The sequence below is a fragment of the Ensifer sp. BR816 genome (assembly GCF_000378985.1).
Taxonomy (GTDB): domain Bacteria; phylum Pseudomonadota; class Alphaproteobacteria; order Rhizobiales; family Rhizobiaceae; genus Sinorhizobium.
Genome location: NZ_KB905370.1, coordinates 4,049,242 through 4,162,776, shown reverse-complemented (window position 1 = coordinate 4,162,776; position 113,535 = coordinate 4,049,242). Strand labels below are relative to the sequence as shown.

The following is a 113,535-nucleotide window of genomic DNA, read 5'->3' as shown; positions in this document are numbered from 1 at the left end:
CTGCCGACGGTGCTTTCGAGCCTCGTGCGGCCGTTCGGCAAGCCGTTCAAGGTGACCCCCAAGGGCAGCGGCAACGAGGAAAACCTCTTCGATGCCTATACCTTTACCTGGATCGCGGCCTTCATCGTCGTCACTGCGGGGGGGCTGCTGATCAACATCGTCCCGGAGACCGCCCATATTCAGGGATCGTTCTCGACGATCGCGGCGCTTTGGTCGGGGATCAACATCATCGTGCTCCTGATCGCTTCGCTGATCTGCTTCGAGAAGCCGCGCCGCCTGCTCCAGGCCTTCAAGCTCGACGAAGCCGCCGATGTCGACGGCAGCGCGGGACGCCTGGTGAGCCTTTCACTCGACAAGGCGGTCGTGGCCGTTCCCACCGAGACACGGTTCCAATCGACCCGCGTCACCTTGAATCTCGAAGGGTTCGCGCCGCTTCAGACGGAACTCAAGCAGGTAACCCAGCGGCGTGGGGACATCAGCCGTTCCGGGGACAAGCGGCGCTACTACCTGCATCTCCATTTCGACCTGCGCGGGTTCGAGCGCGACAAGATGATCATCAAGCTCTATACCGGCAACTATTCCCAGGAGGTCCCGGATATCGACAAGGCCGCGGTCTCCGTCAACCTGCTGCTGCGCGCTTTCGGGCGGACGCGCACCGCTTAGGCACAGCACCTAACTCGTCGCCGCGCCACGGCGCTGTAGGCATTCGTCCAGCTCCAGTGAAAGCTGCAGGCCGCGCTTCAGCGTGGGCAGGGGAAGGCCCAGCTGGATACGTCCGAATGCCTGTCTTCGCCGCTCCTGATCGCGCTCCCGCTGCCTGCGGACCGCGGCTACGGCCGCCATTGCGCGCTCGATGACTTCTTCCGCATGGGTCATGGAAGCCTCCGGTTTGTTCATGTTATGTTCTCATTTGTGGGTGGGCATGTCAAGCCGTCGGGAGATTTGGCGCAGGTCCTCGCTCACCGCGTGCCGCCAGATCGGCGTCGTCGGTGGGATCGGGCCGCGCATCGCATTGAACGCCAGGCTTGCGGATTGGCGTGCTGGTATGGTTTGAGTGGAAGCACAGACGGCCCGCGCGCCCTGCGTTGGATCGGGCACGACGCTGCAGCAGGGAACGGATCGGATCGTGGAGCGAAAAACCAATCTCAAGGACGTGGCGCGCGAGGCGGGGGTCTCGCTCAGCACCGCCTCGCACGCGCTGAACGGCACGGCGCCGCTGACCGTGGAGGTGCGCGAGCGGGTGCTGGAATCCGCCCGCCGGCTCGGCTATCTCGAAAGCCGGCGGAAAAAGGCGACGATCGCCACCGTGCGCGTCGTCCTGCTGGCGCTTACGAGCGACGCGGCGCCGCAGAGCGACCTCAACATGGTGAGCTGGACGATCCTCAACGGCGTGCGGCGCGAATGCGAGCGGCGCGGCATCCGCATTGTCCCTTTCGTCAGCGCCAGCACCCGCCTCGATGCCGCCGAGGTGCGCGCGGCGGCAGAGGACGAGAATGTCGACGGCATCCTCATCCTGAACGACGACAGGCCGGAACTGATCCGGGCGCTTTCCTCGCTCGACAAGCCGATGGTCATCCTCAACGGTGAGGATCCGTCGATGCTGGTCGATACGGTGACGGTGGAAAACCGCTTCGGCGCGCGGCTCGGGACCGAGCATCTGCTCTCGCTCGGGCACCGCCGCATCCTGCATCTGACCTGGCAGGGGCGCACGACAATCCGCCGGCGCTATGATGGGTACGTCGATGCGCATCTGGTTGCCGGCCTGCCGGCGCCGGAAAACATGGTGGTGGTCGCGGAAAGCTACGAGCCGCGCCATGGCGAGCAGGTGATCCGCGCCCTCCTGCAAGCGGACCGCAAACTCAGGGGCGCCACGGCGATCTTCTGCGCTGCCGACAACCTGGCGCTCGGCTGCCTGGAAGCGCTCGCCGCGGCCGGTATCCGCGTGCCGCAGGATATCTCGGTGCTCGGCTTCGACGACATCGTGCCGGGCGAGTTCAGCGCGCCGCCGCTCAGCACCATCCAGATGCCGGCCGACCGGCTGGGCGCCGCCGCGCTTTCCCTGCTTGAGCAAAGGCTGATCGCCAACGATCCGCTGCGCCCGGCGCATCGGCTCGAACTTGGTTGCCGGCTGATTTCAAGGGGCAGCATCGCAGCGCCCCGGAGATAGGGAAACAGCCTCCGTGTCTGTGGTGACGCCCGTTGTACGATCCGCCAATCGAGCGAAACAGCATCCCGTGCTGCAAAGGTTGAACCCCCCCCTCTGCCCTGCCGGGCAGAGGGGGGTACTTCTGGAGCCTGACCTAAGAAGCCCTACTTCATCCCCGTGCCGGCAATGCCGGTGGTGATGTAGCGTTGCAGGAAGAGGAACACCAGCGTCACCGGGATGAGGCTCAGGAAGGTCATGGCCAGGATATAGTGCCACTGCACCGAGAACTCGCCCTGGAAGGCATTGAGCCCGATCTGCAGGGTGAAGTTCTCGCGGCTGCTGAGCACGATCAACGGCCAGAGGAAGTCGTTCCAGCGCCACAGCACCGAGAAGATCGCCAGAACGGCGAGCGCCGGGGCGGTCAGCGGCAGGACGATGCGCCAGAAGATGCGGAACTCGCTGGCCGCGTCGACGCGGGCCGCTTCGATCAGCTCGTCCGGAATGGTCAGCATGTACTGCCTGAGCAGGAAGACGCCGGTCGGTGACGCGACCGTCGGGATGATGACACCCCAGAGATTGTCGACGAGGCCGACGCCGACGATGACGAGATAGGCCGGCACCATCACGACGGTGAGCGGGATCATCAGCGTCGAGATGATCAGCACGAAGATCGCCTTGTCGCCGCGGAAGCGGTATTTCGACAGCGCGAAGGCCGCGAGCGCGTTGACGATCAGCGTCAGGAGCGTGGCGACGAAGGTGACGAAGACCGAATTCTTGAGGAAGGTCAGGAAGCTGAAGCGGGTCAGCGGATCCGTATAGTTCTCGGTCGCGACCGTCAGCCGCTGCACCGGTGAAATGCTCCTGGTGTCGACGCTGACGGGCTTGCCGGGATTTGCAGGATCGACCATCTGCGCCTTGAGCCCGATGCGGCGCACCATCGCCACTTCCCGGGTCTCGCCGTCGACCGTGACGGTCCAGAGGCTGAGCGGCTTGTCGAAGCCGCTTACCTCAACCTGCACCGCCGTGCGCGGCAGCAGCGTCGGCGGGAAGCGGGTGATCTCCGCCTCGGGCTTGAGCGACGACATGCCCGCCCAGAGCACCGGCACGAGCACGGCGAGCGTGCCGCCGATCAGCCACAGCCAGGAGAGAATGTCGGTGATGTCGATCCGGCCGGCGCGCCGGGTGCGGGTGAAAAAGCCGATGGCACTGACATTGGCGGACATGATCAGGACTCCACCTTCTTGCCGAGGCGCAACTGCACCAGGGTGAGCACCAGAAGCACCAGCCCCATGAGGACCGAGGCAGCCGAGGCGAGGCCGTAGAGCCTCAGGTCGCCGGCAAAGGCCATCTGGTAGATATATTGGACGATGAACGTGTTCGCCGTGCCCGGACCGCCGCCATTGGTCAGCACCCAGGCTTCGTCGAAGATCTGCACCGAGCGGATCATCAGGAGGATCAGCACGACGAGCAGGTTCGGGCCGAGCAGCGGCAGGGTGATGCGGAACAGGGTGCGCGACGGCGTGGCGGCGTCGATTGCCGCTGCCTCGTAGAGATCCTTGGGGATCGCCTGGAGGCCGGCGAGCAGGATCAGCGTATAGAAGCCCATGTGGAACCAGACCGAGACGACGACCACGAAGAAGCGCGACCAGCCGACGTCAAGAAGGAAGATCTCCGGCGGCACGCCGAGCATCTGCAGGAAGGCGTTGAGCAGCCCGTTGCGGTCGAGGAACCATTTCCAGATCAATCCGATGACCACGGGCGACAAGAGGACCGGATAGAAGAACATCGCCCGGAAGAAGCCCCGCGCCGCAATCGCACGGTTGAGGATCAATGCCGTGACGAGGGCGACCAGGAGCGTGGCGGCGACATTGAAGCCGACGAACCAGAGCGTGTTCCAGATCGCCGTCCAGAACAGCGATTCCTCGCAGCTTCCCGGTACGAGGTAGCTGTCGCAGGTGAGCAGCTTGCGGAAATTGTCGAGGCCGACGAAGGGGCGGTCGGAGATCAGCAGATCGGCACCGCCGGTGAAGGCGTAGCCGATGGCGATCGCGATCGGCAGGAAGGTGAAGATGCCGAAGAGCACCAGGTTCGGTGCGAGGAATAGATAGGGCATCCGCCGCTTGCCGATCAGCCGCTCGACGGCGTTGATCGGCGCCTCGAAGAGCGCCATGACAAGGTCGAGCGCGCGGTCTGGGAGTCCTGTCGCCCGGGCCATCGTCAGGCCCTCCCGTGTTCGCCGCGGGCAAGCGCCAGTTCGTTTGCCGGATCGAAGACATGCAGGCGGCCTGCGAGCGGCATGATCTTCAGGACGGCACCGGGCGCGGGCGCAAAATGGCCGGCCTGATGGACGATCACCTGCTCCGACTGGCCCTTGAGCGTGCCGTAGACATAGGTCTCCGTCCCAAGGCTCTCGTGATACTGGACCTCGAAAGGCAGGCCTTCGCCGTCGGACAGTGCGAAATGCGCGGGCCGGACGCCGGCAAGGACCTCCTGTCCAGCGGTGACGGCGGCGGGGTCGATGTCGCTTCTGAGCGGGGTGCCGTAGCCGACATCGACCAGGACGCTCTGATCATCGCCGATGACGATCTTGCCCTTGAGGATGTTCATGCGCGGCGAGCCGAGGAAGCCGGCGACGAAAAGATTGCGCGGATGATCGAAGAGCTCGAGCGGCGTTCCGACCTGCTCGACGCGGCCGGCCCTCAGCACGACGATCTTGTCGGCCATGGTCATGGCTTCCACCTGGTCGTGGGTGACGTAGATCATCGTCGTCTGCATTTCGCGATGCAGCTTGGTGATCTCGGCGCGCGTCTGGACGCGCAGCGCCGCATCGAGATTGGAGAGCGGCTCGTCGAAGAGAAAGATGTCCGGTTCGCGCACGATCGCCCGGCCGATCGCCACGCGCTGGCGCTGTCCGCCGGAAAGCTGCTTCGGCCTGCGGTCGAGATAGGGCTCGATGGCCAGCATGCGCGCCGCCTCGGCGATCCGCGCGTCGATCTCGGCCCGTTTGAACTTCAGGTTCTCGAGGCCGAAGGCGAGGTTCTTGCGCACGCTCATATGCGGATAGAGTGCGTAGGATTGGAAGACCATGGCGATCTTCCGTTCGGCCGGCGAGAGCGCCCCGACATCGCGGCCGCCGATCGCGATCGATCCCGAGGTGATGTCCTCGAGGCCGGCGATGATGCGCAGCAGGGTCGACTTGCCGCAGCCCGAAGGGCCGACGAAGACGACGAACTCGCCATTGTCGATCTGAAGGTTCACGTCATGCAGCACGGCAACCGCGCCATACGACTTGTTGAGGTCCTTAAGCTTGAGCTCACCCATCGTCTGCTCCCGTCAGTTCAGTTCGTCTCTTCGACGAAATCCTTCGCATTCCAGCCTTCCGGCACCTGGTCCGGGCGGCTGACCGCCACGTCCCGCGCGGCGAGTCCCTGCACGCCCTTGAGGTAGATCGCCGGCATGCCGCCCGGATAGTCGACAAGCCCGACGATCCGGCCGTCGGTGCCGCGTGTCCAGGCGTTCGCCCGTCCCGCCGCCTCGGCGCTCGGGGCAATGTCGGCAAAGGTCGGCCTCAGGTCGTAGCGGCGGCCGGTGCCGAGCCGCCCGGGCTTTTGGCTGATCGTGATTGCGCGCAGCGTCACATTGCGGATGCCGGCGTCGGAGGTGGAGACGAGGTTGATCGCTCCCTCCATGCGGCCGCTGATCTCTTCGACCAGGAGGTTCTCGACGGCGCCGGCGCGGCGCTCCGGGCGCCGGTCGACCACGGTCACCGTCAGCGCTTCGCCCGAACCCCAGAAACCGTCGAGGGTTTCATGGCAATCGACCTCGATCCGCGAGAATCGGATGTTTCGCATCTGCCCGCCATCGCGCGAAAACAGGCCGAGGCCGCGATTGGAGTCGCTGACCTTGCAGTCCTCGAAGACGATATTGCGGAAATCGCCAAAGGACTCGGTGCCGAGCTTCAGCGCGCAGCTCAGGCTCGAGACTGTGCATCGGCGGATCGTGACGTTTTCGCAGGTCCCGATAGCCTTGCCGTCCGGCCCGGCGCTCGTCTTCAGGCAGATGCCGTCATCGGCGGTGGAAATGATGCAATCCTCGATCAGCACGCGGCGGCAGGCGTCGAGCACCATGCCGTCCGTGTTCGGCAGGCGGCGGTCGTTGGCGACGGTGACGTTCCGGATAACGACGTCCTCGCAATCGGCGAGATGCAGCGTCCACATTGGCGAGCCCGTCACCTGCAATCCATCAAACCCGACGTTTCGGCACCCCTCGAAGACGACCACCCGAGGCCGGAACTCCGCCGGAATGAAGGTGCCGACATCCGTGTCGTCGCCAATGATGAAATGCTCGCCGCCCGCCTCTATCCGGCCCGGGCCGGTGATCTGCACATTCTCGGCCTCCCTCGCGACGATCATGCCCCGGTCGGATTTTTCCGCGATGACGCTGACGATGGCATCGCGATAGGCCTGGTAATCCGGAATGGGGCGCAGCAGCGCACCCTCGGCGAGATGCAGTTCGACATCGCTCTTGAGGACAAGCCCGGCCGCGACGTGTTCGCCGGCCAGCAGCGAGACGCGGCCGCCGCCACGAGCCGAGGCACGGTCGATCGCCGACTGGATCCCGGCCGTCGCGTCACGGCCGGTTGCCTCGATGCCGATTTCCTGCGGCGTCGTCACGGCTTCGCATCCTCCTCGAGAAGGACGTCGATCAACAGCAGCATGGTCAGGGCCTGGCCGTAGGGCGTCGGCAGGTTGGGGATCCGCCGGTAGAAGTCGAGGTCGTGGCCCATGGGGGTTCCGTCCGATACACCCTGGACGACACCTTCCGTGTCGATCTGCCCTAGCACTGCCCTGAAGGCGCGCTCGGCGTGGACGCGGTCTTCCTCCCTCAGGATACCGGCTTCGATGCCGCGCAGGATGCCGTAGGCAATGCCGGCGGTGGCGGACGTCTCGACCGGCGAGGTCGGGTCGTTGACCAGCGTGTGAAACAGGCCGTCGTCGCGCTGATGACGCTTCAGTGCGCGGACCTGGCTGGCGAGCACGTTGGAGAGGAAGCGCTTGTCGCTGGGGTTGAGCGAGGGCACGAGCTCGAAAAGCTCGGGGATCGCAACCGTGATCCAGGCATTGCCCCGCGCCCAGAAGGCCCTGGCGAAGTTGTGCCGGCCGTTGAACGTCCAGCCGTGATACCAGAGCCCGGTGATCGGGTCGGAGAGATAGCGCGTGTGGACCATGAATTGGTAGACCGCCTCGTCGATCCAGTCACGGCGGTCGCAGATGACGCCGGCGCGGGCGAGGAAGAGGCAGGCCATGAACAGCGTGTCGTCCCAGAGCTCGCCCTCGTTCAGCCGCTCCTTGACCACATGTTGGAAGCCGCCATCCTCGGTCTTCGGCAGCTTGTGCACGAGCCAGTCTGCCCAGTCCTCGACGAGGGCGCGGAAGTCCGGGCGGTCGACATGCTCGGTCAGGATGACGAGCGGCAGCATCGGCGCCGAGCTGTTGATCTGGCGCGGCGGCAGGCCGCGATCGATCTGCCAGGCATACCAGCCGACGAGGTCGTCGATCGCCTTGCGGTCGTTGGTGGCGAGCGCGCGGCGCAGGAAGCCGTAGAGACCGACGCCAACCTCCCAATCCCATTCGTCGAACTGGATGCCGCCGGCATGATCGGCGCCGACGAGGCCTTCCTTGATGCCCTTCAGACGGCTGAAGGCGGCCGCGACCTTGTCGATCGTGGTCTTGAGCGTCGATCGCTCGATGCTGATCTCATTCATCTGCATGGTCCACTCATGAATAGAAGAGGCGGTCCGGCCGATCGGCGGCACCGGCGCTGTCGAAGGTGATCTCGGGCGTCGGCTGCCCGTGATCGAAGGCGAGATGCTCTCCGCCGATCGAGAAGGCGCCATCATAGGAGAGGCGCAATGCCGGCCGGTCCGGAGGGGTGACCGAAAGCGCGCGGCGAGCGGGGTCGAAGGCAACGACGGTCGAGCGGACCCTCTCGCGGAAATGCTGGAAATCGCTGCCGCCGCCACAGCCGACGACGCCGATCCAGCCGCAGAGGCGTCCCTCGGAGCGGACCTCCCGTCCGGCGGTGGCACCCTTCGTGACCATGGTGATGCCGTTGGTGGCGTGAAGGGCGGCGAAGCCGGCGCCCGAGCGGACGATCAGCCAATTGTCCTCGACCAGGATCTCGTCGAGACCGTCGCGCCCGAGATAGGCGTGCGTCCAGCCGTTGCGATGGTCCTGCGTATCGAAGATCATCAGCGCCAGGTCGCGGTGCTGCGCGACCCGCGGGAGAATGCCGCTGCCCGCCCAATAGGAGGGCCGCTGGGTGCCCCAGGGATCGTCCTCGCCCGGATGGTTCACCCAGAGCCGCGCCATCGGATGGCCGGCGAGGCGGATGTCGAGCACATGCTGCTGGTGGCCTTTCTGGCCGGTCTTGTGATCGACGACGGTCGATAGCTGCGCGGCCTCGTTCTTGAAGAGAACCAGCTTGCCGGCATCGAGCCCCTGCGCGTAGCGGGCCTCGATGGCGCGACCGGGCGCCAGCCTGGCGAGGCGCGAGAGATGGGCCGGCGGGTGATAGTCCGATGAGCAGAACATCGGCAGCGAGGCGACGCCGCCGTTCAGCCAGCCCTCGCCGAAGGCGACCGCGGCGAAGGGGGCAAGTTCGGTCAGCGGCCCGGCGCGCAATTCCTTGTCGTAGGCGCGCCCCTGCGAGCCCGCCGGAACGCCGGCGAGCGTATGCAGCGCGATCATTTCGAAGATCAGGTCGAGCTGGCGCCGGGCGCGCGCTGCGAGTTCGGGCTCGGCCCAATGTTCGAGCGCGAGGAGGCCGATGAAGTCGATCGGGTAATAGGCGGCCGAGTTCCATTCCGCCAGGCCATGCGCTTCGACGCTGTCGAACCATCGGTTGAGACGCGCCTTGGCAAGGGCTGCCTGCTCGCGTCCGCTGCGGCCCGAGGCCGTAAAGACGGCGTCCGGCAGAAAGTCGCCGGAAAGCAGCTGGCTCGCATGGAAGCACAGAACATGGTTCTCGCTCCAGAACCACATCACGTCGTTGCCAGGCTCGTCCACCCAGTAGCGGTAGCCGAGGACCGATGCCCGGATCTTTTCTACCGTCTCCGGGCCAAGCTCCCCGTAGGCGCGGACGAGCCAGATGAGCGGCACCATGACGAAGTCCGAACAATCCTCGCGCCGGTCGATCGACTGCAGTGTCACCGCGATGAGGCGATCGATCGTCGCCCGGTCGTCGCTGCCGGCGGCAACCATGGCGAGCGCCCGGCCGATGCGTTCGGCGCCTTGAGCGGCACTGAAATCGAGGGCGGCCCGCTTTCGTTCGGCAAGCGCCGCGGCAGTCGTTGCCGGCGAAAGCCGGCCAAGGAAGGCGGCGTCGATGACGCGGGTCACGGTGCCGGCGCCGGATCCGATCGTCATCCGCACGCCGTGATAGCCGTCCGGAATGTCGAGCGTCTCGGGGATGGAAAGGCGGGTCTCTGCGGCACCGAGGGTCGCCGTGGCCCGGGCGAGAACGGCCCGGTCGTGGCCATGGCTGACGACCTCGACGAGAACGGGAAGGTCGCTTCCGGGCGGGCTGTCGAAGTCGAGTTCGAGCGCCGAGGCGACGAAGACGTCGCGGCACGGTCGGACGTCGCGCACGAGCGCGGCGAGCCGGCCGACCTCGTCGTTGTCGAGGGGCACCGGCAGGACGACGGTCAGCGGCGCCTCGTCCAGAAGCTCGAGCTCGAAGAACCAGATTGTGTCCCTTTCGGCAAGGTCCTCCGTGTGCAGCAGGATGTCGTTGTCGCCTGATCGAAGCTCGAGCGTCACGTCGGACACGCTCTCGACATTGCGGCGGAAGGGTTCGAAGCGCGTCTGCTCCAGGCCGTTCACCCAGATGCGCACGCCGCCGCAGGTCCGGAGCCTGAGCCGGAGCCGGCGCGGGGCATCGGTGCGGAACGTGCCTTTCAGCCAGCGGCGGATATGGGTCGGGAGATGCCAGAAGCCGGTGAATTCAACGCGGCGGTTGGCGCCCGGAAGATTGAGATGCGCGGCCGGCCAGTCGCTATGCGGTTCGATCGGCCGGCCGACCATGTCTTCCCAGAAGGCCTTGCGGCAGGGCAGGTCGCCGACATCGACGAAGCCGTTGATGAAGCGGTAGTTGACGCGGTCCTCCGCCGGCGCGGCGATGCCGGGGAAGTCGGCGCTGATCAGATCGGAGACGATCCAGGCGGTGATCGTCTCGCCGTTCGAAACCGCATAGGTCGGATCAATAGATGCTGCCTTAGCCGGGAAATTGCCCATCATAGACCGCCTCCCGTCGATCGTATGAAAATATTTTCATATTTTGTGAAACGGCATCTAAAGCACATTGCCGTGAAGTTTGGCCAAAACAAACAGCTTGACGTTTGCGCTGTCAAGTCGCAAAAAGGTGAAAATCGAATTTGGCAGAGGAGTTCCGGTTCGATTTATGAAAATGTTTTCATAAGGGAGGATGAGCATGTCGAAACTCTTTTCGGGCGTCAGTGCCCTCGTAATCGCCGGCCTCGTCGGCGCAGCCTCGGCTCAGGCCGAAACCAAGACGATCACGTTCCTGTTCACGGATGACGACCAGGGCTATGTCCAGCGCATGGCCGAGCTCAGCAAGGAGTTCGAGAGCACCCATCCGGACGTGAAGGTCAATTTCGTTTCGTCCGGCTACGACGCGGTCGCCAAGCAATTGCCGGTGCAGCTCGCGGTCGGCGAAGGCCCCGATCTTGCCAAGATCACCGATTGGCAGCTCGCGCCCTATTACCTGGACATGCGCCCCCACATGAAGGATCCGGAAGCCTACGCCAAGCTTCACGGCGCAAGCCTTGATCAGCTGCGGCTGCCGAATATCAACGAACCGAATTCCATCAACGGCTATGTGGCGTCGCAGACGCTGAACCTGCCCTTCGTCAACAAGACGCTGTTCGAGCAGGCCGGCGAGCCCCTGCCGGGACCGAAGGCGACATTGAAGGAAATCGTCGAGGCTTCCGCCCGGGTGGCGAAGGCGACGGGCGTGCAGGTTCCCTTCACCATGGACCGCTCGGGTCACCGCTTCTCGGGTGCCGCCTTCTCCTATGGCTCGACCTATGTGAAGGACGGCAAGTTCAGCTTCCCGGACGAGGCGGCCAAGAAATATATCGCCGATCTCCAGGCCTGGACGGAGAACGGCAGTTTCCCCAAGGAGATGTGGGGTGCGGCCGGCGGATCGCAGTACAAGAACATGGGTGACGAGTTCGTCAACGGCAATGTCGTGACCTATCTGGCCGGCAACTGGATGGTCAATCCGTTCCAGACGAAGATCGGCGACGCCTTCGATTGGACGGCGATCAACGCGCCCTGCGGCGAGGCCGGGTGCTACGCCATGCCCGGTGCCACCGCGATCGTCGGCTTCAAGCGGACCAAGCACCCGGAAGCGGTGGCCGAGTTCATCGAATTCCTCGGCTCCGAGAAAATCCAGCGGGAGATCGCCGAAAATTACGTCATCCTGACCGGCGCCGAAATCAAGGACCCGCAGTACAAGCTTTCGAGTGAGAACGCCAAATCCGCCATGGCTGTGTTCCTCGACAACAAGAAGAACGTGCCGCAGGCGGCGCGCGACTTCGAGCGCCAGAAGGGCGGATCGGCGCTTTACCAGCAGATCGTGCAGCGCATGAGCCAGCTGATCGTCGGGGAATTGTCGCTCGATGAGACCTACAAGGTCCTGGAGGACGACGTCCGCAAGATCAACGAAGCCCGGGCGTCGCAGTAGGCACCATTCTCACCAAGCCTCCCAAGGCTGGACGACGTGCCCGATCGGCGGGCGCGTCGTCCCCGTGCTAAAAGCAATAGAAGAGGAATGCCATGCAGTCGTCGATCACTGTTCGCCATGCGGTTCACTACTCGCAGTCGGAATCCATGACCGGCGGCGAGTTGAGGCAGAATTTCCTGATCGAGGCGCTGTTTGCGCCCGGGAGCGCGAATGCGGTCTATACCCACTACGACCGGCTGCTCATCATCGGCGTGATGCCGGATCGGCAGGCGATCGGGCTCGGCGAGGACATGGCCCGGGTCGTCGGCGGCGAATTCCTGCTGGAACGGCGCGAACTGGGGCTGATCAATATCGGCGGTCCGGGGATCGTCCGGACGGATGACGCCAGTTTCGAAGTCGGCTTCCAGGACGCGCTCTATCTCGGCATGGGCACACGGAACGTCTCCTTCGAAAGCGTCGACCCTTCGGCGCCCGCCAAGTTCTACATCAACAGCGCGCCGGCGCATGCCGCCTTTCCGGGCCGGCAGATCCGCAAGGTGGAAGCGATCGAGCTCAATCTCGGTGACGGGCAAACCTCGAACAAGCGCAGGCTCTACCAGTACATCCATCCGGATGTCGTTGAGAGCTGCCAGTTGCTGATGGGCCTGACGCGGCTCGAGCCGGGCAGCGTCTGGAACACCATGCCGGCGCATACGCATGACCGCCGCATGGAAGCCTATCTCTACTTCGAAATGCCGCAGGACGCCTTCGTCGTCCACCTGATGGGTCGGCCGGAGGCGACCGGTCACCTGATCGTCCGCAACGAACAGGCGGTCGTTTCGCCACCCTGGTCGGTCCATTGCGGCGCCGGCACCTCGGCCTATGCTTTCATCTGGAGCATGGCCGGCGACAACAAGTCCTTCAAGGACATGGATTTCGTGCCGATGGGGGATATCCGGTGACCGCGGCGGCCAATCTCTTCGACCTCAGCGGCAAACGGGCGCTGGTCACCGGCGCGCGCACCGGCCTGGGGCAGGCCCTGGCCCTGGCGCTCGCCTCCGCCGGCGCCGACATCATCGGGCTGGGGTCGCGGGAAATGGCCGAGACGCGCAGCATAGTCGAGGCGCTGGGACGGCGATTTGAAGAAGTCGTCTACGACCTCAGAGACCCGAGCGGCATATCGGAGATGTTTGCCGGTCTCGTCGAAGGCGGCGCATCGGTCGACATCCTCATCAACAATGCCGGTCAGATTCGCCGCGCCGACTTCACCGATTTCAGCGAGGAAGATTGGGACGACGTCCTGAACATCAATCTGAAAAGCGGCTTCGTCCTCTCGCAGGCCGCAGTGCGGCATATGATCGAGCGGGGCATCAAGGGGCGCATCGTCAACATCGCCTCGCTGCTGTCCTTCCAGGGCGGGATCCGCGTCGCCTCCTATACGGCGTCCAAGCATGGCATGGCCGGGCTCACCAAGCTGATGGCCAACGAATTGGCCGCCAAGGGGATCACGGTCAACGCGATCGCACCCGGCTACATGGTGACCGACAACACCGAAGCGCTGCGCAACGATCCCGACCGCCACCGTGCCATTCTCGAGCGCATTCCTTGCGGTCGCTGGGGTGAGCCAGGCGATCTCGCCACTGCGGTTCTGTTCTTCGCGTCCCCTGCGAGCAGCTATGTCACCGGGCAGGTTCTGGCCGTTGATGGCGGTTGGCTCGCGCGGTAGGGCTTAGGGACAGGGCCATTACGGCCACTCGAGCCTTTACTTCGATCTCTTCTAATGAATGAATCTCTTCTCGCGTCGCCATGCGACATCTTTCCTCCGAGCCGATTGCATGCGAGCCTTACGTCGCAGGACGGGAAGAAAGCGAGGGCGGCATGCGGAAAAGTGCGTCTTTGCCTATTGTCGCGATCATTGGCGGCGGCTTCAGCGGTGCCGCCGCCGCCCTGCATTTGGCACTCAACTTCGGCGCCGGGCGGCGGGCACGCATTGTCGTCTTCGAACCGCGCGAGAGGCTCGGTGCCGGGCTTGCCTACGACACGGCGGAGCCGGCGCATCGCATCAACGTTCCTGCCTTCAAAATGAGCCTTTATCCGGACGAGCCGGAAAGCTTCGCCGACTATATCGTCCGCGCCGATACGGTTGCCACGGACCCGGGTGCTTATAGCGCCGAGGGCGTCGCTTATCCGCGCCGTTGCGTGTTCGGCGACTATGTCGCGGCCGAACTCGCCCCCTATGTTGCGCGCGGAGCGATCGAGCACCGGCGCCAGCGCGTGCGCAAGGTCGGCCGATCGGCAGGCCGATGGGCGGTACTGACCGAGGATGGCGAAGCGCTTGCCGCCGACATCGTCGTGCTTGCGGCAACCCATCCGGCGCCGACGTTGCCCAAGGCTTTACTGCCGCTTTCGTCCTCTCCGAAACTGGTTGCCGATTCGACCAGGGCCGATGCACTGGACGGCATCGCGCCGCAAGACCGGGTGCTGGTCGTCGGCAATGGCCTGACGGCGGCGGACGTGATTGCCGCCCTTACGGAAAGGGGCCACCGCGGCCCTGTCATTTCCATATCGCGGCGCGGCTTGCGGTCCCGCGGTCACCCGTCGGTCGCACAGGACCCGTTCGGCGATTTCGTCTCGGAACCGATCGCCCGCGCATCCGAGCTTCTTCGCCGCATTCGCCGGACGCTGCGGGATGCCCGGCGACAGGGGTTGAGCTGGCATCCGGTCATCGATGCCGTGCGGGCGCAGGGCCAGCAGATCTGGCAGGCCCTGCCGGTCGTCGAGCGTCGCCGCATCGCCCGCCTGGCGCGCGCCCATTGGGACGTGCATCGCTTCCGCATCGCGCCCCAGGTCGAATACGTGCTGGACCAGGCGATCGAAGGAGGTCGACTTGAGATTGCTGCCGCCTCCATCGCATCGGCGGCGATCGAGGACGGGGAAATCAGGGTCGATCTCCGGCAGCGCGGCCTCGACGCGTTGCGCCTGATCGCCGTGGACGCGGTCGTGGTGACCACCGGCCCCGCCCATGGAGACATCCTGAAATCTCAGCCATTCCTGGCGGAACTCGAGAAAGAAGGCGTGCTCAGCCCTTGCGAAACCGGCCTTGGGATCGCCTGCGATCGTCACGCCCGCGCCGTCGGTTCAGGAGGCCGCGTGGAGGCGAGCCTCTTTATCGCCGGGCCGCTGGCGCGCGGCACGTTCGGCGAATTGATGGGGCTGCCGCAAGTGACTGACCATGCGGTTTTTGTCGCCCGCGAAATCGAGGCGCTGCTGGCGAGGGAATCCGGCGCCACCCCGTCGCCGGTTGAATGAAAGGCAGAGGGCGCGACGCGCAGGCGACGTCGGCGATTAAATTTGGTTTCGCCATTGCATATCGGAAAGCAGCGTCTATATATACCGCGTCGAACATTGCTTGAGACCTTTGTCTACGCGCCAAAGCGCTTCGTCAGATTTCCTCTCAAATATCGATCAAGCCGGGCGTATATTCGTCCGTAATTTCCACCGATTGAACGGGAATCGTTATGAGTTCAGGCACGGTAAAGTGGTTCAACAGCACCAAGGGCTTCGGCTTCATTCAGCCCGACGACGGCACGACGGACGTGTTCGTCCACATCTCTGCGGTTGAACGGGCCGGAATGCGCTCGCTCGTCGAGGGTCAGAAGGTGACCTACGACGTCGTCCGCGACAACAGGTCCGGCAAGAGCTCGGCGGACAATCTGCGAGCCGCCTAAATTGTCATTCGCCTCCGCTGACCACGGATGTACTGGCAGGGAGCGCTTGAATGACATAGCGCCGTTGCGCGCCTGAGGGACGCACGGCGCTCAAGAGGAGGTCGGGGTAACGCCCGGCCTTTTTTGCTTGTGCCGCTTGCATGCGGCACGGACGAAGGAGATGGCAATGAGCCGGAACACCTACAGCGTTGGCGACAAGGTCGTCCTCAGGGCTGACCTCATGCGGACGTTGGCCGCCGACAGGACCTGCCGCATCGTCGGCATCCTTCCGGCAGCCGAACATGGAGAAGCGCAGTACCGCATCCGGTTCGGAACCGAGACCTTCGAACGACGCATCTTCGAACACGATATCGATTCTGCCGAAACCGCCTTGCCCGTCGGTGAGCGCGGTCCGGCGGCAATGGTCAGCGGCACGCCTTGGCTCAAACCCTTGAGCACCAGGACGGCCAGGTGAAATGACTGCCCTCAGCGCCCAGGCCGTGCCCGGCAAGGTTGGCTGATGCTTCGAATTCCGCCGTCGCTTCGGATCGAAGGAAACATGTAGCAGATCTCATCAACACGGAAAGGATATACTTTGCAGGTACTCGTCAGAGATAATAACGTCGACCAGGCTCTCCGCGTTCTCAAGAAGAAGATGCAACGCGAAGGCGTCTTCCGCGAAATGAAGATGCGCAGCGCCTACGAAAAGCCGTCCGAAAAACGTGCCCGCGAAAAGGCCGAGGCCGTTCGCCGCACCCGCAAGCTTGCGCGCAAGAAACTGCAGCGCGAAGGCCTGCTGCCGGCGCCGAAAAAAGCAGTCCGCGCACGCTGATCTGAGCTCGAACCTACGGCCCGCGCGTCTCGACAGACGCGCAAGGTCGCTGTAGCACTTTGAATGCTGCTCCTTAAGTCGATTCCGATTTAAGCAAATCATGCAGTAGAGCGGGGCTGCTGGCGAAAAGCGCCCGTCTGTCCTCGCCGGCACGAAGCTGTTCCGTCCTTCCTTCGAAGGGCGGGAGGCCTTCCGGCGTTCCCTGTTTCCGATTTTTCTCCCGCCTCTCCTCCAATTCCCCGCACCTTCCGTGGCCGCAATGGAACAACGCCGCAAGTGGTTGGTTGGAAATGACATAAACAGTCGTTTCGCGACGGGAGAAGCCAAGATGAACAATGAGATAGGTGGTCGCGGCCCCGGTGAGCAACCCGGTTGGCCTGCAACGACGCCGGTCAGTGCCGGCAGCCAGCCTGAGGCTGGATCACGGGGAGGGGAGGTTGGCAACGACCGTTCCCTGCAGCAAGCCGTACATGAGGACCTGAACGAGCTCCGGCAATTCGCCGACGAGCAAACGGAACAAGCCAAGGAAGCGGTCAGCCGCGCCGTCGAAGACGAGAAGAACCTGGCCGCACGACAGGTCGGCGGCGTAGCAACGGCCCTCGAGAAAGTCGGCGCCGAACTCGAACAGTCGGATCAACGCACCGTGGGCCGCTATGCCAAGCAGATGGGTAGCGCGCTCCAGGGCTTCGCGCGCGATATCGAGGGTCGCAATCTCGGCGACATAGCCGGAATGGCCGAGGACTTCGGCCGCAAGCAGCCGCTTGCCTTCCTCGGCATGGCGGCGATCGCCGGCCTGGCTGCCAGTCGCTTCCTGACCGCCTCGGCGCACCGGCGCAGCAGGCGCCAGGTTTCCCAACCAGGTTCTCCGTCGCCAGCGGCAAGTCCCCGACCGGACGAAGGCGCCTGGAATTTCGAGGAGGACCGGCACAATGGCTAACCATCGGGACGACCGCCCCCTGTCGGAACTGATGACGGGACTGGTGGGTGACATATCCGGGCTTTTCCGAAAGGAAATAGATCTGGCCAAGGCCGAGGCGTCCGAGAATTTCAACCGGGCGGTAGGCAGTCTGGAGACGCTTCTTGTCGGATTGATCTTCGCAATCGGCGCCATTGGCGTGCTGTTGAGTGCGGCGGTCCAGGGGCTGGGGGCCTTTCTCGTGGCACGGGGCTTGACCGAACCAAACGCCGATGCCCTGTCGGCAGTCATCATCGGCGTCATCGTTGCGCTCCTCGCCTGGGCGATGATCTCGCGCAGCGTTTCGACCTTGCGTAGCAACAGTCTCAATTTCGACAGGACGACGAGCTCCGTGCAGCGCGACCTCGACGTCGTGAAGGAGAGAATGCCATGAACGATTTATCCCACATGCATTCGGCCGCCGAGCTGCAGCGCGAGATCGAGGCCGATCGGCAGCGGATCGAGGAGAAGCTCCACGCCATCCAGGAACGCATGTCACCGGGCCAATTGATGGACGAGGTGCTCGACTATGCCAAGACGAGCGGCGGCGCCGAATATCTGAGCAATCTGGGCGTTGCACTGAAGGCAAATCCGATCCCCGTGGCGCTGATGGGCGTGAGCCTCGCCTGGCTGCTCGCCAATCCGGGTTCGCGAGCGCCACGATTTACGGGGCCCGGCGACGCCGCGGACGAGTATCCGCTTGCGACCGTGACGGGTGCCGTGAAACGGACCGGTCCGGTCGAGGAGGGCTTCGGCGAGCGCTACAGTCATTTTGCCGATGAGAGCGGCAATCGCTTCCGGGCAATGACGGATATCGCTGGTCGTCGTGCCGGCCACTTCGTCGACCAGGGCGGCAAGATTTATCGTGGCTTTGCGGACGCGGCCGGCAAGCAGATCGAGAACATTCAGGACGAGACCGGGGCCCTGTTCGACGAAGCCTCCGGTTGGGCCTCCAGGACGTGGCGGCAGGTGAGCGACTCGGCGACCCGCATGTCCGATTCCATTGCGGAAACCGGCAAGTCTCTTGCCGGCAACGTCCAGTCCGCCGGGCGATCGCTCGAGGATCAGGGCGCGCGCCTGAATGCGATGATTCTCCAGCATTTCCGGGATCAGCCGTTGGTCGGCGGGGCGCTTGCCTTCGCCGTCGGTGCGGCAATCGGGGCGGCGCTGCCCCACACCGAGGCCGAGGACGAGGCCATCGGCGAGACGGCGGATGAATTGCGCAGCAAGCTCAGCGACAAGGCCACCGCCGCTGTCGGCGAGGCAATTGGGACTGCGCAGGAGATGTTGGACAAGGCGGGCAATGCCGCGCTTGAAGCGCACGACGCCGCCAGGGAGCGTGTCCGCGAAACGCTTCGGGAATAATGGTTCCCCGCCGTGCCTTGCCTTGGTCGACGACTACCGAGGCAAGGCCGATCAATCGTGAGCGACAATGCTCTGCCCTGGGGTTGCCGCTCACGATCGATCGACCCCAAGTCGTAAGCTAACGACACGTGCGCTCGACGCGTTGAGTTCGGCCGCTCCCTCCAGGGCTCCACAGACAGAGATACGTCTCGGCCGAAGCGCGATCCCAATTTCGGTAACACCGCCGGATCGCGCCTTACAGCGCCAAACACGCCCGCCTGCAAGAATGACGGCATCATGCCCGAGCGCCCCCTCGACGCGTCGAAGGGGTGGAATTTGTGGAAGCCCCATACCGACGCGGGTTTCAATGTTCCGTGAAAATCACAATAAACTATAACAAAATATCATTATAACAGTTGAAAAATCACATCTTCATGTTATGTTTGTGATCGAGCGCGGGGAGCAGCCCCCGCCCGAGAAGGACAATGGCCGTGAAACCGGAAGACAGGCGGCAGGCGATCATGGACGTGCTGATGGAGGCGGGCACGGCCTCCGTCGAAGACCTTGCCGTTCGCTTCGGCGTCAGCAAGATGACGGTGCATCGCGACCTCGACGACCTGGAGCAGACTGGCCTGTTGCGCAAGGTCCATGGCGGCGCGTCGATCCAGTCGAGCCCGCAGTTCGAAAGTGATTTCCGCTACCGGGAAAAGATTGCCACGGCCGAGAAGCGACGGATCGCCGAACACGCCGCGACGCTGATCGAACCGGGCCAGAGCATCATCATCGACGACAGTTCCACCGCCGGCGCGCTTGCCGCCTGCCTCAGGGACATTCGCCCGCTCACGGTCATCACCAACAATCTCGGCGTCATCGCCGAACTGTCGGGTGCGCCTGGCATCAACCTGATCTCGCTCGGCGGCCAGTACAGCAAGAAATTCAATGGCTTCTTCGGTATTGTCACGGAGGAGGCGCTACGCTCGCTGAGGGCCGACGTCGCCTTCCTGTCGAGTTCCGCGATCGAGGGCGCCAGCGCGTTCCATCAGGATCAGGAGGTCGTGCAGACCAAGCGCCAGATGGTGAAATCGGCGACGCGCAAATACCTGCTCGTCGATCACGCCAAGTTCGGCCGCTCCGCCCTGCATTTCCTGACCGGGCTCGATGCTTTCGATGCGGTGCTGACCGGCGACGAGGTTTCTGAAGGCGATGCCGCGGCGCTCGGCGATGCCGGCGTCAAGCTCATCACGGTCAAGGATCGGAAAATGGCAGAGGGCGCATGAGCAAGCGGCTCTGGGTCGGCACCAGCTGGAAGATGAACAAGTCGCTGCCGGAGGCCATGGCCTTTGCCGAGGGCTTGGCGGCGGCCGATGCGGCGCACGACCCGCGGATCCAGCGCTTCGTCATTCCGCCCGTTACGGCCGTCCGGCAGGTGAAGGAGAGGCTGAAGCAGACGAGCGTCAAGATCGGCGCGCAGAACATGCATTGGGACGATGCCGGCGCCTGGACCGGCGAGATCTCGCCGTTGATGCTGAAGGATTGCGATCTCGATATGGTCGAACTTGGCCACAGCGAGCGTCGCGAACATTTCGCCGAGACCGACCGCACCGTCGGCCTCAAGACGGCGGCCGCCGTCAGGCATGGTCTCATTCCGCTGATCTGCATTGGCGAGACGCTCGCCGAGCGGGAGGCGGGCGAGGCGGATGCGGTCCTTAAGCGTCAGGTGGAAGGGGCGTTCGCGCTCCTCGACGGCGACGCCAGAAGGGCGCCGATCCTGCTCGCCTACGAGCCCGTCTGGGCAATCGGCGTCAACGGCATCCCGGCGACCGCCGGCTATGCCGACGCCCGCCATAGGCGGATTGCCGAGATCGCCGAGGCCACGCTCGGCGTCGCCGTTCCGGTGCTCTATGGCGGCAGCGTCAATCCGCAAAACTGCGAGGACCTGATCGTCCAGCCCCATATCGACGGCCTCTTCATCGGTCGCTCCGCCTGGGAGGTCGGCGGCTATCTCGACATTCTGAAGCGTGTCGCCGGCGCGATCTGAGAACAAATGCGGAAGGAACCACCCATGAAAATCGCAATCGGCGCCGATAGTGCAGGCAAACCGTTGCTCGACGTCATCGCCGCGCATCTCGCCGGCCGGAGCGACGTCGAGGTCAAGGATCTGAGCCGGGCCGGCTTTTACGCCGACCTGTCGGAGAGCCTCGCAAGGACCATCACGGCCGGCGAGAACGACCGTGGCATCCTGATCTGCGGCACCGGCATCGGCGTCTGCATTTCCGCCAACAAGGTGCCCGGCATCCGTGCGGCACTCACCCACGACACCTACTCGGCCGAGCGGGCGGCGAAGTCCAACAACGCGCAGATCATCACCATGGGCGCGCGGGTCATTGGCCCGGAGCTGGCGAAATCGATCGTCGATACCTGGCTTGCCGCCGAATTCGATCCGCACGGCCCGTCGGCCGGGAATGTCCAGGCAATCGATCGCCTGGACGCCGGCAAATAGAGAGTTCTATTTCCGCGTTGCGCGTGATCCTCCCGCGCGCGGTGCGGCGTTGACGCCCGGCAGCAATGCCGGGTGTTTTCGTTCACGGATTTAAGGCTCGGTCCCCGGTGCTCAAACCCGGTGCCTCGTCGGCGGCGCGATAATGGCTGGGCGGAACGCCGATGACGCGCTTGAAGGTGCGGCTGACAGCTGCCTCCGAGCCATAGTCCGGAGGAAATCGCTCCCGCCGCGCCGCCATCATTCCGCAACGAGGAACGCCACCGGGAAGTTGCGGAGGATCTCTCCGATCGGAATGCGGGGATGCGGCGCGATGGTTTCGCCGGTTGCGAGGTTCCGCAACCGCTGACGTGTGCTGTCTTCGGGCCAGAGGAGGTAGGTACCGCGCCAAAGGTCGGAACGGACGGACAAGCGGGTTCCGTCGACGTGGCGGAAGACAAGCCGCGGGACCACGGTGATGGAAAGCGCCTTCTGCGTGCGGCGCATGAAGGCGGCCGCGTGGCGAGCGGCGGGCCCCTGCAGGCGCATGGGATGATAGTCACCGCTCGCAAGGAGATCCGCCCCTTTGCCGCGGCGATAGTTCAGGCAAAGCCCGATCAGCGCCTGCTTGCAGTCTTCGAAGTCGGCGATCGTCGGCTGTTGCGGCAGTTCGGAAAGGGTGGGTCGCGGTAGCGTCGCGCGGCGGTTGTCGGGGTCGACCAGCGAGAGATCGAGGCGCTCGCTGCCCTGATAGATATCCGGAATCCCCGGCGCGGTGAGTTTCACCAGTGTTTGCGAAAGACTGTTGATCAGGCCGGCCAGGATGAAAGGGGCCGCGGTTGTCTCGAAGTCGTCGAGAAATGCCCGGTTCCGCCCGTCGAGAATGCCGCGCAGAAATCCGGTGACCGCAGCTTCGTATCGTTCGTCCGGCAAGTCCCAGCTTGTCCTCTGTTTGGCCTCGCGGAGCGCCTTCACGGCAAAGGCTGCCATGCGCTCGCTCAAGGAGGAGCGATCGTTGTCGTCGCGCAGGGGTTCAACGGGCCAGGCGCCGAGCAGGCTCTGATAGAGGAACCGCTCGACCGATGACTCCGGCGCGTCAGCTCCAGGCTGGCGGTGCGGGCGATTGATGTCGCGCCAGCGTTCGACTGCGGCGGCCCAGAGTTCGGGCACCTCGCTGATCACATGAAGCCGGGCGCGTGCGTCCTCGCCGCGCTTCGTGTCATGGGTCGAGGTCGCCGACAGGCCGGGTTTCTTGCTGGCCCGCTCCCGCATCCTCTCATGGAAGCGGCCGATACCGCCCGGGGTCCATGTTGGTCCGGCACCGACCTCATTCGCCGCGAGATAGTCGCCGCGGCGGTAGAAGTAGGTATCCTCGACCGCCTTGGCCATGACGGCGCCGCTCAATTGCTGGAAGCGCGTCCGGAATTCGCTCGCCGGCGGATACGCACGCGCGTCACTCGCCTTCAGCAGAGCTGCGATCATTGCGATCTCGGCGCCGACCTTAGGTGCTGCGGCGCGCGCCTTCAGCTCGATCTCGCCGAGCATCCGCCTGTCGCGCGCGCTGGCGCCGCGGTCGCTGAGATAGGTCCTGTAAACCGGCATCGCCGCGATCGACTGACGGATGGCCTCGGCCAGGCGCTCGCTGTCGGCCGCAGGGGCAGCATCGTCCTGCAGGCGTGCCGCAAGGCCGGCGAGCCTTTTGACCTCCGCGTTGAAATTGTGGCTGAGCACCTGCAGCTTGCATTCGGTGACGGCAATCTCCGTCGCGGCTTGATAGCCTTCGCTCCAAAGGGCGGAAGCCTCGTTGGAGAGATGGTCGGCAAGCGCCGAGACGAACTCGTAGCCGGTGCTGCCGTCTACCGGCCATTCTTCCGGCAACGGCTCGCTCGCCTCCAGGATTTTTTCGACAATGATGTAGGTGTGTTCGCCGGCGCGCTCGCGCAGCCGATGAAGATACTCTTCGGGGTCGGCAAGCCCGTCGATGTGATCCACGCGCAGCCCGTCAACCAGCCCTTCCTCGACGAGATCGAGGACAAGTCTATGCGTGTCCTCGAAGACGGCCGGGTCTTCGACGCGCAGCCCGATGAGACCGGCTATCTCGAAGAACCTCCGATAGCTGAGATCGTTTCGCGCCGTCTTCCAGCCTGCCAGCCGCCAGGATTGCATCCGGTGAAGCCGCTCCAGGAACGGCTCTGTAGAGACGCGCCGGAGATGTTCGCCGAGTGCCGCGGCGACCGAGGGCGGCTCTACGAAAGCGGCAATCTCGGCGTGGAACCGGGCCGCATCGCGCGCCTCCGCTTTTCTGGCGATGGCGGCAAGCTTTCCGAGGGCCGGGTCGCAACCCTCCAGGACGGCGGAATAGGATGCCGGATTGAGCGGGTAGTGCGCGTCATAATAGGCGAGGGCCAGGCAGGTCCGGTCTCGGTCGAATGTGAGTTCTATGTTGCCGGCCGCGAGCTCTTCCTCGAAGCTCCGGGCCAGGAACGGCAGGGTGAGTGGCTCGCGCCAATCAACGTCGAAATGATGGGCAAATGCGCTCGACAGGCCCCATTCGACCACGCTGTGCCACCACCGGTTTTCGAGATGCGCGGCCATGTGGTTCGGCACGATGTCCAGGATGAGCCCGAGCCCATGGTCTTTCAGTTCGCGGACGAGCCGGAGAAAGCCGTCGCGGCCACCCAGAGCGGGATCGATCTCGTTGAAGTCGACGATGTCATAGCCGTGCGTGGAGCCGCCGACCGCGGAAAATATCGGCGAGGCATAGAGGTGGGAGATGCCGAGCCGGACGAGATGCGGGATCAAGCCGGCGGCTTTTTCGAAATCCATCCCGTTTCGAAATTGCAGTCGGTAAGTCGCGCTGGGCAGGGGGCTGGCGGGTCGGTTTGACATCTGTTCGGGCACAACACCTTCCGATCGAGCTTTGTTCCGCGCGGGTATGACGGGAACAATCTCGGTTGAAATGGATTTTTTTGCAGTCGTCACCACGGGAAAAGAAGCTTGGCCTGGAAGTCCGTTTTCACCGGAAGCCCGCCCAACCGATGGCGCCGGGCACGCCGACCGATCATCAGGGACGCCGAAAACATCTGGCGTAGCGCGCCGGCCGAGCGCGTATCCTTCCTCGTTGACGGAGCCGCCTATTACGCCTGCCTCGATCGGGTGATCGAGCAGGCGGAAGAGCAGCTCTGGATCACCGGATGGGATTTCGATCCACGCATCAAGCTGCGCCCGGATGATCCGGACGCCGACGCGCTCGGCACGAAGCTGGAGCGGCTGGCGGCGCGAAAGCCGAAGCTCAGGATCCGCATCCTGGTCTGGGCGATGGGTCCGATCTATTCGGGAAAATCGTTGCGGCTGTTTCGCAGGCAGGAGTGGGCTTCGCATCCGCAGATCGAGCTTCGTTTCGCCAGCCACCGTGCGCTTCGCGGTTCTCATCACCAGAAGCTCGTCTCGATCGACGATCGCATCGCTTTCGTCGGCGGCATCGACCTGACCGCGCGGCGCTGGGATACGCCGGATCACTTCGCCGAGAATGACCTGCGGCGCGATCCGGATGGAAATCCCTACGATCCGGTTCATGACATCCAGGTGCTGATGGAGGGGGAAGCATGCCGAGCCATTGGCGACCTCTGCCGCTCCCGCTGGAAATCCTCGGTCGGCGACGGCATAGGCACCCCAAGCGCAACGGCCGTGGCCTGGCCGGCCGGCATCGAACCGATCCTTACGGATTGCCAGATCGCCATCGCCCGCACGGAGCCGGGCTTCGGCAAAAGACGCGGACGACAGGAGGCGCTGCGCCTGACGCTTGATGCATTACGCAGCGCACGGCACCACATCTATATCGAGAACCAGTATTTTGCCTCGCATCGGATCGGCAAGCTGCTCTGCGAGCGGCTGCAGGAGCCTGACGGCCCCGAGATCGTGGTGATCACCACCCGCAGTTCTCACGGTTTTCTCGAAAGGGTCGTGATGGGGGGCAATCGCGACCGGCTCATCCGGCGGCTGAGACAGACGGACCGCCATGGCCGCCTTCGGGTCGCCTATCCCGTCGTACCGGCCGCGGACGGCTCCGAGCAGGAGGTTACAATCCATTCCAAGGTGGTCGCTATCGACGAGCGGTTCCTGCGCGTCGGCTCGTCGAACTTCAACCATCGATCGGAAGGGTTCGATACGGAGTGCGACGTTGCCGTCGAGGCGGCGAGCGAGGAGCAAGGCGTTGCGATCGCAGGCTTCCGCAACACGTTGCTCGGAGAGCATCTCGACGCCGAGCCAAGCACGATCGAGCGGATGCTGCGCGAAACCGGCTCTCTCGTCGCCGTTGTCGACAGGCTGAACACGGGTCGGCGCGGTCTTCGGACATTCGACGGGATCGAAGTCCACGGCGAGAGCGCGCTTGTCTGGGGCACCGACATCGTCGATCCGCGTATGCCGTTCAGGCCGTTCCGTCGTACAGGCGCCCTGCTGCGGCGCTGGGCCGGTCAGGTTTTCGCTTTGCTTTCGAGGCTCCTTGCATTGTCCCAGCGAAGGAACTCGGCGATCGACAGCGAGATCAAGCCGAGCGGCAACGGCAGGAAGAAGTAGATCGCCCGGAACGCGATCAGCGCGCCGATGCTCGCCGACTGTCCGAGCAGAAAGGCAATCGTTGCCTCCAGCACGCCGATGCCGCCCGGGACGTGACTGACGAGCGCCGTCAAATTGGCGCCGACATAGGCCGTCGCGGTTTCGAAGAAGCCTGAGCTTCCAAAAGCCAGCACCAGTTGATGCAGGCAGGCGCTGACGCAGAGGAAGTTTGCCGCGCCGACGACGACCTGGCCGGCGGCAACTTCAAGCGGAGGCATTTCGAACGACCAGCGGAACAGGCGAAGCGAACCGCGCAGGAAACCGGCCAGTGCGACATAACCGATCGAGGCCGCAAGGCAGATGATACCGAGGAGACGAGCGCTGCTTTGCGAGATCCCGATGATCCGCGCGGCGCTCTCCGGCATGATCAGGCAGCAGAGACCGGCAAGGGTCATGAGACCGAAGCCCACCGTGACGCCGCAGAAGAGGATGATCTTTGCCACCTGCTCGCCGGTGAAGCCCCAGCGCGAATAGAACCGGTATCGCACTGCCCCGCTGCTTAAGGCCGCCACACCGACATTGTGACCGATCGAAAGGCTGGTGAAGGAGGCGAGCGCCACCTGGCGATAGGCAAGCTTCTGCCCGACATAGCGCACTGCAAGCGCGTCGAACAGCGTCAGGCAGAAATAGGAGAGGAAGACGAAGCCGATCGCCGCCAGCAGATGTCCAAGCGGGATCTGCAGCACCGAGCGGACGATCTCGTCGAACGTATACTGGCGAAGGGTTCGGAAAATCAGCCAGCCGGCGACGCCGATGGCGGCGAGTATGAATAGTCTGGCAATGACTTTCTTTGGCATAGGCCTCGTTCCCTTGCGCGTCCACCGGAACGAAAAGCAGGACCCGCGTGTTCCCAAACCGCGAGACCCTACGGCGCCGCGCGTCTTGCAAGACGCCCAAGAGGTCGCCGCAGCACTTTGAATTGCTGCATGATTTAAAGAACATGCGGCAGGGCCGAAAAAACAGGATCATGCCTCGACCGCTACGATTCCTCACCTACAACGTCCACAGTTGCTTCGGCACGGACCGCAAGCTCGACCCGGCGCGTATCGCCGCGGTCATCGCAGAATGCCGGCCCGACATCATCGCCCTGCAGGAGGTGGATGTCGGCCGTACCCGCAGCGGCGGAGTGGACCAGGCCCGTATGATCGCCACGCACTTGAGGATGGAGGCGCACTTTCATCCGGCCCTCCACCTGAAGGACGAGCGCTACGGCGATGCGGTGCTGACGGCCTTGCCGATGCGCCTCGTCAAGGCGGACGTGCTGCCGTCGTCCGGGGAACCGCGCGGTGCGCTCTGGGTCGAGATCGACCTTGCCGACGCCAAGCTTCAGGTCATCGTCACGCATCTCGGGCTCAGCGGTTCGGAGCGGGTTCGCCAGGCCACGGCCTTGCTCGGCCCCGGCTGGCTTGGCGGCATCGGGCAGGGGGAAGCGCGGGTGATCCTGGCGGGCGACTTCAACGCCATCGCGCGCTCGGCCGCCTACAAGCTTCTGGCTCGGCATCTCAGGGACGCACAACTGCAATTGAAAGGAAAACCGCGTCCGACCTTCCCCTCCCGATTGCCGCTTCTGAGGCTCGATCACGTCTTCGTCGGCGATGGGATAAGCGTCAAAGATTGCCTGGTGCACAACAGCGCACTTGCGCGGGCCGCCTCCGACCATCTGCCGGTCCTGGCCGAGCTCGAAATCGAGCCGCCCGCCCAGCGACTCGCGTCGAAACAACTTCATGGCAACCGTACAACGCCGGTTCTGCGATAGCGAAACTCGAGCGGGCTCTACTCGCCGCTTCTGTTATGCTCGCGCCAGATTTCGAGCAGCAGCAGCGTCACCGTGAAGGTTACCGGCCCGATCACCAGCCCGGCCGGTCCGAACACGAGGATGCCGCCGATCATGCTCATGAACGTCACAACCGTGTGCAGCTTCAGCCGATCTCCGACAAAGATCGGATAGAGCAGATTGTCCACGGTCGCGACCACGCCGGCGCCCCAGGTTACCAGAATCAACGCCTTGCCCCATTCGCCGGTCAGCGCGAGCGACAGCGCCGCCGGAATCCAGATGATGAAGGCGCCGAGAACCGGCACCATCGCCAGCAGGCCCATCGCCAGACCCCAGAGGAGCGGCGACGGCAGACCAAGCAGCCAGAACATCAGGCCGCCCAGCATGCCCTGCACGACCGCGACGGCGAAGGTTCCGAAGACGATCGCGTGAACCGTTTCGCTGACTCGCAGGAACAGCCTGTTCATTTCCGGGGACGTCAACGGCGAGAAGCTCCTGAGCATGCTCAAGGCTTCGCGCCCGTCGCGCAAGAAATAGAACAGGAAGTAGAAGGTGAGGACCGCGTCGATGATCTGCGCCACCGAGCGGCGGACGAGCGATGCGCTGAAATTGGTGAGCAGGGCCGCGGCATTGCCTGCGAGGCCGGCGAGGTCGAGCTGGGTCTCGATCCAGAGAAGCCCCAGCCCGATGCGCGGATAGTGGGCAATGGCGTCGCGCCAGCTCCCCGTCCTCAGCGCTTCCGCGACGATCTGTGCACCTCTTGCGGCCTCGTTCACCAGCCGCTCCGCAACCAGGGTGAGCGGCACGGCCACGACGAAGGCGGCGATTGCGACAGTCGCAGCCGCGGCGATTTCCGGATAGCGGAGATCCTTGGATATCCGCCGGTGCAGCGGGTGGAACATGATCGCGAGGACAAGTGCCCATGTCAGCGCGGGCAGGAAAGGCACGGCCAGCAGGTAGCAAACGACGATCCCCGCCGCGATTGCCGCCAGGATCGCCAATGCCCGTGAACGCCGCGCGGTCAGCAACTGATCAGGCGTCTCTTCCGGCTGCGCCGAAACGTTCTTCGCCACTTGAAGCCGCTCCTGTTGTGACGGTTGGTCTCATCCGAACTGATTTTTCGAAAGATAGGTTCCGCCTGCCTCCCGTCTAACGTCCCGTCGCCGAGGAACCGCCGGCAAACGGCAGCAGCAAAGGCTTGCAACGATGAACAACATCAAAGAAGACGTTGCGGACCAGACGATGCCGCTGCCAGCCGAAGCCGTGCCGGTTGTGTCCCCCGAAGATGACGAACGGTGAGCGCTGTCATCTGCGGCGGCCTTGCGTTGTCCGGCGCCGCTCTCGCGATGGGGGTCAGCGCAGCATCTTGATTTGCGCTTCCTCGACCGCAGCGACAAAGGCCTGCCGCGCTTCATCGTGGGAGGCGGTTCCGAGCATCGCATCGGTACAGGCATTGAGGGCGGCGCTGTAGGCGCTCCCGACCGAAACCGGCCAATGTTCGCTGAGCAGCCTTGCCGCTTCGGCCGGTGTCCAGACGATCTGGACACCGGCGAGATCGGGCAAGTTGACGATGACGCATTCGTTCCATGTCTTGAGCATGTCGGCGTCCCTTGTCTTTTGATGCACCCAACCGCCTCCGATGCTGTTCGTTCCCAAGCTTCTGTTTTTGCTTGCATCTGATGCGCTGCCCAGAGCGGGTTGCCGGCTCGCGTCGCCAGCGAGGCAACGGCGTTTCGACGGCTATGGCCTGCGGGAACTGTCTGTTGCGCGGGGAGGTTCTTCGGTTTCGCGCGGCGGCTTGCCCGGCTCTTGCTCAGGGGACCTTCGCGGCTGCGGTTCCTTGGTCGGAGGATCGGGTATGCCGAGCGGAGGGACGGGATTTGGCGGGATTGTTCCCGGTCCGGGGCCGGGGCCGATGGGGTCGGGCGTCATGGTTTGGAACTCCTGCTACAACCGGACAACCCACTGTTGTCGCAATTGTTCCGGTGGAACTGCCGGCGTTGATGTCCGTTGGAGGCGGGCCGGAAGATCGTCAGCGCTGCCCGGCCGCGTCGGCGAACTGCGGCGTGTAGACGACCGTGTCGGTTCCGTCCTCCAGCAAGCGGCCGCCAATCGTCATGCACAGCGTTATGGCCTCCAAAGGCGAACAGGCAGCGGAGTTGCCGCTGCCTGTTCGCCAATTCACGGGATCAACCTGCTCTCAGAACTCCTCCCAATCGGCGGCTTCGGCGGCGGTTGCACTCCGGCCGCCAAAGGCCTTGGCGAGCCGGCCGCCGAGCTGCCGGGCGGGAGACGCCGTCGGTTTGTTGTCGTGGCCGGCGACACGCGGTGCCGCGCCGGCTTCGAGCCGGAAGCGGGCGATCAGCTGCGCCAGGTTGGCCGCCTCGTCGGCCAGCCGGTTGGTGGCCGCGGTCGACTCTTCCACCATCGCCGCATTCTGCTGCGTCACCTGGTCCATCTGGTTGACCGCGGTCGAGACCTCGGACAGCCCGGTCGACTGCTCGCGTGCCGCGGTGGCGATCGAATGGACATGCTCGTTGACCTTGATCACATGGCCCTCGATCAGCGTCAGCGCCTGCCCGGTGGCGGTCACCAGCTTCACCCCGGAATGGACCTCCTCGCCGGAGCGCGAGATCAGCGCCTTGATGTCCTTGGCGGCATTGGCGGAGCGCTGCGCCAGCTCGCGCACCTCTTGGGCGACGACGGCGAAACCCTTGCCGGCCTCGCCGGCGCGGGCCGCCTCGACGCCGGCATTGAGCGCCAAGAGGTTGGTCTGGAAGGCGATCTCGTCGATGACGTTGATGATCTGGCCGATCTCGCCGGAGGCCTGCTCGATCCGGCCCATCGCCGAGACCGCGTCCTTGACGACGGCGCCCGACTGCTCGGTGCTCTTGCGCGCCTCGTCGACCATGTGGCTGGCTTCCGTCGCCCGCTCGGTCGAGCTCTTCACCGCCGCGGTGATCTCCTCCAGCGCCGAGGAGGTCTCCTCCAGCGAGGCGGCCTGCTGCTCGGTGCGCTTCGACAGGTCGCCGGAGGCAATGCGCATCTCGCCGGCGCCGCCATTGATCGTGTCGATCGCGGTGCGCACCTCGCTCAGCACCGAGCGCAGGTTGGTCATCGTCTGGTTGACGTTGTCCTGGAGCTCGCCGAAGGCACCCCGGAACTCGCCGCGCATCGTCTCGGTCAGGTCGCCATCGGCCAGCGCCGCGACGACGCGGCGGGTCTCGGCGACGCCGCGGTCGACGGAGGTGACGAGCTGGTTGACGCCCGCCGCGAAGCGGTCGAGATCGACATTGTCATAGGACTTGCTGATCCGCCGGGTGAAGTCGCCGGCGACCGCCGCCGCCACTACCTCGCCGATGCTCGACTGCAGGTCGGCGCTTTTGGCCTGCAGCGCCGCTTCCTGCGCATTCATGTCGCGCACCTTGATGCCGTTCTGCTTGAACACCTCGACGGCCCGGGCCATCTCGCCGATCTCGTCGCGCCGCTCGGTGAACGGCACCGCGACATTGAGATCGCCGCCCGCGAGCACGTTCATGTTGCCGGTGATGCGGGCGATCGGTCTGGCGATCGTCCGGGCGCCGAATACGGCGGAGACGATCAGCGTAATCACGGCCAGCAGGCCGACGCCGAGATTGAGCCGCGAAACGAGGCTGGCTACCGCATGCGCGTCCTCCTCGGCCGTGGCCACCATCGCCTTCGCCGCATCCACACCCTCATCGAGCAGTTCGGCCGTCTCGGTGGCAACAGCCAGCAACTTTGCCTGGACCTCCTTTTCCTTCGCGTCCATGGCGGGATCGCCGGCCGTGAGCTGCACTTTCGCCTCCATAACCGCGGCCATCTCGTTGGTCATGGCATGCAAGCGATCCACCAGCGTTTTCAGCTTTGCGACCCGATCCCTGTTGACCGGCAGTTGCAATCGCGTCAGGGCGTTGTCCAGATATTTGATAACGGAGTCGTGGCGCTCCGCTATGTAGGCAATGGCCTTGGCAATTTCTTCCGGCGAAGTGGCGAGGCGCAGATCGCGCACGCCCATCTGCAAGCCGCGCAGCGACGCCTTGGCCTCGATCAGGTCGCGCGAGACGATCAATTGGTCCTTTTGATAGGCGGTACGCTCGTCGACGAACCGGTCGCCCTGCCACACGGTGACGAGCATGACGGCGACCATAAAAATGCCGATGGTTGAAAGCATGGCCAGTTTGGAGCCAATGCGGGACGGGAGAGAAATCAACATCTGTTGCCTCGAGACGGATCGAACGCGAGAAGCCGTCATGGGGCTCGCGGGGGTCATATCGTCCCGCTGCATCATTCGCGGGTCCGCGGAAAAACGGCAGTCACGACGGGACCGAAAACTAGCCGTTCTGGAAATCAGCACTTGTCAGCGCAACCATTGGCTGCGTGGTGTCTACGATCTACGGCAATTGTTACTAATTTACTTAATTCTTATCGATTGCCGCTCGATTTAGCTCGCAGAGCATTTTTTATGCAGATCGGCGACGGCTCGCCCTTTAGAAACCTGACAAATGTCAATTTCTTCAATGCGATGTGCCCTTGCAAGCCCAAAAGGACTTTGCCCGGGGGTGGGTGAAATCCGGGGTAATGTCTCCGATTCGGGCGCGCTCGCTGGGTATGGTCGCACTCTCGGTATCGCATCGTAGACAACCTCCGATAGCTGGTTCTCTGTAGGGGTAGTGGCAGCATTTGGCCTATGCTCAACAATTGAGCAGGGTCTAATGGTGAGGCTAATATTTGATCATCTTAACCATGGCGGCCTGGGATCGGCGCCGCTCCGCGATTGGGTTTGTTTGATTTTTCCAGTTATTTTTCAGTTGGCACGACGCTTGCATTCATATTGGCGAGCCCGAGCAGACCGCCGGTGGTGCCCAATGCCGCGCACCAGGAGCAAGGTTGCTTAAGCTGGATGGAAGCGCCGATCGCTCAGGCGAGGCGCTTTGTTCGGGGCATTTCCAGGATCAACGATCGAATGGCGCCGTCGCGCCGGGAGAAGCCATGTCCGCTGTTCACCAATCACAGAAGATCACCGCCGGGGAGCAGGGCCGCGCCCTGTGGATCTCGACGACCGCTTTCACCATCTGTTTTGCCGTCTGGACGATTTTTTCGATCATCGGCGTGCGCATCAAGCAGGAACTGGGACTGAGCGAAGCGCAGTTCGGCCTGCTGATCGGCATGCCGATCCTCACCGGCTCGCTGATCCGCATCGTGCTCGGCATCTGGACCAACCGCTATGGCGGCCGGCTCGTCTATACGGTGACGATGGTGGCGGCGGCAATTTCGACCTTCCTCCTCGCCTACGCGACGACCTTTCCGGAAATGCTGCTCGCCGGTCTCGGCGTCGGCATAGCGGGCGGTTCCTTCGCCGTCGGCGTCGCCTATGTCTCGCCCTTCTTCCCGCCGGAAAAGCAGGGCACTGCGCTCGGCATCTTCGGTGCCGGCAATGTCGGCGCGGCGGTGACCAAGTTCCTCGCGCCGCTCGTTCTCGTCGCCTATGGTTGGCAGACCGTCGCGCAGGTATGGGCCGCCGGCCTCCTGCTGACCGCGATCGTCTTCTGGTTCACGACCGAGGACGATCCGAAGTTCCGTGCCCGCCGAGAGGTCAACCAGCCGCGCAAGAGCTTTCTCGCCGAGTTCGCGCCGCTTAAGAATGTCCAGGTCTGGCGCTTCTCGCTCTACTATTTCTTCGCCTTCGGCGGCTTTGTCGCGCTGGCGCTGTGGCTGCCGCGTTACCTCGTCGGCGTCTACGGTTTCAACCTCGAGACGGCGGGCATGATCGCCGCGGCTTACTCCATTCCGGGCAGCATTTTCCGCGCCTATGGCGGCGCGCTTTCCGACAAGATCGGTGCTCGCAAGATCATGTATGCGATGTTCGCCGTGTCCGCCGTTGCAACGCTCATCCTCTCCGTGCCTGAGGGCGGCACCCTGTTTCACATCACCCCGGTCGTCTTCGTCGCCGTTACGTTCGTGCTCGGCTTCGTGATGAGCCTCGGCAAGGCCGCCGTCTACAAGCACATTCCGGCCTATTACCCGGACCATGTCGGTGCCGTCGGCGGCGTCGTCGGCATGATGGGCGGCCTCGGCGGCTTCATCCTGCCGGTCGCCTTCGGCTTCCTCAAGGACTGGACCGGCCTTTGGTCGAGCTGTTTCATGTTGCTCTTTGCGATCGTCGCGATTTCCATGGTCTGGATGAGCGCCTCGATCCGCCAGTTCAAGCGGCGCGCCGTCGAGGGCTCCCCAGCCGGTGCCTATGGGCAATAACGTCTGACGGACGGCGGCTGCCGGATCAGGATCGACGGTAGCCGCCCGACTTCGCACCTCTCCCGATATTACCTCGCTTCCCCGCAGGGATTGCCAAAACCCTGCTTCCTGCCCGGCACTTTGTGCCGGGCTTTTTCGCTCCCCTTTTGGTTCCCTGAACTTAAAAGGAAAGATCCAGCACTCGGCCTTCGAAGAGCCGGTCGCGCGAGCCTTCGAGGTGTTTGCGCATCAGTTCGCGGGCGTCGTCCGCGCGGCCCTCCTGGACGGCGCGGTAGATCTGGCTGTGCTCCTCGTAGACCTGCTCCAGGCCAGGCCGCGGGCCCATCAGCGACAGGCCATGAAGGTGCATGCCGACGGCGATATGGGCGCGCAAGGCTTCGAGCGAGGCGGTGTAATAGTGGTTGTTCGCCGCTTCCGCCACCGCCTTGTGGAAGAGGAAATCGGCGTCGGTCCGATGTAGCTGGTGGCTGGTCGCCTCGCGCAACTCGGCAAGTGCGGCTGCGATCCGGGCGATCGCCGCCTCGTCGCGGCGCTGGGCGGCGAAATAGGCCGCGGCGGGCTCGATGGTCAGGCGGAACTCATAGCAGCGCTGGATGTCGGCAATCGACTTGACCGGCGAATAGGCAAGCTGGGCAGCGGCCGAAACCTGGGCGCTGACGAAGGTGCCGGCGCCCTGGCGCGAATAGATCAGGCCCTGTTCGCGCAGCCGGCCGAGCGCATCGCGCACGACAGGGCGGGAGACGCCGAGCATCGAGGCAAGTTCGTGTTCGCCCGGAAGCCGCGAGTCCGGCGCATAGTTGCCGGTGCGGATGCGCTCGTGCAACTGGTTGAAGACGCGATCGACGAGCTTTACCGACTTGCCACGTTCGGTCTTCCCTTCGGCTGCCGCCTCCTGGCCAAGGCCGCCATTCTCCGCCATTCTCTTATCCATCCTGTTCATCGCCTGCATGCCGCAATTCCGGCGCGTCTCGCAAAACCTTTAGCAGAGATTGCGCATTGCCGAAGCCCCCCGACTTCACGGCGCAGCGCATCCGCCCGCCGCCCGGGCGCTCCGTCTCGAACCAGGGAATACCCGCCTCGATCTCGCCCTTCGGCAACAGCACGCGAGCCCCCAACGAACGCAGGATAGCATAGGCCGTGTCTCCGCCGCCCATCATCAGCATGTCGGGCGCCGTGGCCGCGACGAGGCGGGAAACGCCTGCGGCGAAGCGTAGCGCTACAATCTCCGGTGCCTCGGCCAACGTACCGGTGCATCTCAACAGCGCCGGCAGCCGCGTCGGCTCACCGCGGACGTCGCCGCCCGGTGCATCGAAATGATTGGCGATGTGACCGCTTTCGAGCAGGACTGCGATCTGCGCCTCGGTGATCGGGTCGCGCGAACCGAATGCAAAGAGTGTGCGCGATGACGGCTCAAAGGGCGTCGGCGCGTGCGAGTGGGCAAGCCGCCGGGCGAGCGCACGGCCGATGCCGCGCGCCCCGACCGCAACGGTGCTTGACCAATCGAGGTTTGCGACCACGCCGTCGAGATCCTCGTCGGAGGCCGCGTCGGCAATCCGGACGTCGATGGCGCGGCCGGAGAAGAGGGGCGCGATCGGCAGCGGTTCGCCGACACCGAAGCCGACGACATGGGCGTCACGGGTGAAGCGTCCCTGGTCGGGCACGGCGGGAGCGACCAGCAGGCGCTGGCGGCCGATGGCAAGGGCGAGCGCTTCGCTCTCGGCCGCGACATTGCCCTTCAGCCGCGAGTCGATCTTTTTCAGCACGAGTTCGGGCGAAGCGCGGGCGAGCGCGGCAGCAGCCTGCCTGACGCGATCTGCAGCAGGGAGGGGATCAAGCGCGCGCGACACCGTGTTGACGACGACGACCTCCGCGCCGGTCGCGATCGCCGCCTCGACCGCGTCGACGTCGAGCGCCACGGTCACGCTCAGGCCCGTGTCGACGAAGGGCGCTCCGGTATCGAGGGCGCCGGTCAGGTCATCGGCAACGATGGCGACGCGGATGGCCATGGCTCTATTCGCCGTTCACCGCGTGGCAGGCCACGAGATGTCCCGGCCGCGCCTCCTTCCACTTCGGAACCACCCGGCTGCAGACCTCCATGGCGATCGGGCAGCGGGTGTGGAAGCGGCAGCCCGACGGCGGCGCGAGCGGGCTCGGCACATCGCCTTCGAGGATCTGCCGCTTGCGGCTGCGCTCATGTTCGGGGTCGGTTTCAGGCACCGCCGAAAGCAGCGCCTTGGTATAGGGATGAAGCGGCGTCTCGAAGAGCGCGTCGCGGCTGGCAAGCTCCGCCAGCCGGCCGAGATACATGACGCCGACGCGCGTCGAGATATGCCTTACGACCGCCAGGTCATGGGCGATGAACAGATAGGTGAGCCCGTATTTCTCCTGCAGGTCGAGCAGCAGGTTGATGATTTGCGCCTGGATCGACACGTCGAGCGCCGAGATCGCCTCGTCGCAGACGATGAATTTCGGCTGGCAGGCAAGCGCCCGGGCAATTGCCACACGCTGGCGCTGGCCGCCGGAAAGTTCGTGCGGATAGCGCGAGGCGAAGCGCGGCGGCAGGCCGACATCGGTCAGCAGCGCTTTGACTTTGCCCTCGAGCTCGGCCTTGCCGGCGAGCTTGTGGAAGAGGATTGGCTCGCCGATCGCCTCGCCGACCGTCATGCGCGGATTGAGCGTCGAATAGGGATCCTGGAAGACGATCTGCAGGTCGCGCCGGAAGGGCCGCATCTTCTTCTCGTCGAGCGCCGTCAGGTCCTGACCCTTGTAGACCACCTGGCCGGAGGTCGCGCGATGCAGGTTCAGGATGGTGAATCCGGTCGTCGACTTGCCGCAGCCGGACTCGCCGACCAGGCTCAGCGTCTCGCCTTCGACGATATCGAGGCTGACGTCGTCGAGCGCGTGCACAGTCGCCGCCCGTTCGCCGAAGGCGCCGAGCCGGACATAGAAGTGCTTGACCAGGTTTTCGATCTTCAGAAGGGGTTGAGCACCCATCAGGCGGCCTCCCGGGCTTTTTCGACGGCGAAGCAGGCGGCGCGGTGGCCTCCCGCAGCGGAAACGGGCTCGAGCTTCGGCACATGCGTGCGGCAGATGTCCATCGCCAGCGGGCAGCGCGGCGCGAAGGGACAGCCCTCAGGCCGGCGGCCCGGTTCCGGCGGCGTGCCGCCAATCGAGGTGAGGCGCGATGCCGGAGCATCGGAAAGCTTCGGGATCGAGGCGAGCAGGCCGCGTGTATAGGGGTGGCGCGGATTGGCGTAGAGTGCGTCGACCGGTGCATCCTCGACGACGGTGCCGGCGTAAAGCACGACGACGCGATCGACCAGGCCGGCGATCAGCGCCAGATCGTGGGTGATCCACACCACCGACATGCCGAGCTTTTCGCGTAAGCCCTTCACCAGGTCGACGATCTGCGCCTGGATCGTCACGTCGAGCGCCGTCGTCGGTTCGTCGGCGATCAAGAGCTTGGGATCGCAGGAGAGGCCGATGGCGATCATGACGCGCTGGCGCATGCCGCCGGAGAGCTCGTGCGGGTAGGCCTGGATACGTTCCTCCGGTCCCGGAATGCCGACGAGGCGCAGGAGTTCGATGGCGCGTGCGCGCGCCTCCTTCCTCGTCAGGCCGCGATGGTAGATCAGCGGCTCGGCGAGCTGGTCGCCGATCCGCATGACCGGGTTGAGCGAGGTCATCGGATCCTGGAAGACGAAGCCGATATCGCCGCCGCGCACCTTTCTCAGCTCCCGGTTTGACATCCTCTGCAGGTCGCGGCCGTTGAAATGCGCTTCGCCCTTGGCGACGCGGATTTTGTTCGGCAGGAGCCGCATCAGGCTGAGCATGGTGAGGCTCTTGCCACAGCCCGACTCGCCGACAACGCCGAGCGTCTCGCCCTTGTCGACATGAAGGTCGATGCCGTCGACGATGACCGCCGGGCCGCTGCGCGTCTCGATTTCGACCGTCAGGCCCTTGACGTCGAGCAGCCGATTTTCGGTTTTTCCGCTCATCATTTGCTGCCTCGCGGGTTGAGAGCATCGTTGAGGCCGTCACCGAGGAAGGAGAAGGCGACGGATGCGAGGCCGAGAACGGCCGCCGGTGCCGCTAACAGGTGCGGGTAGTGCTGCCAGACGCGCAGGCCGTCCGAGATCATGTTGCCCCAGCTGGGCGTCGGCGGGTTGACGCCGACTCCGAGGAAGGAGAAGGCGCTTTCAAGCACCATCGCCGTGCCGAGGCCGGCACTGACCGCGACGATCAGCGGCCCGAGCGCGTTCGGTATCACGTAGCGGGTCAGGATGATGCGGTTGGAAAGGCCGAGCGCCTGTGCGGCGGTGATGTAGGGCCGGCTGCGGATCGACAGCACCTGGGCGCGCACCAGGCGTGCATAGGGCGGCCAGGAGATCAGCGCCATGGAGCCGAAGACGAGCAGGAAATCGATCCAAACCGTTTCGCGATAGAAGGGATTGAGCGTTTCGAGATAGCGCGCCTCCATCCATTGCGCGATCGGCGTCTTCAGCGAAGCATTGATGACCACGACGAGAAGCAGGTTCGGCACCGACATAGTGATGTCGGTCAGCCACATGATCACCCGGTCGAAAGGATTGCCGAAGAAGCCGGCGACCGCGCCAAGGCCGGTGCCGATGACAAGCGCGATGGCGGTCACCACGACGGCGACAACAAAGGCGGTTCGCGTGCCGTAGACGACCCGGCTGAAGACGTCGCGGCCGAGATCGTCCGTGCCGAAGAGATGGGCAAGCGACGGCGCCTGGTTGCGTGCCTCGAGATCCTGGCTGAGGAAATCGTAGGGCGTCAGATAGGGGCCGAACAGTGCGACAAAGGCGAGCAGCAGGATGACGCAGAGGCCGAAGATCGCCAGGCGGTTCCGTTTCAGCCGGTACCAGGCATCACGCCACAGGCTGACCGGCGGCTCGTCGGCGAGGATTGCGGGCTGGGTCTGGACGGTAGACATGTCAGCGGCTCCTCTTCGCATCGGCAGCGCGGGGGTCGAGCAGCGGGTACAGGATGTCGACCAGGAGGTTCGAGATCATCACCAGGAACGAGCCGATGAGCGTGATCGCCAGGATCACCGGATAGTCGGAATTGGTCAGCGCCTTGACGGTCAGGCGGCCGAGACCCGGGAGGCCGAAGACGAGTTCTACGAAGATCGCACCGTTGACGATGGTGATCATGATGAGGCCGAGCTGGGTGACGACCGGCGTCAGGACCGGCCGCAGGATATGCTTGAGCGCCACGACGACCTCCGGAACGCCCTTTGCCCGGGCGGTGCGGACGAAATCCTCGGAAAGCACCTCGATGACCGCGGCGCGGGTCTGGCGGATGATGAGCGCGATCGGCTGGAACGAAAGCACGAGCAGCGGCAGCAGGACGCGAATGTCGAAGACGCCGCCCCAGCCATAGGGCACGTTGACGCCGGGGAGCAGCACGATGAGGCCAACCATCAGCAGCGGCCCCGCGACATAGGCGGGGATCGCCCAAAGGAAAAGCGCCGAGCCGAGGATGATGTAGTCGAGGCGGCGGTTCTGGTTGAGCGCCGCGATCATCCCGAGCGGGATGGCGACGAGCGCGGTGAGAATGATCGAACAGAGCGCCAGCTTGAAGGAGACGGGTGCGGCCGCCTTGACCATCGCCCAGACGGAGCGTCCGGAGTTCAGCGAGTTGCCGAAATCGCCCTGGAGCAGGTTCCAGACATAATAGCCGAACTGCTCGATGAAGGGCTTGTTGAGCCCGGCGCTCTCGCGGATCGCCTCGATGCGTTCCGGATTATAGGCGACGTCCCCCGGTGCACGCAGGAAGATCAGCTTGATCGGGTCGCCCGCGCCGTAGAAGGCGAGTGCGTAGACGGCCATCATCACCAGCAGAACCGATGGTATCCAAATGGCAAATCGTGTCGCGACGTAACGCAGCATGTCGCTCATTCCTCCCGCATGGTGCCGGCCAACCCGCCATGGCGATTTCCGGGCGTCATGCTTTGCCTGGGCCGGCCCAGGTCCACAAAGGGCGTTGGGTGCCGGCCGTTATGTGCGCCAGGTCCGCCACGGAAGCCGAAGCTTGCGGTCCATGCGCCTATTCGAGCGCGAAGGCCTCGGGCCTTCGCGCGACTTGTCTCGCTTAAGGTCTACAGCAGCCGGCCGGTATCAGCCGACCGAAATCTCCCAGGGCTTTGCCACCTGCCAATCGAGGTTCTTGTCGATGCCCTTGACCTCGGCGGTGGCCCAGCGCGACATCGCCTGAGCATACCAGGGGATGAAGGTCCAGTCGTCGCGGAAGGCCTTCTGGGCTTCCTGCGCAAGCGCCACGCGCTGCGGATCGTCGGCCGCCTTCGTCGAACCTTCCTTCAGCAGGCTGTCGACCTTGTCGTTCTTGTAGCCGCCGAGCTTGTTCTGGGCGTTCGAGGACGTCGAGGCGATCGAGCCCTGCAGGTAGGAGACGGCATCCGGCACGCGGGTGCCGACGTCGTCGCGGAAGATCTGCACGGCGTTCTGGTCTGGGCCGGCATAGGCGTCCTGCTGCGGCTTCATGTCGACCGCGGAAATACCGAGGTTCTGGCGCCATTGTTCGGCGATGAACTGGGCCGCCGCTTCGATCGCCGGGCCGGAAACGCCGACGAAGAGAAGCTTCGGCAGTTTCTCCGGTCCGCCATAGCTCGACTCGGCCAGCAGCTTCTTGGCGCCTTCCGGATCGTAAGGATAGGGCTCGAAGCCGGAATTGTCGGCGCCGGGCACGGAATTCAGGATCTGGTCCGTCTTCTTGTGCGGACCGTCGGGGAAGGAGGCCTTCATCAGCCCTTCGCGATCGACGGCGCGGATCAGCGCCTCGCGCACCTTCGGATCGTCCATCGGCTTGCGCGCCGTGTTGAACCAGAAATGCTGGCTGGTCGGAATGATCGGGCCGGAGGCGAATTCGGGGCCGAGATCCTGGATGATCGTCGAGGTGACGAGTTCCGTATGGGCGTTGAACTCGCCGGATTTCAAGAGCGAGGTTGCCGTCACGTTGTCCTCGATCGAGCTGATCTCGATCCGGGCGAGCTTTGGCTTCGGGCCGAAGAAATTCTCGTTCGGTTCGAAAGTGAGCGTGCCGGCATCGATGTCGATCGCCGTAAGCTTGAACGGACCGGAATAAACGGCACCGCTGTCCGGCGTGTACCAGTCGACGATCTCCTCGCCGTCCTCGCCGCGCGACTGCTCGGCCTTGGTGATCGGCGCGATGTGGTTGGCAAGGCGCATGAAGAAGATCGGGTCGGCCTCGCTCAGCGTCACGACGACGGTGCCTTCGTCGGGCGTCGCGATGCCGGAAATTTCCTTGGCGCTGCCGCCGCTTAACTCCGCGTAGCCCGCCACCTTGCTCAGGACCTGGTCGGCGCGCTGGCTCTTGGTGTTCGGCATGGCCGCGACGTTCCAGGAACCCTTGACATCCTCGGCGGTGATCTTGCTGCCGTCGGAGAAGGTCGCCTGGGGATCGATCTTGAAGGTCCAGACCTTGTCGCCTTCGGACGATTCCCAGCTCGCAAACACATACGGGTGGATCTTGCCTTCGCTGTCGAAGAACATCGGCGAGGCCCACCAGATCGAATTCCAGCGATAGGGAACGCCGCCGCCGCGAAGCGGCGACCAGTCCTGGTTGAAGGCCGGATTGGCAACCTTCAACACCTGGCCCTCCTGCGCCATCACGATGCGCGCGTTCATGCCGGCGATCGTCAGCGCCACCGTGGCGCCGAGACCGAGTTTCAGCGCCTCCCGCCGCGAGATGCCCGCCATTGCGGAGTCGAGGTCATTCCGTCTGGTCATTTCTTCCTCCCGTACGTGAAATCGAGCGCCTCCGCTCTCCCCGGATCATGGCGCTCTGATTGGCCCTACACTGGACTATATTGTAAATATGTCAACTAAAATTGCGCATGTGTCCGATAGCGAGATTGGCGTCACGAAAAAAAGCGCATTGAATCAAAGCTTTGCTGCGACACGAAAATTTCGGCTGAGTTTTTCATATTGACAACAGGGGCGATATTGAACCAAACAGGAGCGATGAAGCGCACGCTGGAAGCGGCGAAAAGCGGTCGGGAAGGCCGCATCTGACAAGTTCGTCAGCTGTTTGCGACGACCGCGGAGGAGGCACAGATGAACGGACGACATGTGGTGACCGGCGTTTACTGCGCGGCGGCGACGCCGCTCAAGGAGAGCGGCGAGCCGGATCTCGGCCTCTTTGCCGCCCACTGCGCGCGGCTGCTTGCCGAAGGCTGCCATGGAATTGCGCTGCTCGGCACGACCGGCGAGGCCAATTCGTTCTCGCAGGACGAGCGCCGGGCGATCCTCGAAAGCGCTCTTGCCGCCGGCATCGCTGCCGACCGGCTGATGCCCGGCACCGGCGTCGCGGCGATCCCTGAAACGGTGGCGCTGACGAAACATGCGCTTGCGCTCGGGGTGAGGAAGATCGTGATGCTTCCGCCCTTCTACTATAAGGGTGTCAGCGACGAGGGCATCTATGCGGCCTACTCGCAAATCCTTGAAAAAATTGGCGATAACCGGCTGAAGGTGATCCTCTACCATATTCCGCAGGTCTCCGGTATCCCGCTGTCGATTCCGCTGGTAAAGCGGCTCGCGGCGGCCTTCCCCGAGACGATCGTCGGCATCAAGGACTCCGCCGGCGACTTCGCCAATATGCAGGCGTTGGTGACGGAACTGCCGAATTTCTCCCTGCTTGCGGGCGCTGATCCCTTGCTCCTGCCGCTGCTCAAGGCCGGCGGTGCGGGCTGCATTACCGCGACCTCTAATCTTGTCGGCGATTCCTTGCGGCTGATTTTCGACAATGTCTCGGATCCAGCGAAGGAGGCCGAGGTCGAGGCGGCCCAGGCGCGCATCAACGCCTACAGGACGCTGTCGAATTCCTATGTGCAGATCCCGACGATCAAGGCGATGGTCGCGTTGAAAAGCGGCGAGAATGCCTGGGTCCGGACACGCGCCCCGCTTATGCCGCTCAGCAACGGTGAACGGGCGGACCTCGCTGCCAAGTTTGCGGCCTTGCCCTGAGGGAGACTCCGATGACCTATTCCGCTCTGGACCCGAACGACGTTCCTCGCCGGATGACGGGCGCGTTGGTTTCGAACCCGACCGAGCCCGGCCGTTTCGACGCCTACCTGCCATCCCCTTGCGTGCAGAACCATGCCGCCAATCTCGCCTTCCTGCCGGACGGCACGCTGACCTGCGTCTGGTTCGGCGGAACGATGGAAGGAATGGGTGACATCTCGGTTTACATGTCGCGGCTCGAGCCCGGCGCGGGCCGGTGGACGGATCCGGAGAAGATGTCCGACGACCCGGCGAAATCCGAGCAGAATCCGTTGATCTTCACGGCACCGGACGGTCGCGTCTGGCTGCTCTTTACCTCGCAGACCTCTGGAAACCAGGACGGAGCCGTGGTCAAGCGCCGCATTTCCAGCGATGGCGGCAAGTCCTTCGGTCCGACCGAAGTGCTGTGCGACATACCCGGCACCTTCGTGCGCCAGCCGATCATCGTCAACGGCGCCGGCCAATGGCTGCTGCCGGTGTTCCGCTGCATCGGCGAGGCGGGTCGGCGCTGGACCGGCGACGTCGACAGCGCCGCCGTGCTGATCTCGCACGACCAGGGCAGGACGTGGGCGATGACTGAAGTGCCGGACAGCATCGGCGCGGTGCATATGAACATCGTTCCGGCCGGCGGCGATGCGATGGTCGCTTTCTACCGCAACCGTTTCGCCGCCCATGTGCTCAGAAGCCAATCGAGCGACGCGGGGCTGAACTGGACGGCGCCGCAACCCGTGGACCTGCCGAACAACAATTCGTCGATCCAAGCGATCCGTACAAAAAATGGCGCGATTGCAATGGTTTACAACCACAGCAATGCGTCGATGTCGGATGCGCGCCGCCACTCGCTTTATGATGAGATCGAGGCCGACGGCGGGGAGGGCAGCGGGACCACTGAGGCCGTTGCCTCGGCCCGCCCGGCCGTCTGGGGCGTACCGCGCGCACCGCTCAGCCTTGCGTTTTCGACGGATGGTGGGCGGACATTCCCACGCCGCATCGACCTCGATACCGGCGACGGCTATTGCCTGAGCAACAATTCGAAGGATTCGCTCAATCGCGAATTCTCCTATCCATCGATCGTGGAGGACGGAGAAGGTCGGCTGCACATCGCCTACACCTATTTCCGCCGGGCGATCAAATATGTGCGGCTGGATCGGGGCTTCATCGAAGGCGCAAAGTGATCCGCAGGGCCGTGTTCTGGCCCTGAATTGACAAGTGCGGCAGCCCGGGCCGTATCTCCTCGGCATGCGTCGCGGCTGCCAGATCGCTGGCGGTCGGGGCGGTGCCATGTCCACTATTTTCTTTTTTTAACAGTAGCATATGCGCCGCACTCCGGAAATACCGCGGCCGCCGGGAGGCAGAAGGTGACAGGCGGTGGACAAAATGCCGATTGCCGCTCTTGCCATTCGATGACATAAAGTATAACAACTTTACATCTTGGCGCGTTTTGCGCCCGGGTTCAGGGAGGACCGATCGGATGAGCAGTCTGGATGCGCCCATCGTCATGGTGAGACCGGGTCTGATCGAGTTTGGCACCGGCGTCGCGGCAAGGCTCGGCGCCTGGGCCAAGGGCAAGGGATACCGCCGGGTTCTGGTGATCTCCGACGCTTTCAACGCGGCGCGCAGCGACGTTCTCGGGCTTGCCGGCGAGGTGACCGTTTATGGCGACGTTAAGGCCGAGCCGGATACGACCGACCTCGACCGCGTCCTTGCGGCGGCCGCAGGCGCCAAGGCCGACCTGATCGTCGGCTTTGGCGGGGGCAGCGCCATGGACCTTGCCAAGCTCGCGGCGGTCCTCTCCGGCTCGTCGCAGAACCTCGCCGACGTCGTCGGCGCCGGCAAGGTCGCCGAGCCGCGTAAAGCGGCGCTCGCCCAGGTGCCGACCACATCCGGAACCGGCAGCGAAGCCGGCATCCGGGCGCTGGTCACTGACCCGGAGACGAAGGCCAAGCTCGCTGTCGAGAGCATCCACATGCTTGCCGACATCGCCGTCATCGATCCCGCACTCACCTTCACCGTGCCGCCGAAGGTCACGGCAGCGACCGGGGTGGACGCTCTGGCGCATTGCGTCGAGGCCTTCACCAACCGCAAGGCCCATCCCGCGATCGACATTTATGCAATCGAGGGCGTGCGCCTGGTCGGGCGCTATCTCTCGCGCGCCGTCCGTGACGGCAACGATGCCGAGGCCCGTGCCGGGCTGTCGCTTGCTTCGCTCTATGGCGGCTATTGCCTCGGGCCGGTGAATACGGCGGGAGGTCACGCGCTTGCCTATCCGCTCGGCACGCGCTGGCATGTCGCGCATGGTGCTGCCAATGCGCTGATCTTCCCGCACGTGCTTGCCTTCAACACGCCGGCCGTCCCGGAAAAGACGCGAGCCGTCCTCGAGGCGCTGGACCTGCCGGCCTCGCAGGACATCAGTTCCGTCTTCGACGCGGCACACGGGTTCTGCGCCTCGCTCGGCATCGAAATGAAGCTGCGGCAGCTCGGCGTGCTCGCCAACGATCTCGGCACGATGGCCGACGATGCCTTCGCCATCCGGCGGCTGCTCGACAATAATCCGCGCGACCTGTCACGCGCCGACATTCTCGCAATCTACGAGGCGGCCTACTAGGCAGGCCCCCAGGGAGGAAACCATGGGCATGGACACCCGCGTCGCAATCACGCTCGGCGATCCGGCCGGCGTCGGCCCGGAGGTGATCGTCAAGGCGCTGGCGACCCTGCCGCAAGAGGAACTCGGGAATTTCACCGTCGTCGGCAATATCGAGGCGCTGGAACAGGCCAAGCGGTCGACGTTGACGGCAGTCAACTTCTCGACGGTGCCTGCCGAGGGTGCGGTCCGGGTAGAGGAGGTGCCGATCGATGCGCCCCTGCCGGAAATCGGCAAGGTGAGTGCGGTCGCCGGCGAAGCCTCGGTGCGTTATATCCGCCGCGCCGTCGAAATGGCGACGGCGGGCGAGGCCGACTGCATCGTCACTGCGCCGATCAACAAGGAGGCGATGAATCTCGCCGGCCACCATTTCGACGGACACACCGGGCTCCTTGCGCACCTGACCGGCTCGAAGAGCTCGTTCATGCTGCTTGCTTCCGAGCGGCTGAACACCATCCACGTCTCGACCCACGTGTCGCTGCGCGGCGCCATCGAGCGCGCCACGGTCGAGCGGGTCCTGGCGACGATCGAGGCCGGCCACAACCATTTCATGCGGCTCGGCATGAAGCCGCGCATCGCCGTCGCCGGCCTCAACCCGCATTGCGGCGAGAACGGCCTGTTCGGCGACGAGGACACCCGCTTCCTGGTGCCCGCCGTCGAGCTGGCAAAGGCCAAGGGCATCGACGTTTCCGGCCCGATCTCGGCCGATACGGTTTTTGCACGCGCCTATAACGGCGCCTTCGACCTCGTCGTGGCGCAATACCACGACCAGGGCCACATCCCGATCAAGCTGGTTGCCTTCGACACCGCCGTGAACGTCTCGCTCGGGCTGCCGATCGACCGCGTCTCCGTCGACCACGGAACGGCCTTCGACATCGCCGGCACCGGCAAGGCGAACCACGTCAACATGCTTTCGGCAATCGCCTATGCGCGGCTGGTGGCGAGTTCGCCGAGGCGAGCGGTCCCGCAGTAGACGGCGCTCGCAGGAGACGTCAGTTCCCAAACCCCGGCGCGTAATCGGCGACGTCGACGGACGGCGGCCGTCCCTCAATGTGCAGTTCACTTACCCGTGGCGGCGTGCGGGCGATCACCTTGCCGCGGCGGATGACCGCGAGCCGGTTCGGTTTCAGCCGCAGGGCTTCGAGCGGATCACGCGCCTGCAGGATGACGAGGTCGGCGTTGCAACCCTTGCCGAGGCCATAGCCTTCGAGGCCCATCGTCTTCGCCGAATTGACGGTCAGCGCGTCGAAGATCTTCCGCTTGTCGTCGATGCCGGCCATCTGGGCGACGTGGATCGCCATGTGCCCGACCTCCAGCATGTCGCCGGAGCCCATCGAGTACCAGGGGTCCATCACGCAGTCGTGGCCGAAGGAGACGTTGAGGCCGGCCTCCATCAACTCGCGCACGCGGGTCAGGCCGCGGCGCTTCGGATAGATGTCGTGCCGGCCCTGCAGCATGATGTTGATCAGCGGATTGGGGATGACATTGATCTCGGCCTCCGCCATCAGCGGAATGAGTTTCGAGACGTAGTAGTTGTCCATCGAATGCATCGAGGTGAGGTGCGATCCGGCGACCCGGCCCTGAAGGCCGAAGCGGATCGTCTGAGCGGCCAGCGTCTCGATATGCCGCGACATTGGGTCGTCGGTCTCGTCGCAATGCATGTCGACCGGCAGCCCGCGCTCAGCCGCGATCCGGCAGAGCGCTTCCACCGATGCGGCCCCGTCGCTCATGGTGCGCTCGAAATGCGGAATGCCGCCGACGACGTCGACGCCCATGTCGAGCGCCCGGTTCAAGGCGTCGACCGCGGCCGGCGAGCGGTAGTAGCCATCCTGCGGGAAGGCGACGAGCTGCAGGTCGATATAGGGCGCCACCTTCTCGCGGACCTCGAGCAGCGCCTCCGCCGTCACCAGCCGCGGATCGGTCGTATCCACGTGGCTGCGGATGTGGAGGAGGCCCTGCGAGACCGCGAGGTCGCAATAGCGCAGCGCCCGCTCGACCAGCGCCTCGCGCCTCAGGGTCGGACGCAGCTCGCCCCAGAGCGCGATGCCTTCGAGCAGCGTGCCGGAGCGGTTCATCCGCGGCAGCCCGAGCGACAGCGTCGCATCCATGTGAAAATGCGGATCGACGAAGGGCGGCGAAACGAGCCGGCCGGTCGCGTCGATCTCTTCCCTTGCCGCCGCTTCGATCCTCGCGGCCACCTCGGCGATCCTGTCGCCCCTGATGCCGATATCGACGCCGCTGCGGCCATCGGGAAGATTTGCGTTTCGGATGATGAGGTCGAACATGGGCTGCACCAAGGGAAGAAGGTTAGGGTCGCGACGCCGGTCGGAATCAGGATGCAATTGCTGATTTAATCGCTGTCCGGATGGGTCTTCCAGGTCGGTCTGACTTCCGGAAATTCGGGCATCACCTCGGGCTCGACTGTCGCGCGCCGTAGCGTAACCCCCTCGAGATTGCGATTGCCGAACGCAGCGGCGCTTCCATCAGCGTTAGTAGCCAAGAGTCCGACGACGTCGGATGGCGCGCTTCTGACATAGTCCTCGGCTCGCTCCAGAACGTCGGATATTTTTTGTCGAACAAAACTTGGAGTCCAGTTTTCCGGAATGCCTCGTACAGACAAATATTCATCATCAGTAACGGACAACGCTTTTCTCCGAATTTCTTCGATTGTCCTGACGGGAGAGAAATGCGGGGGCTTCCCAGCGGCCGCCATTATCAGTGGGCCGAGAGACGCAAGGTTCTCTTCAATTGAGAGCAGGTCTACATAGTCTCTGGCTTTCCTTCTGGCGGAAGCCGCTATTACTTTATTTATGGCAAGATCCAGCGGATGCAGACGCGCTCCCCATTCCTCGTCGCGAATGAGGGGAAAGAAGCGCATACGCGTTTCGCTCATCCACTGTATGAGGGTACTTTCTCCGAAGCGACTGACGCGCGCCTCGACGCAGCCATAGATGTTCACCTCAACCGAAACGCGGAACCCATCCAACTTGAGTGTGTCCATATCGCGCTGTGCCGTCTCGCCTATCTCTTCGTCGGTGTCGTGAAAGATGTCCAGGTCATCCGAGAGACGCGGCCAATCCATGTTCAGAACGACACCGCCTGCCATGTAGCTTGAATCGGACCGGTTTTTCGCAATCGAGATCATGATGCCGCGTTGCAGCTGTGTAAGGGCCATCAGCGGTTGCCCTCGAGTTCGGCAAGCATTCGGCGGCCCATCCCGAAAGCCCGAGCGTCCCCCCGTTCCATCAGCGCGTCAGCGACAATCCTGCACCTGCCCTCGACGCTGTCGACCCTGCTTAGATCGATATTGTCGAGGATCCGGAGACCGTAGCGTTCTGTAGCCGCTTGCAGGAATTCAATCATGCGTTCCTTTTTGTTTCGGTGCTCTTGCCGAAGCTTGCTGGCAGACGCGAGAATAGCGTCTCGATCGGCGGCAGGGACGAGGACTTCCACACGCACGAGATCTGCTGCGCCCCCAATCTCTCGATATTTCCTGATGCGTTCGCGCGATGACATGGCCGTTTTCTCCACGTGCTATCCCAACATAAGCGTATCCCGGATACGCATCAAGGTTCTGCTGGTAAAGGGATCAAATACTCTCCGGCAGAAAAATGTCGAAGGGCAGGATCGTCTGCCCGGGCACGCCGGCCGAGCCGCGGTCGATGGCACCGATCATCAGGCTGATCGTTTCTCTCGCAAGCGCCTGGACGGGCGTGGCAACGGCCATGATCACCGCTTCGTCGGCAAGCGCCGCGCGCGACTCCGGCGTCAGTTCGTTGACGACGACGAGCAGCTTGCCCTCGAGCTTTTCCTCGCGGATCGCCGAAATCGCCCCCTCCATGCCGCCGCCGCAGACGTAGAAGCCGAGAAGGTCCGGGTGGCGCTTCAGGAGGTCGAGCGTCGCCTCATGGGTGATTTCGGCGGTGTCGAGGTTGACCATCGTGTCGAGCACCTCGAATTCGGGCGCCTTCTCGCGGAAATAGGAGCGAAAGGCGATCTCCCGCAGTTCATGGCCGAGGAAGCGGTGACTGCCGATGAAGGCAGCGACCTTGCCCGGCCGCTTGGCCGCCTTGGCGATCATCCAGGCCGCGGTTCGCCCGACCTTGTGATTGTTCATGCCGATATAGCCTTCGCGCACGCCGGCGGCGAAGTCGGAGAGCAGCGAGAAGGTCGGAATGCCGCGCTCTCTCAGTTCCTCGACCGCGGTCGTTACGGCAGGGTAGTCGGGAGCGACGAAGGCGATCGCCTGGTTGCGCGCCGCCATTGTCTTCAGCTTCTCGGTAATCCCGGCTGGCGTCGAATTGGCAACGAAGTCGACCTGCGGGACAACCCGGGCATGGGTGAGCGACAGCGCTGCGTTCTCCATTTCCCTTGCGACGGCCTGATAGAAGGCTTGCTGCGGTTTTTGCAGGAGAAAGCCGAGACGGTATTGCGGCAGATCCTCGAAAACGCGCTGCCGCAGGAGACCGACGGCGTGGTAGCCGATCGCCTTTGCCGCGTCATAGACGCGCCGCGCCGTCTCCTCGCGCACCGGGTGTCGCCCGTTCAGCACGCGGTCCACCGTCGCGACGCTCACCCCCGCGGCCCGTGCCAGATCCGCGATCGTCGGCCTGCTGCTCATCTCCGCCTCCCTGACAGCATTACCTCATGAATGAGGTCGCCGCCATGATGTGTTTTGAGAGAATATATCATGACTGCATTGAGAGCTGGCAAAAGTCAACTTATTCTCCTCGCATCAGATGGAGACGCAATCGGCAGCGCGCTTCGGGAGGCAGGGATGACGACAGTTCCGACGAAACGAGATTACAGCCTGCTGGGTCGCGACGCCCAAGCCGCGGTGGCGAACGGGCTGGCGGCGGCCGAGTGGTACCACACCGACATTCCGCGCAAGCAGATGAAGGAACTGATGAAGCGCGATGATGGTCCGGCCATCCGCGATACCGCGATCTGGCTCGGCAGCATGTTCCTTTTCGGCGGTCTTGGCGTCTATTTCTGGGGCACCTGGTTCGCCGTGCCGTTCTTCCTCGCCTATGGCGTCCTCTACGGCTCGGCCTCCGACAGCCGCTGGCACGAATGCGGCCACGGCACCGCGTTCAAGACGATGTGGATGAACGACGCCGTCTATCAGATCGCCTGCTTCATGATCATGCGCAATCCGGTGACCTGGCGCTGGAGCCACACCCGCCACCACACCGACACGGTCATCGTCGGCCGCGACCCGGAGATCGCCGTCATGCGGCCGCCGGATCTCATCCGTCTCGTCCTCAATTTCTTCGGCATCATCGATGTCTGGCATGCGGTCATCGACATGGTGCGAAACGCCTTCGGCGTCATCAGCGCCGCCGAAAAAACCTTCATTCCTGAAATGGAGCGATCGAAGGCGATCCTCGTCGCCCGCATCTGGCTTGCGGTCTATGTCGCGACGATCTGTCTCTCGGCCTATCTGGGCTCGATCCTGCCCCTGATGCTGATCGGCCTGCCGCGGCTCTATGGCGCCTGGCACCACGTGCTGACGGGGCTGCTTCAGCATGGCGGGCTTGCCGACAACGTCATCGATCACCGGCTGAACAGCCGCACCGTCTACATGAATCCGGTGAGCCGCTTCATCTACTGGAACATGAACTACCACGTCGAGCACCACATGTTCCCGATGGTGCCCTATCACGCACTGCCGAAGCTGCACGCGATGATCAAGCACGACCTGCCGGCGGCCAATCCGTCGATCCTCAGCGGCTATCGCGAGATGATCCCGGCCTTCCTGAGGCAGTTGCGCCACGAGGACTATTTCCTGAGGCGCGAACTGCCGGCGACGGCAAGGGCCTATCGGGAAGAGTTCCACGGCGAGCCGGTCGCCGCCGAATAGCTGCCAGCGACGGCAAACAGAAATTCAGCATCCAATGGAGGAAACCATGAGCTCGAACTGGGTCGAGGTCTGTGCGGCCGACGAGATCGACGAGGAAGACGTCATCCGTTTCGACCATGAGGGTCGCACCTTCGCGGTCTACCGCAGCCCCGAAGACGAATATTTCGCGACCGACGGGCTCTGCACGCATGAGCAGATCCATCTGGCCGACGGGCTGGTGATGGACGACATCATCGAATGTCCGAAGCACAACGGCCGCTTCAACTACAAGACCGGCCAAGCCAAGGGCGCCCCCGTCTGCGTCAACCTCAGGACCTATCCGGTCAAGGTCGAAGCCGGCAGCGTCTTTATCGCGATTTCCTGAGGACGGGGCCTGACGCTTCAGGGGCGAGGGGAGGAGAACATGAGCCATATCGTTATCGTCGGCGCCGGCGAATGCGGCGCAAGGGCAGCCTTTGCCCTCAGGGAAAAGGGCTTCGGCGGAGAGATCACCCTGATCGGCACCGAGCCGCATCTTCCCTATGAGCGGCCGCCGCTGTCCAAGGACGGGCTTGCCGGGACCGAGCCGCCAAGACTGGTGGCCGATGCCGGGCGCTACGAAGAGGCAGGGATTGCCGTACTGACGAACGTCTCTGTCGAGTCGATCGACCGTCGGCATAAGGCCGTGCGGCTTGGGGATGATCGGGCGATCCGCTACGACCGACTGCTGCTTGCGACCGGCGCCCGACCGCGTGCGCTTCCCGGAGCGCCGGAGAATTCGGACCGCATCCGGGTGCTCCGGACCCACGCCGACGCCTTGGCGATCCGCGGCGCTCTTAGACCGGGGCGAAAGCTCGCCGTCATCGGCGGCGGCTTTATCGGCCTCGAACTGGCTGCAACCGCCCGCAAGCTCGGCGCCGAGGTCGTGCTCATCGAGGGTTTGCCGCGTGTCCTCTCCCGCGGTGTGCCGGAGGAGATCGCGGCGGTCGTTGCCGATCGGCATCGGCAGGAAGGCGTCGAGATCGTTTGCGGCGCGCGCATCGCAGCGCTCGAGGCGGATGACGATGGGCCACGGGTTGTCTTCGCGGACGGCGCGAGCAGGCCCTTCGACCTCATTGTCGTCGGCATTGGCGCGGTCCCGAATACCGAGCTTGCGGCGGCGGCCGGGCTCTTGATCGAAAACGGCATTGCCGTCGACGAGACGCTGAGAACATCGGACCCCGACATCTATGCGGCCGGAGACTGCTGTTCCTTTCCCCTGTCGCACTATCGCGGCCGGCGGGTGCGGCTTGAAGCCTGGCGCAATGCCCAGGATCACGGCACGCTCGTTGCAGCCAATCTCATGGGCGCGGCCGAGCCGATCGCAAGCGTGCCGTGGTTCTGGTCAGATCAATACGAGCTCACCCTGCAGATCGCCGGCCTTGCCGATGGCGCCACGACGACCGCCCGGCGCGATATGGGAGACGGCGCCTTCATTCTCTTCCATCTCGATGGCGAGGGCCGGCTGATCGCCGCAAGCGGCATCGGGCCCGGTAATGCGGTGGCCCGCGACATTCGCCTTGCCGAAATGCTGATCGCCGCGGGCTGCAGGCCAGACCCGGCGGCGCTTTCCTCGCCGAAAACCAAGCTGAAGACGTTGCTGGCGGCCTGACGGTCGCCGGGGTCGCCCTTTCCAAGCATTCATCTGGAGATTTCCATGAAACATCGTCGTCCGACCGTTGCCGATCTCTTGTCGATCAAGGGCCAGAGGCAACTCACCATGCTGCGCGTCGTGACGCTGGAAGAGGCGGAAGCCGCAGAAAAAGCGGGCATCGATCTCGTCTCCGTTCCGCCGGCGCTGCTCGGGCCTGAGTTCCGCGAGACGGCGCCCACGGTCTTCGCCTTTCCCGGGCTCGAATATGGCGACTTCATCACGGCCGAAGACTATCTGCGCGGCGCCTTCGAGGCGATGCGGGCGGGCGGCGATGCCGTCTATTGCGCCGCCGGCCTTTCGACGGTCAGGCGGCTTCGCGAGGAGGGAATCCCGGTCTGCGGCCATGTCGGGCTGATCCCGTCAAAGGCGACCTGGACAGGCGGCTTCCGCGCGGTCGGCAAGACAGCGGAGAGCGCGCTGGAGATCTGGCGCCAGGTCAAGGCGCTCGAAGAGGCCGGCGCCTTCGCCGCCGAGATCGAGGTCGTGCCGGGAGAGGTCGCGGCCGCGATCTCTGAGCGCACCTCGCTCTTGATGCTCTCCATGGGCGCCGGCACCGGATGCGACGCCCAGTATCTCTTTGCCGAAGACGTGCTCGGACAGAACCGCGGCCATTACCCTCGCCACGCCAAGGTCTATCGCGACTTTGCCGCCGAATTCGAGCGGCTGCAGCAGGAACGCATCGCCGCCTTCCGCGAATATGCCGACGACGTCCGCTCGGGCGCTTATCCGGAGAAGGCACATCTGGTCGGCATCGAGCCGGTTGAATTGGAGGAATTCCTCGACAAGATCGATACTCAGGAGCGGACGGCGTTCCGCGCAGGATAGCAGCGCCGGCGCCGCTGCGTCGGTTCAGACGTAAAAAGGTCGCTGCAGCACTTTCAATTGCTGCAGGAATTATCCTTTAATTGGCTCCGGTCTACAGCGCCGCGCGTCTTATCAGACGCGCAAAGGTCACTGTAGCACTTTGAATTGCTGCATGTCTTTCTCCTTAAATCGAGGTCGATTTAAGGAGAAAGACATGCAGTAGGGAAGCAATGGGCGCAGCGCCCAAAGGTGTGACAGCGAAGGACGAATGATGAACAGCTATGTCTTGACGGTAACCTGCAAATCCACCCGCGGCATCGTCGCGGCGCTGTCCGCCTATCTCGCCGGAGAGGGCTGCAACATCATCGACAGCTCGCAATTCGACGACCTCGAAACCGGCCTGTTCTTCATGCGCATCTCGTTCATCTCGGAAGAGGGCGTCGGCCGTGCCGCACTCGAGGAGGGGCTGAAGCCGATCGCGGAGAAATTCACCATGGACACGGCGCTCCACGACCAGGCGGAACGCACCAAGGTGCTCTTGATGGTGTCGCGCTTTGGCCATTGCCTGAACGACCTGCTCTACCGCTGGAAGATCGGGGCGCTGCCGATCGACATCGTCGGCGTCGTCTCCAACCACTTCGACTACCAGAAGGTGGTCGTCAACCACGACATCCCCTTCCACTGCATCAAGGTGACGAAGGAGAACAAGCCGAAGGCGGAGGCGCAGCTGCTGGAGTTCGTCGAACAGACCGGCGCCGAGCTGATCGTGCTCGCCCGCTACATGCAGGTGCTGTCGGATGCGCTGTGCAAGAAGATGTCGGGGCGGATCATCAACATCCACCACTCGTTCCTGCCGTCGTTCAAGGGCGCCAACCCCTACAAGCAGGCCTATGAGCGCGGCGTCAAGCTGATCGGCGCGACGGCGCACTACGTCACCGCCGATCTCGACGAAGGCCCGATCATCGAGCAGGACATCGCCCGCATCACCCACGCGCAGTCGGCCGAGGACTATGTGTCGATCGGCCGCGACGTCGAAAGCCAGGTGCTGGCCCGGGCGGTCCATGCCCATATCCACCACCGCACCTTCATCAACGGTAACCGCGTCGTGGTGTTCCCGCCGAGCCCGGGTTCCTACGCCTCCGAGCGCATGGGCTGAGGCAAGAAACACCGTCAATCGACCAAACCCCGCTCGGCAACGAGCGGGGTTTTTCATTTTCATGCCGCTGAATCTCTTCGCTTTTCCATGCGGACGAAAAGGGTGCTTGACACTGCAGTATTATGGCATACCATAGTATGTAATAGAGAAATGAAGGAGACGGCGATGGCCATCGAAATCCGCAAGACCCTGCTGCAGGTGGAGACGACGCTGATCGAGGGCGGCAAGGCTGCGCCGGTGCCGCTGAAGCTCTATTCGGCCATCGCCGTCGTGAAGAACCCCTGGGCTGGCGCGGGCTATGTCGAGAACCTGAAGCCGGAAATTCACGCGGCGGCACCGGTGCTTGGCGAGCTTCTGACGAAGATGATCATCGACGCGGTCGGCTCGGGTGAAGCGGTCGAGGGCTATGGCAAATCGGCAATCGTCGGTCTCGACGGCGAGGTCGAGCACGCATCGGCGCTGATCCACACGCTGCGCTTCGGCAATCACTATCGCCAGGCCGTCGGCGCCAAGTCCTACCTCGCCTTCTGCAACACGCGCGGTCCGGCAAACGCGCCCTTGATGATCCCGCTCATGGACAAGAACGATGAAGGGCGCCGCTCGCACTATCTGACCATCCAGACCGCCGTCCCGGATGCGCCGGCGGCGAACGAGATCGTCATTGCGCTTGGCGCCTCTGTCGGTGGACGCCCGCATCACCGCATCGGCGATCGCTACCAGGACCTGAAGGATCTTGGGCAGGATGTCGCCAATCCGGCCGGCGTTTGACGCCGCGGGTCCGGGGCACGACGATGCTAAAGTCCGAGCGAACAGAATTGACGGCCCTCGGCGCCAGCCGCGCAAGAACGGCGCATGGTGCCGCCTATGTGGATAGCGGTCACGGCGAGCCGCTCGTGCTGATCCACGGGGTCGGCATGCGCCTCGAAGCCTGGGCGCCGCAGATTGCCGCCCTGTCTGCCCGGTGCCGTGTCATCGCCGTCGACATGCCGGGCCACGGCGAGAGCGACAGGCTGGATCCGGGCGCGAAGCTCGAGAAATTCGTCGTCTGGCTCGGCGTCTTGCTTGATGACCTGAAACTGGAGCGTGTCAATCTCGCCGGCCATTCGATGGGCGCATTGATTGCCGGCGGGGCGGCCGCGACGCTTTCCGGACGTATCCGCCGGGTGGCGCTTCTGAATGGCGTATATTTGCGCGATCCCGATGCGAAGGCGGCGGTCGTCGCCCGGGCCGACATGATCCGCAAGGGCGCGGTCGATGTCGACGGTCCGCTGAAACGCTGGTTCGGCGAGGGCAGTGAAACCGAAACGGTCTATGAACTGACGCGAAGCTGGCTGCACGCCGTCGATCCCGAAGGCTATGCGACAGCCTATAATGCCTTTGCGCATGGCGACGACGTCTATGCCGGAAGTTGGCCCGAGGTGCAGTGCCCGGCGCTGTTCCTGACCGGCTCCGAGGACCCGAATTCGACGCCCGAAATGGCGCGTGCCATGGCCGCCGCCGCGCCGCGTGGCTGGGCGCACATCATCGAAGGGCATCGCCACATGGTCAATCTGACGGCGCCGGATACGGTCAATGCGATCCTCGAAGACTGGCTCTCAAAGGAAGGGGAGAAGTCATGACAACAGCTACTTTGGACCCCCGCGCGCTGCGCGACGCCTTCGGTTCGTTCATGACCGGCGTGACGGTGGTCACGGCGAACGACGCGTCGGGACGGCCGATCGGTTTCACGGCGAACTCCTTCGCCTCCGTATCCATCGATCCGCCGCTTCTGCTCGTTTGTCTCGCGAAAACCTCACGCAATTTCGCGACGATGACTGCGGCCAAGGGTTTTGGCGTCAACGTCCTCTCCGAAAAGCAGATGACAGTCTCCAACACCTTCGCCAAACCGGTGGAGGACCGCTTCGCGGCGGTCGAATGGAAGAACGGACCTCATGGCGCGCCGATTCTCGCGGGCGTCAGCGCGTGGTTCGATTGTTCGACGAACGAGATCGTCGACGCCGGCGACCACGCCATCTTGATCGGCCGCGTCGAGGCTTTCGAGAACGGCGCCATGGCGGGCCTCGGCTTCGCGCGTGGGAGCTACATCACGCCGGGCCTTTCCAGCAAGGCGGTTTCGGCTGCTGCGGAGGGCATGCCGCTGATCGCCGCCGTCGTCGAGCGTGACGGTGCGGTCCTCTTGATTTCCGAGGCGGATGGCCGCTGGCGCTTGCCGCAGATGGAGCTCAGGGGCGGTGAGCCGCTGGCGGCGCTGCAGGATTATCTGACGGGTGCGACCGGATTGGCGGTCGAGGTCGGCTTCCTCTACTCGGTCTACGACAACAAGGCGACCGGCCACCAGCATATCGTCTATCGCGCCGTTGCCGAGCCCGGCGAAACCAAGGCGGGGCGGTTCGTCCCGATTGCGGACCTGCCGCTCGACGCGATGGACAATTCCGCCACTGCCGACCTCCTGAGGCGCTTCGCCGCCGAGAGCGCGCTCGGCAACTTCGGCGTTTACGTCGGCGATGAGAAACAGGGCAAGGTTCATCCCTATGCCAGAAAGGCCTGACCCATGAAATTCTCGCTTTTCGTGCATCTCGAGCGGCTCAACCCCGGACAGACGGACGAGAGCCTCTATCGCGAGTTTATCCAGCTTTGCGAAATCGCCGACAAAGGCGGCCTGCATGCGATCTGGACCGGCGAACATCATGGCATGAGCTTCACGATCGCGCCCAATCCGTTCCTGAGCCTCGCCGATCTCGCGCGGCGCACGAAGAATGTGCGGCTCGGCACCGGCACGGTGATCGCGCCGTTCTGGCACCCGATCAAGCTCGCCGGCGAAGCGGCGATGACCGATATCATCACCGCTGGCAGGCTCGATATCGGCATTGCCCGCGGCGCCTATAGTTTCGAATATGAGCGGCTTGCCCCCGGATTGGATGCCTGGGGCGCCGGCCAGCGGATGCGCGAGCTCATCCCCGCCATCAAGGGCCTGTGGCAAGGCGACTACGCGCATGAGAGCGAGTTCTGGACCTTTCCGCCGACGACTTCGGCGCCGAAACCCGTGCAGGCGCCGCATCCGCCGATCTGGGTCGCGGCGCGCGATCCCAACAGCCATGAATTCGCGGTTGCCAACGGCTGCAACGTGCAGGTCACGCCGCTCTGGAACGGCGACGGCGAGATCGCCAGCCTGATGGAGCGCTTCGAGGCGGCCTGCGCCAAGAACCCGGAGATCGAGCGCCCGAAGATCATGCTGCTGCAGCACGCCTATGTCGGCACGGACGAAGCGGACCTGGAACGGGCGGCCAAGGAGATGAGCGTCTATTACAACTACTTCTTCGCCTGGTTCAAAAACGAGAAGCCGATCCGACAGGCCCTCATCGAGACGATCTCCGAAGAGGAAATGGCCGAGAATGCACTGATCTCACCCGAGGTGATGCGCAAGAACCTGGCGGTCGGCACGGCCGACCAGGTCATCGCCCGCCTCAAGGCCTACGAGGCGATGGGTTACGACGAATATTCCTTCTGGATCGACACGGGCATGAGCTTCGAGCGCAAGAAGGCCTCGCTCGAGCGCTTCATCGCCGAGGTCATGCCGGCATTTGCGGAGTAGGGCACATGCAGCGTTTCCAGTGCTACATCGACGGCGAATTTGCAGATGGCGAAGCCCGGTTCGAAAGCATCGATCCGGCTACGGGTGCCGCCTGGGCGGAGATGCCTGAGGCGCGGGAAGCCGATGTCGATCGCGCCGTCGAGGCTGCGCACACGGCGCTTTACGACGGTCCGTGGCCGAAGCTGACGGCAACGCAGCGAGGCAAGCTTCTCTACAAGCTTGCCGACCTCGTCGCCGAGAAAGCGCAGAAACTTGCGGAACTGGAGACGCGCGATACGGGCAAGATCATCCGCGAGACCTCGGCGCAGATTGCCTATGTCGCGGAGTATTACCGCTATTACGCCGGCATCGCCGACAAGATCGAGGGTTCCTATCTGCCGATCGACAAGCCGGACATGGATGTCTGGCTGCGCCGCGAACCGATCGGCGTCGTCGCCATGGTCGTGCCGTGGAACAGCCAGCTGTTCCTGTCGGCGGTGAAGATCGGCCCGGCACTGGCGGCCGGCTGCACCATGGTGGTGAAGGCCTCGGAAGATGGGCCGGCGCCGCTGCTGGAATTTGCCCGGCTGGTTCATGAGGCAGGCTTTCCGGCCGGCGTCGTCAACATCATCACCGGCTTCGGTCCCTCTTGCGGTGCGGCGCTCAGCCGCCATCGGAAGGTCGACCACATCGCCTTTACCGGCGGGCCAGAGACAGCGCGCCATGTGGTACGCAATTCGGCGGAGAACCTTGCCTCGACCTCGCTGGAGCTCGGCGGCAAGTCGCCCTTCATCGTCTTTGCCGACGCCGATCTCGAAAGTGCGGCCAATGCCCAGGTCGCCGGCATCTTCGCGGCGACCGGCCAGAGCTGCGTCGCGGGTTCGCGGTTGATCGTCGAGAGAAGCGTCAAGGACCGCTTCCTGGACCTCCTCAAGGGAAAGGCCGAGGCGGTCGGGATCGGCCGTCCCCTCGACATGGCGACCGAGGTCGGGCCGCTCGCGACGCAGCGTCAGCGCGACCATATCGAGGCGCTGGTGGAGCACTCGCTCGCCGCCGGGGCCAGGCTGGTCACCGGCGGCACGGCGCCCGAAGGCGCCGGCTACTATTATCGGCCGACGATTCTCGATTGCGACGGCAGTTCGTCGCCGTCACTCGAGGAGGAATTCTTCGGGCCGGTCCTCTCGGTGCTTTCCTTCGAAACCGAAGCGGAGGCGCTCGAACTCGCCAACAATACCCGCTATGGCCTCGCGGCCGGCCTTTTCACCCGCGACCTCACCCGTGCGCACCGCCTGATGAAGGGGATCCGCGCCGGGATCGTCTGGGTCAACACCTATCGGGCGGTTTCGCCGATCGCGCCCTTCGGCGGTTTCGGGCTCTCCGGCCACGGCCGCGAGGGCGGCATGGCGGCCGCGCTTGACTTTACGCGGACGAAGACGGTCTGGCTCAGGACGTCGGACGAGCCGATCCCCGATCCCTTCGTGATGCGGTGACGGCGATGTTCTACGAAATCCGCACCTATCGGCTGAAGAACGGCGCCATCCCCGCCTACCTGAAGGTGGTCGACGAAGAGGGCATCGCGGTCCAGAAGAAGCATCTCGGCGAGCTCGTCGCCTATTTCTTCTCCGAGATCGGGCCGATCAACGAGATCGTCCACATCTGGGCCTACCGGAGCCTCGACGATCGCGAGAGGCGCCGGGCCGCACTCATGGAAGACCCGGACTGGCGGGCTTTCCTTCCCAAGATACGCGACCTGATAGAAGTCGCGGAGAACAAGATCATGAAGGCGGCGCGCTTTTCGCCGACAGGCGGCAGCGCGTCATAGAACAACCAAGCAAAACCGGACCACGGAGCAAGGGAACATGAAGAAGATACTCGCTATGGCGGCCGCTGCCGCGACGATTGCAACAGCCATGCCGGCGATGGCCGCCGATCTCGTCTTTTCGAGCTGGGGAGGCACGACGCAGGATGCGCAGAAAATCGCCTGGGCCGAGAAATTCACGGAAAAGACCGGCATCAACGTGCTCCAGGACGGGCCGACCGACTACGGCAAGCTGAAGGCGATGGTCGAGGCAGGCTCGGTGACCTGGGATGTCGTCGACGTCGAGGGCGACTATGCAGCCCAGGCCGGCAAGAACGGCCTGCTCGAGAAGCTCGACTTTTCGGTGATCGACAAGACCAAGCTCGACCCGCGCTTCGTCACCGACTATTCGGTCGGCAGCTTCTACTATTCCTTCGTGATCGGCTGCAACAAGGATGCGGTAGATGCCTGCCCGAAGAGCTGGGCGGACCTCTTCGACATCGAGAAGTTCCCCGGCAAGCGCGCCTTCTACAAGTGGTCGGCCCCGGGCGTCATCGAGGCGGCGCTGCTCGCCGACGGCGTCCCGGCCGACAAGCTCTATCCGCTCGATCTCGACCGCGCCTTCAAGAAGCTCGACACGATCAAGCCGGAAATCATCTGGTGGACCGGTGGTGCGCAGTCGCAGCAGCTGCTTGCCTCCGCCGAGGCCCCGTTCGGCAGCCTCTGGAACGGCCGCATGACGGCGCTCGCCCAGAGCGGCATCAATGTCGAGACCTCGTGGGAGCAGAACATCACCGCCGCCGACTCGCTCGTCGTGCCGAAGGGCGCGAAGAACAAGGAAGCAGCAATGCAGTTCATCGCGCTCGCGACCTCGCCTCAGGCGCAAGCCGATCTCGCCAAGGCCACCGGCTATGCGCCGATCAACCTGGATTCGCCCAAGGTGATGGACCCGGAGCTGGCCAAGACATTGCCGGATGCGCAAACGGCAACCCAGGTCAATGCCGACATGAACTACTGGGCCGAGAACCGCGATGCGATCGGCGAGCGCTGGTACGCCTGGCAGGCAGAGTAAATCTTGACGGTGGGGAGTGCGTAGCGCGTATTCCCCGCCGATCCGACGCAGGGGCGCGAGGAAGGTCCCTCGCGCAGCTTAATTGGGAGAGACAGCCATGTTGTCGCGCACCGACGCGAGGGCGGAAGGATCGAAGATCCCTGCACACCGCCTGCGGCTCACCGACTTCGACCTGACCTTGCCGGCGCTCGGCCTGCTGGTCCTGTTCTTCGTCGTCCCTGTCGTCATCCTTCTGGCGCGCAGCGTCACGGAGCCCGCGCCGGGCCTCGGAAACTATGCCGAACTCTTGGGCTCCTCCACCTATCTCAGGATATTCGCAAATACCTTCATCGTTTCCGGCCTCGTCACGGTCGTGTCGCTGCTGATCGGCTTTCCCGTCGCCTGGGCGCTGGCCATCATGCCGAGCCGCCTCGCTTCGGTCGTCTTCGCCATCCTGCTCCTGTCGATGTGGACCAATCTTCTGGCACGCACCTATGCCTGGATGGTGCTGTTGCAGCGCACCGGCGTCATCAACAAGCTGTTGATCGGCATGGGCCTGATCGACAAGCCGCTTCCGCTCGTCAACAACCTGACCGGCGTGACGATCGGCATGACCTATATCATGCTGCCCTTCATCATCCTGCCGCTCTATGGGGTCATCCGGAAGATCGATCCGGCCATCCTGCAGGCGGCGGCGCTCTGCGGTGCCAACCGCTGGCAGGCGCTCGTGCGGGTTCTCCTGCCCTTGGCAATGCCCGGCATGGCGGCCGGGGCGTTGATGGTCTTCGTGATGTCGCTCGGCTATTTCGTCACTCCGGCGCTGCTCGGCGGAACGGCGAACATGATGCTTGCCGAACTCATCGCGCAGTTCGTCCAGTCCCTCGTCAATTGGGGCATGGGCGGCGCGGCGGCCCTGGTGCTGCTGGTCGTGACGCTGGCGCTCTATGCGGTGCAGCTTCGCTTCTTCGGCACAGACCGGATGGGAGGGCGCTGACATGCTCCTGAATTTCGACCGTCTCGGCTGGTGGAAGCTGGTCCTGATCGGCATCACGTTGCTGACAGCCGCCTTCCTGCTCCTGCCCATCCTGTTCATCGCGGCGCTGTCCTTCGGCTCGTCGCAATGGCTGATCTTTCCGCCGCCCGGCTGGACGCTCAAATGGTACCAGGAACTGCTTGCCGATCCGCGCTGGCTGGCGTCCGCCTGGACGAGCTTCCAGATCGCGATCATCGTCACGGTTCTTTCGGTGCTGCTCGGTCTCGTCACCTCCTTCGGGCTGACGCGCGGGCGCTTCATGTTCCGCGAGGCGCTGAAGGCGCTGTTCCTGACGCCGATGATCCTGCCCGTCGTCGTTCTCGCCGTGGCGCTCTACGCTTTCTTCCTGCAGATCGGCCTCAACGGCACGCTGACCGGCTTCGTCATTTCCCATCTGGTGCTGGCGCTGCCCTTCTCGATCCTGTCGATCACCAATGCGCTCGAAGGGTTCGACAAATCGATCGAGGACGCCGCCGTGCTGTGCGGCGCCTCCCCGTTGGAGGCGAAGATCCGCGTGACGCTGCCGGCGATCAGCCACGGCATCTTCTCGGCGGCGATCTTCTCGTTTCTCACGTCATGGGACGAAGTGGTGGTGGCGATCTTCATGGCGAGCCCGACGCTGCAGACACTTCCCGTCAAGGTCTGGGCGACCTTGCGGCAGGATCTGACGCCGGTCGTCGCCGCCGCCTCCACCCTTCTCATCCTGCTCACCGTGCTTTTGATGGTGCTCGTCGCCCTGGTTCGCAAAGGATTGAAATCATGAGCAAGCCCTTCCTGCAAATCCGCGGCATTCGCAAGGAATACGGTCCCGTAACCGCCGTTCACGACGTCAATCTCGATGTGGCGCAGGGGGAGTTCCTGACATTCCTCGGCCCTTCGGGATCGGGCAAGAGCACGACACTCTACATTATCGCCGGCTTCGAGAATCCGACGCGCGGCGACATTCTGCTCAACGGGGAAACGCTGCTGTCGACGCCGTCGCACAAGCGCAATATCGGCATGGTGTTCCAGCGCTACACGCTGTTTCCGCATCTCACCGTCGGCGAGAACATCGCCTTCCCGCTGAAGGTCCGGCGGCTGCCGAAGGCGGAGGTCGATGCCAAGGTGCGCGACATGCTGAAGCTCGTCCGGCTCGAAGGCTTCGAGGACCGCAAGCCGGCGCAGATGTCCGGCGGCCAGCAGCAGCGCGTCGCACTGGCGCGCGCGCTTGCCTACGATCCGCCTGTGTTGCTGATGGACGAGCCGCTTTCGGCGCTCGACAAGAAACTTCGCGAGGAGATCCAGCACGAGATCCGCCGCATCCACCAGCAGACGGAAGTGACGATCCTCTATGTCACCCACGACCAGGAGGAAGCGCTCAGGCTCTCCGACCGGATCGCCGTCTTTTCGAAGGGGGTGATCGACCAGATCGGCACCGGGCCGGAACTCTACGCCAATCCGGCGACCCGTTTCGTCGCCGAATTCATCGGCGACAGCGATTTCCTACCCTGCGATCTGGTGGCGGCGGCCGATGGCAGGGCGGAAATCGCGCTCGCCGGCACGACGGTCATCCCGAACGTACCGGTGCATGGCAAGCCGGTCGCCGGCGGCAAGGCGGCACTGATGCTGCGGCCGGAACGCTTGCGCCTGATGCGATCGGCGCCGGGCGGCTCGATTGCCCTCCCGGTCAAGGTCAGCGACATCACCTTTCTCGGCAACAACATCCACGTCGCGACCGAGACCGCCAGGGGCGACGCGCTGGCCGTCCGCCTTCCGTTCGGCCACGAGGCGATTTCCAGCCTCAACCGGGGCGACAGCGTCTGGCTCGGCTTCGACCCGGCGACGGCGCACGTCTTCTGCTGAAGCGGCGGAAGGCTCGGAAATGCGGGCGACAAATCCCCAGATTGGCGCCCTGCTTCGCTAATCTTCAGACAGTTCCTCCGCTGTGGCTGCGACTGGTGCATTGCCCAAGGAATTATCCGCATATTTGAAGGCAAGTATGCTGATGACCGAGGCGATGATGGCGAACAGGACGAGACGCATGGAGGTTTCCCGGGATCGTTGCATTGCCTAGCAACTCACCCGGAGACCTCGTTGTTCCAGCGCGAAATTTCCTCACCGGTAGTTGGTGGGAACCAGTGCCGCCCTGGCCGGCGGCGCCTCCACCTCCGTTCGGTCGACAGCAAGGATGCTCATCACCAGAGAGATGAGGACGAGTATCAGCGCCATGAATGCGATGCCTGCCTTATCCATGCCCCATCATGGTCGCGGGAATGCGAGCAAAGCGGGGCGTCAGCGGCAAAGATTTTCACCGGTGCCCAACATGGTTAAGTTTGTCTGAAATAAGGTAGATCTTCCTCACCTTGCGAGAAGCCGCTGCCTTGATGATCTGCGGGCATAGAATCCACCATATTTTTTCCAGCCTAAGCGCAGCCGTGGTGCGAGAATCAGCTGAACGTTGCATTGACGAATTGGCGGAGCCGATAGCGACGCAACTTTCGGCAAGCCATCCGGCCCCTACCACGTCAGCCTAGCTCGCCAGCGACATAGTGGGGAACCAACTGCGGCGATAGACAAGCATTGGTTGCCAAGCTACTGCTTACAAACGTCCCTGGGGCGGTCGTACGTGAAGAAGTTCCTATCATTAATAATAACAATTTCAATTTGCGGTTTTACTGGATATCTAATCGCGCAAATGGAAGTTGGTGGCTTTTCGCTGGGTGGGAATAAGGATCCTGTCGCGGAGGCGATGGAGAGTCTCGCTGCTCGTGATCCTATGAACCATGCGGTTCTCGCAGATCACATGGAAGAAGCGCGGGTAATATTTGACGAGGCTCTTGAGACGCGTGACTGGGAAGCCGGCCGAAAGGCAATTTCAGCTCTGGTTTTGAAGTATGGGCTCCCGCGACTTGCGCGTGCCAGCGATGCGTCAGCAACCAGAGTGCTGGAAACGGCAAGCGATTTGATCGCGATTCTATCCGCCAATTACCCCGAAGGCTGCAAGAACTTTGCAAATGGAGACGTGCCGAGCATGGCTTTGGCCCACCCAGAGGTAAGTGAGAAATTCAAACTATATTCTGAGGCTAGGCGCCTCGCATACGAAGATGGGAAGTCTCGCGATCAGGTTGCTACGTTGTCAGAGGCCGATATCGTTAAACTGATTACGGATAGACTAGGAATGTCGGAAAGCGACGGGGTTATACTACAGAAGCCGGATCAGTTTTCCGGCGAGCAGATATGCCCGGTGCTTCTGAAGCTATATGGCGTTTCTCCGATACCGGAGGTGCAGAGAGGTCCGTACGCGAGAACACTTATCTCATCGGAATAAGGGCGGGCAAGCCTTCCTACGGGGAGCATCGTCCTGAGCGCAAATGCTTGAGATACGGCTAAGGCGACCCGGTTACCCCGCTCTTGCGTCTTGCTGCTCCGCCAGCAGCGCCTCGGCGATTGCCGCGGCATTCTTGACATGCACATTGGCCGCCTCATAGGCCGCCGCGCCGTCGCCGGCCTTGATCGCGTCGATGATCTTCTGCATCTGGGCCGGCCCCTGCTTGTCGCGGTCGGGCGTCTTGATCGTCATGGACCGCAGATGATTGATTCGAGCGGTAATCGAGTTGACGATCCCCCAGGCGACGTGACGGCCGGAATTCTCGAAAAGCGTCCGATAGAAATCCGTCGTCGCGCCGAGGACGCCGGGAAGTTCATTGGCGGCGTAGGCGGTCCGGATGCGTGCGAGGATCCGCTCGAGCTCGGCCACCACCCGAGGGTCCTGCTGTTCGGCACAGGCCTTCGCCGCGATCCCTTCCAACACGCCTCTGATCTCGTAAATCTGCCGCGCCTCTTCCGGCGTTGTCTCGGCGACGATCGGGCCGCGGTTCGGCAGGATGGCGACAAGCCCTTCCGATTCCAGATGGCGCAGCACCTCGCGGACGATCGTCCGGCTGACGCCGAGCTGATCGCAAAGATCGCGCTCGACAAGCCTATCGCCCGCCTTGAAATGCATGTTGACGATTGCGTCGCGCATCTTTTCCAGAGCAAGCTCGCGAAGGGTCTTCTCCGGACGGAGAACCCGCATCGGCTGTTCGGACATGCTCATGGAACGCTCCCTTCTGCCAGCAGCTGTGGCAATGCGCGATTTCGGTCGGTGCAACGCGATACGACAGAGCAACTGCATATTATGGGATGCCATAATATCATCGCGCATTGCTTCTGTCAGCAGGGAACACGCCATCGTGCATCCGGAAAGCGGAATACTGAAGACCCCGCTGCCGGCCGAAGGGGACATTCGCAAAAGCTGCTCGTACCCGAGCCTGGTGGCAGGCTCCGCTCAACCGGCCGAAAGCGACTGGATGAGCGCGGTGATGTAGCCGTAGCAAAAGGCGAAGGCGACGCCGGTCGGGTCGCGGCCGCTGATCGTCGGGACGTGGTCGGGCATCACCATATATCGGTATCCGACCTCGTGATAGATCTTCAGCGAGCGCACCATGTCCATGTCGCCCTCGTCGGGAAAGGTCTCCATGAAGGAAAGCTTGCCGCCGCTGATATTGCGGAAGTGCAGGTTGAAGATTTTGCCGCGGCTGCCGAACCAGCGGATGATCTCGTCGATCTCCTCGCGCGGATTGCCGAGCATCTCGCCGATCGAGCCCTGGCAGAAGTTCAGGCCGTGATAGGGGCTCTCGCGCATCAGCACGAATTTCTTGAGGCCCTCGACGGTGCCGAGAACACGCGTGACGCCGCGATAGCCGGGCGGCGTGTAGGGGTCGTGCGGATGGCAGGCGATGCGCACGCGGTTGCTCGTCGCAACCGGCACCACCCGTTCCAGGAAATAGTCGATGCGCTCCCAGTTCTCGTCTTCCGACAGCACGCCGGCGAGCCCGGGCGCGGCGTTCTGGTCGACCCGCTCCCAGCGAAACGCTTCGTTCATCGAGCCGCCGCGGCCCCGTTCCATCTCGGTCCGCGGAATGCCGATCAGGTTGAGATTGTACTTGGCCGACGGAATGCCGGCGCGGGCGCAGTTCTCGATCATCCGGCAGACCGCGTCGATCTGGCGATCGCGCTCCGGTCCCGCCAGCAGAATATCGGGAAAGGAGGCTTTCTCGATCGGTTTCGAGGGCAGGGGAAGCTGGATCATGTCGAGCACCAGGCCGAAACTCTCGACATGGTCGCGATGCCGTTCCAAAACTTCCAGCGTCCAGCTCGCCGGATCGCCCGGCGGATCGGCTGAGATATTCTTGACGCCAAGCTGGGCGTAGACCCGGTAATCCTCGTCGTCACGCGCAGCGACCTGCGTTCCTACATACATGGACAGCTCCTTCCCGAATGTTTCCGGCCCATGTCATATGACATAATATGAATTTTGGGGATGTGTCGAGCGGATTATTGTTCGGCGAGGCGTCGATAGCGACGCTGGCTGGCGATGATGTGCTTGCGCATCGCTTGTCTGGCGCGCTCGGGATCCTGCTCCGCAATGGCTGCAAGAATCTCGACATGCTCCGCGTAGACGCCAAGCAGATAGGCCTTGTCGGCGGCTTCCGGCAGCGTCGTGAATTGGCTGCGGGGAATGGCACGCGGTCCGAATTGGCGCATCACATCGAGATAGAACCGGTTGTTGGTAGCCGCGGCGATGGCCATGTGGAACTCGAAATCGGCCTCGACCGTCGGCTTTCCCTCTTCGATGAACTGCGCCATTTTCTTATTGGCGGCAGCGATCGCCGCTTCCTGTTCGGCGGTTCTGCGATAAGCGGCAATCGCCGCGGCCTCGCTCTCGGTCGCCAGCCGGAATTCAAGGAGTTCAAGGGTTTCGGGGATGCTTCTTATCTCCACCGGCGTCAAGGTGAAGCGCTGGCTTGCTTTCGGGTCGCTGACAAAAACACCCTTGCCCTGGACGGGGCGGACATAGCCCGCGGCGCGCAGGTCGGCGATCGCTTCGCGCACCACCGTACGGCTCACGCCGAAGTTCGCCTCCAGTTGCGGCTCGGTCGGCAATTGGTCGCCTTCCTTCAATCGGCCAGCGTCGATCTGCCGGCGCAGCTCGTCGATCACCTGTTGCGCCAGTCTCTGTCTTCCGCCGTTCATCGTCGCCTCGTGAGTGTGCCGTGCTTTTCGGGATCTCGCCCGGAAAGTGCTTGCCAATGTCGTCGAATGTCGCTAAGTCATAATACGACATGGAATGACATAATACGTCTTCTACTATAAGTCAGGGAGGAGTTTCAATGAAGCATTTTTCGAAGGGGCTCGCCGCAGGGGTCGCGGCAATCGTCCTGAGCTTTGCAGCGCCGGGCGCAAACGCTGCTACGCCCGACGACCAATTGGTCATCGGCACCTCGCTCGCGCAGGTCCTGTCTCTCGATCCGCAGCAGGCGACCGAGGCGAAGGCCATCGAGATCATGTCCAACCTCTACGATCGGCTGGTGAAGACGGCAGACCGCAAGATCGCGCCGCAGCTCGCCGAAAGCTGGGAGATCGATGAAAAGGGCATCACCTTCCATCTGCGCGAGGCGACGTTTGCCTCCGGCAACCCGGTCACGGCCGACGATGTCGTCTATTCGCTCGCCCGGCTGCTTAAGCTCGATCAGGCCTCGGCCGCCAATTTCAAGCGCATCGGCTACACGGCCGACAATGTCGACAAGCTTGTCAAAGCGGTCGACCCAAGAACCGTGCGCATCGACCTTTCCGGCGAAACCACGGCGGAGCTGCTGCTCTACCGGCTGGCGATGTGCGTCGCGAGCGTCGTCGACAGCGTCGAGGTCAAGAAGCACGTCCAGGACAATGACTACGGCAACGCCTGGCTGCGCACCAACTCGGCAGGCTCCGGCCCCTTCACGCTGAAGCGCTGGACGCCGAACGAGATGGTCATCATCGAGGCGAACGACGCGTATGCCGGTGGTGCACCGCACATGCGCCGCGTCATCGTCCGGCACGTGCCGGAAAGCCAGGTGGCGCGCCTGATGCTCGAGCGCAACGATATCGATATCGCCAGCGCGCTGAGCGCGGCCGACCTGAAGATCTTCGAGGCCCAGCAAGGTTTCGAGGTCCAGCGGGTGCCGACTGGCGGCTTCTATGTTCTGTCGATGAATGCCGGCAACCAATATCTCGCCAATCCAAAGGTGCGCGAGGCGATCGCCTACAGCATCGACTACAAGGGCATCGAGCAGACGATCATGGGGCCCTATGGCCGGGTCCGCAACGTGCCGGTGCCTGAAGACTATGAATACGCCATCCCCAATCCGGACTGGCACTTCGATGCGGCAAAGGCCAAGGCGCTGCTGGCGGAAGCGGGATATCCCAACGGCTTTTCGCTGACGCTGAAGACGATCGCGCAGACGCCGCGCATCGACCTTGCGACCGCCATCCAGGGTTCGCTCGGCCAGGTCGGGATCAAGATCGACATCCAGCAGGGCAACGGTTCGGACATCATCGCCGATCACCGTGCGCGCAATTTCGACCTGCTCATGCCCCAGACCGGCGCCTATATGCCGAACGTGCTCGGCTCCATGGAACAGTTCTCCAGCAACCCGGACAATTCCAAGGAAGCCAATAATGCCGGCAATTTCGTCTGGCGCTCGGCCTGGGACATTCCTGAACTGACGGCGCTGACCGCCAAGGCCTCGCTCGAGCCGGACGCGAAGAAGCGCGGCGAGATCTATGTCGAGATGCAGGAAAAATTCGTGGAGCAGAAGCCGGCCGTGCTGCCGCTTTTCGAACGCTTCGAGCCGATCGTCGTCAATGCGCGCGTCAAGGACTATGTCGGTCATCCCAATCAGCTGACGCGGCTCGAAGGCGTCACCAAAGCGTCCGATTAAGGGCGGCGTCGGGACACGGTCATGAAGGAACTTACCGCAAGCGAGCTGGCTCGGCGCGTCCTCCACCTCGTCGTCAGCCTGTTCATCCTGCTCTCGGTCACTTTCGTCATTGGCCGTGTCCTCCCGGCCGATCCGGTAGGCGCCATCGTCGGCGAGCTGGCGGACCCCGCCGCCTATGAGGCGATGCGGGCGCGGCTCGGCCTCGACCTGCCGATCTACCAGCAGTTCGTCATCTACCTGCAAGGCCTGTTCCGGGGCGATTTCGGCCAAGCCATCCTCACCGGCAACTCGGTCGCCAGCGACATGCTGCAGGCCTTTCCGGCAACCTTCGAGCTGGCGACGCTGTCGATCATCATCTCGGCCGTCGTCGGCGTCCCGCTGGGCCTCGCGGCCGCGCTGTTCCGGGACAGCTTCATCGACAAGTTCGCCCGCGTCGTGGCTCTCGTCGGCCACTCCATTCCGGTCTTCTGGTTCGGCATCGTCGGGCTGGTGATCTTCTATGCGGCTCTCAACTGGGTCGGCGGACCGGGCCGGATCGATGTCTTCTACGAAGGCATGGTCGAGCCGGTCACCGGCATGATGCTCGTCGACAGTCTTCTTGCCGGCGAAACCGAGATCTTCTGGAACGCGCTCTCGCACATCATCCTGCCGGCCGCCATCCTCGCCTATATGGCCATGGCCTATATCACCCGCATGACCCGCAGCTTCACGCTGGAGCAGCTCAGCCAGGACTATGTGATCGCGGCGCGTGCCAAGGGGGCGGGGCCGGCGCGCACCGTCGCCCATCACGTGCTGCCGAACATCGCCGTCCAGTTGATCACCGTGCTTGCGATTTCCTACGGCAATCTGCTCGAGGGAGCGGTGGTGACCGAGATCGTCTTCTCCTGGCCGGGGATCGGCCAATACATGACGAACGCCCTGATGATCGGCGACATGAATGCGGTGCTCGCGGCAACGATCATCGTCGGCTTCGTGTTCATGCTGCTCAACTTCATTGCGGACATTGCCTATGCGATCCTCGATCCGCGGACCCGGGAGGCGGCGCGATGAGTGATGCTATCCGGACCGATTCCGAAATGCTGCAGTCGCCAGGTCTCACGGAACGCATGCTTTCGGCGCTCCGCCGCGCGGCCGGCAAGCTTGCCGAGGAGCCGCTCGGCCTAGCCGGCTTCGCGATCATCGTCTTGCTCCTGCTGGTCGCCGCCTTCGCGCCGCTGATCGCCCCCTATGACCCGACCGCCCAAGCGCTGTCGAACGCGCTGCAGCCGCCGAGCTTCACGCATCTCGCCGGTACGGACGAGTTCGGGCGCGACATCTTCAGCCGGCTCCTCTATGGCTCGCGCATCACCATCCAGACGATCTTCTTCGTCTCGATCATCGTCGGCCCGATCGGGCTCGTCATCGGCGTCGTCTCCGGCTTCTTCGGCGGGCGCACCGACGCAATCCTGATGCGCGCCACCGACATCGTGCTTTCCTTCCCGTCGCTGATCCTGGCGCTTGCCTTCGCGGCGGCGCTGGGTGCCAGCCTTTCGACGGCGATCATCGCCATTTCGCTGACCGCCTGGCCGCCGATCGCCCGTCTTGCCCGGGCCGAGGCGCTCGTGGTCCGCAATGCGGACTATGTCGCCGCCGCCCGGCTCTATGGCGCAAGCCGGCTTCGCATCCTCTTCCTCTACATCGCCCCGATGTGCGTCCCCTCGGTCATCGTGCGCCTGACGCTCAACATGGCCGGCATCATCCTGACGGCCGCGTCGCTCGGCTTCCTCGGCCTCGGCGCCCAGCCGCCGGCGCCGGAATGGGGCGCGATGATCTCGAGCGGCCGCAAGTTCATGCTCGACTATTGGTGGGTGGCGGTCATGCCCGGCATCGCCATCCTGCTGACCAGCCTCGCCTTCAACATCGTCGGAGACACGCTCCGCGACATCATGGACCCACGCCATGCAAGATCGTGACGCCTCGCCGATCCTCTCCGTCCGTGACCTGAACGTTCGTTTCGGCCGAAACACGATCGCCGCGATCACCGACGTCAGTTTCGATATCGGCCGCGAGCGCGTTGGCATCGTCGGCGAATCCGGCTCCGGCAAGTCGACGACAGGCCGGGCGATCATGCGGCTCTTGCCGCCCAAGGCCGCGGTGACCGCGCGGACGATGGCCTTCTGCGGCGAGGAGATCCTCGGCAGGTCGCAGCGGCAGATGGACAGGCTGCGTGGGCAGGAAATGGCGCTGATCATGCAGGATCCGCGCTATTCCCTGAACCCCGTCCTGACGATCGGCAAGCAGATCGCCGAATCCGCTTCGCTACATCTCGGTCTAAAGGGCAAGGAGGCCCTCAAGGCCGCGCGCGACATGCTCGTTCGGGTGCGGATCAGCGATCCGGACCGGGTGATGGGGCAGTATCCGCACCAGATCTCCGGCGGCATGGGCCAGCGCGCGATGATCGCCATGATGCTGATCGCCCGGCCGAAACTGGTTATTGCCGACGAACCGACCTCGGCGCTGGACGTCAGCGTCCGCAAGGACGTTCTCAATCTGCTCGACGAGCTGGTGCGCGAGAACAATTCCGGCCTCATCCTCATCAGCCACGACATCCGCATGGTTGCGAGCTTCTGCGACAGGATCATCGTCATGTATCGCGGCCGGATCGTCGAGGAGCTGACCAGCCTGGACATGGCGCAGCATTCCTATACGCGGGCCCTCATCGCGGCCATGCCGGATGCGCGTCATCCGGTGCGGCGGCTTGCCGTCATGGACCGCCTGGCGCTCGAAAACATCGGGGAGACAGTGGCGTGATCAGGGTCGAGAATCTCGATGTCGCCTTCCGCCACGGCCAGAGCAGCCATCACGTCGTGCGGGAGGTCAGCCTGTCGGTGGCGCGGGGCGAGACGCTCGGCATCGTCGGCGAGTCCGGATGCGGCAAATCCACGCTCCTGCGGTCGCTGGCCGGCCTCGAAGGCGGCTGGACGGGGCGCATCTGGTTCGATGGGCGTGAAGTCGGGAAGGTCCGCGGCCGTGAGGAACTCAAGCTGGCGCAGATGGTGTTTCAGGATCCTTACGGTTCGCTCCATCCGCGCCACCGGATCGGCACCGCGCTCGCCGAGCCCTTGAGGGCGATGGCTTATCGCGACGATCGCCAGAGGGTGCTGCAGGCCCTGCGGCAGGTGGGCCTGCCGGCCGATTTCGCCAATCGCTTCCCGCACGAGCTCTCGGGTGGCCAGCGGCAGCGCGTCGCGATCGCCCGTGCGCTGATCCTCTCCCCTCCGATCCTGCTGCTCGACGAGCCGACCTCCGCCCTCGACGTTTCGATCCAGGCCGAGGTCCTCAACCTTCTGGCCGACCAGCGTGAAGAGCGGAACCTCACATTCGTGCTGGTCAGCCACGACCTCGCCGTCGTCGCCCATATGTGCGATCGGGTGCTGGTGATGAAGGATGGCGCGTTCGTCGACGAGCTGACGAAGGACGACCTGCATCGCGGTGTCGCCCATGACGGCTATGCACGCGAGCTGTTCGAAGCGAGCTTTCTCTAAGCGCAACGATCCCTGAGATTTGGCCGTCGCATGCAAGGCTGGTCGGATCGTCGACGAGTGCCCGGCTTGGCGATCTGTGGCCGGCGAACGGCTGCCTCGGCTTTTCTTTCACCTGTGATCTCCCCCGCGACGGGCAGCAATGTCGCTCGCGGGTTTCCTACTGCCGATCGAGGGCCTGCTGATATGCTCATTGACTCATTATACCAGTTCGTCTATCGCTTCTTCAACGACATGCGGGAGATGCAGATGACTTCGATTGCCTTATTGGGCGCCGGCGGGAAAATGGGCTGCCGGCTGGCCAGGAACCTCAAGGGTTCGCGCTTCGACGTGCGCCATGTCGAGGTGAGCGAAATCGGCAAGGCGCGCCTGACAAAGGAGCTCGGGATCGAGGCCGTTTCCCTCGACACCGCCCTCGACGGTGCGGAGGTCGTGATCCTTGCGGTGCCGGACACGGCGATCGGCAAGGTGGCGGCCGGCATCGTCGACAGGCTGCAGCCCGGCACGATGCTCGTCGTTCTCGATGCGGCCGCACCCTTTGCCGGCCACCTGCCGCGGCGCGACGACCTCACCTATTTCGTCACCCATCCCTGCCATCCGCCGATCTTCAACGACGAGACGGAGCTTGCGGCGCGCAAGGATCATTTCGGCGGCATCGCCGCCAAGCAGCACATCGTGTCGGCGCTGATGCAGGGACCGGAGGCGGACTACGCCAAGGGCGAGGAGATCGCCAGGATCATCTGGGCGCCGGTGATGCGCTCGCATCGCGTCAGCGTCGAGCAGATGGCCCTGCTCGAGCCCGGCCTGTCGGAAACGGTCTGCGCGTCGCTGCTCGTCGTCATGCGCGAGGCGATGGACGAATGCGTCGCCCGCGGCGTGCCGAAAGAGGCGGCGCGCGATTTCCTGCTCGGCCACATGAACGTGCTCGGCGCCGTGATCTTCGAAGAGGTCGAGGGCGTCTTCTCGGATGCCTGCAACAAGGCGATCGAGTTCGGCAAGCCGATGCTGATGCGCGACGACTGGAAGCGCGTCTTCGAGCCGCAGGAAATCGCCGACAGCATCCGTCGCATCACCTGATGCGAGAAAACCGGAGGGCATGGGGCAGCTCCGGTCGTTTTCAACCTGGGAGGAGAGAAGAGATGAAACTGACACGCAGAATGACCATGGCCGCCTTTGCGGCCTTCCTGGCGGCGGGCTCCGCCATCCCCGCCTACGCGGCCGATCTCATCGCGATCATCACGCCGTCGCATGACAACCCGTTCTTCAAGGCCGAGGCGGTCGGTGCCGAGGCCAAGGCCAAGGAACTCGGCTACGAGACCCTCGTGCTCGTGCATGACGACGACGCCAACAAGCAATCGCAGCTGATCGATACGGCGATCGGCCGCGGCGCCAAGGCAATCATCCTCGACAATGCCGGTTCGGAAGCCTCGATTGCCGCCGTGCAGAAGGCCAAGGACGCGGGCGTGCCGTCCTTCCTGATCGACCGCGAAATCAACGCCACCGGCGTTGCCGTGTCGCAGATCGTTTCCAACAACTACCAGGGTGCGCAGCTCGGCGCCGAGGAATTCGTCAAGCTGATGGGCGAATCCGGCAACTATGTCGAACTGCTCGGCCGCGAATCCGATCTCAACGCCGGCATCCGCTCGAAGGGCTATCACGACGTCATCGACGAATATACCGAGCTGAAGATGGTGGCGCAGCAGTCGGCGAACTGGAGCCAGACCGAGGCCTACAGCAAGATGGAGACCATCCTGCAGGCCAATCCGGACATCAAGGGCGTCATCTCCGGCAACGACACCATGGCCATGGGCGCAATCGCCGCCCTGCAGGCCGCCGGTCGCAAGGACGTCATCGTCGTCGGATTCGACGGTTCCAACGACGTGCGCGACTCGATCAAGTCCGGCGGCATCAAGGCGACGGTGCTGCAGCCGGCTTACGCTCAGGCACAGATGGCGGTCCAGCAGGCGCATGATTTCATCACCACCGGCAAGAAGCCGGCGGAAGAAAAGCAGCTGATGGATTGCGTGCTGATCAACAGCGAAAACGCCGACCAGCTCGAGACCTTCGCGCTTACCAACTGATCGTCGTTCCGGCGCGCGATGCCGGCCGGCAGGCCGCATCGTGCGCTTCCATGGAGTAGGTTTCGATGCCAAGTACGAGGGCGCCAAGTACCACGGGGCCAGGCATGAAAGGCGCGTCCGCCATTGTTCTTGCGCTGACATTGGCGCTCGCGGGGTGCAAGATCATCAAGACGCCGACCGCTGAGGAGACGGCGCAATCCGCCGCGGGCGGCTTCGATCCGGATCGCATGGTCGCCGAGATCTGGGACGGCAAGGTCGTGCCCTATCTCGACAAGAAGGCAGGACCTTTCTCCGAGGTCGCCTCGCTCGCGGCAAGCAACCTGGAAGCGGCCGGCGCCAAATACGGTCACAAGGAAAAGCAGGGCAGCGCGCCCTGGACCTTTGCCGCGCGTCTCTCCGGCACCATCGTCAAGGCGGAGACGAAGTCGCGCTCGGCCTATGTGGAGGTCGACGCCGATGGCGACGGCAAGGCGGATGCGCGCGTCCAGATCGGACCGGCGATCCGCGGCACGGCGATCCGCGACAGCCTCGATTTCGTGAATTTCAACGAATTCAAGAACCAGATCGAGTGGGCGCAATACGGCAAGGCCTTCAACACCCATGTGAACGGACTGGTGCTCCAGAAACTTGCGCGCGACCAGCTCGTCGGCAAGAAACTGGATGCGGTCGGCGCCTATCCCGCGCCCGCCAAGGGGCAGATGCCGCTGTTCGTGCCGGCGCAGCTGACGGTGAGCGGATGAGCATGCGCCCGGCTGACGACGATTGCGTGCTGCGCCTGGAAGACGTCACCAAGGTCTATTCCGGCATTGTCGCCGTGCGCCACGCCAACCTGGCGCTGATACGCGGCGCGGTAAACGTGCTCGTCGGGGAGAACGGCGCCGGCAAGTCGACGCTGATGCGCATCATCGCGGGCGTCGAGAAGCCGTCGCTCGGCCGCATCCTGCTCGACGGCAAGGAGGTCGAATTCCACTCGCCGGCCGATGCCCAGAGGCATGGCATTGGCATGGTGTTCCAGGAGCTCAATCTCTTCGGCAACCTCTCGGTCGCCGAGAACATCTTCGCGACGCGTGAGGTGACCCGCGGGCTGCGCGGCATCGACCATCGCGCCCAGATCGACAGGGCCAATCATTTCCTCGACCGGCTGGCTGCCGGCATCGATGCCGAAACGCTCGTCGAGGATCTGCCGATCGGCCAGCAGCAGCTGGTGGAAATCGCCAAGGCGATCTCGCTCGACACCCGCATCCTCATCCTCGACGAGCCGACCTCGGCGCTTTCGGCGGCCGAGGTCGATGTGCTCTTCAAGGTCATCCGCGAATTGAAGGCGCAAGGCGTGGCGATCGTCTATATCTCCCACCGCCTCGAAGAGCTCATGCGGATCGGCGACTACATCACGGTCTTACGCGACGGCCAGATCACCGGCCATGCCATGGTCAGGGACATCGACACGAAGTGGATCGTCCGTTCGATGATCGGTTCGGAAGCGAAGGATTTCGCCAAATCGGTCGATCATCGCCTCGGTGAAGCGGTTTTTCGCGCCGAGGACATCTGCCTGCCGCGGCGCACCGGCGGCCTTGCCGTCGACCATGTGTCGATCGCAGTGCGCGCCGGAGAGGTGCTCGGCATCTACGGGCTGATGGGTGCCGGCCGGAGCGAGTTCTTCGAATGCGTCATCGGCCAGCATCCGCATTCGACCGGACGCGTCGAGGTCGGCGGCGTCGACGTTTCCGCCTGCGATACGTCCGACCGGATCCAGGGGGGCCTGGCGATGATCCCCGAGGACCGCCAGCGCGAAGGGCTGGTGCAGGCGCTGTCGATCGCCAGCAACCTGACGCTGGCGAGCCTCGATCGCTTTTTGCGCTTCCGCTTCCATATCGTCGGCGAAAAAGAGCGGGCGGCGATCAAGGCGGCAATCGCCGATCTTTCCATCAAGGCGCCGAATCCGGATTTCGAGGTGACCTCGATGTCGGGCGGCAACCAGCAGAAGGTCGTCATCGGCAAGGCGCTGATGACCCGGCCGAAGGTGCTCATGATGGACGAGCCGAGCCGCGGCATCGACGTCGGCGCCAAGGCGGATGTCTTCCGCACCATGCGGCGGCTGGCCGGCGAGGGGCTGGCAATCCTCTTTTCCACCTCCGACCTCGAAGAGGTGATGGCGCTCTCCGACCGCATCGCCGTCATGAGCAATGGACGGCTTGTCACCCTCATCGACCGCACCGAGGCGACGGAAGACATGATCGTGAAGGCATCGGCCGAAGGCCACAAGACGACAAGGGAACACGCCTGATGACAGCGGCAACGACCACCACCAATGCTGCGGAAGCCTCGAACGGCTCGCTGCTGTTGACGCTCATGAAGCTCAGGACCTTCATCGCGCTCTTCGCGGTGATCGCCTTCTTCTCGGTCTTCGCGCCGAACTTCCTGTCGACCGCCAACCTTATCCTGATGTCAAAGCACGTGGCGCTCAACGCCTTCCTCGCCATGGGCATGACCTTCGTGATCATTACCGGCGGCATCGACCTCTCCGTCGGTTCGATCGTCGGGCTCTGCGGCATGGTGGCCGGCGGGCTGATCCTGAACGGCATCGACCTGCAGTTCGGCTATACGATCTATTTCAACGTCTTCGAGGTCTGCCTGATCACGCTCGCCGTCGGCATCCTGATTGGCGCGATCAACGGCCTGTTGATCACCAAGCTCAACGTCGCGCCGTTCATCGCCACGCTCGGCACGCTTTATGTCGCCCGCGGCTTCGCGCTGCTGTCCTCCGACGGCCAGACCTTCCCGAACCTCGTCGGCAAGCCGGAACTGTCGACGACCGGCTTCGCCTTCCTCGGCTCCGGCCGGCTGCTCGGCCTGCCGGTTTCGATCTGGATCCTCATCGTCGTGGCGCTCGCCGCCGCCTATGTGGCCAAATACACGCCGATCGGCCGCCACATCTTCGCGGTCGGCGGCAATGAGCGCGCCGCCCGCATGTCCGGCATCCGCGTCGGACGGGTGAAGATGTTCGTCTATATGTTTTCCGGCTTCTGCGCGGCGATCGTCGGCCTGGTCATCTCCTCGGAGCTGATGGCCTCGCATCCGGCGACGGGCAACTCCTTTGAGCTCAACGCCATCGCCGCTGCGGTGCTCGGGGGCACGTCGATGTCCGGCGGCCGCGGCACGATCGGCGGCACCATCATCGGCGCCTTCGTCATCGGCATCCTGTCCGACGGCCTTGTCATGATGGGCATCTCGTCCTTCTGGCAGATGGTCATCAAGGGCATCGTCATCATCGTCGCGGTCGTGGTGGACCAGGCACAGCGCCGGCTGCAGCAGCAGGTGACGCTGATGCAGCTTGCAAAGAAAGGTTGAGTGAATGGCAATACTGAAAGGTGCCCTGATTGGCTGTGGCTTCTTCGCGGTCAATCAGATGCACGGCTGGCGCGACACCGAGGGGGCGCGGATCGTCGCCATCTGCGACCGCGATCCGGCACGGCTCAGGGCGGTCGGCGACGAATTCGGCATCACGCGGCGCTATACTTCGGCCGAGGACCTGTTTGCCGATGGCGGTTTCGATTTCGTCGATATCGCGACGACCGTCAGAAGTCACCGTCCGCTCGTCGAGATGGCGGCGCTGAACGGCATTCCGACGATCTGCCAGAAGCCGATCGCACCGACGATGGAGGATGCTAAGGCGATGGTTGCTGCCTGCGCCGCGGCGGGTGTGCCGCTGATGGTGCACGAGAATTTTCGCTGGCAGTCGCCAATCCGCGCCGCCAAGGCCGCGATCGACAGCGGCGCGATCGGTGAGGTGTTCTGGGGCCGGGTGAGTTTCCGGTCAGCCTATGATGTCTACTCCGGCCAGCCATATCTGGCGAAGGGCAAGCGCTTCATCATCGAGGACCTCGGTATCCACGCGCTCGACATCGCGCGCCATCTCTTCGGCGATGCGGCGTCGGTGACCGCCCGCACCCGCCGGGTCAACCCGAAGATCGTCGGCGAGGACGTCGCGACGATGATGCTCGACCATCGCGGCGGCATCACGTCGATCGTCGATTGCAGCTATGCCACCAGGCTGCCGGTCGAGCCCTTCCCCGAAACCCTGCTGGAGGTGGACGGCAGCAAGGGCACGCTGCGGCTCTCGCAGGGCTACCGGCTTCACGTTCACTCGCGGGAGGGCACGGAGTTGACGGACGTCGCGCCGCGTCTTCTTCCCTGGGCCTCCGCTCCCTGGCACAACATCCAGGAGAGCGTCAGCCTCATTCAGCAGCACTGGATCGACTGTCTGCGCGCCGGACGCGAACCGGACACGTCCGGCCGGGACAATCTCAAGACCTTCGCCCTGGTCGAGGGAGCCTACCGCAGCGCCGCCAAGGGCAAGACCGTGCAGGTCGAGGATTTCCAGCAGTGACGCCTTCGCGCGCCTTTCTTCTCCTCGGCACCGAGGAGCAGGAACCGGTGCCGCAGCGCCTCGAAGCCGGCCGTCTCAGCGCCGAGCTTGTCGGCGGCAATCTGCGTATGATCCGCTTTTCCGGCAGGGAGGTGCTGCGGGCGATCTCCTTTCTGGTGCGCGACCGGGATTGGGGAACATGCGCGGCCGAAATCACCGATCTGACCATCGAAGAGGAAGAGGCGGCGACCATCGTTCGATACGACGCCCGGTTCCAGGCTCCCGACGGGGCGGTACTCGACTGTCGGTCGACGAGCGAGATCTTCCCCGACGCGCTCATCTTCGATGCGCGTTTCACGCCGGATCGCGATTTCGAAACGGCGCGCGCCGGCTTTGCGATCCTTCATCCGATCGTCGGCGTCGCCGGCCAGGCAGTTACGGTCGAGCATGGCGACGGTTCGGTCGAGCGATCGGTCTTTCCCGATCTGATCGAACCCTGGCAGCCATTCAAGGATATCGCCGCGCTCACGCACGAGGTGATGCCCGGTGTCGAGGCCGAGTGTCGCATGGCCGGCGATGTCTTCGAGATGGAGGACCAAAGGAACTGGACCGACGGCTCCTACAAGACCTATGTGCGGCCGCTGGCGCTTCCCTGGCCCTATGTGCTGAAAGCCGGGGAGACGATTCATCAGGCCGTCCGGTTGTCGATCCGGCAGGCTGGCGCAATCCTCCCGGACGTCGCGCGAACGCAGAGCCCGATCGAGATCTTGCTCAGGCGCAATCAGGGAACAATGCCGGCGATCGGTATCGGCCTCCGTCCCGATGAGGTCACGGATGAACTTCTCGACGCGCGTCTGATCCGGGACATCAGCGCGCGTCACCTGATCTGCCATTTCGATCCGGACGCCGGCCATGGCGCGGCGGCGCTGAGGCACTTCCGGCAGATGGCTGATACCTCCGTCGCGGCGGTGACGCTCGAATGCTTCGTTCTTTGCCGGCGGCCGCTGGATGAGGAGCTGGGCGAAATTGCCCGGATGGTGCGCGATAGCGGGCTGCGGCTCGCAAGTCTCGCCATCTCGCCGTCGGTCGACCGCCAGTCGACGCCGCCGGGAAGCATCTGGCCGGATTGCCCGCCGCTCGAAGATGTCTATGCCGCTGCGCAAAGGGCTTTCCCGGGCGTGCCGCTCGGCGGCGGCATGTTCAGCTATTTCACCGAGCTCAACCGCAAGCGCGTGCCGGCCGATAGGCTCGCCTATGTGACCCATTGCACCAATCCGATCGTCCACGCCGCCGATGATCTCAGCGTCATGCAGAGCTTCGAGGCGCTTCGCGACGTCACCCGGTCGGTGCGGGCGATCTATGGCGACAAGCCCTACCGAATCGGCCCGTCCACCATCGCCATGCGGCAGAACCCCTATGGCAGTCAGACAAAGGACAATCCGTCCGGCAAGCGCATCGCCATGGCCAACCGCGACCCGCGGCACAACGCGCTCTTCGGCGCCGCCTGGACGCTCGCCTATGCTGCGACCGTGGCCGATGCGGCGCTCGAGGTGCTGACGCTTTCGACGCTTGCCGGTCCGTTCGGCCTGGTGGCCGGAGCGGGCGAGCCGGTCAAAGAGGGCTCTCCGCGGCCGCTCTTCCACGTGCTGCGCTGGCTCGCCGAGCTTTCGAGCGGCCGGCGTGTCGCAGTCGACACGTCGGCGCCGGATAGAGTTCTCGGGCTTGGCGCGGATCTCGGTGGTGCGGCAACCGTGTTGCTTGCCAATCTCTCCTCCGAACTGCAGACGGTGACGCTCGCCGCGCCGGGCACGAGAAGACTTTCCCTTCTGGACGAAAGCTGGCTTCGCGAAGGCGCAAAGGAGCCTGAGGCGTGCTTGCACGAGGAAACGGCGATCACGCTTCCCGCATATGCGGTGGCCCGCATCGATATTCTCTGATCCGTGCGCCGCTTCGAGACACGTCGAATATGTGGGCGGCAGCCGCTACCCCCTCTGGCCTGGCGGCCATCTCCCCCACAAGGGGGGAGACTCGCGGCTCCCTTCCTGCTTCACGGGAGCGTTCCACTTGCAAAGGCGTTTCGGTCGGAGCGCCCGGCCAGCCGCGAATATTCTCCCCCCTTGTGGGGGAGATGGCCGGCAGGCCAGAGGGGGTAGAGCCCTGCGCGTATCTACTTGCCCTTCGGCGCATAGAGCGCCCGCGAGCGCTCGAGATGCTTGATCATCGCCTGCTCGGCCTCGTCGGGATTTTCACGGCGGATGCAGTCGATGATCTCCGCGTGTTCGGAGAGGGTGACGTTCTCCTTGCCGGTCCAGATCAGCATTTCCGTGTGATATTCCTTGAGCCAGCCGAGCATCGCTTCGCTGACGGCACTGAAGATGGGATTGCCGGAAATCTCAGCAATGCGGCCATGAAAGGCCATGTCGGCAGCGATGAAGGCGTCGGAATCCCCGAGCGCGGCGCGCTGGCGCTTCAAGATCTCTTCGAGCGCGGCGACATCGGCCGCGGTGGCGCGGCTTGCCGCCTCGCGCACCATGCCGCGCTCGAAGAAAATGCGCGCGTTCTTCAGGTGTTCGAGCGAGTCCGAGGACGCCGAAAGCATGATCTTGGCGGCGACATCAACCTGTTTCAGCAGCGATTGCGCCGTCGGCTGCAGCACCCTGGCGCGCTCGCCATGCGAAATCTCGATCAGCCCCATATTGGCAAGCGCCTGCATGGCTTCGCGGATGGCCGGGCGGCCGACCTCGAAACGTTCCATCAGCATCCGTTCCGACGGCATCTCGTCGCCGGGCTGCAACTCCCCGGTCTCGATCAGCGCCTTCAGCCGGGCGAAGACCTCGTCGGAAAGTTTCCTGCGAACGATCGGCTCGGATTGAATCGCCATGTGAACTCCACCGCTGTTGTCGCATCCCTCTATATGCATGTTTTCCCAGAAGAAGAAATCTCGCGCCCGCAGCCGTCCAACGGACGCGATTTCTCTTGCGCAACTGACATACTCATTATACCAGTCAAGCGAAAGAGGCTACTCATTTCATGAAGAGCGAAGCGCCGTGATCCGCATCACCTACCGCATCGAGACACCCGGCGACGTCGAGGCGCTGGCGGCCAAGATTGCCAGCGACCAGTCGACCGGAACCTTCGTGCCGGTGCCCGGTGAAACCGAAGAGCTGAAGGCGCGCGTTGCGGCACGGCTCGTCGCCATCAGGTATCTGGAGCCGACCGATCGCCCGTCCTGGCCGCGGGAGGGTGGCGGTGCGAAACGCTTCAACCGGGCCGACGCCGAAATTGCCTTTCCGCTCGACGCGGTCGGCACGGATCTTGCCGCGCTGATGACGATCGCGATCGGCGGCGTCTACTCGATCAAGGGGATGACCGGCATCCGCGTCGTCGACATGCAATTGCCGCCGGAATTTGCCGCCGTCCACCCCGGTCCGCAGTTCGGCGTCGCCGGCAGCCGCCGGCTGACCGGCGTCGAGAAGCGCCCGATCATCGGCACGATCGTCAAGCCCGCTTTGGGCCTGAGGCCGGAGGAGACGGCTGAACTGGTGGGTGACCTCATCTCCTCCGGCGTCGATTTCATCAAGGACGACGAGAAGCTGATGAGCCCGGCCTATTCGCCGCTGAAGGCGCGGGTCGCCGCGATCATGCCGAAGATCCTCGACCACGAGCAGAAGACCGGCAAGAAGGTGATGTACGCCTTCGGCATCTCGCACACCGATCCGGACGAGATGATGCGCAACCATGACCTCGTCGTTCAGGCGGGCGGCAACGCCGGCGTCGTCAACATCAATTCGATCGGCATGGGAGGCATCGCGTTTCTGCGCAAGCGCTCCGGGATTGTGCTTCATGCGCACCGGAACGGCTGGGATATTCTCACCCGCCACGGCGGCCTCGGAATGGAATTCTCCGTCTGGCAGCAGTTCTGGCGGCTGATCGGCGTCGACCAATTCCAGATCAACGGCATCCGCGTCAAGTACTGGGAGCCGGACGAGAGCTTCGTCAAATCCTTCAAGGCGGTCAGCACGCCGCTTTTTTCCGAGCGCGACTGCCCCCTGCCGGTCGTCGGCTCCGGCCAATGGGGCGGCCAGGCGCCCGAGACTTATGCCCGCACCGGCGGCTCGACCGACCTGCTTTATCTGTGCGGCGGCGGCATCGTCAGCCATCCGGGCGGCGCGGGCGCCGGCGTCAGGGCGGTTCGCCAGGCCTGGGAGGCGGCCGTCGCTGGGATCGCGCTTCCGGACTACGCCAGGGACCATCACGAACTCGCACAGTCGCTTGAAAAATTCGCCGGCGGCAAGGGCGCCTGATACATCGACGATCCACGGAAGGCCGCGCATGCAGACACCATTGCTGAGCTATTACGGCGACGACCTGACCGGCTCTACCGACGTCATGGAGGCGCTCTCCTCGCATGGGGTCGAGACGGCCCTGTTTCTCAGGATCCCGGAGGCGGCGCTGCTCGAACGCTTCGCCCATTGCCGCGCCTTCGGGCTTGCCGGCACCAGCCGCAGCCAGACGCCCGACTGGATGGCGGAGCACCTGCCCTCGGCCTTCGCCTGGCTGAAGTCGCTTCGCGCGCAGATCGCCCATTACAAGGTCTGCTCGACCTTCGATTCGAGCCCGGCGGTTGGCAATATCGGTAAGGCGATCGAGATCGGTCGCGAGATTTTCGGCAAGGCGCCGGTGCCGCTCGTGCTCGGCGCTCCGGAGATCCGGCGCTACACGAGCTTCGGCAATCTCTTTGCCGCCTTTCGCGGCGAGACCTACCGCATCGACCGCCATCCGGTGATGAGCCGGCACCCGGTGACCCCCATGGACGAGGCCGACATCCGCAAGCACCTGTCCCGTCAGACGTCGCTGAAGACGGGGCTGGTCGATATCGCCCAGCTCGCCTCGTCGAACGCCGACGCGGCCACGGATTTCGCCTTCGCCGAGGGAAACGACATCGTCCTCCTCGACGTTGCGGGCACCGAAAGCCAGGCCGCCGTCGGACGGCAGCTCTGGCGCAAGCGTCGCTCCGGCGGCCAGTTTGCCTGCGGCTCCTCCGGCGTGGAATATGCGCTCGTGCGCGAGTGGCACAGGCTGGGGCTCATCGGCGAAGCGCCCGCCTTCACGGGCCCCGGTCCCGTTGACCGGATCGCCGTCGTCTCCGGCAGTGTGTCGCCGACGACCGAACGGCAGATCCGCCATGCCCTTCAAAACGGCTTTGACGGGATAGAACTCGATCCGCTCGCGCTTGCTGCGACGGAGAGCGGTGCTGCGCTCGAGGACGCGATGGCGCGCGGCCTTGCGGCTCTTGGCGAAGGGCGGAGCGTCATTCTCTACACGGCGCTCGGGCCATCGAGCGATCGCGGCAACGCCATCGGCCTGGAGGACGGCTCGCGCCACCGGATCGGCGAGCGGCTCGGCCTGCTCATCAAGGAACTGGTGAAACGGGCGGGTCTTAGCCGCGCCGTCATCGCCGGCGGCGACACGTCGAGCCACGCGCTGGGCCAGCTCTCGGTCGACGCGCTGACCTTGCGCCTGCCGCTGCCGCAATCACCGGGATCGCCGCTCTGCACCGCCCACAGCGCCGACCCGTCGATCGACGGCATCGAGGTGGCGCTGAAGGGCGGCCAGGTGGGCCTGGACGACTATTTCGCGATGATCCGCGGCGGGCGGACGGCTGGATGACGGGCGCGTGTACAACGCCCGCGTTCGTGCCCTCTCAATTGCCCTCGTCGGGGATATTGAGCAGGTGGCCGCAGGCCTTGCAATGGACGGCATCGAGGTCGTGCCGCTGCAGCCCGCATTGGGGGCAGGGGAAGTTCACCTTGTGCGGACGCACCACCGCCTGGGCGAGCCGGACGAACAGCGAGATGCCGATGATCATCGTTACGACGGAGGTGAGCTTGCCCAATGTACCGGGCAGCGTGATGTCGCCGAAGCCGGTCGTGGTGACCGTCGCCACGGTGAAATAGAGCGCGTCGACGAACCCTTCGCCGCCTTCCTGCGCATAGAAGAAGGTCGTGTAGACGAAGCCCGTCATCATGAACAGGAAGACCAGGAAGTTCAGGCAGGCGCGGACGACATCCTGATGATGCGCCCCGCCGATACGGCGCAGGCCTTCGCGAAGCAGTGGACTTCTGCCGATCGCCCAGATCCGCATGGCCCTGAGGAAGGCGAAATTGAACAAGAGGTCCGGGAACAGAAGGGTGGCGAGGATGATGAAGTCGATCCATGTCATCGGCCTTCTGAGGAAAACGCGAAGCGACGGAGCCGAAAGGGCGCGCGCCAGCAGTTCGGCGCCGATCCAGGCGGCGATCGTGTAGTCGATGATGAGATAGGTGGGGCCTTCCCGAAGATAGGGACCCAAGATGAAGAAGGCGAGGATGCTGAGGTCGATGAAAGCGAGCAGCGCTTGCCAACGCAGCGCTGAAGGATCGCGGCCGCGTTCGATGCGCTGCAGTGCGATCCGAAGCGCACGGACATTGGTGGAGGCGGATCGCCTGCGCTTGGTCATATCCATGCGCTGGACATAGGCGCGGGACGTTCGCCGTCAAGCACTTGCGGCGGCCGCGCCCGCAAAGACCGGGCGGCGTCAGGATTCCCCGGCCGTGGCCCGTCCAACATAGTCCGCCCGGTTGATCCCGTGGCGCTGCAGTTTGTCGTAAAAGGTCTTGCGCGGAATGCCGAGCGCCAGCAGGGTTTCCTTGACGTCGCCGCGATGGGCGGTCAGCGCCTCTTTCAAAATATCGGCCTCGTAGCGCTCCAGCCGCTCGGGCAGGGTGCCGTTGCTCGGCACCGGCGGGGCGGCGCGCTTGCCGGGATTGGCCTCCACCCCGAGCGCCACCCTTTCGGCAAAATGCGAGAGTTCGCGCACGTTGCCGGGCCAGGCATGTGACATCAGGTGGTCGCGGGTGGGCGCGGAGATCTCCGGCACCTCCCGTCCGAAACGCTCCGAGGCGCGCTTCAGGAAATGCGAGAAGAGCAGAGGGATATCCTCGCGGCGTTCGCGCAAGGGTGGGATCGAGAGCGTCACGACGTTGAGGCGGTAATAGAGATCCTCGCGGAAATCGCCGCGCTCGGCCGGGTCGCCGAGGTCGATCTTGGCAGCGGCGACGACGCGGATATCGACCGGGCGGACAATGTTGGTGCCGAGCGGCGTGATTTCGCGGGCTTCGAGAACGCGCAGCATCTTGACCTGCGTTGCCGGTGGCATCGCCTCGATCTCGTCGAGAAACAGCGTGCCGCCGCTCGCATGCTCGATCCGGCCAATGCGCTTCTTGACGGCGCCGGTGAAGGCGCCGGGCTCATGGCCGAACAGCTCGCTCTCGATCACCGTTTCCGGCAGCGCGCCGCAATTCAGCGCGACGAAATTGCCGCTGCGGCGCCGGCTCCACTGGTGCAGAAGCGTCGCCACGACCTCCTTGCCGCTGCCGGTCTCGCCGGCAACCAGCACGTCGACGTCGGTGTCGGCGATGTGCCTCAGCGTCTGGCGCAGCCGTTCCATCACCGGCGTCTGGCCGATCAGCGGCAGGCTTTCCGACGCCGCTTCCGCTGCCTGGCGCAGCGCGCGGTTCTCCATCACCAGACGCCGCTTCTCTTGCGCTCGCCGGGCGCTCTGGACGAGCCGGTCGGCGGCAAAGGGCTTGGCGATGAAGTCATAGACGCCGTCCTGGATCGCGTGGACCGCCATCGGTATGTCGCCATGGCCAGTGACCAGGATCACCGGCAGATCGGCGTCGAGCGCGGCGATCCGGCGGAAGAATGCGAGCCCGTCCATGCCCGGCATGCGGATATCGCTGATGACGACGCTCTCGAAATTGGAGTCGAGTTTCGCAAGCGCCTCGGCCGCGCTGGCGAAGGGCGACACGGTGAAGCCGGCAAGTTCCAAGGTCTGCTGCATCGCCTTGCGCAGGTCGCGGTCGTCATCGACCAGGAATACGGAGGGGGCGCGGTTCATTGCGCGTCAGCCTTCTTCAGATGCGCGGTGAATGTCGTTCCGGACGGGCTGCTCTCAACTTCGATCGTGCCGCCATAGTCGTTCACGATTTCCTTCGAGATCGCCAAGCCGAGGCCGAGTCCCTCCTCCTTCGAGGTGTTGAAGGGGGTGAACAGCTCGTCCAGGATGTCGGCCGGGATGCCTGGTCCATTGTCGGCGACGGTGAGCGCGATGCCGCCCGCCGTCTCCTCGCAGCGCACCCGGATCGCCGCGTCGTCGCGATCGCCGATCGCCTCCAGCGCGTTCTGCAGCAGGTTGATCAGCACCTGTTCCAGCCGGATGCGATTGCCAAGCGCTTTCAAGCCGTCCGGCGGCAGCTCGATGCGGATCGCGTCCATGCGGCCGGCAAAGCGGCTGCGTAAGAGCAGAAGCGCCCCCTCGACGACGTCCTTCATCGCCGTCGGCTCGGCGGCGAAATGGCCCTTGCGGGCGAAGCGCCGCAGCTCGTCGGTGATCGCTCCGACGCGCTCGGTGAGTTCGGCAATGGTCTCCATGTTCTCGGCGGCGATCGCGCTCTGGCCGCGGTCGAGAAAAGTGCGGGCATTGTCGGCATAGGCGCGGATGGTCGCCACCGGCTGGTTGATCTCATGGGCGACGCCTGCCGCGACCTGCCCGAGGATCGCCAGTCGGTTGGCCTGGACCAGATCCTGCTGGACGGCTTGCAGCTTCGCGGCCGTCTGCCGGTGGTCGGCGATCTCGGTTTCGAGGCGGTCGCGGGCCATGCTGAGGTCACGTGTGCGCGCCTCGACCTTTTCTTCCAGCTCGGTGCGCGCCAACCGCTCCGTGGCCGATCGCATCGCCACTACCTGCCGCCGCCGCAGAAGAAATGCGGCCAGTGCCAGGAGCGGCACCAATGCGGCAAGCATGAGGAGCCGCATCTCCCGCGCCCCGGCCGCCAGCGCCGCCTTCAGCGGCGACAGTTGCTCGAGCCGCCAGGCGGTGGATGGCACCGGCGTCTCGACGCGCAGGAAGGCCTCGGTGCCGTCGCCGGGCAGCAGCGCCTCCAGCGTCGAGGCGCCGTCCGGCCGGGCCTCGATCCGATCGAAAGGCAGCGGCAGCAGCGGCGCGTCGCCGAACTGCAGGCTCTCGCGAATCCCGGCAAGGCGGTCGTCGGGGATCGGCCGCGTCGTCATGAAGCGCCAGGAGGGCAGGCTGGTGATCAGCACGATGCCGCGCCGATCGGTGACATAGGTCGGCTTGTCCGTCACGCGCCAATCGGCTTCGACGCCGTCGAATTCCAGCTTGGCGACGATCACGCCGAGCGGCCCGTTTGGTCCGTCGATGCGCCGCGAAATATAGAGGCCTGGCCGCCGGCTGACGGTCCCCATGGCGAAATGCTCGCCCTTGCCGTCACGCATCGCCAGCCGGAAATAGTCGCGGAAAGCGTAGTCGTTGCCGACGAAGCTCGTCGGCTCCCGCCAGTTGCTGGCGGCAACGGCAACACCGTCGCGGCCGATCAGGTAGACGACGGCCGCCTCGGCACTTGCGGCAAGGCTTTCGAGCTTGCGATTGATCGGCTCCAGCGACTGCGGGCTCGGCGAGGTGAGCGCCTGGCGAATGGCGGTATCGTCGGAAAGAACCAGCGGCAGGGCCCGCTGCCGCTCGACAACCGCCCTTAACAGCGAGGCTTTCAGGCTGGCGTCGAGCCGGCTCTGCTCGGCAAGCTCGGCGAGCGCCTGCGACCGTCCATATGCCCCGGCAAGGAGGAGGCCCGCGACCAGAAGCATCAGCGCCACGACCGCAAACAGCAGCCACGACTGCCGCGACCGGCGGCGCAGCATGCCAAGATCGTCCGTGCCGGGCGGGTATTTGGTCATGGCGGCATTGTGCATGTTTTCGCCCGGCGCGCCAGCCGAGCTGTGCGGATTTCCGCACAAGACGATTACCTGATCCCCGAAGCCATCGATTTAAATCAAGTAAATTCAATTATTTATCTGGCGACCGTCAAACTGGCACGCCCGTTGCAAACAAGCTCCACAAGGCAGCCGCGGCTGTCGATCTTCGGAAAAGTGGCCCGGGAGGCCGGCAGGTCGCCGGACTGGGCGCCCAGGTGGAGGATACCATGATCATCGAACATTCCGCGGAGGTCCGCGGCAAGACACCCTTTTATCGCCATCTCTATGTCCAGGTCCTAGCGGCGATCGCCGCGGGCATCCTGCTCGGCCATTTCTATCCCGAGCTCGGCACGCAATTGAAGCCGCTCGGCGATGCCTTCATCAAGCTCGTGAAAATGATCATCGCGCCGGTGATCTTCCTGACGGTCGCGACCGGTATTGCCGGGATGACCGATCTCGCCAAAGTCGGCCGCGTCGCCGGCAAGGCGATGATCTACTTCCTGACCTTCTCCACCCTTGCGCTCGTCATCGGCCTCATCGTCGCCAACGTCGTGCAGCCGGGTGCGGGCATGCATATCGACCCGGCCTCGCTCGACGCGAAGGCGGTCGCCTCCTATGCGGCGAAGGCACATGAGCAGTCGATCACCGGCTTCCTGATGAACATCATCCCGACGACGCTCGTCGGCGCCTTCGCCGAGGGCGACATCCTGCAGGTGCTGTTCATCTCGGTGCTCTTCGGCATCTCGCTCGCGATGGTCGGCAAGAAAGCCGAGCCGGTCGTCGATTTCCTGCAGGCGCTGACGCTGCCGATCTTCCGGCTGGTGGCGATCCTGATGAAGGCCGCCCCGATCGGCGCCTTCGGCGCCATGGCCTTCACCATCGGCAAATACGGCGTCGCCTCGATCGCCAACCTCGCCATGCTGATCGGCACTTTCTACCTCACCTCGTTCCTGTTCGTCTTCATCGTGCTCGGCGCGGTGGCCCGCTATAACGGCTTCTCGATCGTGGCGCTGATCCGCTACATCAAGGAAGAACTCCTGCTGGTGCTCGGTACCTCCTCCTCGGAGGCCGCACTGCCGGGCCTGATGAACAAGATGGAAAAGGCCGGCTGCAAGCGCTCGGTCGTCGGCCTCGTCATTCCGACCGGCTATTCCTTCAATCTTGACGGCACCAACATCTACATGACGCTGGCGGCGCTCTTCATCGCCCAGGCAACCGACACCCCGCTCTCCTATGGCGACCAGATCCTGCTGCTGCTCGTCGCCATGCTGAGCTCGAAGGGTGCGGCCGGCATCACCGGCGCCGGCTTCATTACGCTCGCCGCCACCCTCTCCGTCGTTCCCTCCGTGCCGGTCGCCGGCATGGCGCTGATCCTCGGCATCGACCGCTTCATGTCCGAGTGCCGGGCGCTCACCAACTTCGTCGGCAATGCGGTCGCGACGCTGGTGGTGGCCAAGTGGGAAGGCGAACTGGACCAGGCGCAGCTCTCGGCGGCACTTGGCGGCGATCAGCCGGTCGAGACTATCCCGGCGGTTGCGGTTCAGCCCGCGGAATAACTTGCCTCCCAGGCAACGCACGATGAGTGCGGTTTGGCGCGGTCTGGTATTCCAGGCCGCGTCTTTTTTTTGGTGCGAGGGTTATGGCGACAGTTGCAATGTCAGCGGATGGCGACACCCCCTCTGGCCTGCCGGCCATCTCCCCCACAAGGAGGGAGATCGGATGTGGCACGCCCGGTGCGCCTGTCAAAATGATTTCCGCATCTGCAAACGTCTCTCTTCGGACGATTGGCTCGCCGCGGGTCGATCTCCACCCTTGTGGGGGAGATGGCCGGCAGGCCAGAGGGGGGTACCGGGTCCGCAGACGCCCGAGCCTATCTGAGCCATTGAGTGGTGAAATCTAAATCCCGTGCAGCACCTGCGTCGCCTTGACCGCCGCCGAGGCGCGGTTCTCGACGCCGAGCTTCACATAGATCTGTTCCAGATGCTTGGTGACGGTGCGGGCGCTTAAGCCCAGGATCTCGCCGATGTCGCGGTTGGATTTGCCCTTGGCGATCCAGAGCAGCACCTCGGACTCGCGCTGGGTGAGATGGAAATGCTGGCGCAGCATCTCGTCGTCGCTCATCCCGTTCTCGGCGGTCAGGCGAAAGAGATACTCGTTGGCGCCGATGGCGCCGAGGTAGGAAATCTGCAGGCCCGTTTGTCCGGCCTGGTGGAGCGTCAGGCTGCCCTGCTTGTCGCTCCCCTGTTTCTCCCGCGCCCGCATCCAGGCGGCAATGCGGGCGGCCACCACTGCAAGTCCGTCGTCGCTGCCGGTGGCGGCGTTGACGAGGCGGGTCGCCTGCGGCGTCGACCATCGCACGGTGCCGTCGCCGCGCACGGCCAGCAGGTGCCGTCCGGCGGCATCGAGCGCGACGCGGGCGCTCTGGGCCGAGCGGGCGTTGGAAAGATGGACGCGGATGCGGGCGCGCAGCTCGTCGATGTTGATCGGCTTGGTCAGATAGTCGACGCCGCCGGCCTCAAGCGCCCGCACAACATGTTCCGTCTCGGTCAGCCCGGTCATGAAGACAACCGGCACCTGGGCGACCGAGGCATTCGCCTTCAATCGCGTACAGGTGTCAAAGCCGTCCATGCCGGGCATCACCGCGTCGAGCAGAATGAGGTCGGGGGTGATGCGGTCGGCGATGTTGAGCGCCGCATGGCCGGAGGTGGCGATCAGCACGGAAAAGCCGGACTGTTCCAGCGCCTCGGTCAGGAATCCGAGCGCTTCCGGAGAATCGTCGACGAGCAGCACGATGTCGCGCGGGTTCGTGGCCTCAGGCACGGGCGGTCGTCTCCTCGGGAAGCAGCCGTTTCAGGAAGGCATCGTAGCCGGCAAGGTCGAAGGCCCGGACATAGGCAGTGGCCGCCTCGGCAAAGGCCTGGTTCTCCGGGTTCAGGGCAATCTCCGTCAGTTTCGCCTCGATGCCTCTCACGTAGCCGATTTCGCCGAGCTCTATCAATTCCCTCACATGCTGGTCGCCGGGGCTGGTCACGGTGGCCTTGCCGTTGGCGGGCGCGTCCTTGACGTCGCCCTCATGGATCCATTCGAGCCCGAGATGGATCGCCAGCTTGTCGGTGAGCTGGCGCACGCCGAAGGGCTTGGCGAGCGTATCGTTGTGGCCGATCGCGCCGGCCGCCGAGCCGTCGCCGATATTGGCCGACAGCATGATCGCCGGCGCCGTCTGGCCGCTCTCCCGGAGCTTCGTCACCAGTTCCCAACCGTCCATGCCGGGCATCGAGATGTCGATCAGAAAGAGATCCGGCCACGTCCCCTCGATGAGCGCCAGGCAGTCGGCGCCGCTCGTTGCCGAAAGAACGGTGAAGTCGAGCGGAGCGAGCACCTCGCGCATCAGCTCGCGGTGGTCGGCATTGTCGTCGACGACAAGAATGGTGCGGTGCGGGCCCCTATAGGACCTGATCCTGCGCACCGGGTCGATGAGCGCCGCCGGTCGGTCGACGGCCGAGAGCATCAGCCGCACCTTGAAGGCGGTGCCCCTGTCCTTCTCGCTGGTTACCGAGATTTCGCCGCCGAGCGTCTGGGTCAGCAGTCGGGTGATCGTCAAGCCAAGACCCAGGCCCGGCATGCGGTGCTCGGCGTCGCCGCGCTGGAAGGGATCGAAGATCTTCGGCAGGTCCCGGTCGCTGATGCCGCGGCCGCTGTCCTCGATGGTGAAGGTCGCCACCTGGCTGCGATAGCCGATGTCGAAGCGGATCTGGCCCCGATCGGTGAATTTCAGGGCGTTCGACAGGAGGTTGACGAGGATCTGCCTGAGCCGTTTCTCGTCGGTCTTCACATATTGCGGCAGCGTTGGGCTGCGGTTGTGCTCGAAGCCGATCCCCTTGGCCTGCGCCTGCGGGCGGAACATGTCGACGATCTGGTCGAGGAAATCGTGAATGTTGATCTCGTTCGAATAAACCTGCAGCTTGCCGGCCTCGATCTTCGAAATGTCGAGCAGGCCGTCGATCAGGCCGGAAAGGTGATCGGCGCTGCGCTTGATTACCTTGATCGCGCACTGCCGCGATTGCGGGATCGTCTCGTCGCGCTCGAGGATCTGCGCGTAGCCGAGCACGGCATTGAGCGGCGTGCGCAGCTCGTGGCTCAAGCCCACGACGTAGCGGCTCTTCGCCCGGTTTGCGGACTCGGCCGCTTCCTTGGCATTCTGCAGCGCCGCGTCGGTCTTCTTGTGGGCGGCAATCTCTTTCAGCAGCAGCGTGTTCTGGCGGGAGGATTCCTCCTCGGCCACGACGCGGCTGTCATGGGCGAGCACGTAGAACCAGGAGACGACGCCGGCGAGGATGGCGAAGACGAAGAAGACGACGGCGATCGTCCGCTCAACGACGGCGGCGGTCTCCGGCGAGGCGGCGGTCGTCTGGTGGGCGATCATCGCCAGGATGATGCCGATGCCGGTAATCGAGATCACCGCCGAAATTGCGTAGCGCCCCAGCCTTGTGGCGAGCTTTGCGACGATCGTGTCCGGCAGCACCGCCTTGGCGACCGTCGCGATCTGGGTATTCAACCGCGCCTTCGGCTTGCACATGTCGTGGCAGCGGCTGTCGAGCGAGCAGCAGAGCGAGCAGATCGGCGCGGCATAGGCCGGACACCAGGCCATGTCTTCCGGCTCGAACGGATGCTCGCAGATCGAGCAGGTGATCTCGCTTTCGCGAAGCCAGCTCTTGCGCGGCTTGCGGGCGAGATAGAACTTGCCCTCCGTTCCCCAGGCGATGAGCGGCGAGACGATGAAGGCTGTGACGAGGGCGATGTAGGGTGCCAGCGAGGCGGCGATCTCGCCCATGGCGCCGAAATGCGCGGCGAGCGCCAGAAGCGCCGAGACGCCCATGGTGCCGAGGCCGACGGGATTGATGTCGTAGAGATGGGCGCGCTTGAACTCGATGCCTGGAGGCGAGAGGCCGAGCGGCTTGTTGAGGAAGAGATCGGCGGAGATCGTCGAGAGCCAGGCCATGGCGATGATCGAGAAGATGCCGAGCGTCTCCTCGAGCAGCCGGTAGATGCCGAGCTCCATCAGCAAGAGCGCGATCGCCACGTTGAAGACCAGCCAGATGACCCGGCCCGGATGGCTGTGGGTCAGCCGCGAAAAGAAGTTCGACCAGGCAAGCGACCCGGCATAGGCATTCATCACATTGATCTTCAGCTGCGAGACGACGACGAAGGCGACCATCAGCAGGAGCGCTGCCGTCTCCGATGGGACGATATAGCCGAAGGCGGTGTAGTACATCTGCGCCGGATCGGCCGCCCTGGTCGAGGGCACGCCGGCGCTCAGCGCCAGCACGACGAGGAAAGAGCCGGCGAGCAGTTTCGGCGCGCCGACGATCACCCAGCCGGAGCCGGCGAGGAACACGGCGATGCGGTGGTGCAGCTTCCTCTGGCCGTCCGGCGGCAGGAAGCGCAGGAAATCGACCTGTTCGCCGATCTGCGCCATCAGCGCGAAGATCACCGCCGACGCGGCGCCGAACTCGGCGAGATCGAAGGGCGCGACGGTGCCGGCCGGGCCGGAGGCGTGGTGAATGCCGGCATAGGCGAGCCAGAGCCCCACCTTCTCCCAGTCGGCAAAAGCGATGAAGGCGAAGGGCAGGATGTTGAGCACGATCCAGAAGGGCTGGGTGACGAGCTGGAACTTGCTGATCAGTCGCACGCCGTGGGTGACGAGCGGGATCACCATGACGGCGCTGACGATGTAGCCGATCCAGACCGGTATGCCGAGCGCCAGCTCCAATGCGCCCGACATGATCGATGCTTCGATGGCGAAGAGGATGAAGGTGAAGCTCGCATAGATCAGCGAGGTGATCGTCGAGCCGATATATCCGAAGCTCGCGCCGCGCGTCAGAAGGTCGATGTCGACGCCGTGGCGGATCGCGTAGCGGCTGATCGGCAGCCCGACGACGAGGATCATCACGCTCGCGACGAGGATCGCGACGATCGCATTGGTGGTGCCGTAGGACATGGTGATGGCGCCACCGATCGCTTCGAGCGCCAGGAAGGAGATCGCGCCGATCGCCGTCTGCGAGATCCGCTCCGAGGAAAAGCGCCGCGCACTCTTGGCGGTGAAGCGCAGCGCATAGTCTTCCAGCGTCTGGTTGGCGACCCAGCGATTGTATTCTCGCCGAACGGGAATGATGCGCTGGCGTGCCGCCATGGTGCCTCGTCGTTTGCTGTATCCGCCGGTCTCTGCCTATTTTCTCGGCAAGAGAAAGCGACGCATGAAATTTATGCAATGCAGAAAGTGCAAAAGCAAGCTCGAAACGGCTTCGTGCTCGTAGTCGCGGTGGAGACGCGTGGCCTTTCAGCTTGACAGGAGCAGACTCTCCTGTAATAAACCGCAAGGTTAATTATCTTATAGGTTAAATACAGGCATGGATCAGTTGAGCTGCACGCTGTCGGCCCTGGCCGACCCGACACGGCGGGCCATTATCACCCGTCTTGCCGCGGGCGAGGCAACGGTGAACGAACTGGCGGCTCCGTTCGACATGAGCCTGCCAGCCGTCTCCAAGCATCTGAAGGTGCTGGAGCGCGCGGGTCTCATAGCGCGCGGCCGCAACGCGCAGTGGCGGCCTTGCCGGCTGCAGGCGGAGCCATTGAAGGAAATTGCCGATTGGGTTGGGCGCTATCGCCAGTTCTGGGAGGGCAGCTTCGACCGGCTCGACAGCTATCTCGATGAACTGCAGCGCAACGACAAATCGGATCGGAAATGAAATCGAACCTGTCTGATAAGGGAGAAGCCGATGAATGCTCCATCTCTCAAGGAGGAGATCGCCCTCACCATCACGCGCGACCTTGCCGCGCCCCGCGAGCTAGCCTTCGAAGTCTGGACCACACCCGCGCACCTCGTACGCTGGTGGGGGCCGAAGGACTTCACGGCGCCCAGCATCGCGGCGGATTTTCGTGAAGGCGGCGCCTGGCGCAGCTGCATCCGCTCGCCTGAAGGGCAGGACTACTGGGCCCACGGCACCTATCGGGAGATCGTGCCGCCGAGCCGCATCGTCTTCACTTTCATCTGGGAGGAAGAGGACGCGATCAACACGCTGATCACCGTCACCTTCGAGGAGGTGGCGGGCGGCACAAGGCTCACTTTCCACCAAGCGCCCTTCGCAACCGTCGAGAGCCGCGATTCGCATGCTGAAGGTTGGGGCGAATGCATTGATCGTCTCGTTGCCTATGTCGTTGCCCGGAAGGAGGACATCCAATGAAGAAGACCTATCACGGCAGCTGCCATTGCCGAGCGGTCCGCTTTTCCGCAAATCTCGACCCTGCGCCGGAAGGCGAGCGATCGGAGCCGGCGCGGCCGGGCGTATGGTGGACGACGACCTTCCGCTGCAACTGCTCCTCTTGCCTCAAGACGCGCTTCTGGAAAATCTTCGTGACGCCGGAGGATTTCTCCCTGCTTTCCGGTGAGGAGGCTCTGACAGAATACCGCTTCGGCGAGCGCGCGATCGGCCATGTCTTTTGCAAGCACTGCGGCGTCCGTCCCTTCGCCAGCGCCGATTTCGAGATGTTAGGCGGACCGTTTCACGCGGTGAACATCGCCTGCCTCGACGATGCGACCGACGAGGAACTGGCGAATGCGCCGATCGTCCATGAGGATGGCCGGCACAATGCCTGGGACCGGGCGCCGGCGGTGACCGGCTATCTGTAAGCCTGCCGATCACGGGCAGCAGGCGCTCTTCGATGTGGCGGGGCCGCAGCAGGCAGCCGACGTGCGCTTCTCCTCGGCGAGCCATCGATCGCGCGGCTTGCAGCTCGCCGGCCTGGGCACGAGTTGCACATGCAGGGCATCGTCGCGCAGGCGCGGGAGCGACGCACGATAGAGCTGCATCGGGCGCACGCCGTCGCTGACCTCGAAGGTGAGCTTCGCCGATCCATCGAGCTGCACGTGATCCGACACCTTGCGGATGATTGCAGAGAATTTGCCGGCCGGCATATGTGCGCGGTCGTCTCCATCCACATCCCACAGCTGCACGAAGATTTCCGCCCAGCTTTCCGGATTGGCACCGCAGTCGAGCGCCGCGAACTGCCCGGCCTTGACCTCCGTTACATGATATCCGGCCTTGATCGGCCGTCCGTCGTAGTGAAAGACGAGGGGAGACTCTGCCGCCCCTGCCAGTGTCTCAAGCAGGAGCCCGAGCGCGATTTCGTCATTCTGAATTTTGGTATTGTCGAGCGCATTCATCTGCGTTATTCCTCGTTTCAATAATTCAAGGATTGTTGAAATATGAATGAACGTCAAGCGCTCGCGTCGTTCGGCGCGCTTTCTCAGGAAACGCGCCTGCAGATCGTCCGCATGCTGGTCATTGCAGGCCCGAACGGCATGCCGGCGGGCGTAATTGCGGAGAAGGCCGAAGTTTCGCCTTCCAATCTCTCGTTCCATCTGAAGGAACTGGAGCGAGCGGGATTGATTACCCAGCAGCGCGAGTCGAGATCGATCATCTACTCGGCCAATTACGATGCGCTCGGCAGCCTTGTACGCTTCCTGATGGAAGATTGCTGTGGCGGCCACCCTGAAATCTGCGCACCGGCCGCTGCCATCGCGGCCTGCTGCGCGTCTACCGTGGAGGGGAAATGCCAATGAACGACGATCGGGTTTACAACGTCCTCTTTCTTTGCACCGGCAATTCCGCGCGCTCGATCATGGCGGAAGCCATACTCGAGGCGGAGGGGAAGGGGCGCTTCCGCGCCTTCTCGGCCGGAAGCCAGCCGAAGGGTGAGGTCAACCCCTGGGCGCTGAAGACGCTCGAGGCGCTCGGCCATCGCACGACCGGGTTCTCGTCGAAGAGCTGGGACGCCTTTGGCGAGCCAGGCGCTCCGCAAATGGACTTCATCTTCACGGTCTGCGATGATGCCGCCGGCGAGGCCTGTCCGGTCTGGATCGGCCATCCGGCAACTGCGCATTGGGGCATCCAGGACCCCGCTGCCGTCGAGGGTTCGGATGTCGAGAAGGGCCGCGCCTTTGCGCTTGCGGCGAAATACCTGAAGAACCGCATAGCGGTCTTCGCAGCCCTGCCGATCGCCTCGCTCGACAAGCTCGCGCTCGAGACGAAGCTCCATGAAATCGGCCGTCTCGAAGGCTCCACGTCCCAGGCCGAGGCGCGCTGATGTCGCCGTACGATCTCCCCCGCCGCCTGGTCGCCGAGGGACTAGGCACGGCGCTGCTTGTCGGAACGGTCGTCGGCTCGGGCATCATGGCCGCGTCGCTGACAGCGGATACGGCACTCGCCTTGCTCGGAAACACGCTCGCAACAGGCGCGATTCTGGTGGTGCTGATCACCATCCTCGGACCGATCTCCGGGGCGCATTTCAATCCCGCCGTGTCGCTGATCTTCGCGCTGTCGCGCTCCCTGCCGCGACGCGATCTCGCCGGTTACGTCCTCGCCCAGGTCGCCGGCGGCATAGTGGGCACGATCGTTGCGCATCTGATGTTCGATCATCCGGTCCTCGAATGGTCGACGAAGATGCGTACCGGGCAAGCGCAATGGTTCGCAGAATGGGTGGCGACCTTCGGCCTCGTCGCAATCATCCTCGCCGGCATCCGTTTCGAGCAGAAATCCGTGCCCTGGCTGGTCGGCCTCTATATCACCGCCGCCTACTGGTTCACGGCATCGACTTCCTTTGCCAACCCGGCCGTGGCGGTGGCGCGATCGCTGACCGACACATTCTCCGGCATTCGCCCCGCCGATCTTCCCGGCTTCATCGGTGCCGAGTTGATCGGTGCGGTTTCCGCGCTCTTGTTGATGAGTTGGCTGCTGCAGCCGCGCGATCCACCGGAAGGCAGGCGCATCGCCTGATCTTCCGATCGGTCGCGCTTTCCGGGTCACTTTGCGATGCGAAAAGGATGCCTTACGTCGAGGCGAGCTCGCCTGCGGTCGGCGATGGCTCGACGGGCAACGGGCCGAGTTCGATCAGGTACTCTTTCCTTGACCTGGAGGCTTCGCTTTCACTGCGGCAAGCGATTGGCCGGCCCGTCGCTCCCACGTTCTCGCTGCCTGCCGGCGCGCCAGCGCGAGTGACCGACGAAGGAGGGACTGTGCTTGGCCGTCGCCGGATCGCAAGAGCAATTCGGCTTTCAGCCGCAGCAACTCGGCCGTGAAATAGTTCTCTCCGGTCTTTCTCGCCAGCTCCAGGGCTTGCTCGATCGCCTCCAATGCCTGCGCATCGAGACCGAGTTGTGCGTAGCCGTGTGCGAGCATTCCCAGATAGCAGGTCTTGTCAATTTCCTGCTCGCCCATGTGGTCGCAGACATGGCGCATCTGCTCAAGGCCGGACGTTCCCTGCCTTTTCATTGCGAGCAGCCAGCCGGAGAAGAACGATCCCATGTTCAGCCAAAGCTGGAACCCGTTCCTCCTGGCAAGAGGCATAAGCTCGTCGACGAGGCGCTCCATCGTCTGCGGGTCGTTGCGCAGCGCCATGAGGATGCAACCGTTCCCAAGGCAGGCGGCGAGGCGATAATCGGTCTGTCGTCTGGCGTCCGCTTCCGCCTGCAGGAAGAGCGACAATGCGCTTTCCTCCTCTCCCAATAATTGCAGCGTCCAGGAGAGATAGATCATCGCCATGCTGGGAAAATCGCTGCCGATCCGTTCTGCCGCCTCGCGATGTCTCAGGGCATCTTCGAGCAGATCTCTTGCCAGTGCGAAATGGCCTTGGGAGAACGCGCACATGCCCAGGAACTGCGTTCCAAGGACAAGCGCCTTGAGGTTGCCCTGCTTGTTCCCGACCTCCAGGAGCTGATGGCTCGCCCACTCGGCATCCCTGAAGCGTGCCGAATTGAAGGCCGTCCCGAAAAGCCCGTCGAGAGCCCGGATCGCCGCCTCCGGATCGCCCAAGGCTTCGCTCAGACGCATGACATTGCCATAGGCAGCGCTTTCCTCGCGCGTCATGTAACCATAGGTCGCGTAGAGCACATCACCACGCTCAAGCTCGAGCCTGAGTTCCTTGCGGTCGCGGTCGGCAGATGGGGGCATCTTGCGGATGCACTCCAGTCCCCTGGCGTACATATTGGCCGCTTCCTGCTTTGCCCACGTGGCGCCGAGCTTCAGACCCGCCGTGAGCCAGTGATCGGCGGCGCGCTCATAGAGTCCGGCCTCGCCGAGATGCTGGGCCAAAACCTCGGGGTGATCGGTGGCTGCCGATGGCTCGGTGCGCTCCATCGCATCGACAACCAGCGCATGCAGCTGCCGGCGCCTGTCCCGCAGCAGGGCGCCGCTTGCCGCCTCCTGAAGCAGCGCATGGGTGAAACTGTATCTCGGCCAGTCCGAGAAAGGTTGCGGAGCGACCAGGCCCACTGCGGTCAGGCGCTCGAGCTCCGGCTTCAGCGCTTCCATCGGCATGTTGGCAACATCGGCGAGCATCCGCACATCGAACTCACGGCCGATAACGGCGGCGACCTGCGCGATGGTCTTGCCCGGACCGAGTTTGTCGAGTCGCGACAGCAGCGAGGACTGAAGCGAATTTGGGACAGAAAGATCGGCGTGATGGGAGCCGTCTCGATGGGAGACGGTGCCGGCAAGTTCGGCGGTCGATCGAGCGAGCTCCTCCAAAAAGAGCGGCACCCCTTCCGCCTTCCGTAGAACGGCATGCGTCACCTCGTCCCCCAGCACCACGCCGGCGGCCGCCTCACGGACCAGTTCGTTCGCCTCGCTCCGCGAAAGCCGTGCCAGCCTGATGTCCTCCGGGCCGGCTTTCGGGCGACCGGATTTCAACGCGTCTTCGCGGGTGGTGACAACGAGCAAGAGGGGCAAGTTCGGCGTCTCTTCGATCAGGCCGCGGAGCAGATTCGCCGAAGAAGGATCGATCCATTGTTCGTCTTCGATGGCTATCAGCATGGCTCCTGCTGCCGCCCGGCCCATCAGCCAATCGATAAATGCGCGGCGAACCGTCAGCTGTTGCTGCGGCGGAGAGAGCGTCGAGGGGGGATAGTCTGCCTGCTCGATATTCAACAGTCGGGCGAAGATCGGATAGGATTCCGCAAGCGGCACCCGGCTTGCCGACAAGGCTGCTTCGAGCTTGCCGGCGGCAATCGCTGGCGGATCGCCGCCGGATATTCCTTCCTCCTGGCGAAACAATTGAAGAAAGGGGAAGAGAGCGCTGTTGGCGTAGGCTGACGAGCATTGCACGGTCAACGCCTTCGCGCCAAAAAGCGCTTCCTTCAACTCGAAGAGAAGCCGGGACTTGCCTATGCCCGGCTCGCCGCTGATCAGGACGGTCGCTCCGCGTCGTTCCTGAGAGACATTCTGCCAGAACTCCAAGAGCCGCCGCATCTCGTCCTGGCGTCCGACAAACGCGGTCAGGTGGTCCTTGCGGGCGAACCTGCTGCTGACCGATATCGGCTTGTCGGCACGCCAAAGATGGATGGGCGTGGCGAACCCCTTCAGTTTCGTTTCGCCAAGATCGGTGAACGAAAAGCAGCCGCGCGCCATCTCGTGGGTGACCCGGTCGGTCACGATGGTCTGTGGCCCTGCTATCGCTTCAAGCCGCTGCGCGAGGTTCGGGACGGAACCGAAGGCTACCGTCGATACGCCGGCCGGCGCCCCTTCCACGTCGCCCACCACGACGAGGCCGCTCGCAATGCCGATCCTCACCTGGAGGCGCGAATGGTCCGGCGCTTCGATCTCAGGAACGACGCGCAGGATGTCGAAGGCGAGTTGGAGCGCCCTTTCCGCGTCATCCTCCTCGGCCACCGGATAGCCGAACAGGACCTGAAACGCATCCCCCACATAATTCGCGACCAGGCCGCCGTGCGATTTCGCGAGCCCGTTGCAGCTGTTGAGGTAAGTGCGCGTCAGGACGCTGAAGTCCTCGGGATCGAGCCGTGCGGCATAGTCCGTGGAGCCCACCATGTCGCAGAAGAGGATCGTCAGTTGACGGCGTTCTGGGGATCTCGTTTGAGCGTGATCGGACTTGGGCGTCCTCTCCATCGCCGCAATTGCAGCGAGCAGCTTGCGGCGCTGGCCGACCGGAATTCGCATTTCCCGAAGGTCGGCCTCGGTGAGAAGGCGCAAGCTGTCGAGATCGACCCGGGCACGCGCGAAACTCTGCTCCAGATCGCCGAGCCCGATGTCCTGCAGCCATTTTCCGACATCGCTCATCGTACCCCCGTCACGCGACGCGAAGGCCCTCAACTTGCGCTTTTATTGCAATGAAGCTACATTAGTAACGGGAAAAATCCTGTTTTGAAAGCCGAAGTTTCCAGGTCGCCGATGCAGCCGCATTGGCGGAGGAAGTCGCGTGCTCTTTCGCGCGATTCCCGCAGCATGGCATCGAAATGCTTTGCAGTCTTCTCGCTTTTAACCGGGCTCGAATGCCCATAGCCAATTAGGTGTTCCCATGCGCAACATTATCAAGTGTTTGCTGCCTGCGGCAGTTTTGGTGTTAGGCATGCCTGTAATCGCGGCTGCGCAGTGTCCCGCAGGCGACGCGTGGAAGAGCTTCCAGCCCGCCGGCGTGACGAATGATGAGCGCAACGAGGTCATAGACCTGATGGCGAGATATGGCTGGGCAATGGACAACAGAGATACGGCCGTGCTGAGCAGCTTGTTCAGCGATGACGGTTCGTATGAGCTGTGCAAGACCGGGGCGACTCAACCGGATGTCGTCGTCAAGACTCCCACGGAGATCGCGAACCATTTCAACAGTGTCTTCAGGCCTTTGACCGAGAGAGGACTCAACACAAGGCGGCTGCTGGGCAACTACCTCATAGGCAAGCGCGACGATGCGATCGAGGTAAAAATGGTTGCCGTGGTGTTTATCCAGTCGGTAGATATGTCTTCATCCCAGCCTGACTACTTGGCGTTCATATCTGCCACCCTGGTTCGCAGGAACAATCTCGTAATGCAGAGGCTCGTCGTCACGCCGGTCGACGCTCGCCCCAGTCTGATGGCCAGATAGGTCCGCGGAAGGAAGCCGCATGCGCCGGTGCTTTCTGCTCTTCGCCCTTTTCGGCGCGACCACGGTTGCTTTCGCATCCGAGGGGGAAGATTTCGGCATCGCTGTTGAAGCGATGCGCCGTCGGTCGCAATGCACCTCGGGCTCTGGCTGCGAGCCGTCCACGGGATGCACCATACCTCCTCCGGGCCTCGTCGAGCCCGGACAGGTCGCTTCCGCCCAGCAATCGCAGCGTCGCCCGACGCCTCACGATACGTTCCACGCCTGTCGCGAGATGGTGCTGCGATTCCAGTCGACCGAGGCTACCATTCGCGATCTGGTTGCGCGGCTATGGCCCTTCGGTCGCACCGACGGCTTCGCCGAGGCTCTGGAGGCCTGGAACCGCGAGCTGCTATGGGCACCGGCCGCAGCCACCGAGGCGCCGATCACAAAGTTCGGCGACGAGCTTCGTGCCGTGTTCGGGCCGGTGCCCGCGGGGGATTGCCTCGCGGAAGGATCGAGGCGCCTCAGTCTCGAAGTTGACGGCAATCTCGTCGAGCTAAGGCGCAATCCCGCGAACTCGAACGCCCTGCAGTTCGAGCACGTCGACGCGAGCGGACGGCACGTCAAATGGACGGACCAGGTCGACAGATGCGACAAGCCTTCGCTCGCCGGAATGGTGACCTATTGCGGCATGAACTCCCGTCTGAGCCGCGTCGCGCGCGGCCCCGTGGAGTGGCTGTTTCTGTGCAGGAAGTCGTCCAAGAACCTCGAACTGAGCAGTGATCCCTACTGGCAGGAGTGGGATCCCAGATTCGCCCTTTACGGCGCAATCGGTTTCAACGAGCTCACCGGGGAGATCGCCTTCATCGACGGGCGGAAGGACCGTGAAACCTTCGATTGGAGGGAGACGTTTCCGCCGCCAGGCGGGCAGTCCTATGCCGACGCCGCAGGCAGGTCGCGCACCGAGGATATGTACGACAAGTCGTTCCGGGTCGATTGCTTCGCCTGCCACGACAATAAGGAGCCCTATGTCATCGGTCCGCACGTCAAGCAGGCAAGGGTAGGGTATCTTCGCGGCAACAAGGATGAGAGATCGACGGCGTTCGGTCTCGGAACGTTTCTGCCGCAGCGGAAAGGGCGAGCCGAAGCTCCGTTCCGGGTCATCGGCTCCAGCTACACGGCGGCTCGAAGGGCGCGGATGACGCAGGCAAAGGTCGTCTCCCTGCCGGGGCATCCATGCACGTCATGCCACGTGCTGACGACGCAAGAAACGGGCCAGCGCTTCGCGGCCGACGCGGCGGGAAAGAAGCCGACCGCGATACTGTCTCCGGAGCGAGCGCTGCCGCTTCTCGGGCAGAGAGAATTTCTGGCGGCCGTGGGCGAGCACCGGACGGTCTGGGCGACAAGAGGCGGCGAAGGCAAGATCCATCCGTGGATGCTGCCGCACTACGGCGGCGATCTCTCGGAACAATCGCCGGAAGTAACCGACGACGAATGGCAAGCGCTCAGCCAGTGCCTGTGGGATGCAGGCGGGGCGGAATGCGGCTACCGGCCCCTTTACACGGCCTGTCCGTCTCCTGGCCGGACCGGTGACGGCTACGTTCCCCAGGACCTTGCAACCGAGATCGTCGCCCTGTCTGCGCCGAGAGATGGGTTCAAGCATGCGATCCGGCTGTCCTGGACATATCTGAACGGCTACGGTCAAGTGCCCGAACGCGACGACGTACGTTTCAATATCGCCATCAAGACGGAAGCGATCTCGCAGACGACCGCTCCCCGTAGCGATGATTTTCCGACAATGGCCGAGGCCCGGGGTGATCGCCTCGCGACCATCGTGGGAAAGGTCGGCTTTTCCGGCTCCACGTCTCTCGTGCAAGACGCCTCGTTCGTCGGTCACCGGAAGTGGACCGAGCCGCTCCCTGCCTCCGCACCGCGGCGCTACAGTATCGAAATCCCGGCCGCCTGCGGCAAGCGATACCTCTTCCGCATCCTGCCGAAGCGCTTCTGCTTCGACTACAACGGCATTGCATTCGGGACAGAAGATCACGTGATCCACACCGACGTCACCTGCGCTCCTGCCTCCGCAAACCTCCGTTGACAGCTACGGATAACAGCAGCCGACGTGCTTCGGTTTCCAGGACTTCCTTCTTCCCCCAGTCGCCTACGTAGAATGACGTATGTGCAGTGCAACGCTGCTCGTCGATGATCCCTCAAGCAACGGCCAAGGAGAACCAGCACTCCGTTGCGGCGACCAGAGCTAGAGGGGTTCAATCAGATGATTATAAGGGCACGCGTCACCGGCGCATTCCTCGCCGCCGTCCTTTCGACGACCGCGTTCAACGGCACCTTTGCCGCCGAGGACACGATCAAGGTCGGCATTCTTCATTCGCTTTCCGGCACCATGGCGATCTCCGAGACGACGCTGAAGGATGCCATGCTGATGCTGATCGACGAGCAGAACAAGAAGGGCGGCCTGCTCGGCAAGAAACTCGAGGCGGTCGTCGTCGACCCGGCCTCCGACTGGCCGCTCTTTGCCGAAAAGGCACGCGAGCTGGTCTCGGTCGACAAGGTCTCGGCCGTCTTCGGCTGCTGGACCTCGGTGTCGCGCAAGTCCGTGCTGCCGGTCTTCGAGGAGCTGAACTCGATCCTCTTCTATCCGGTGCAGTACGAAGGCGAGGAAAGCCAGCGCAACGTCTTCTACACGGGTGCCGCGCCGAACCAGCAGGCGATCCCCGCCGTCGACTATCTGATGGAAAACGAAGAGGTCGAGCGCTGGGTGCTCGCCGGCACCGACTACGTCTATCCGCGCACGACCAACAAGATCCTCGAGGCCTATCTCGTCTCCAAGGGCGTCAAGCCCGAGGACATCATGATCAACTACACGCCTTTCGGCCATTCCGACTGGCAGACGATCGTCTCCGACATCAAGAAGTTCGGCTCGGCCGGCAAGAAGACCGCCGTCGTCTCGACGATCAACGGCGACGCCAACGTGCCCTTCTACAAGGAACTCGGCAACCAGGGCATCAAGGCCGAAGACATCCCGGTGGTCGCTTTCTCGGTTGGCGAGGAAGAGCTTGCCGGCCTCGACACCGGACCGCTCGTCGGCCATCTCGCCGCCTGGAACTATTTCCAGTCGGTCGACAACCCGGCCAACGCCGAATTCATCAAGACCTGGAAGGCCTACACCAAGAACGACAAGCGGGTCACCAACGACCCGATGGAAGCGCATTATATCGGCTTCAACATGTGGCTGAAGGCGGTCGAAAAGGCCGGCACCACCGACACCGACGCGGTGCTCGACGCGATGATCGGCGTCTCGGTGCCGAACCTCTCCGGCGGCTATTCGACGATGATGCCGAACCACCACATCACCAAGCCGGTGCTGATCGGCGAAATCCAGTCGGACGGCCAGTTCGAGACCGTCTGGGAAACACCCGGCCTGGTGGTCGGCGACGAGTGGTCGGACTACCTGCCGGACTCCAAGGACCTGATCTCCGATTGGCGGGCGCCGATGTCCTGCGGCAACTTCAACGTGGCCACGGGCAAGTGCGGCGGCAAGGGTTCGTGATTTCATGACGCGATAGCTCGAAATTCCCTCCGTCCGGACGCCCGTTCGGGCGGGGATTTGCTGCAGATGCCAAGCGAGATGGCGAATGTACCGCATCTTTCAAACCGTGCTTTTTGCCCTGATTCTTCTCACCGCGATCCCGACCTCGGGGCTTCGGGCGGAGGAGGGACTGCGCGAGCTGGTGAACGCGTTCGGCGAGGCGAAGCTGTCCGACATGGACGAGCACATCGCCGCCCTGGCAAAGACGGGCGATCCCAAGGTCGTCCCCATCCTCGAAGCGCTCGGCGAAGGCAATCTCTATGCCCGCAAGGCGGACGGCCAAGTGTTCCTAACGAAGGAGGGCGGTGCGACGCTGACGCTCACCGACCCGGTCACCGGCGAAAGCGCCGGCGAGGCGCAGAAGGCGGCGCTTTCCAAGGTCAAGGTCAACAATGGCGTGCGGCGTGCGGTCCGCACCGCGCTTGGCAGCCTGACGCTCTTGAGCCCCGACCGCGAAGCACGCCTCAGGGCCGCCCAATCCGTGCTGCAGTCTCCGAACGCCGATGCGCTCGGTGCCGTCGAAAGCGCGCTCGCTGCCGAGAAGGATGCGGAGGTGCGCGCCCTGCTCGAACAGGCGCGCGCCACGACGCTGTTGATGTCCGACCGGCCCGCCGCGGAGAAGAAGGAGGCGGTGCGGCTGCTCCGGGAAAAGGGCGGCCGCGAGGCGCTTCCCATCCTTTCATCGGCGCTCGGCTCGGCCGACGAGACGCTGAAGCCTGAAATCGAAGCGGCGCTCGCCAGCATCGAGCAGACACAGGCGCTCTGGGCCGCCGGCCAGAATGTCTGGTATGGCCTCTCCCTCGGCTCGGTGCTGCTGCTCGCGGCGATCGGCCTGGCGATCACCTTCGGCGTCATGGGCATCATCAACATGGCGCATGGCGAGATGGTGATGCTCGGCGCCTATACGACCTTCCTCGTGCAGGAGGTCCTGCGCAATTCCTATCCGGGTCTCTTCGACTGGTCGCTGGCGATCGCGCTGCCGCTTGCCTTCCTGGTCACCGGTGCGGTTGGGCTGGCGATGGAGCGCGGCGTCATTCGCTTCCTTTACGGTCGCCCGCTCGAGACGCTGCTCGCCACCTGGGGCATTTCGCTGATCCTGCAACAATCGGTCCGAACGATCTTCGGTCCGACCAACCAGGAGGTCGGCAACCCGTCCTGGATGTCTGGCGCCTTCGAGCTTGGCGGGTTGACGATTACCTGGAACCGTCTCTGGATCATTCTCTTCGCGCTCGCCGTCTTCGCCGCGCTGCTGTTCCTCTTGAAGAAGACCCCGATGGGCCTGCAGATGCGGGCGGTCACGCAGAACCGGCGCATGGCCTCCTCCATGGGCATCCGCACGCCCTGGATCGATGCGTTGACCTTCGCACTCGGCTCCGGCATCGCCGGCATGGCGGGCGTCGCGCTCTCGCAGATCGACAACGTCTCGCCGAACCTCGGCCAGGGCTACATCATCGACAGTTTCATGGTCGTGGTCTTCGGCGGCGTCGGCAATCTCTGGGGCACGCTGGTCGGCGCCTTCTCGCTCGGCATCCTCAACAAGTTCCTGGAGCCCTATGCCGGCGCCGTGCTCGGCAAGATCCTCGTGCTGGTGCTGATCATCCTCTTCATCCAGAAGCGGCCGCGCGGGCTGTTCGCACTCAAGGGCCGGGCGGTGGAAGCATGATCACCTCGTTTCTCGTCAAATCGCTGGATCGAACCATCGTCATCGCCGTGGCGATCCTGCTGGCGCTCGCCGCGCTCGTACCCGCGCTCAACCTGTTGACCGCACCGGATCATCCGCTGCACGTGCCGACCTATCTGGTCTCGCTCTTCGGCAAATACCTGACCTATGCGCTACTCGCCTTGGCGCTCGATCTCGTCTGGGGCTTCTGCGGCATTCTCTCGCTCGGCCACGCCGCCTTCTTCGCGCTCGGCGGCTATGCGATGGGCATGTACCTGATGCGCCAGATCGGCGCGCGCGGCTCCTATGGCAATCCGCTGCTGCCGGATTTCATGGTGTTCCTGAACTGGAAGGAACTGCCCTGGTTCTGGCATGGCTTCGACATGTTCTGGTTCGCGGCGCTGATGGTCGTTGTGGTGCCGGGGCTCATCGCCTTCGTCTTCGGCTGGTTCGCCTTCCGCTCGCGCGTCAATGGCGTCTATCTGTCGATCATCACCCAGGCGATGACCTATGCGCTGCTGCTCGCCTTCTTCAGGAACGACATGGGCTTCGGCGGCAATAACGGGCTGACCGATTTCAAGGACATTCTTGGCTTCAACATCCAGGCGGACGGCACGCGCGCCTCGCTGTTCGCGGCCTCGGCACTGGCGCTCGCCCTTTCGCTGGTCGTGACGTCCGGCATCGTGCGCTCGAAATTCGGCAAGGTGCTGGTGGCGCTTCGCGATGCGGAAAGCCGCACCCGCTTCCTTGGCTACCGGGTCGAGCACATGAAGCTCTTCGCGTTCACCGTCTCGGCGATGATGGCGGGTGTCGCCGGTGCGCTCTATGTGCCGCAGGTCGGCATCATCAATCCGGGAGAGTTCGAGCCGGGCAACTCGATCGAGGTTGTCATCTGGACCGCGGTCGGCGGCCGCGGCACGCTGATCGGCCCGATCATCGGCGCCATTCTCGTCAACGGCGGCAAGAGCATCTTCACCGCCGCCTTCCCGGAATTCTGGCTCTTTGCGCTCGGCGGGCTGTTCGTGCTTGTCACCCTGTTCCTGCCAAAGGGCGTGGTCGGCACGGCCCAGCACTATCTTGCCAGGCGCCGCGCCTATCGTGCCGCCAGCCGACTCGAGAACGAGACCGGCCTCGCCGAACCGATGGCCGCGGAGTGATCGCCATGACCGAGAAGAAACCGAAAAGCCTGCTCTATCTCGACGGCGTCTCCGTCTCCTTCGACGGCTTCAAGGCGTTGAACTCGCTCTCCTTCATCGTCGAGCCGGGGGAACTGCGCGCCATCATCGGCCCGAACGGCGCCGGCAAGACGACGATGATGGATATCATCACCGGCAAGACCCGGCCCGACGAGGGCGAGGTGTTCTTCAAGGGCGACATCGATCTCACCAGGAAGGACGAGGCGGAGATCGCCCAACTCGGCATCGGCCGGAAGTTCCAGAAGCCGACCGTCTTCGAGAACCACACAGTCTGGGACAATCTCGAACTGGCGCTGAACCGCAGCCGCGGCGTCTTCGCGACACTGTTCTACCGGCTGACGGGCGAGGACAAGGCGCGGATCGAGGAGATTCTTGCGACCGTGCGGCTGACGGCGCGCTGCGACGATCTCGCCGCCAACCTCTCGCATGGCCAGAAGCAATGGCTGGAGATCGGCATGCTGCTCGCCCAGGAGCCGGAACTGCTGCTCGTCGACGAGCCGGTCGCCGGCATGACCGACGCGGAGACCGCGGAAACCGCGGTCCTATTGAAGGAAATCGCCAGGACCCGATCGGTCGTCGTCGTCGAGCACGATATGGGCTTCATCCGCGACCTCGGCGTCAAGGTCACCTGCCTCGCCGAAGGCTCGGTGCTCGCGGAAGGCTCGATCGATTTCGTCAGCAACGATCCGAAGGTGATCGAGAACTATCTCGGCCGGTAAGCGGGAGGGGCACACCATGTTGAGCGTCGAAAACGTCAATCTGCACTACGGTGCCGCCCAGGCGCTTCGCAATGTCTCGTTCAAGGCCGAGATGGGCAAGATCACCTGCGTGCTCGGCCGCAACGGTGTCGGCAAGTCGAGCCTGTTGCGGGCGATCACCGGCCAGCACCCGGTAAGTTCCGGCGCGATCTCCTTCAACGGCATGGCGCTCGATGGACTGGCGCCGTTCCGGCGAGCGAAGCAGGGCATCGGCTACGTGCCCCAGGGTCGCGAGATCTTTCCGCTTTTGACGGTGAAGGAGAATCTGGAAACCGGCTATGCGCCGCTGAAGCGGGCCGAGCGCTCCATCCCGAACGATACCTTCAGCCTCTTCCCGGTGCTTCAGACCATGCTTGGCCGGCGCGGCGGCGATCTCTCCGGCGGCCAGCAGCAACAGCTCGCCATCGCCCGGGCGCTGGTCACCCGACCCAAGATCCTCGTGCTCGACGAGCCGACCGAGGGCATCCAGCCGTCGATCATCAAGGACATCGGCCGGGCGATCAAATACTTGAGGGATTCGACCGGCATGGCGATCCTGCTCGTCGAGCAATATCTCGATTTCTGCCGCGAGCTTGCCGACCAGGTCTACATCATGGACCGCGGCGCTTTCGTGCATGAGGGGGCGGCGGAGACGCTGGACACGCCGGAAGCGCGCCGGCACCTGACGGTTTAGCCGGTTTTCCACAGGCGCAAATTCCGCCCGGCAAATCAGCAACTTGAGTCGGCGGTGGCGGTATCGAGTCTCGGGATTACGGCAGAAAATCCACCGTTTTAATCGATTGTGTTTGCGCGCTCCTGTGCTTTGAACCATACTGCCGCTGCACGTTTTATGAAGGAGCATCACAAACCGTTACCGCTGACAGAATTGGCCATTTCGCGTTTCCGGCCTAACCACGCGGAGGAGACCCTAATGACGAATTTCCTGCCCGCCCTTTATGAAGGGCATGCCCCGATCACCCTGCAGACCCTCTTCAGGGATGCGCTTGAAGCCTATGACGATTGGGACGAAGACATGCCCGAGCCGATCGTTCCCTTCGAAGGCAAGGTGGTGCCGATCAGCACCGTTTTCGAAAGAATGAAACCCTGCACGGACATCATGCCCGCAAACATGCTCGGCATCGTCACCGACCGGCTGACGAAGCCCTGGAGCGGCACGGGCCCTCTCGACGAGATGACCGTCTCCACCGCCGCCCGCGTCATGTCCGTTCTGGTGCGGCGGCGCGTAAGGCGCTACGGACGCGGCTCCATCGAGGCCTTCGCCGAGAGTTTCAATCAGCCCCATCGCCCAGGACTGGAAGCCTGATCCGAAGTTTTAGAGGACAGCGCAACCGCCGGATGCGCTGTCCTCTTGTGACGGGCTGCATCGCAATCCAACAGACGCCTTTCATTTCATCTCGCGCGCCGTAAGATGCGGGGGGCGGGGCATTCCTCCGTTCGTTGAAACGGAGTGTCGGGAGCGACGTGCGCGCGCATGCATCCCCCGCCGATATTTGTCCTGGACGCGCCGGATTGGGGCGGAGTGTGGGGTCGGACGGAAGTGACCTTAAGAACCGGACGCGGCGGGGCAGCGGTCGTCCGACGCTCGCCGATGTCGCCGGGCGGGCCGGTGTCGGAAGCATAACGGTATCGCGTGCATTGCGTGATCCAGAGCGCGTATCCGAACATCTGCGCCGGCGCATCGCCGCCGCCGTCGAGGAGCTCGGCTATGTGCCCAATCCCAGCGCTCGCGCGCTTGCGTCGGCGCGAGCCGATGTCATCGGCGTTCTCGTTCCATCGCTCACCAACAATGTTTTCTCGGAAGTCCTGCGCGGTATCCATGATGGCCTCGAGGATTGCCCGCTGCAGATCCAGTTCGGGAACACGCATTACTCCACGCGGGAGGAAGAGCGGCTGCTCAGGGTCTTTCTCGGGCAGCGGCCGGCAGCCCTTGTCGTTTCCGGCATAGACCAGGAACCTGCCACGCGGCGGCTCCTGGAGGAGGCCGGCTGCCCGGTTGTCCAGATCATGGAGATCGGGCCCGATCCGGTGGACATGATGGTCGGCTTCTCGCATTTCGAAGCCGGAAAGGCGGTTGCCCGCCACCTGGTCGATGTCGGCTGCAGGAAGATCGGCTTTCTCGGCGCGCGCATGGACCCGCGCACGCAGCGCCGGCTCGCCGGCTACCGGGCGGTGATGGAGGCGGCCGGCCGAACCGCGCGGGTCACGACCACCGCGGCACCCTCGAGCGCGTCGATGGGCGTCAGCCTCCTTCATCGCATTCTCGAATCCGAGCCCGATGTCGACGCGATCGTCTGCAACAACGACGATATCGCGCTT

General features: G+C 63.9%; 105 protein-coding genes (2 of these 105 cut by a window edge). 68 read left to right on the top strand and 37 right to left on the bottom strand.

What is annotated here, in order from left to right; all coding sequences use genetic code 11:
- Window positions 1–663: the 3' portion of a glycosyltransferase gene (locus RHIBR816_RS0119990; RefSeq protein WP_026187223.1), read on the top strand. It extends 1,332 nt beyond the left edge of the window; only the last 663 of its 1,995 coding nucleotides appear in the window; its start codon lies beyond the left edge, outside the window; the stop codon is at window positions 661–663.
- 9 nt (window positions 664–672) lie between these two features.
- Here RHIBR816_RS0119990 and RHIBR816_RS34425 read toward each other — a convergent pair whose 3' ends face one another.
- Window positions 673–876 (bottom strand): hypothetical protein, encoded by a 204-nt coding sequence (locus RHIBR816_RS34425; RefSeq protein WP_034816552.1) that lies wholly within the window; start codon window positions 874–876, stop codon window positions 673–675.
- Window positions 877–1,126: 250 nt separating this feature from the next.
- Between RHIBR816_RS34425 and RHIBR816_RS0119980 the strand changes: the two genes are divergently transcribed.
- Window positions 1,127–2,167, top strand: a complete 1,041-nt coding sequence (locus RHIBR816_RS0119980; protein ID WP_084811284.1) for a LacI family DNA-binding transcriptional regulator — start codon at window positions 1,127–1,129, stop codon at window positions 2,165–2,167.
- 143 nt (window positions 2,168–2,310) lie between these two features.
- On the opposite strand, the gene RHIBR816_RS0119975 is transcribed toward RHIBR816_RS0119980, so the two are convergent.
- Genes RHIBR816_RS0119975 through RHIBR816_RS0119950 form a run of 6 tightly spaced genes read right to left on the bottom strand, consistent with a single transcriptional unit; the run spans window position 2,311 to window position 10,440 of the window.
- Window positions 2,311–3,369: a carbohydrate ABC transporter permease gene (locus RHIBR816_RS0119975; protein WP_018238365.1), complete on the bottom strand. Its 1,059-nt coding sequence runs from the start codon at window positions 3,367–3,369 to the stop codon at window positions 2,311–2,313.
- Window positions 3,370–3,371: 2 nt separating this feature from the next.
- Window positions 3,372–4,361, bottom strand: coding sequence for a carbohydrate ABC transporter permease (locus tag RHIBR816_RS0119970; protein ID WP_018238364.1), 990 nt, complete (start codon window positions 4,359–4,361; stop codon window positions 3,372–3,374).
- 2 nt (window positions 4,362–4,363) lie between these two features.
- Window positions 4,364–5,467: an ABC transporter ATP-binding protein gene (locus RHIBR816_RS0119965; protein ID WP_018238363.1), complete on the bottom strand. Its 1,104-nt coding sequence runs from the start codon at window positions 5,465–5,467 to the stop codon at window positions 4,364–4,366.
- Window positions 5,468–5,484: 17 nt separating this feature from the next.
- Complete coding sequence (locus RHIBR816_RS0119960; RefSeq protein ID WP_018238362.1) at window positions 5,485–6,819, bottom strand: glycoside hydrolase family 28 protein; 1,335 nt, start codon at window positions 6,817–6,819, stop codon at window positions 5,485–5,487.
- The gene (locus tag RHIBR816_RS0119955; RefSeq protein WP_026187221.1) at window positions 6,816–7,910 is read right to left on the bottom strand and encodes a glycoside hydrolase family 105 protein; all 1,095 of its coding nucleotides are present in this window, start codon (window positions 7,908–7,910) and stop codon (window positions 6,816–6,818) included. The genes RHIBR816_RS0119960 and RHIBR816_RS0119955 overlap by 4 nt, the downstream gene beginning before the upstream one ends.
- A gap of 13 nt (window positions 7,911–7,923) precedes the next feature.
- A complete protein-coding gene (locus RHIBR816_RS0119950; protein WP_026187220.1) occupies window positions 7,924–10,440 on the bottom strand; it encodes a hypothetical protein in 2,517 nt (838 codons plus the stop codon).
- Between the two features lie 196 nt (window positions 10,441–10,636).
- Between RHIBR816_RS0119950 and RHIBR816_RS0119940 the strand changes: the two genes are divergently transcribed.
- The 13 genes from RHIBR816_RS0119940 to RHIBR816_RS0119880 all read left to right on the top strand — a co-directional run bounded on the left by RHIBR816_RS0119940 (window position 10,637) and on the right by RHIBR816_RS0119880 (window position 21,231).
- The gene (locus RHIBR816_RS0119940; protein ID WP_018238358.1) at window positions 10,637–11,914 is read left to right on the top strand and encodes an ABC transporter substrate-binding protein; all 1,278 of its coding nucleotides are present in this window, start codon (window positions 10,637–10,639) and stop codon (window positions 11,912–11,914) included.
- 92 nt (window positions 11,915–12,006) lie between these two features.
- Window positions 12,007–12,855 carry a 5-dehydro-4-deoxy-D-glucuronate isomerase gene (gene kduI / locus RHIBR816_RS0119935; protein ID WP_018238357.1) on the top strand — a complete coding sequence of 283 codons (849 nt, stop codon included), beginning with the start codon at window positions 12,007–12,009 and terminating at the stop codon, window positions 12,853–12,855.
- Window positions 12,852–13,619, top strand: coding sequence for a 2-dehydro-3-deoxy-D-gluconate 5-dehydrogenase KduD (gene kduD, locus RHIBR816_RS0119930; protein WP_018238356.1), 768 nt, complete (start codon window positions 12,852–12,854; stop codon window positions 13,617–13,619). Before kduI ends, kduD begins: the two co-directional genes overlap by 4 nt.
- A 152-nt stretch (window positions 13,620–13,771) precedes the next feature.
- Complete coding sequence (locus RHIBR816_RS0119925) at window positions 13,772–15,202, top strand: FAD/NAD(P)-binding protein (RefSeq protein ID WP_034815526.1); 1,431 nt, start codon at window positions 13,772–13,774, stop codon at window positions 15,200–15,202.
- A gap of 209 nt (window positions 15,203–15,411) precedes the next feature.
- Window positions 15,412–15,621 carry a cold-shock protein gene (locus RHIBR816_RS0119920; protein ID WP_018238354.1) on the top strand — a complete coding sequence of 70 codons (210 nt, stop codon included), beginning with the start codon at window positions 15,412–15,414 and terminating at the stop codon, window positions 15,619–15,621.
- Window positions 15,622–15,787: 166 nt separating this feature from the next.
- Entirely contained in the window at window positions 15,788–16,075 is a 288-nt protein-coding gene (locus tag RHIBR816_RS0119915; protein ID WP_018238353.1) for a hypothetical protein, read from the top strand.
- A 120-nt stretch (window positions 16,076–16,195) separates the two neighbouring features.
- On the top strand, window positions 16,196–16,432 hold the full coding sequence (gene rpsU, locus RHIBR816_RS0119910) for a 30S ribosomal protein S21 (RefSeq protein ID WP_018238352.1): 237 nt from the start codon (window positions 16,196–16,198) through the stop codon (window positions 16,430–16,432).
- 328 nt (window positions 16,433–16,760) lie between these two features.
- Complete coding sequence (locus RHIBR816_RS36225; RefSeq protein WP_084811123.1) at window positions 16,761–17,369, top strand: nutrient deprivation-induced protein; 609 nt, start codon at window positions 16,761–16,763, stop codon at window positions 17,367–17,369.
- Window positions 17,362–17,781, top strand: coding sequence for a phage holin family protein (locus RHIBR816_RS0119900; protein WP_018238350.1), 420 nt, complete (start codon window positions 17,362–17,364; stop codon window positions 17,779–17,781). The genes RHIBR816_RS36225 and RHIBR816_RS0119900 overlap by 8 nt, the downstream gene beginning before the upstream one ends.
- Window positions 17,778–18,752, top strand: coding sequence for a DUF3618 domain-containing protein (locus tag RHIBR816_RS0119895; RefSeq protein WP_018238349.1), 975 nt, complete (start codon window positions 17,778–17,780; stop codon window positions 18,750–18,752). Before RHIBR816_RS0119900 ends, RHIBR816_RS0119895 begins: the two co-directional genes overlap by 4 nt.
- Before the next feature lie 470 nt (window positions 18,753–19,222).
- A complete protein-coding gene (locus tag RHIBR816_RS0119890; protein ID WP_026187218.1) occupies window positions 19,223–20,008 on the top strand; it encodes a DeoR/GlpR family DNA-binding transcription regulator in 786 nt (261 codons plus the stop codon).
- Entirely contained in the window at window positions 20,005–20,769 is a 765-nt protein-coding gene (locus RHIBR816_RS0119885; protein WP_018238347.1) for a triose-phosphate isomerase, read from the top strand. Before RHIBR816_RS0119890 ends, RHIBR816_RS0119885 begins: the two co-directional genes overlap by 4 nt.
- Window positions 20,770–20,793: 24 nt before the next feature.
- Window positions 20,794–21,231: an RpiB/LacA/LacB family sugar-phosphate isomerase gene (locus RHIBR816_RS0119880; protein ID WP_018238346.1), complete on the top strand. Its 438-nt coding sequence runs from the start codon at window positions 20,794–20,796 to the stop codon at window positions 21,229–21,231.
- 237 nt (window positions 21,232–21,468) lie between these two features.
- Here RHIBR816_RS0119880 and RHIBR816_RS0119870 read toward each other — a convergent pair whose 3' ends face one another.
- Complete coding sequence (locus RHIBR816_RS0119870; RefSeq protein WP_026187217.1) at window positions 21,469–24,096, bottom strand: malto-oligosyltrehalose synthase; 2,628 nt, start codon at window positions 24,094–24,096, stop codon at window positions 21,469–21,471.
- A 108-nt stretch (window positions 24,097–24,204) separates the two neighbouring features.
- Between RHIBR816_RS0119870 and RHIBR816_RS0119865 the strand changes: the two genes are divergently transcribed.
- Window positions 24,205–25,785 carry a phospholipase D-like domain-containing protein gene (locus RHIBR816_RS0119865; protein ID WP_018238343.1) on the top strand — a complete coding sequence of 527 codons (1,581 nt, stop codon included), beginning with the start codon at window positions 24,205–24,207 and terminating at the stop codon, window positions 25,783–25,785.
- Here the strand turns inward: RHIBR816_RS0119865 and RHIBR816_RS0119860 are convergent.
- On the bottom strand, window positions 25,683–26,621 hold the full coding sequence (locus tag RHIBR816_RS0119860; RefSeq protein WP_026187216.1) for a lysylphosphatidylglycerol synthase domain-containing protein: 939 nt from the start codon (window positions 26,619–26,621) through the stop codon (window positions 25,683–25,685). The two genes, RHIBR816_RS0119865 and RHIBR816_RS0119860, sit on opposite strands and share 103 nt — an antisense overlap.
- Window positions 26,622–26,791: 170 nt before the next feature.
- Between RHIBR816_RS0119860 and RHIBR816_RS0119855 the strand changes: the two genes are divergently transcribed.
- Window positions 26,792–27,580, top strand: coding sequence for an endonuclease/exonuclease/phosphatase family protein (locus RHIBR816_RS0119855; protein ID WP_018238340.1), 789 nt, complete (start codon window positions 26,792–26,794; stop codon window positions 27,578–27,580).
- A 17-nt stretch (window positions 27,581–27,597) separates the two neighbouring features.
- Here the strand turns inward: RHIBR816_RS0119855 and RHIBR816_RS0119850 are convergent, their stop codons facing one another.
- From RHIBR816_RS0119850 to RHIBR816_RS0119830, 4 genes are all read right to left on the bottom strand, one after another.
- Window positions 27,598–28,671: an AI-2E family transporter gene (locus RHIBR816_RS0119850; RefSeq protein ID WP_018238339.1), complete on the bottom strand. Its 1,074-nt coding sequence runs from the start codon at window positions 28,669–28,671 to the stop codon at window positions 27,598–27,600.
- Between the two features lie 280 nt (window positions 28,672–28,951).
- Window positions 28,952–29,197 (bottom strand): DUF982 domain-containing protein, encoded by a 246-nt coding sequence (locus tag RHIBR816_RS0119840; RefSeq protein ID WP_026187215.1) that lies wholly within the window; start codon window positions 29,195–29,197, stop codon window positions 28,952–28,954.
- 433 nt (window positions 29,198–29,630) lie between these two features.
- Window positions 29,631–29,783 (bottom strand): hypothetical protein, encoded by a 153-nt coding sequence (locus RHIBR816_RS37580; RefSeq protein WP_157628213.1) that lies wholly within the window; start codon window positions 29,781–29,783, stop codon window positions 29,631–29,633.
- A 15-nt stretch (window positions 29,784–29,798) separates the two neighbouring features.
- Window positions 29,799–31,832: a methyl-accepting chemotaxis protein gene (locus tag RHIBR816_RS0119830; RefSeq protein ID WP_018238336.1), complete on the bottom strand. Its 2,034-nt coding sequence runs from the start codon at window positions 31,830–31,832 to the stop codon at window positions 29,799–29,801.
- A 776-nt stretch (window positions 31,833–32,608) separates the two neighbouring features.
- Here RHIBR816_RS0119830 and RHIBR816_RS0119825 point away from each other — a divergent pair.
- Window positions 32,609–33,871, top strand: coding sequence for a nitrate/nitrite transporter (locus tag RHIBR816_RS0119825; RefSeq protein WP_018238335.1), 1,263 nt, complete (start codon window positions 32,609–32,611; stop codon window positions 33,869–33,871).
- 160 nt (window positions 33,872–34,031) lie between these two features.
- On the opposite strand, the gene RHIBR816_RS0119820 is transcribed toward RHIBR816_RS0119825, so the two are convergent.
- From RHIBR816_RS0119820 to RHIBR816_RS0119790, 7 genes are all read right to left on the bottom strand, one after another.
- Entirely contained in the window at window positions 34,032–34,790 is a 759-nt protein-coding gene (locus tag RHIBR816_RS0119820; RefSeq protein WP_018238334.1) for a FadR/GntR family transcriptional regulator, read from the bottom strand.
- 4 nt (window positions 34,791–34,794) lie between these two features.
- Complete coding sequence (locus RHIBR816_RS0119815; RefSeq protein WP_018238333.1) at window positions 34,795–35,877, bottom strand: four-carbon acid sugar kinase family protein; 1,083 nt, start codon at window positions 35,875–35,877, stop codon at window positions 34,795–34,797.
- A 4-nt stretch (window positions 35,878–35,881) separates the two neighbouring features.
- Window positions 35,882–36,865 (bottom strand): ABC transporter ATP-binding protein, encoded by a 984-nt coding sequence (locus tag RHIBR816_RS0119810; RefSeq protein WP_018238332.1) that lies wholly within the window; start codon window positions 36,863–36,865, stop codon window positions 35,882–35,884.
- Window positions 36,865–37,872: an ABC transporter ATP-binding protein gene (locus RHIBR816_RS0119805; protein WP_026187214.1), complete on the bottom strand. Its 1,008-nt coding sequence runs from the start codon at window positions 37,870–37,872 to the stop codon at window positions 36,865–36,867. Before RHIBR816_RS0119805 ends, RHIBR816_RS0119810 begins: the two co-directional genes overlap by 1 nt.
- The gene (locus tag RHIBR816_RS0119800) at window positions 37,869–38,828 is read right to left on the bottom strand and encodes an ABC transporter permease (protein ID WP_018238330.1); all 960 of its coding nucleotides are present in this window, start codon (window positions 38,826–38,828) and stop codon (window positions 37,869–37,871) included. The genes RHIBR816_RS0119805 and RHIBR816_RS0119800 overlap by 4 nt, the downstream gene beginning before the upstream one ends.
- Window position 38,829: 1 nt before the next feature.
- Window positions 38,830–39,786: an ABC transporter permease gene (locus RHIBR816_RS0119795; RefSeq protein ID WP_018238329.1), complete on the bottom strand. Its 957-nt coding sequence runs from the start codon at window positions 39,784–39,786 to the stop codon at window positions 38,830–38,832.
- Between the two features lie 228 nt (window positions 39,787–40,014).
- Window positions 40,015–41,664 (bottom strand): ABC transporter substrate-binding protein, encoded by a 1,650-nt coding sequence (locus RHIBR816_RS0119790; RefSeq protein WP_034815523.1) that lies wholly within the window; start codon window positions 41,662–41,664, stop codon window positions 40,015–40,017.
- A 327-nt stretch (window positions 41,665–41,991) separates the two neighbouring features.
- On the opposite strand from RHIBR816_RS0119790, the gene RHIBR816_RS0119785 reads away from it, so the two are divergent.
- The 4 genes from RHIBR816_RS0119785 (at window position 41,992) to pdxA (ending at window position 46,550) form a co-directional block, all read left to right on the top strand.
- Window positions 41,992–42,900: a dihydrodipicolinate synthase family protein gene (locus tag RHIBR816_RS0119785; protein WP_018238326.1), complete on the top strand. Its 909-nt coding sequence runs from the start codon at window positions 41,992–41,994 to the stop codon at window positions 42,898–42,900.
- 11 nt (window positions 42,901–42,911) lie between these two features.
- Complete coding sequence (locus RHIBR816_RS0119780) at window positions 42,912–44,111, top strand: exo-alpha-sialidase (RefSeq protein ID WP_018238325.1); 1,200 nt, start codon at window positions 42,912–42,914, stop codon at window positions 44,109–44,111.
- Between the two features lie 296 nt (window positions 44,112–44,407).
- Window positions 44,408–45,541, top strand: a complete 1,134-nt coding sequence (locus RHIBR816_RS0119775) for an iron-containing alcohol dehydrogenase (RefSeq protein WP_018238324.1) — start codon at window positions 44,408–44,410, stop codon at window positions 45,539–45,541.
- A 22-nt stretch (window positions 45,542–45,563) separates the two neighbouring features.
- Complete coding sequence (pdxA, locus tag RHIBR816_RS0119770) at window positions 45,564–46,550, top strand: 4-hydroxythreonine-4-phosphate dehydrogenase PdxA (protein ID WP_018238323.1); 987 nt, start codon at window positions 45,564–45,566, stop codon at window positions 46,548–46,550.
- Window positions 46,551–46,569: 19 nt separating this feature from the next.
- Here the strand turns inward: pdxA and RHIBR816_RS0119765 are convergent, their stop codons facing one another.
- From RHIBR816_RS0119765 to RHIBR816_RS0119750, 4 genes are all read right to left on the bottom strand, one after another.
- A complete protein-coding gene (locus RHIBR816_RS0119765; RefSeq protein ID WP_018238322.1) occupies window positions 46,570–47,862 on the bottom strand; it encodes an amidohydrolase family protein in 1,293 nt (430 codons plus the stop codon).
- A 65-nt stretch (window positions 47,863–47,927) separates the two neighbouring features.
- Window positions 47,928–48,752 carry a hypothetical protein gene (locus RHIBR816_RS0119760; protein WP_018238321.1) on the bottom strand — a complete coding sequence of 275 codons (825 nt, stop codon included), beginning with the start codon at window positions 48,750–48,752 and terminating at the stop codon, window positions 47,928–47,930.
- Complete coding sequence (locus RHIBR816_RS0119755; RefSeq protein WP_245262627.1) at window positions 48,752–49,108, bottom strand: hypothetical protein; 357 nt, start codon at window positions 49,106–49,108, stop codon at window positions 48,752–48,754. The genes RHIBR816_RS0119760 and RHIBR816_RS0119755 overlap by 1 nt, the downstream gene beginning before the upstream one ends.
- A gap of 58 nt (window positions 49,109–49,166) precedes the next feature.
- Entirely contained in the window at window positions 49,167–50,198 is a 1,032-nt protein-coding gene (locus RHIBR816_RS0119750; RefSeq protein WP_018238319.1) for a LacI family DNA-binding transcriptional regulator, read from the bottom strand.
- A gap of 156 nt (window positions 50,199–50,354) precedes the next feature.
- Between RHIBR816_RS0119750 and RHIBR816_RS0119745 the strand changes: the two genes are divergently transcribed.
- The 15 genes from RHIBR816_RS0119745 to RHIBR816_RS0119675 all read left to right on the top strand — a co-directional run bounded on the left by RHIBR816_RS0119745 (window position 50,355) and on the right by RHIBR816_RS0119675 (window position 64,367).
- Window positions 50,355–51,440, top strand: coding sequence for a fatty acid desaturase family protein (locus tag RHIBR816_RS0119745; protein ID WP_018238318.1), 1,086 nt, complete (start codon window positions 50,355–50,357; stop codon window positions 51,438–51,440).
- Between the two features lie 46 nt (window positions 51,441–51,486).
- Window positions 51,487–51,804 (top strand): MocE family 2Fe-2S type ferredoxin, encoded by a 318-nt coding sequence (locus RHIBR816_RS0119740; protein WP_018238317.1) that lies wholly within the window; start codon window positions 51,487–51,489, stop codon window positions 51,802–51,804.
- A 39-nt stretch (window positions 51,805–51,843) separates the two neighbouring features.
- Entirely contained in the window at window positions 51,844–53,070 is a 1,227-nt protein-coding gene (locus tag RHIBR816_RS0119735) for an NAD(P)/FAD-dependent oxidoreductase (protein ID WP_018238316.1), read from the top strand.
- Window positions 53,071–53,115: 45 nt separating this feature from the next.
- Window positions 53,116–53,937, top strand: coding sequence for a 3-methyl-2-oxobutanoate hydroxymethyltransferase (locus tag RHIBR816_RS0119730; RefSeq protein ID WP_018238315.1), 822 nt, complete (start codon window positions 53,116–53,118; stop codon window positions 53,935–53,937).
- 250 nt (window positions 53,938–54,187) lie between these two features.
- Window positions 54,188–55,072: a formyltetrahydrofolate deformylase gene (gene purU / locus RHIBR816_RS0119725; RefSeq protein WP_026187212.1), complete on the top strand. Its 885-nt coding sequence runs from the start codon at window positions 54,188–54,190 to the stop codon at window positions 55,070–55,072.
- A gap of 165 nt (window positions 55,073–55,237) precedes the next feature.
- On the top strand, window positions 55,238–55,840 hold the full coding sequence (locus RHIBR816_RS0119720) for an amino acid synthesis family protein (protein ID WP_018238313.1): 603 nt from the start codon (window positions 55,238–55,240) through the stop codon (window positions 55,838–55,840).
- 23 nt (window positions 55,841–55,863) lie between these two features.
- On the top strand, window positions 55,864–56,691 hold the full coding sequence (locus tag RHIBR816_RS0119715; protein WP_026187211.1) for an alpha/beta fold hydrolase: 828 nt from the start codon (window positions 55,864–55,866) through the stop codon (window positions 56,689–56,691).
- A complete protein-coding gene (locus RHIBR816_RS0119710) occupies window positions 56,688–57,620 on the top strand; it encodes a flavin reductase (protein ID WP_026187210.1) in 933 nt (310 codons plus the stop codon). Before RHIBR816_RS0119715 ends, RHIBR816_RS0119710 begins: the two co-directional genes overlap by 4 nt.
- Before the next feature lie 3 nt (window positions 57,621–57,623).
- Entirely contained in the window at window positions 57,624–58,664 is a 1,041-nt protein-coding gene (locus tag RHIBR816_RS0119705; RefSeq protein WP_018238310.1) for an LLM class flavin-dependent oxidoreductase, read from the top strand.
- A 5-nt stretch (window positions 58,665–58,669) separates the two neighbouring features.
- The gene (locus RHIBR816_RS0119700) at window positions 58,670–60,133 is read left to right on the top strand and encodes an aldehyde dehydrogenase (RefSeq protein WP_018238309.1); all 1,464 of its coding nucleotides are present in this window, start codon (window positions 58,670–58,672) and stop codon (window positions 60,131–60,133) included.
- Window positions 60,134–60,138: 5 nt separating this feature from the next.
- Complete coding sequence (locus tag RHIBR816_RS0119695) at window positions 60,139–60,465, top strand: NIPSNAP family protein (RefSeq protein ID WP_018238308.1); 327 nt, start codon at window positions 60,139–60,141, stop codon at window positions 60,463–60,465.
- A gap of 37 nt (window positions 60,466–60,502) precedes the next feature.
- Window positions 60,503–61,513, top strand: coding sequence for an ABC transporter substrate-binding protein (locus RHIBR816_RS0119690; protein WP_026187209.1), 1,011 nt, complete (start codon window positions 60,503–60,505; stop codon window positions 61,511–61,513).
- A gap of 97 nt (window positions 61,514–61,610) precedes the next feature.
- On the top strand, window positions 61,611–62,486 hold the full coding sequence (locus RHIBR816_RS0119685; RefSeq protein ID WP_018238306.1) for an ABC transporter permease: 876 nt from the start codon (window positions 61,611–61,613) through the stop codon (window positions 62,484–62,486).
- 1 nt (window position 62,487) lies between these two features.
- Window positions 62,488–63,288 carry an ABC transporter permease gene (locus RHIBR816_RS0119680; RefSeq protein WP_018238305.1) on the top strand — a complete coding sequence of 267 codons (801 nt, stop codon included), beginning with the start codon at window positions 62,488–62,490 and terminating at the stop codon, window positions 63,286–63,288.
- A complete protein-coding gene (locus tag RHIBR816_RS0119675; protein WP_018238304.1) occupies window positions 63,285–64,367 on the top strand; it encodes an ABC transporter ATP-binding protein in 1,083 nt (360 codons plus the stop codon). The genes RHIBR816_RS0119680 and RHIBR816_RS0119675 overlap by 4 nt, the downstream gene beginning before the upstream one ends.
- A 57-nt stretch (window positions 64,368–64,424) precedes the next feature.
- Here the strand turns inward: RHIBR816_RS0119675 and RHIBR816_RS38895 are convergent, their stop codons facing one another.
- Both RHIBR816_RS38895 and RHIBR816_RS37180 read right to left on the bottom strand, forming a co-directional pair.
- Window positions 64,425–64,547 (bottom strand): hypothetical protein, encoded by a 123-nt coding sequence (locus RHIBR816_RS38895; RefSeq protein ID WP_018238303.1) that lies wholly within the window; start codon window positions 64,545–64,547, stop codon window positions 64,425–64,427.
- 72 nt (window positions 64,548–64,619) lie between these two features.
- Entirely contained in the window at window positions 64,620–64,757 is a 138-nt protein-coding gene (locus RHIBR816_RS37180; RefSeq protein WP_018238302.1) for a hypothetical protein, read from the bottom strand.
- A 373-nt stretch (window positions 64,758–65,130) separates the two neighbouring features.
- On the opposite strand from RHIBR816_RS37180, the gene RHIBR816_RS0119660 reads away from it, so the two are divergent.
- Window positions 65,131–65,832 carry a hypothetical protein gene (locus RHIBR816_RS0119660; protein WP_157628212.1) on the top strand — a complete coding sequence of 234 codons (702 nt, stop codon included), beginning with the start codon at window positions 65,131–65,133 and terminating at the stop codon, window positions 65,830–65,832.
- A 72-nt stretch (window positions 65,833–65,904) separates the two neighbouring features.
- On the opposite strand, the gene RHIBR816_RS0119655 is transcribed toward RHIBR816_RS0119660, so the two are convergent.
- The 3 genes from RHIBR816_RS0119655 to RHIBR816_RS0119645 form a co-directional block, all read right to left on the bottom strand.
- Window positions 65,905–66,600 (bottom strand): GntR family transcriptional regulator, encoded by a 696-nt coding sequence (locus tag RHIBR816_RS0119655; protein WP_018238300.1) that lies wholly within the window; start codon window positions 66,598–66,600, stop codon window positions 65,905–65,907.
- Window positions 66,601–66,831: 231 nt separating this feature from the next.
- Complete coding sequence (locus RHIBR816_RS0119650; protein ID WP_018238299.1) at window positions 66,832–67,806, bottom strand: mannonate dehydratase; 975 nt, start codon at window positions 67,804–67,806, stop codon at window positions 66,832–66,834.
- A 74-nt stretch (window positions 67,807–67,880) separates the two neighbouring features.
- A complete protein-coding gene (locus RHIBR816_RS0119645; RefSeq protein WP_018238298.1) occupies window positions 67,881–68,579 on the bottom strand; it encodes a FadR/GntR family transcriptional regulator in 699 nt (232 codons plus the stop codon).
- A gap of 137 nt (window positions 68,580–68,716) precedes the next feature.
- Here RHIBR816_RS0119645 and RHIBR816_RS0119640 point away from each other — a divergent pair, with 137 nt between their 5' ends.
- From RHIBR816_RS0119640 to RHIBR816_RS0119585, 12 genes are all read left to right on the top strand, one after another.
- Complete coding sequence (locus RHIBR816_RS0119640; RefSeq protein WP_018238297.1) at window positions 68,717–70,306, top strand: ABC transporter substrate-binding protein; 1,590 nt, start codon at window positions 68,717–68,719, stop codon at window positions 70,304–70,306.
- A 21-nt stretch (window positions 70,307–70,327) separates the two neighbouring features.
- Window positions 70,328–71,356 (top strand): ABC transporter permease, encoded by a 1,029-nt coding sequence (locus RHIBR816_RS0119635; RefSeq protein ID WP_018238296.1) that lies wholly within the window; start codon window positions 70,328–70,330, stop codon window positions 71,354–71,356.
- Between the two features lie 26 nt (window positions 71,357–71,382).
- A complete protein-coding gene (locus RHIBR816_RS0119630; protein ID WP_371259072.1) occupies window positions 71,383–72,258 on the top strand; it encodes an ABC transporter permease in 876 nt (291 codons plus the stop codon).
- Complete coding sequence (locus tag RHIBR816_RS0119625) at window positions 72,245–73,096, top strand: ABC transporter ATP-binding protein (protein WP_018238294.1); 852 nt, start codon at window positions 72,245–72,247, stop codon at window positions 73,094–73,096. The genes RHIBR816_RS0119630 and RHIBR816_RS0119625 overlap by 14 nt, the downstream gene beginning before the upstream one ends.
- Window positions 73,093–73,830, top strand: a complete 738-nt coding sequence (locus RHIBR816_RS0119620; RefSeq protein WP_018238293.1) for an ABC transporter ATP-binding protein — start codon at window positions 73,093–73,095, stop codon at window positions 73,828–73,830. Before RHIBR816_RS0119625 ends, RHIBR816_RS0119620 begins: the two co-directional genes overlap by 4 nt.
- 246 nt (window positions 73,831–74,076) lie before the next feature.
- A complete protein-coding gene (locus RHIBR816_RS0119615; protein ID WP_026187208.1) occupies window positions 74,077–74,904 on the top strand; it encodes a phosphogluconate dehydrogenase C-terminal domain-containing protein in 828 nt (275 codons plus the stop codon).
- A 62-nt stretch (window positions 74,905–74,966) separates the two neighbouring features.
- On the top strand, window positions 74,967–75,908 hold the full coding sequence (locus tag RHIBR816_RS0119610; protein ID WP_026187207.1) for a D-ribose ABC transporter substrate-binding protein: 942 nt from the start codon (window positions 74,967–74,969) through the stop codon (window positions 75,906–75,908).
- A gap of 104 nt (window positions 75,909–76,012) precedes the next feature.
- On the top strand, window positions 76,013–76,648 hold the full coding sequence (locus tag RHIBR816_RS0119605; RefSeq protein ID WP_018238290.1) for a DUF2291 family protein: 636 nt from the start codon (window positions 76,013–76,015) through the stop codon (window positions 76,646–76,648).
- Entirely contained in the window at window positions 76,645–78,192 is a 1,548-nt protein-coding gene (locus tag RHIBR816_RS0119600; protein ID WP_018238289.1) for a sugar ABC transporter ATP-binding protein, read from the top strand. The genes RHIBR816_RS0119605 and RHIBR816_RS0119600 overlap by 4 nt, the downstream gene beginning before the upstream one ends.
- Window positions 78,192–79,256, top strand: coding sequence for an ABC transporter permease (locus RHIBR816_RS0119595; RefSeq protein ID WP_018238288.1), 1,065 nt, complete (start codon window positions 78,192–78,194; stop codon window positions 79,254–79,256). Before RHIBR816_RS0119600 ends, RHIBR816_RS0119595 begins: the two co-directional genes overlap by 1 nt.
- 4 nt (window positions 79,257–79,260) lie before the next feature.
- Window positions 79,261–80,295: a Gfo/Idh/MocA family protein gene (locus RHIBR816_RS0119590; protein ID WP_018238287.1), complete on the top strand. Its 1,035-nt coding sequence runs from the start codon at window positions 79,261–79,263 to the stop codon at window positions 80,293–80,295.
- Window positions 80,292–82,211: a hypothetical protein gene (locus RHIBR816_RS0119585; protein ID WP_018238286.1), complete on the top strand. Its 1,920-nt coding sequence runs from the start codon at window positions 80,292–80,294 to the stop codon at window positions 82,209–82,211. The genes RHIBR816_RS0119590 and RHIBR816_RS0119585 overlap by 4 nt, the downstream gene beginning before the upstream one ends.
- Before the next feature lie 230 nt (window positions 82,212–82,441).
- Here the strand turns inward: RHIBR816_RS0119585 and RHIBR816_RS0119580 are convergent, their stop codons facing one another.
- A complete protein-coding gene (locus RHIBR816_RS0119580) occupies window positions 82,442–83,155 on the bottom strand; it encodes a transcriptional regulator NanR (protein ID WP_018238285.1) in 714 nt (237 codons plus the stop codon).
- A 166-nt stretch (window positions 83,156–83,321) separates the two neighbouring features.
- Between RHIBR816_RS0119580 and oiaX the strand changes: the two genes are divergently transcribed.
- A complete protein-coding gene (gene oiaX / locus RHIBR816_RS0119575; protein ID WP_018238284.1) occupies window positions 83,322–84,578 on the top strand; it encodes a 3-oxo-isoapionate-4-phosphate decarboxylase OiaX in 1,257 nt (418 codons plus the stop codon).
- Window positions 84,579–84,606: 28 nt separating this feature from the next.
- Window positions 84,607–85,944 (top strand): four-carbon acid sugar kinase family protein, encoded by a 1,338-nt coding sequence (locus RHIBR816_RS0119570; RefSeq protein ID WP_018238283.1) that lies wholly within the window; start codon window positions 84,607–84,609, stop codon window positions 85,942–85,944.
- A gap of 34 nt (window positions 85,945–85,978) precedes the next feature.
- Here RHIBR816_RS0119570 and RHIBR816_RS0119565 read toward each other — a convergent pair whose 3' ends face one another.
- The 3 genes from RHIBR816_RS0119565 to RHIBR816_RS0119555 form a co-directional block, all read right to left on the bottom strand.
- On the bottom strand, window positions 85,979–86,779 hold the full coding sequence (locus RHIBR816_RS0119565) for a potassium channel family protein (RefSeq protein WP_018238282.1): 801 nt from the start codon (window positions 86,777–86,779) through the stop codon (window positions 85,979–85,981).
- Between the two features lie 72 nt (window positions 86,780–86,851).
- Window positions 86,852–88,216 carry a sigma-54 dependent transcriptional regulator gene (locus tag RHIBR816_RS0119560; RefSeq protein ID WP_018238281.1) on the bottom strand — a complete coding sequence of 455 codons (1,365 nt, stop codon included), beginning with the start codon at window positions 88,214–88,216 and terminating at the stop codon, window positions 86,852–86,854.
- Window positions 88,213–90,087, bottom strand: coding sequence for a sensor histidine kinase (locus RHIBR816_RS0119555; protein ID WP_018238280.1), 1,875 nt, complete (start codon window positions 90,085–90,087; stop codon window positions 88,213–88,215). Before RHIBR816_RS0119555 ends, RHIBR816_RS0119560 begins: the two co-directional genes overlap by 4 nt.
- A gap of 230 nt (window positions 90,088–90,317) precedes the next feature.
- Between RHIBR816_RS0119555 and RHIBR816_RS0119545 the strand changes: the two genes are divergently transcribed.
- A complete protein-coding gene (locus RHIBR816_RS0119545; protein WP_018238278.1) occupies window positions 90,318–91,646 on the top strand; it encodes a dicarboxylate/amino acid:cation symporter in 1,329 nt (442 codons plus the stop codon).
- 340 nt (window positions 91,647–91,986) lie between these two features.
- Here the strand turns inward: RHIBR816_RS0119545 and RHIBR816_RS0119540 are convergent, their stop codons facing one another.
- Window positions 91,987–92,910 (bottom strand): response regulator, encoded by a 924-nt coding sequence (locus RHIBR816_RS0119540; protein WP_018238277.1) that lies wholly within the window; start codon window positions 92,908–92,910, stop codon window positions 91,987–91,989.
- Complete coding sequence (locus RHIBR816_RS0119535; RefSeq protein ID WP_018238276.1) at window positions 92,903–96,280, bottom strand: ATP-binding protein; 3,378 nt, start codon at window positions 96,278–96,280, stop codon at window positions 92,903–92,905. Before RHIBR816_RS0119535 ends, RHIBR816_RS0119540 begins: the two co-directional genes overlap by 8 nt.
- A gap of 217 nt (window positions 96,281–96,497) precedes the next feature.
- Between RHIBR816_RS0119535 and RHIBR816_RS0119530 the strand changes: the two genes are divergently transcribed.
- Genes RHIBR816_RS0119530 through RHIBR816_RS0119520 form a run of 3 tightly spaced genes read left to right on the top strand, consistent with a single transcriptional unit; the run spans window position 96,498 to window position 97,777 of the window.
- Entirely contained in the window at window positions 96,498–96,836 is a 339-nt protein-coding gene (locus RHIBR816_RS0119530) for a helix-turn-helix transcriptional regulator (protein WP_018238275.1), read from the top strand.
- Between the two features lie 30 nt (window positions 96,837–96,866).
- Entirely contained in the window at window positions 96,867–97,331 is a 465-nt protein-coding gene (locus RHIBR816_RS0119525) for an SRPBCC domain-containing protein (protein ID WP_018238274.1), read from the top strand.
- Complete coding sequence (locus RHIBR816_RS0119520) at window positions 97,328–97,777, top strand: GFA family protein (RefSeq protein WP_018238273.1); 450 nt, start codon at window positions 97,328–97,330, stop codon at window positions 97,775–97,777. The genes RHIBR816_RS0119525 and RHIBR816_RS0119520 overlap by 4 nt, the downstream gene beginning before the upstream one ends.
- A 9-nt stretch (window positions 97,778–97,786) precedes the next feature.
- Here RHIBR816_RS0119520 and RHIBR816_RS0119515 read toward each other — a convergent pair whose 3' ends face one another.
- Complete coding sequence (locus RHIBR816_RS0119515) at window positions 97,787–98,311, bottom strand: DUF6428 family protein (protein ID WP_018238272.1); 525 nt, start codon at window positions 98,309–98,311, stop codon at window positions 97,787–97,789.
- A gap of 42 nt (window positions 98,312–98,353) precedes the next feature.
- On the opposite strand from RHIBR816_RS0119515, the gene RHIBR816_RS0119510 reads away from it, so the two are divergent.
- From RHIBR816_RS0119510 to RHIBR816_RS0119500, 3 genes are read left to right on the top strand one after another with little or no spacing between them, the layout of a single operon-like run.
- Complete coding sequence (locus RHIBR816_RS0119510; protein ID WP_018238271.1) at window positions 98,354–98,710, top strand: helix-turn-helix transcriptional regulator; 357 nt, start codon at window positions 98,354–98,356, stop codon at window positions 98,708–98,710.
- The gene (locus RHIBR816_RS0119505) at window positions 98,707–99,234 is read left to right on the top strand and encodes an arsenate reductase ArsC (protein WP_018238270.1); all 528 of its coding nucleotides are present in this window, start codon (window positions 98,707–98,709) and stop codon (window positions 99,232–99,234) included. The genes RHIBR816_RS0119510 and RHIBR816_RS0119505 overlap by 4 nt, the downstream gene beginning before the upstream one ends.
- Window positions 99,234–99,923, top strand: coding sequence for an MIP/aquaporin family protein (locus RHIBR816_RS0119500; protein WP_018238269.1), 690 nt, complete (start codon window positions 99,234–99,236; stop codon window positions 99,921–99,923). Before RHIBR816_RS0119505 ends, RHIBR816_RS0119500 begins: the two co-directional genes overlap by 1 nt.
- Window positions 99,924–100,037: 114 nt before the next feature.
- Here RHIBR816_RS0119500 and RHIBR816_RS0119495 read toward each other — a convergent pair whose 3' ends face one another.
- The gene (locus RHIBR816_RS0119495; RefSeq protein WP_018238268.1) at window positions 100,038–103,220 is read right to left on the bottom strand and encodes an adenylate/guanylate cyclase domain-containing protein; all 3,183 of its coding nucleotides are present in this window, start codon (window positions 103,218–103,220) and stop codon (window positions 100,038–100,040) included.
- Window positions 103,221–103,458: 238 nt separating this feature from the next.
- Here RHIBR816_RS0119495 and RHIBR816_RS0119490 point away from each other — a divergent pair, with 238 nt between their 5' ends.
- From RHIBR816_RS0119490 to RHIBR816_RS0119450, 9 genes are all read left to right on the top strand, one after another.
- On the top strand, window positions 103,459–104,019 hold the full coding sequence (locus RHIBR816_RS0119490; RefSeq protein ID WP_018238267.1) for a nuclear transport factor 2 family protein: 561 nt from the start codon (window positions 103,459–103,461) through the stop codon (window positions 104,017–104,019).
- 19 nt (window positions 104,020–104,038) lie between these two features.
- The gene (locus tag RHIBR816_RS0119485) at window positions 104,039–106,096 is read left to right on the top strand and encodes a hypothetical protein (protein WP_018238266.1); all 2,058 of its coding nucleotides are present in this window, start codon (window positions 104,039–104,041) and stop codon (window positions 106,094–106,096) included.
- 177 nt (window positions 106,097–106,273) lie between these two features.
- Window positions 106,274–107,566: an urea ABC transporter substrate-binding protein gene (gene urtA / locus RHIBR816_RS0119480; RefSeq protein WP_018238265.1), complete on the top strand. Its 1,293-nt coding sequence runs from the start codon at window positions 106,274–106,276 to the stop codon at window positions 107,564–107,566.
- Between the two features lie 85 nt (window positions 107,567–107,651).
- Window positions 107,652–109,268, top strand: a complete 1,617-nt coding sequence (urtB, locus tag RHIBR816_RS0119475) for an urea ABC transporter permease subunit UrtB (protein WP_018238264.1) — start codon at window positions 107,652–107,654, stop codon at window positions 109,266–109,268.
- On the top strand, window positions 109,265–110,422 hold the full coding sequence (gene urtC, locus RHIBR816_RS0119470; RefSeq protein ID WP_018238263.1) for an urea ABC transporter permease subunit UrtC: 1,158 nt from the start codon (window positions 109,265–109,267) through the stop codon (window positions 110,420–110,422). Before urtB ends, urtC begins: the two co-directional genes overlap by 4 nt.
- Before the next feature lie 5 nt (window positions 110,423–110,427).
- On the top strand, window positions 110,428–111,180 hold the full coding sequence (gene urtD, locus RHIBR816_RS0119465) for an urea ABC transporter ATP-binding protein UrtD (protein WP_026187206.1): 753 nt from the start codon (window positions 110,428–110,430) through the stop codon (window positions 111,178–111,180).
- Window positions 111,181–111,196: 16 nt separating this feature from the next.
- Complete coding sequence (urtE, locus tag RHIBR816_RS0119460) at window positions 111,197–111,892, top strand: urea ABC transporter ATP-binding subunit UrtE (RefSeq protein WP_018238261.1); 696 nt, start codon at window positions 111,197–111,199, stop codon at window positions 111,890–111,892.
- A gap of 237 nt (window positions 111,893–112,129) precedes the next feature.
- Entirely contained in the window at window positions 112,130–112,522 is a 393-nt protein-coding gene (locus RHIBR816_RS0119455; protein WP_018238260.1) for a hypothetical protein, read from the top strand.
- Between the two features lie 218 nt (window positions 112,523–112,740).
- Window positions 112,741–113,535 carry the 5' portion of a LacI family DNA-binding transcriptional regulator gene (locus RHIBR816_RS0119450; protein WP_026187205.1) on the top strand. Its footprint extends 261 nt past the window's final position, so the window shows 795 of its 1,056 coding nt (coding positions 1–795); the start codon lies at window positions 112,741–112,743; the stop codon falls past the right edge of the window.

Coding starts and splice junctions, on each gene's coding strand:
- RHIBR816_RS0119705 (WP_018238310.1), top strand. CDS start 57,624: ATGAAATTCTCGCTTTTCGTGCATCTCGAGCGGCTCAACCCCGGACAG.
- RHIBR816_RS0119940 (WP_018238358.1), top strand. CDS start 10,637: ATGTCGAAACTCTTTTCGGGCGTCAGTGCCCTCGTAATCGCCGGCCTC.
- RHIBR816_RS0119895 (WP_018238349.1), top strand. CDS start 17,778: ATGAACGATTTATCCCACATGCATTCGGCCGCCGAGCTGCAGCGCGAG.
- RHIBR816_RS0119950 (WP_026187220.1), bottom strand. CDS start 10,440: ATGGGCAATTTCCCGGCTAAGGCAGCATCTATTGATCCGACCTATGCG.
- RHIBR816_RS0119610 (WP_026187207.1), top strand. CDS start 74,967: ATGAAACTGACACGCAGAATGACCATGGCCGCCTTTGCGGCCTTCCTG.
- RHIBR816_RS0119525 (WP_018238274.1), top strand. CDS start 96,867: ATGAATGCTCCATCTCTCAAGGAGGAGATCGCCCTCACCATCACGCGC.
- pdxA (WP_018238323.1), top strand. CDS start 45,564: ATGGGCATGGACACCCGCGTCGCAATCACGCTCGGCGATCCGGCCGGC.
- RHIBR816_RS0119745 (WP_018238318.1), top strand. CDS start 50,355: ATGACGACAGTTCCGACGAAACGAGATTACAGCCTGCTGGGTCGCGAC.
- RHIBR816_RS0119760 (WP_018238321.1), bottom strand. CDS start 48,752: ATGGCCCTTACACAGCTGCAACGCGGCATCATGATCTCGATTGCGAAA.
- RHIBR816_RS0119795 (WP_018238329.1), bottom strand. CDS start 39,786: ATGCTGCGTTACGTCGCGACACGATTTGCCATTTGGATACCATCGGTT.
- RHIBR816_RS0119625 (WP_018238294.1), top strand. CDS start 72,245: ATGCAAGATCGTGACGCCTCGCCGATCCTCTCCGTCCGTGACCTGAAC.
- RHIBR816_RS0119855 (WP_018238340.1), top strand. CDS start 26,792: ATGCCTCGACCGCTACGATTCCTCACCTACAACGTCCACAGTTGCTTC.
- RHIBR816_RS0119490 (WP_018238267.1), top strand. CDS start 103,459: ATGCGCAACATTATCAAGTGTTTGCTGCCTGCGGCAGTTTTGGTGTTA.
- RHIBR816_RS0119640 (WP_018238297.1), top strand. CDS start 68,717: ATGAAGCATTTTTCGAAGGGGCTCGCCGCAGGGGTCGCGGCAATCGTC.
- RHIBR816_RS0119590 (WP_018238287.1), top strand. CDS start 79,261: ATGGCAATACTGAAAGGTGCCCTGATTGGCTGTGGCTTCTTCGCGGTC.
- RHIBR816_RS0119780 (WP_018238325.1), top strand. CDS start 42,912: ATGACCTATTCCGCTCTGGACCCGAACGACGTTCCTCGCCGGATGACG.
- RHIBR816_RS0119520 (WP_018238273.1), top strand. CDS start 97,328: ATGAAGAAGACCTATCACGGCAGCTGCCATTGCCGAGCGGTCCGCTTT.
- RHIBR816_RS0119535 (WP_018238276.1), bottom strand. CDS start 96,280: ATGGCGGCACGCCAGCGCATCATTCCCGTTCGGCGAGAATACAATCGC.
- RHIBR816_RS0119700 (WP_018238309.1), top strand. CDS start 58,670: ATGCAGCGTTTCCAGTGCTACATCGACGGCGAATTTGCAGATGGCGAA.
- RHIBR816_RS0119675 (WP_018238304.1), top strand. CDS start 63,285: ATGAGCAAGCCCTTCCTGCAAATCCGCGGCATTCGCAAGGAATACGGT.
- RHIBR816_RS0119750 (WP_018238319.1), bottom strand. CDS start 50,198: ATGAGCAGCAGGCCGACGATCGCGGATCTGGCACGGGCCGCGGGGGTG.
- RHIBR816_RS0119505 (WP_018238270.1), top strand. CDS start 98,707: ATGAACGACGATCGGGTTTACAACGTCCTCTTTCTTTGCACCGGCAAT.
- RHIBR816_RS0119785 (WP_018238326.1), top strand. CDS start 41,992: ATGAACGGACGACATGTGGTGACCGGCGTTTACTGCGCGGCGGCGACG.
- RHIBR816_RS0119650 (WP_018238299.1), bottom strand. CDS start 67,806: ATGTATGTAGGAACGCAGGTCGCTGCGCGTGACGACGAGGATTACCGG.
- RHIBR816_RS0119735 (WP_018238316.1), top strand. CDS start 51,844: ATGAGCCATATCGTTATCGTCGGCGCCGGCGAATGCGGCGCAAGGGCA.
- RHIBR816_RS0119860 (WP_026187216.1), bottom strand. CDS start 26,621: ATGCCAAAGAAAGTCATTGCCAGACTATTCATACTCGCCGCCATCGGC.
- RHIBR816_RS0119655 (WP_018238300.1), bottom strand. CDS start 66,600: ATGAGCATGTCCGAACAGCCGATGCGGGTTCTCCGTCCGGAGAAGACC.
- RHIBR816_RS0119500 (WP_018238269.1), top strand. CDS start 99,234: ATGTCGCCGTACGATCTCCCCCGCCGCCTGGTCGCCGAGGGACTAGGC.
- RHIBR816_RS0119880 (WP_018238346.1), top strand. CDS start 20,794: ATGAAAATCGCAATCGGCGCCGATAGTGCAGGCAAACCGTTGCTCGAC.
- RHIBR816_RS0119515 (WP_018238272.1), bottom strand. CDS start 98,311: ATGAATGCGCTCGACAATACCAAAATTCAGAATGACGAAATCGCGCTC.
- RHIBR816_RS0119790 (WP_034815523.1), bottom strand. CDS start 41,664: ATGACCAGACGGAATGACCTCGACTCCGCAATGGCGGGCATCTCGCGG.
- RHIBR816_RS36225 (WP_084811123.1), top strand. CDS start 16,761: ATGAACAATGAGATAGGTGGTCGCGGCCCCGGTGAGCAACCCGGTTGG.
- purU (WP_026187212.1), top strand. CDS start 54,188: ATGAACAGCTATGTCTTGACGGTAACCTGCAAATCCACCCGCGGCATC.
- RHIBR816_RS0119915 (WP_018238353.1), top strand. CDS start 15,788: ATGAGCCGGAACACCTACAGCGTTGGCGACAAGGTCGTCCTCAGGGCT.
- RHIBR816_RS0119555 (WP_018238280.1), bottom strand. CDS start 90,087: ATGCACAATGCCGCCATGACCAAATACCCGCCCGGCACGGACGATCTT.
- RHIBR816_RS0119645 (WP_018238298.1), bottom strand. CDS start 68,579: ATGAACGGCGGAAGACAGAGACTGGCGCAACAGGTGATCGACGAGCTG.
- RHIBR816_RS0119870 (WP_026187217.1), bottom strand. CDS start 24,096: ATGTCAAACCGACCCGCCAGCCCCCTGCCCAGCGCGACTTACCGACTG.
- RHIBR816_RS0119565 (WP_018238282.1), bottom strand. CDS start 86,779: ATGGATATGACCAAGCGCAGGCGATCCGCCTCCACCAATGTCCGTGCG.
- RHIBR816_RS37180 (WP_018238302.1), bottom strand. CDS start 64,757: ATGGATAAGGCAGGCATCGCATTCATGGCGCTGATACTCGTCCTCATC.
- RHIBR816_RS0119810 (WP_018238332.1), bottom strand. CDS start 36,865: ATGGGTGCTCAACCCCTTCTGAAGATCGAAAACCTGGTCAAGCACTTC.
- RHIBR816_RS0119690 (WP_026187209.1), top strand. CDS start 60,503: ATGAAGAAGATACTCGCTATGGCGGCCGCTGCCGCGACGATTGCAACA.
- RHIBR816_RS0119615 (WP_026187208.1), top strand. CDS start 74,077: ATGACTTCGATTGCCTTATTGGGCGCCGGCGGGAAAATGGGCTGCCGG.
- RHIBR816_RS0119685 (WP_018238306.1), top strand. CDS start 61,611: ATGTTGTCGCGCACCGACGCGAGGGCGGAAGGATCGAAGATCCCTGCA.
- RHIBR816_RS0119570 (WP_018238283.1), top strand. CDS start 84,607: ATGCAGACACCATTGCTGAGCTATTACGGCGACGACCTGACCGGCTCT.
- RHIBR816_RS0119560 (WP_018238281.1), bottom strand. CDS start 88,216: ATGAACCGCGCCCCCTCCGTATTCCTGGTCGATGACGACCGCGACCTG.
- RHIBR816_RS0119510 (WP_018238271.1), top strand. CDS start 98,354: ATGAATGAACGTCAAGCGCTCGCGTCGTTCGGCGCGCTTTCTCAGGAA.
- RHIBR816_RS0119485 (WP_018238266.1), top strand. CDS start 104,039: ATGCGCCGGTGCTTTCTGCTCTTCGCCCTTTTCGGCGCGACCACGGTT.
- RHIBR816_RS0119595 (WP_018238288.1), top strand. CDS start 78,192: ATGACAGCGGCAACGACCACCACCAATGCTGCGGAAGCCTCGAACGGC.
- RHIBR816_RS0119495 (WP_018238268.1), bottom strand. CDS start 103,220: ATGAGCGATGTCGGAAAATGGCTGCAGGACATCGGGCTCGGCGATCTG.
- RHIBR816_RS0119840 (WP_026187215.1), bottom strand. CDS start 29,197: ATGCTCAAGACATGGAACGAATGCGTCATCGTCAACTTGCCCGATCTC.
- RHIBR816_RS0119600 (WP_018238289.1), top strand. CDS start 76,645: ATGAGCATGCGCCCGGCTGACGACGATTGCGTGCTGCGCCTGGAAGAC.
- RHIBR816_RS0119740 (WP_018238317.1), top strand. CDS start 51,487: ATGAGCTCGAACTGGGTCGAGGTCTGTGCGGCCGACGAGATCGACGAG.
- RHIBR816_RS0119830 (WP_018238336.1), bottom strand. CDS start 31,832: ATGTTGATTTCTCTCCCGTCCCGCATTGGCTCCAAACTGGCCATGCTT.
- urtA (WP_018238265.1), top strand. CDS start 106,274: ATGATTATAAGGGCACGCGTCACCGGCGCATTCCTCGCCGCCGTCCTT.
- RHIBR816_RS0119455 (WP_018238260.1), top strand. CDS start 112,130: ATGACGAATTTCCTGCCCGCCCTTTATGAAGGGCATGCCCCGATCACC.
- RHIBR816_RS0119710 (WP_026187210.1), top strand. CDS start 56,688: ATGACAACAGCTACTTTGGACCCCCGCGCGCTGCGCGACGCCTTCGGT.
- urtC (WP_018238263.1), top strand. CDS start 109,265: ATGATCACCTCGTTTCTCGTCAAATCGCTGGATCGAACCATCGTCATC.
- RHIBR816_RS0119885 (WP_018238347.1), top strand. CDS start 20,005: ATGAGCAAGCGGCTCTGGGTCGGCACCAGCTGGAAGATGAACAAGTCG.
- RHIBR816_RS0119825 (WP_018238335.1), top strand. CDS start 32,609: ATGTCCGCTGTTCACCAATCACAGAAGATCACCGCCGGGGAGCAGGGC.
- urtE (WP_018238261.1), top strand. CDS start 111,197: ATGTTGAGCGTCGAAAACGTCAATCTGCACTACGGTGCCGCCCAGGCG.
- RHIBR816_RS0119545 (WP_018238278.1), top strand. CDS start 90,318: ATGATCATCGAACATTCCGCGGAGGTCCGCGGCAAGACACCCTTTTAT.
- RHIBR816_RS0119775 (WP_018238324.1), top strand. CDS start 44,408: ATGAGCAGTCTGGATGCGCCCATCGTCATGGTGAGACCGGGTCTGATC.
- RHIBR816_RS0119820 (WP_018238334.1), bottom strand. CDS start 34,790: ATGGCGGAGAATGGCGGCCTTGGCCAGGAGGCGGCAGCCGAAGGGAAG.
- RHIBR816_RS0119955 (WP_026187221.1), bottom strand. CDS start 7,910: ATGAATGAGATCAGCATCGAGCGATCGACGCTCAAGACCACGATCGAC.
- RHIBR816_RS0119580 (WP_018238285.1), bottom strand. CDS start 83,155: ATGGCGATTCAATCCGAGCCGATCGTTCGCAGGAAACTTTCCGACGAG.
- RHIBR816_RS0119635 (WP_018238296.1), top strand. CDS start 70,328: ATGAAGGAACTTACCGCAAGCGAGCTGGCTCGGCGCGTCCTCCACCTC.
- RHIBR816_RS0119900 (WP_018238350.1), top strand. CDS start 17,362: ATGGCTAACCATCGGGACGACCGCCCCCTGTCGGAACTGATGACGGGA.
- RHIBR816_RS0119815 (WP_018238333.1), bottom strand. CDS start 35,877: ATGGCCATCCGCGTCGCCATCGTTGCCGATGACCTGACCGGCGCCCTC.
- RHIBR816_RS0119800 (WP_018238330.1), bottom strand. CDS start 38,828: ATGTCTACCGTCCAGACCCAGCCCGCAATCCTCGCCGACGAGCCGCCG.
- RHIBR816_RS0119720 (WP_018238313.1), top strand. CDS start 55,238: ATGGCCATCGAAATCCGCAAGACCCTGCTGCAGGTGGAGACGACGCTG.
- RHIBR816_RS38895 (WP_018238303.1), bottom strand. CDS start 64,547: ATGCGTCTCGTCCTGTTCGCCATCATCGCCTCGGTCATCAGCATACTT.
- RHIBR816_RS0119805 (WP_026187214.1), bottom strand. CDS start 37,872: ATGATGAGCGGAAAAACCGAAAATCGGCTGCTCGACGTCAAGGGCCTG.
- urtD (WP_026187206.1), top strand. CDS start 110,428: ATGACCGAGAAGAAACCGAAAAGCCTGCTCTATCTCGACGGCGTCTCC.
- RHIBR816_RS0119965 (WP_018238363.1), bottom strand. CDS start 5,467: ATGGGTGAGCTCAAGCTTAAGGACCTCAACAAGTCGTATGGCGCGGTT.
- kduI (WP_018238357.1), top strand. CDS start 12,007: ATGCAGTCGTCGATCACTGTTCGCCATGCGGTTCACTACTCGCAGTCG.
- urtB (WP_018238264.1), top strand. CDS start 107,652: ATGTACCGCATCTTTCAAACCGTGCTTTTTGCCCTGATTCTTCTCACC.
- RHIBR816_RS0119925 (WP_034815526.1), top strand. CDS start 13,772: ATGCGGAAAAGTGCGTCTTTGCCTATTGTCGCGATCATTGGCGGCGGC.
- RHIBR816_RS0119975 (WP_018238365.1), bottom strand. CDS start 3,369: ATGTCCGCCAATGTCAGTGCCATCGGCTTTTTCACCCGCACCCGGCGC.
- RHIBR816_RS0119695 (WP_018238308.1), top strand. CDS start 60,139: ATGTTCTACGAAATCCGCACCTATCGGCTGAAGAACGGCGCCATCCCC.
- RHIBR816_RS0119605 (WP_018238290.1), top strand. CDS start 76,013: ATGAAAGGCGCGTCCGCCATTGTTCTTGCGCTGACATTGGCGCTCGCG.
- RHIBR816_RS0119630 (WP_371259072.1), top strand. CDS start 71,383: ATGCTGCAGTCGCCAGGTCTCACGGAACGCATGCTTTCGGCGCTCCGC.
- RHIBR816_RS0119765 (WP_018238322.1), bottom strand. CDS start 47,862: ATGTTCGACCTCATCATCCGAAACGCAAATCTTCCCGATGGCCGCAGC.
- RHIBR816_RS0119920 (WP_018238354.1), top strand. CDS start 15,412: ATGAGTTCAGGCACGGTAAAGTGGTTCAACAGCACCAAGGGCTTCGGC.
- RHIBR816_RS34425 (WP_034816552.1), bottom strand. CDS start 876: ATGACCCATGCGGAAGAAGTCATCGAGCGCGCAATGGCGGCCGTAGCC.
- RHIBR816_RS0119530 (WP_018238275.1), top strand. CDS start 96,498: ATGGATCAGTTGAGCTGCACGCTGTCGGCCCTGGCCGACCCGACACGG.
- RHIBR816_RS0119730 (WP_018238315.1), top strand. CDS start 53,116: ATGAAACATCGTCGTCCGACCGTTGCCGATCTCTTGTCGATCAAGGGC.
- RHIBR816_RS0119680 (WP_018238305.1), top strand. CDS start 62,488: ATGCTCCTGAATTTCGACCGTCTCGGCTGGTGGAAGCTGGTCCTGATC.
- RHIBR816_RS0119715 (WP_026187211.1), top strand. CDS start 55,864: ATGCTAAAGTCCGAGCGAACAGAATTGACGGCCCTCGGCGCCAGCCGC.
- RHIBR816_RS0119970 (WP_018238364.1), bottom strand. CDS start 4,361: ATGGCCCGGGCGACAGGACTCCCAGACCGCGCGCTCGACCTTGTCATG.